This is a genomic window from Burkholderia sp. MSMB1826 (assembly GCF_001526325.1).
Lineage (GTDB): Bacteria > Pseudomonadota > Gammaproteobacteria > Burkholderiales > Burkholderiaceae > Burkholderia.
On record NZ_LOYN01000058.1, the window covers coordinates 1 to 112,352 of the forward strand.

Genomic DNA, 112,352 nt, shown 5'->3' on the forward strand with positions numbered 1-112,352 from the left:
ATTTACGCTCCACGCTTCCTCTCCACATTCGGTCGCCCTCATGCAGTTGCGCTTCACTTCATTCGCTGTGACCAGCTTATGGCGGGACTTGCACCCGCAGGAGTGCGCCCATGCTGGGCGCACAACGCAAAGGGGCGTCGCGCGCTGAACGCGCGACGCCCCTGGTTCATTCACGGAAAAGTGCCGACTATGCCGCGCGCTGCAGCAGGTCCGTGGCGAAAGACTTCGCATGCGCGACGGCTTCCTGCGCGTCGCCGAATACGCCGAGCTGATCCCAGTGCTCTTCGGCCGCGTAGGTGCCTTTCACGGCGAGCGCCCGCTGGACGCTCAATTGCGCCGCGTATCGGCCGTCGTCCAGCGGCCGGGCCGTCGCGACGACCTTGTGCGGCGGGCTGGCCCGCTCCGGCTGAACCAGCTCGACAGGGCCGCTGACCGTGCCGATATTCATCAACTCGTTTCTGGCGTTGCAGTCGGGGCAGTAGAAGCACCAGCCCGCGTCCTCCTGATGGTGCCTGACCTGCCCGCGAGCCAGCACGGCACGACATTCGACGTTTTCGCAGATGAACGGCATCGCAGTCTCCGGAGTTGTTTGTCGGAAATCCTAGCATGTCCGCGGGCGGTCAACCATCGGCATCCGCATGATTGCCGTGCCGGGGTTCCGGTGGGTTACGGAGGCCCGGCCGGGGGAGCGTCGCCGCCTTTCGCTGCGCTGCAAAATCGGCACGTTTCCCGGATCGGGAAGCCGCTGGCGCGACCGTGCGCGGGATCGTGCCCCACGCATTCTCGGAGAATCGTGCAAGAAATGCGGACTTGCGGAATAACGGTCACGCATGCTTCCGCGCGATGCTGTCGGTTCTTCATCTCCCACCGAGGAACGGACATGACCGGCCACAACATCGAACGGAAAGTGATCCTGATCACCGGCGCGAGCAGCGGCATCGGCGAGGCCACCGCCCGCTATCTGGGCGCGCGCGGCGCGCGCCTGATGCTCGGCGCACGCCGCACCGAACGCCTTGCCGCGCTCGCCGACGACATTCGCGCCGAGGGCGGCACCGCGGCCTGGCGCGCGCTCGACGTCACGCGGCGCGACGACAGCGTCGCCTTCGTCGACGCCGCGCTCGCCGAGTACGGGCAGATCGACGTCATCGTCAACAACGCGGGCGTCATGCCGCTGTCTCCGATGGCGTCGCTGAAGGTCGACGAGTGGGACCGCATGGTCGACGTCAACATCAAGGGCGTGCTGTACGGCATCGCGGCCGCCCTGCCGGTGATGAATCGGCAGGGCTTCGGCCAGATCGTCAACGTGTCGTCGATCGGCGGATTGCGCGTATCGCCGACGGCCGCCGTCTATTGCGCGACGAAATACGCGGTACGCGCGATCTCCGACGGCTTGCGGCAGGAGAACGACAAGCTGCGCGTCACGAGCATCTGCCCGGGTGTCGTCACGTCCGAGCTGGCCGACACGATTACCGATCCGGTCGCCGCCGAAGCGATGACGCGATACCGCAGCATCGCGCTCGAACCCGACGCGATCGCGGCGGCCATCGCGTATGCGATCGCGCAGCCGGCCGATGTCGACGTGAACGAGATCGTCGTGCGTCCGACCGCGACGGTCGCGGGCTAGCAGACGACGCATCTGCCCGAACTCGTCCGGGATAAACTGTCGGCCCGACACCGAACCTGGAGAGGCTCAATGTTGATCCGCGTTGCGACACTGGCCGATGCCGTCCCGCTTGCCGAATTGAAGCGCGATACGTTTCACGAAACCTTTCTGCAGGACGGGTTCGGCATCGACTATCCGCCGGACGATCTGGCCGAGTACGAAGCCCGGACGTACTCGGTTGCGGCGATCGCCGAGCAGCTCGGCGACCCGCAGTGCCGGACGTGGGTCGCGGAAGGCGACGACGGCACGCTGGTCGGATACGCGCATGCGGGGCCGTGCAAGCTTCCGCACCCGGACGTGACGGACGGTGCGGGCGAGATCCATCAGATCTATCTTCGACGCGGCACGCAGGGAACCGGCGCCGGACGGGCGTTGTTCGACGCCGCGCTCCAGTATCTCGCCGCGACGCGCCCCGGCCCGGTATGGCTGGGCGTGTGGTCCGGCAACGCGAAGGCCATCGCGTTCTACGAGAAGGCAGGCTTCAAGCGTGTCGGCACGTACGATTTCAAGGTCGGCGAATCGACCGATCTGGAGTTCATCTACCGCCGCTGACCGTCCGCTCCCGTCGGCATCGCTTCGACGCGGCGCAAACGAATACAGGCAACCAGTGACGGCGTCTTCGGTTCGTCGACCGGATGACGCAAGCCGCCCTCGATCCGCGCCGACGAACGGAGACACGCGCCGGAACCGGCAGATCGAGCGGTGACGGGCGCCGGCGCGCACGGGCACGGCCACGCGCGCCGCGACCATCATTTGCGGGAGTGATGACACTTCCCTTTTTCTGTGGATTTGACCGGGAGAGCCGGGCCGACAACACTAGCCCGCAGTGCCGCACAAGACGGCACGCACCCGCCCCCCCCATCAGAGCCCGCCATGTACCCGACCGACACCGTGCAATCCCCGAGCGCCGCCCGGCCGCTCGCCGACCGGCAACTGCGCCGGATCGTCATCGCCTCCGTCGCCGGCAACGCGATGGAGTGGTACGACTTCTTCGTGTACGGCACCGCCGCGGCGCTGGTATTCGGCCACGTGTTCTTTCCGCCCGGCGCATCGCCGCTCGCCGGCAGTCTCGCCGCGTTCGCGGCATTCGCGCTCGGCTTCGTCGCGCGCCCGCTCGGCGGGATCGTGTTCGGCCACGTCGGCGACCGCTACGGGCGCAAGGCGTCGCTCGTGTGGACGCTGCTGATCATGGGCGCATCGACCTTCGCGATCGGCCTGCTGCCGACCTATGCGCAGGTCGGCCTGTGGGCGCCGGCCGCGCTCGTCGTGCTGCGCCTGCTGCAGGGCATCGCGTCCGGCGGCGAATGGGGCGGCGGCGTACTGATGATCAGCGAGAACGCGCCGCCCGAGCAGCGCGGCTATTACGCGGCGTGGAGCCAGCTCGGCGTGGGCGGCGGCTTCGTGCTGTCGTCGGCCGCGTTTCTCGCCGCGCAGGCGCTGCCGGACGACATGTTCCGCACGTGGGGCTGGCGGCTGCCGTTCCTCGCGAGCGTCGCGATCTTCGCGATCGGCATCTATATTCGTCGCCATCTGCCGGAAAGCCGCGACTTCGAGCAGGCCGGCAAGCGCGGCGCGCGCACGCATTTGCCGATCGTCGAGTGCATCCGCCGCCATCCGAAGGAAATCCTGCTCGCGATGGGGCTGCGTGTGGCCGAGAACGGCGGCGCGTACATCTTCCTCGCGTTCTCGCTCGTCTACGGCAAATACGTCGGCATCCCGAACGGCACGATGCTGACCGGCGTGATGATCGCGATGATCGTCGAGATGGGCGCGATGCTCATGGGGCCGCCTGTCCGACCGGATCGGCCGCAAGCCCGTGTACCTGATCGGCGCGCTGAGCCTCGTCGCGTGCGCGTTTCCGTTCTTCTGGCTGCTCGACACGCGCGCGACGCCGCTCGTGTGGCTCGCGCTCACGGTCGGCACGGCGGTGAGCCACGGCGCGATGATCGGTACGCTGCCCGCGCTCGTCGGCGAGCTGTTCAGCACCGAGGTGCGTTACTCGGGCGTCGCGCTCGGCCACGAAGTCGCGTCGATCTTCGCGGGCGGGATGTCGCCGTTGATCGCGACCGCGCTGCTCGCGCGCTATCACGCGTCGTGGCCGGTGTCGCTGTTCCTCGTTGCGCTCGGCCTCGTGACCGTCGCGACGCTGTGCGCGATGCGCGAGACGCGCATCGCGCCCGCCGACGGTTCGCGCGACCACTCGGCATGAACGCGCGACGCTCAGCGCCCGGCGTCGCGCCGCGCGCCGTCAAACACCGGCGCCAGCCCGAGATGATCGAGCAGCCGCGCGAATTCGCCGAGCCGCTGCCGCATGTACGCCGGCACGTCGACCGCCGCATAGTCGTGGAAGCCGGCACCCGTGCGTACGCCGTCGCGTCCGGCTTCCATGTTGCGCACGACGCTCGCGGCCGGGGCGAAGCGCGGGCCGATCTCGCCGGCCAGATACGTCGACGCGTAGTACAGGATGTCGCAGCCGCCCCAGTCGATGAATTCGAGCAGCCCGAGCACCGCGAAGCGCGGGCCGAAGCCGGTGCGAATCGCCGTGTCGATGTCCTCGGCGCTCGCCACGCCCTCCTCGACCATCCGCGCGGCCTCGTTCATCGCGAGCGCCTGGATGCGCGGCACGATATAGCCGGGCGCCGGCCCGCAGATCACCGGCCTCTTGCCCACGCGCTCGAGCAGCGCCGCGAGCCCGTCGACGACGGCTCGGTCGGTCGCATCGCTGCGGCTGACCTCGACGAGCGGCATCAGCAGCGCGGGATTCAGCCAGTGCGCGTTCAGCATCCGCGCCGGGTGCGCGACATGGCGCTGCAATTCGGTGACGACGAACGTCGACGTGGTCGACGCGATCGTTGCGTGCGCATCGACGTGCTCGCCGAGCCAGCGCAGCGCGTCGGCCTTGGCATCGAGCACTTCGGGCAGCGCTTCGAACACGATATCGGCGTCGCGCACCGCGTCCGCCGCGCCGTCGCGCGCCACGAGCGCGATGCGCGCGACGACGCCGTCGGCCTGCGCGGCATCGATGCGGCCCAGTGCGACCTGCGCCTGCACGGGCCGGGCGAGCTCGCCGCGCGTGCGTTCGTCGAACGCGCGCAAGCCGGCCACATCGCGCGGCTTGAAGTCGATCAGCGTCACGTCGAGGCCCGCGAACGCGAACGCGAGCGCGATGCCCTGCCCCATGCGTCCCGCGCCGAGCACGTGGATGCGCGTCACATCGGCGGCCGCCTTCATGCCGCGTACCCCGTGTCGAGCAGCGCGCGCAGCGCGTCCTTCGACAGCGCCGCGAGCCCGAGCCGCTCCAGCGTGCGGCCTTCCGCATACAAGTCGCGCACCGCGACCGCGCTCGCGATGCTCAGCAGCCCCTGCGCGACGGGCGTCGGCACGCCGGCCCAGCGCCCGCACGACACGATGAACGACAGCCCGAGCCGGGTGTCTTCGAGCATGTAGCGATGCGTGCGCAGATCGATCTTCTCGCGCCAGTCGCCGCTATCGGTCAGCTTGCCGTGCGCGCCGCGCCCGTACATCCACTCGTCGCCGTCGGTCGCATAGTGATCGGCGAGCGGGAAATGCGGCGCGCGGTAGCCGAGCGCTTCGCGCACCGCGACGCGTTCGGCGTCGAGCGCGTTCGTCACGCGGCGGATCGACGGCTGCGTGCCTTCGTTGTGGATGTCCCACGCGTCGAAGTGTTCGAGCGGCCCGGCGTTCATCAGGATCAGCGGCGGGTGAATCACCGGGCCCGCGTTCATCAGCGCGCCGGACAACGCATCCTCCACCGGCTCGACCGACGGATAGCCCGCCCGCAGCACGTCGAACGCCCAGCCGGCCGCGTTCGCCGGCCATACGCCGGTCGGCAGGCGCGTCGCGTACGCGCTGATCACGACATCGTTGTCGCCATGCTTGCGCACCAGGTACGGCAGCGTGCCCGTTTCGGCGAACGCGACGCGCGAACGGTTGCCGGCGTCGGCCGCCGCACGCGCGAACACCGCGCTGCCGAACGTGCCGGGCGGCAGGAACACGACCTGGCCGTCCTCCAGCAGCGGCGCGACCTGCGCGGCGAGCGCGTCGTGCGACGTGGCCGGCAGCGGCACCACGACGAGCCGTGCGCCATGCAGCGCGGCGGCGAGATCGTCGGTCGGGCGGATCGCGCCCGGTCCATCGCCGAGCGGCACCGCGCGCTTGCCGCGATAGTCGGTGACGTTCAGCACGCCAAGCGCGCGCAGCCGCGCATGCGGCTCGCGATCGCGCCGCCACCATGTCACGTCGTGACCTTTTTCGAGCAGGTCGATGGCCGCCGCATGGCAGCCGTGGCCGCCGCCCAGAACACATACCTTCATCGTCTTCTCCCGGTGATCGAGTCTGTCCGAGACTACGCGGCCGCCCGCGCCGCGTCGCTTCGAAACGCGCAACGACGCGCCCGTTCGCGCAACGCATTCGCGAGGCTGCGCATACCGCCGCGCCCCCGCATCCGCCACGAGGTCCACGCATGCACATCGCCCTTTCCCGCCATGCGCCGAACCGGCTCGGCCTGCTGCAGGCGCCCGACGAAGTCGAACGCGCGGTCGCGCACCGGCTCGGGCCGCACCGGATGGCCGTGTCCGGCCGCGATCCGTTTCATGCGGAGCTGTACGAGGTGCCGCTGCATCACGGCGCGCTGCTCGAACTCTGCTACGGCCGCGAAACGCGCATCGATTTCGGCGAGGACGCCGATCACTTCCTGTTCCGGCTGACGCTCGCCGGCGCGTGCGAGTTGCAGGCCGGCAGCGTCGTCGCGCGCGCCGGCCCCGGCGAGCTGACCGTGTCGTCGCCCGCGCTCGCGAGCCGCCTGCGCACGAGCCGCGATTGCCGCAATCTCGTGCTGCGGCTCGAACGCGGCGCGCTCGAACGCAAGTTGCAGGACATGCTGCAGGTCACGCTCACGCGGCCACTGCAATTCGACCTCGCGGCCGGCCGTGCCGGCAAGGGCATGGGCGCGGCGCTCGTGCTGCCGACCTTCGAGTACCTGTGCCGGCTCGGCGCGCAGCCGGGCCTCGGCGCGGCGTCGCCGGCGTTCGGCGCCGACCTCACCGCGTGGCTGATGTCGCTGCTGCTCACGCACCTGCCGCACGCGTACAGCGACGCGCTGCTGCGCGGCACGCCGCCGCTTCCCGCCTACGTGCGGCGTGCCTGCGCGCACATCGATGCGCACCTCGGCGAACCGCTCGCGCTCGCCGTGCTGGCTGCCGTCGCCGGGGTCGCGCCGCGCACGCTGCAGCATGCGTTCCGCGCATTCCTGCACACCACGCCGGCCGCGTACGTGCGCGAGCGTCGGCTCGCCGCCGTGCACGCGGCGCTGCAACGCGGCGACGCGCACAGCGTGACCGACGTGCTGATCGCGCACGGCATCCATGGCTTCGGCCATTTCGCGAAGGCGTATGCGCGACGTTACGGCCACGCGCCTTCGGTCACCGCGAGGCAAGCACGATGACGCACTCCGTCCCCGGCCGGGCGCCGGCCCGCTCCGATCCCGCGCCGCACGACGCGGACGCATCCGACGGCCTGCGTGTACAGGATCTCGATCTCAACCTGTTGAAGACGTTTCGCGCGGTGTATGAAGAGCGGCACGTCGGCCGCGCAGCGCTGCGGCTCGGCGTCACGCAGCCGTCCGTCAGCTACGCGCTCGGCCGGCTGCGGCTGATGTTTCGCGACGCGCTGTTCGTGCGCACCGGCACCGGCGTCGAGCCGACCCCGCGTGCGCAACGGCTCGCGATCTCGGTCGACAAGGCGCTCGCGATCCTGCAGGACGTGCTCGACGAAGGCTCGCGCTTCGCGCCCGACAGCACGCAGCGCGTGTTTCGCCTGCACATGAGCGATTTCGCGGCGAGCGCATTCCTGCCGACGCTGCTCGCCGCGTTCGACCGGCGCGCGCCGGGCGCCGTGATCGAGACGCTGCACGTCGACGAATGCCAGCTCAACGTCGCGCTCGAATCGGGCCGCATCGACTTCGCGCTCGGGCATTTCGCCGATGCGTCGAGCCACTTCCAGCGCACCGCGCTGCTGCACGAGCGCTGCGTGCTGCTGATGCCGCGCCGCACCGCGCAGCGCGCCGGGTTGCCCGACGATTTCGTGCTCGACGGCACGGCGCCCGACACGCTGCGCTTCGTCGCGGTCACGTCGCATCCGCAATCGATGCAGTTGCTCGAACGGCACGAACTGATGCCGCGCGTGCGCGCGGCGCTGCCCGATTTCATGGTGGTGCCGGCATTGCTGCGGGACGGCGATTACGCGCTGATCCTGCCGGAGACGATCGCGATCACGTTCGCGGCACGCCAGCCGTGCGTGCTGTACGAAATCGCCGGCGCCGGCGAATGGGCCGTCAACGCGTACTGGCATCGCCGCTTCGATGCGGATCCCGGTCATCGCTGGCTGCGCGCGCTGCTGCTGGAACTGTTCAATATCGGCGAGCAGGCACCGTTCGACGCATGGCTCGCCCCGCAGCCGCCCGCGTGCGCGTAGCGGCGCAAGCGGGCTCGCCGACACCGTCAGAACGACGTGAGGATGCCCGCGACGAGCGAGCTGGCGGTCGCGCCCGGTTTCGCCACCGCGACGCCGCCGCCGGCCGCGCCGTTGACGACGAAGCGTGCGTGCGCGCCGTTGCGCACCATCGCGGCGCCCGTGTACAGCACCGTGCGCTTCGACAGCGGATAGTCGAAACGGATGCCGTACGAATCGGCGTTGCCGTCGCTGTCGGCCACCTTCCGGTAATGGCCGACGCTCAGCAGCAACGACGCGCGCCCGATCGGCACCGTCGCGCTGAGTTCCATGATGTCGCTGTGCGGATAAGCGCTCTGGCTGTCGATCGCGGTCGCCACATCGGGACCGCCGCGATGACGCAGGTACAGCGCGGCCACCTTCACGACGTTGAAGTCGTACGAAATCGCACCGAGCGTGTAGTTGCCGTTCGCGGCCGTGCTCGTGGCGCCGAGCGTGGACGACGCAACCGGGCTGAACTTCTGCTGCATGTAGTCGACGTCGACCGACAGGCCGCCGTGCACGTAGTTGAGCCCCGCGCCGTACGTGTCGCCCAGCGTCGCCGGTTGCCCGGCCGCGCCGTTCGTGCCGCGCGCGGCCATCGCGCGCAGCATGAAGCCCGCGTAGCGCGGCGACGTGTAGCGCATCGAATTGCGCACGCGCAGGAACGCGGGCCCGACGAAGTTGTTGGTCGCGTTGCCCCATGCGAGCCCCGCGCCGAGCCCGGGCAGGCTGTACGTGACGAGCGTCGTATGCAGGATCGTGTAGAGCTCGCCGAACTGCACGCCGCCGAACGGCCCCGTAATGCCGACCCACGCTTCGCGGCCGAACAGCGCGCTACCGTTCGCCAGTGCGCCGCTCGCCGCGTTGAAACCGTCCTCGAGCTTGAAGATCGTCGCGTAGCCGCCGCCGAGATCCTCGACGCCCTTCAGCCCCCACTGCGACGCCCACAGGTTGCCGCTGCCCATGCGCGTCACGTGGTTCGGCCCGGTGTTCGCGTATTCGATCGCGGTGTCGATGCGGCCGTAGAGCGTCACGCTCGATTGCGCGACGGCAGGCAGCGCCGTGCACGCGAGCAGCGCGGCAAGCGGTACGGCAAGCCGGTCGGCCCGCCCGTTCGGTTGGTTCATGTTCGTCGTCCCGTGGAAGTGCCGGCGCCGGTCGGCCTCGCGCCGCGTGGTGTGAAGCGCGTTCGCCGCGAACGGCCAACGCTGCCGATAAAAAACGGGCCGAGTCTAGGAACGACAATTTCGGACGTCGACGCAATGCGCTCTATAACGCTTATAGATGCGCCGCATGAAGCGCGGGCGCCCCGCCGCACGCGCGCGGCGCGGCGGCCCGCGCGCACGGCCTCGGTGTTTTCTTTATCCGGGTCGGTAAATGTCCGTGTGGCGCGGCTGTCACTCCGGCTATGGCGGCCGAATTTGGCCGACTACGCTGCGTCTCCGATCGTGTCACCCGCACGCTTTCGCGCCGCGACGGCGCCCGGCCCGCCGGGCCGATGCCGCGCTTTTCCACCGCCCGCTCCTGGAGAACCCGCATGTCCGCATCCACGGCCCGCGCTGCCGACGGCAAGCGCTATACGTACGAATGGTATGTCGTCGTCATCTGCATGCTCGCGTACGTCTTTTCGTTCGTCGACCGCCAGGTCCTCGTGCTGATGATCGAACCGATCAAGCGCGACCTGCACCTGTCCGATACGCAGTTCAGCCTGCTCAACGGCTTCGCGTTTTCGCTGTTCTACGCGGTGATGGGCCTGCCCGTCGCGTATCTCGCCGATCGCTATGCGCGCCCGCGCATCATCTCGCTCGGCATCGCGCTGTGGAGCGTCGCCACCGCCGCGTGCGGGCTCAGCCAGCATTTCGTGCAGATGTTCGTCGCGCGGATGGGCGTCGGCGTCGGCGAGGCCGCGCTGTCGCCCGGCGCGTATTCGATGCTCGCCGACTACTTCCCGAAGGAGAAGCTCGGACGCGCGATCGCCGTGTATTCGCTCGGCTCGTTCATCGGCGGCGGCATCGCGTTCCTGATCGGCGGTTACGTGATCGCGCTGCTCAAGCATGCGAGCGCCTTCACGCTGCCGGTCGTCGGGCAGGTGCATGCGTGGCAGGTCACGTTCCTGATCGTCGGGCTGCCGGGGATCCTCGTTGCGCTGCTGTTCGCCGCGACCGTGCGCGACCCTCAGCGCAAGGGGCTCGCGCAGGATCGCTCGGGCGCCGTGCGGCGCGTGTCGATGCGCGATTCGCTGCGCTTCGTCGGCGCCCACCGCGCGACCTTCTCGTGCCACTACCTCGGCTTCTCGTTCTACGCGATGACGCTGTACTGCCTGCTGAGCTGGACGCCTGCGTTCTATATCCGCCGCTTCGGGATGACGGCCGTCGAAGCCGGCTACACGCTCGGCATCGTGCTGCTCGCCGCCAACACGGCCGGCGTGTTCTGCGGCGGCTGGCTCAACGACTGGCTGCTGCGGCGCGGCCGCGGCGACGCGCCGATGCGCGCCGGCGCGATCGGCGCCGCCTGCATGGCGATCCCCGCGACGCTGTTCACGCAGCTCGACAGCCTGCCGGCGTCGCTCGCGATGCTGGTCGTCGCGATGTTCTTCGCGTCGTTCCCGATGCCGACGTCGACCGCCGCGATGCAGACGCTCGCGCCGAACCAGATGCGCGCGCAGATCTCCGCGCTGTTCCTGCTCGTGTCGAACCTGATCGCGCTCGGGATCGGCACGACCGTCGTCGCGCTGTTCACCGATCGCGTGTTCGGGGCGCCGGCCGCGGTCGGTCATTCGATGTCGATCGTCAACGTCGCGGCGGCCACGCTGGCCGCGCTGCTGCTCGCCGTCGGCTGCCGCCACTATCGCCGCAGCCTCGATCGCGAACGCGGTCACGCGTCGGCCGCGGCGCCGCAGGCGGCCGGCGCAGGCGACGCGATCGCCGTCCGCTGACACGCCGGACACCTGAGCGCGCCCACGAATCATCCATCCCACTGATTCAGGCATCGCTTTTTAATCGATTTGATTTATGCGATGCCCGTCCCTATTCTCGATCGCATGACGGCGCGGCGCGCTGCCGCGCCGCTTTCCTCTACCCCACGGAATTTCCCATGCAAGCGAACCGCCACCAGGTCCGGATCGACGCGCTGATCGACGCGGCGCAGGACATCCGCTGTTTCCGGGTCTCGCGCGTCGACGGCCAGCCGTTCGACGCGTACGAGCCGGGCGCCCATATCGACGTCACCGCGCCGTCCGGCATCACGCGGCAATATTCGCTGTGCGGCGACCCCGACGAGCGGGGCAGTTATCTGTTCGCGGTGAAGAAGGAAACGCGCTCGCGCGGCGGCTCGCGTTCGCTGCACGACGACGTGCGCGTCGGCACCGAATTGTCGATCGGCACGCCGCGCAACCTGTTTCGTCTGACGGATGACGCGAGCGAGCACGTGCTCGTCGCGGCCGGCATCGGCATCACGCCGCTGCTGTCGATGACGTACGCGCTGAACCGGCGCGGCGCGCGCTACCGGTTGCATTACTTCGCGCGCAGCCGCGAGCACGCCGCCTTCGTCGACGAACTGTCGGTCGAGCCGTTCGCATCGCACGTGACGTTCCATTACGGCGTCGAGCCCGATGCGCTCGCGGCCGAGCTCCGCGGCTGCGTCGCGTCGATCGATGCGCACGCACATGTCTATACGTGCGGCCCGGGGCCGTTCATGGATGCGGTCGTCGCCGCGGCCGCCACGCGCGTTCCCGACGAGGCGATCCATCTCGAACGCTTCGCGGCGGACCCCGTCGCCGCGGAAGCGGGCCACACCGCAGCCGACACCGGCGCTGCCGACGGCTTCGAAGTGCGCCTGCGGCGCAGCGGGCAATCGGTGCGCGTGACGCCCGACACGTCGATCGTCGACGCGCTCGCGCGCATCGGCGTCGAAGTCGATACGTCATGCGGCGAAGGCGTGTGCGGCACCTGCATGGTGCCCGTCGTCGACGGCGAGCCCGATCACCGCGACCACTGCCTGAGCAAGGCCGAGCGCGCGAGCAATGCGGTGATCTGCTGCTGCGTGTCGCGCGCGCGTTCCGCCGTGCTGGTGCTCGATCTCTGATAAGCCGAGTGCGTCGACATGCGGCGGCGCCGACCTGGCGATCGACCCATGCGCCGGAGACCGGTGCAGGCCGGCGCCGGCGACCTCCATCGGCCGCCCGTCGCGCCCCGCCCGAGCGTCATTCGTCGAAGCGCTCGACGATCTCGGCGAGCAGCGCGCGCATCCACGCGTTGCCCTCGTCCTCGTGGAAGTGCTCGTGCCAGTGCATCGTCACCGGTGCGGGCGGCAGCGTGACCGGCAGCTCGTACAGGCGGAATGCGTTGTCGCGGTTCAGGATCTGCGCGAGCCGCTTCGGCAGCGTCGCATACAGATCGGTGACCGACAGCACGCTCGGCAACGCGACGAAGTGCGGCACCTCGAGCGCGATGTTGCGGCCCACGCCCTGCGCGCGCAACGCATCGTCGAGCGCGTGGTGGCTGTGCTCGACCGATTTCACGTTGACGTGCGCGGCGCGCACGAACTGCTCGAGGCTCAGCGCGACCGCCGTCGGCAGCCCGCGCCGGCGCGCCGTCATGCATACGTAGGTTTCCTCGAACAGCACCTGGTGGCGCGTGCGCGGCATCAGCTCCGGCAGGTTGCCGATCGCGAAATCGAGCCGGCTCGCGCGCAGCGCTTCCTCGATCTCCTCCACCGGCAACGGCTGCACGCTCAGCGTCACGCGCGGCGCACGGTCGCGCAGCGCCTGGCAGATCGCCGGCAGATACGCCATCTCGCCCGCATCCGACAACGACAGCCGGAACGTGCGCGTGCTGGTGGCCGGATCGAAGCGCTCCGCATAGCGCAACGCGACGCGCACCATGTCGAGCGCCTTGCCGACGATGCCCGCGAGTTCGAGCGCGACCGGCGTCGGCTGCATGCCCGAACGCGTCCGCACGAACAGCGGATCGTCGAACAGCGTGCGCAGCCGGCCGAGCGAATAGCTGACGGCCGGCTGCGACAGCGCGAGCCGCTCGCCGGCCTTCGTCAGGCTGCGTTCCTCGACGATCGCCTGGAACACGCGCAACAGGTTCAGATCGAGATGATCGACCGACGTCATCACCGCCTCCATCATTTGCCGCATTTATTGACTTTCCAATTTTAGATCAATTTGACGGATATGTAGCGGAAGACGAGACTGGGCATTCGAAACCGCGCCCGGCGCGGCCCGATTTCGCGACTCTTTCCCCACGACGACGATGAGCGACATTCCCTACCAGACGATCGACACCCGCGCGTTGCATGGTCTCGCGCAGCCCGACCGCATCGCGCCCGCGATGTATTACGACCCCGCGCTGTTCGAAGCCGAACTCGACCGCATCTTCTACCGCACCTGGATCTGGGTCGCGCACGAGAGCGAGCTGCCGAATCCGGGCGACTTCGTCACGACGACGATCGGCCGCCAGCCGGTAATCGTCGTGCGCGACAAGACCGGCGACATCAACGTGCTGCAGAACCGCTGCCGCCATCGCGGCGCGACCGTGTGCGAAGCGCACAAGGGCAACGCGAAGGGCTTCACGTGCCCGTATCACAGCTGGTCGTATGCGCTCGACGGCACGCTGCGCGCGCTGCCGTACGGCGACGGCTACGAAGGCGTGTGCGAGAAAGCCGACCTGCCGCTCGTGAAGCTGCGCGTCGGCGTGTACCAGGGGCTGATCTTCGCGAGCTTCAACGACGCGATCGAACCGCTCGAGGATTTCCTCGGCGGCGCGAAGCCGTGGATCGACCTGTTCATGAAACAGGGCGCCGGCTACCCGATCAAGGCGAACGGCGAGCACAAGTTCAAGTTCAAGGGCAACTGGAAGATCCAGCTCGAGAACACCACCGACCTCTACCACTTCCCGGTCGTGCACAAGTCGTGGATGAAATCGATCGACGACGAGACGGCCGCCGCGATCACGAGCTTCATGACGAGCGAGGACGCGTTCTGCCGCGCGCTCGGCAACGGCCACAGTCTCGCGGTGCTGATGCCCGAGCTGATCGATCTCGACGAGGACGACGGCGCGCCGCTGCCCGAGCGCTTCGCATCGCTCGCCGCGACGCTCGCCGAGCGCCATGCGCCGGACGAAGTGCGTCGCATCGTGCGCTCGCTGATGGGCGTCGGCTTCAACCTGAACCTGTTCCCGAATCTCGCGCTATCGATGGCGTTCTTCCGCGTGCTGCGGCCGATCTCCGCGCACGAGACCGAGATCCGCCACGTCGCGCTCGCGATGGACGGCGGCCCCGACGAAGCGAACCGCGAGCGGCTGCGCATTCACGAGCACTTCCAGGGCCCGTTCGGCTTCGGCAGCCCCGACGATGCGGAAGCGTGGGAGCGCGTGCAGCGCGGCGCGCACGCAGGCCCCGACGTGCCGATCCTCGTGAATCGCGGGCTGAACCGCGAGACGACCGCCGCGAACGGCGAAAAGACCGCGCATGCGACCGACGAGACCGGCATGCGCGAGGCCTACCGGCAATGGCGCAACATGATGGAGCAGCAATGATGGACGACCGCAACGCCCTTTTCTCCGAGCAGACCTTCGCCCGCGCGGTCGAATTCGTGTGGCGCGAAGCGGAGATGCTCGACCGCCGCGACTACCGCGCGTGGCTCGACCTGTGGGATCCGGCCGGCCACTACGTGGTGCCGATCGATCCCGACACGACCGATTTCGCGGCGACGCTGAACTACGTGTTCGACGACCGCGACATGCGCGAGAAGCGCGTGCAGCGGATGATGTCCGGCTATTCGGCATCGGCCGCCGATGCGGCGCGCACGGTGCGCACCGTGTCGCGCTTCACGCTGGAAAGCAGCGGCGCCGACACCGTCGAGCTGAAATCGGCGCAGGTCGTCGTCGCGTACAAGCGCGGCGTCGCGACGCTGTTCGCGGCCGACGTCACGCACAAGCTGCACGTCGATGCCGACGGCGAGATGCGGATCGCCGAGAAAGTCGTGCGCCTGATCGACTCGACCGAAGCGCTCAGCGCGATCGGCTTCCTGCTGTAAGCCGCGGCCGGTTCGCCGTCGCCGACGCAACGGTGAGCCGGTCACCTTCACCTGTGAGCGGCCGGCGGTTCGCCGTCGCCCGCGCAAAGGTGAACCGGTCACCTTCACCTTTGCGCGGCGAGCGCTTCGCCATCGCTCGCGCAATGGTGAGCCCGTCACCTGCACCTTTCCGGACGACCATGCCCACACTCGAAGTTTTCCTGCCGGCCGGCCACGACGACGCGCGCAAGGCCGAACTGATCGCCCGACTCAGCAACGCAACCGTCGACGCGATCGGCGCACCGATCGAATCGGTGCGCGTGCTGCTCACCGAGCTGCCCGCGACGCATATCGGCCTCGGCGGCCGCAGCGCCGCGGACGGCGCGCCGCCATCGCTGCCGGTGATCGTCGCGATCCTGATCGCCGGCCGCACCGACGAACAGAAATGCGCGCTGATCGCCGCGCTGTCCGACGCGGGCGCGACCGTGCTCGACGCGCCGCTGCACGCGACGCGCGTGATCGTCAAGGACATTCCGAACACGGACTTCGGCATCGGCGGCCAGACCGCGCGGGCGCTGGGGCGCTGACCATGCGCCGCGCATCGCCGCCCCGCCGTGATGCGACGCAGCCGCTAGGCGGGCGCGTCGGCGAGCGGCAGCGTCACGCGGCAGTCGAGCCCGCCGCCCGCGGCCGGGCTCGCGGCGATCCGCCCGCCGTGGCGCGCGACGATGCTCTTGCACAGCGACAACCCGATGCCGTTGCCGCCGATCTTCGACGACGAGAAGCCGTCGAACAGCCGGTCGTGCGCGCCGGCTTCGATGCCCGGGCCATTGTCGATCGCCCGCAATTCCGCGTGGCCGGCCACGTTCGCGGTGCCGAGCGTCAGCGTGCGCGGCACGCGCTCGCAACTGGCGAACGCCTCGATCGCATTGAACGCGAGATTCAGGATCACCTGCCCGATCAACACGCGCTCGCAGCGGATCGGCAGCGGCGCGTCGGCCTGCACGATCGCGACCGTCACGCCGGCCTCCTTCGCGCGCAGCTCGATGAAGTACGCGACATCCGCGAGGATGTCGCGCAGGTCGACCCGCACGACGACCGGCTCGCGCTTCACGATGAATTCGCGCACGCTCTTGATGATCAGCGCCGCATGCTCGGCCTGCCGGTCCGCGCTGCGCAGCCCCCAGATCGCGTCGTCGACGGCGCCGTTGCCGTTCAGCCGCCGCACCGCGCCTTCGATGAAATTACGCACGGCCGCGAGCGGCTGGCTCAGTTCGTGCGCGATCACGGTCGCCATCTCGCCCATCGCGTTGTAGCGGCCCGCGTATTCGAGCATCCGCGCTTCGGCGCGACGCGCGTCCTCGATCGCGACTTCGTCGCTCACGTCGCGGAACTGCACGAGCAGCCCGTCGAGATCGTCTTCGATCTCGACCTGCCGGCACAGGATGCGCAGCCAGCACGCCGAGCCGTCGCGCCGCACGATCCGGTAGCGCTGCGGCGCGGACGGATGCGCCGACGGCGCATCGCGCAACTGCGCGACGAGCCGGTCGCGATCGGCCGCGCAGCAGTAGTCGAGCACCTCGCCGAGCGGCTCGTCGGGCGCGAGGCCGAGCACGCGCCGGCCCGACTCGCTGATGAACTGCACGCCGCCGTGCGGCGTCACGACCGCGATGCCCTCGTCGAGATCCTGCATGAACTCGCGCAGCCGCGCCTCGTAGCGGCGCAACTGCTGGCGAACCGCCTCCTCCGCGCTGATGTCGCGAAACTGCACCATCACGACGTCGCGCCCGCGCAGCGGCACGTAGGTCGCGGTGGCCTCGGACAGCATGTCGACGCCCGTGCGCGATCGATAGCACCATTCGTACACCTGCGGCCCGTCCACGCGCGCACGATCCCATGCGCTCACCGCGATTTCGCGGCGGTACTTCGGCTCGGGGCGCGTCATGTCCGGCGCCTTCAGCGGCAGCAGTTCCTCGACGGAAAAGCCGAGCGCGATGCACGCCGCGCGATTCGCCCACACGATCGCCCGGGTGCGCGCGTCGTGCAGCAGCACGCACGTGGTCAGCGCGTCGAGCAGCCGGTGGAAATCGTCTTCGTCGGGAAAACTCATGATCGGATTCGGAGGAAGGCGCGCGGCGTCGTCGCGCGGCCGGAAACCCAACATAGCACCGGCGCGCGCCGATCGCATCTGAAGATTTCTTTAGGCCGGCACGGAGCGTCACCAGTCGCGCGGCCCAACGCACCAATTGCTGCGTGTTTTCGGCGTTTCTAGACTGGGGTCTGTTTGCATATGAAACGCACATGCGAATGCCCGAAATCGCCCCACTCCCAGGAGACTTTCATGCCGCAAGCCGCCCTCGCCATCGAATCCGCACCGGCCTCGCCGCCTGCGGCCAGTCCCGCGGTCGGGCAGTCGTCGCCGCTCGATGCGGTGATCGAAACCGTCGCCGCGCGCCGCGAGGAATTCGAGCGGCTGTCGCACGTGCCGCGCGACGTCATCGCGCTGTTCAAGCAGGCCGGCATCTATCGCGCGGGCACGCCGCGCCGCTTCGGCGGCGACGCGCTCGCGCCGACTGCGTTCCTCGACACGATCGAACGGATCGCGACCGCCGACGGCTCGGCCGCGTGGGTCGCGAGCTTCGGCTCCGCGAACGTCTACCTCGCCGCGCTGCCGCTCGCGACCCAGGCCGAGCTGTACGCGAGCGGCCCCGACCAGGTGTTCGCGGGCGGCCTGTTCCCGGTGCAGCCCGCGCTGGCCGCGCCGGGCGGCTGGCGCGTGAACGGCACGTGGAAATTCGCGAGCGGCTGCAAGGGCGCCGACTGGCTCGGCGTCGGCATCGCCGTGCCGGGCGCGCAGGACGCCGCACCGAACAAGCCGCGCACGGCCGTGTTCCGCGCCGCCGACGTCGAGATCGTCGAGAACTGGAGCGTGGTCGGCATGCAGGGCACCGGCAGCCACGACCTGCGCGTGAACGACCGCTTCGTGCCCGAAGCGTGGACCTTCGTGCGCGGCGGCGAGCCGACCGTCGACGAGCCGCTGTACCGCTACCCGACCGTCGCGTATGCGGCGCAGGTGCTGGCCGTCGTCAATCTCGGCCTCGCGCGCGCGGCGCTCGACGTCGTGAACCGCATGTCCGGCGGCCGCCAGACGACGACCGGCGCGCCGCGTCTCGCCGATCGCGCGTATTTCCGCATCGAGCTCGCGAAGGCCGAGGCGCAACTGCGCTCGGCGCGCGCGTTCTTCTACGACGCGACCGACTCGGTCTGGCAATCGATCCTCGCCGGCAATCCGGTGACGCCCGACCAGGTCAGCCTGCTGCGGCTCGCGGCCACGCAGATCGCCCGCGAAGGCGCGAGCGTCGTCGAGCGCGCGTACCGCCTCGGCGGCACGGCGGCGATCTATCGCACGCATCCGCTGCAGCGGCTGCTGCGCGACGCGATGGTCGTCACGCAGCATGCGTTCCTCGCCGAAGGCAACTTCGACGGCGCGGGCGCGGTGTTTACCGGCGTCACGCCGTTTCCCGGCTATCTGTGACCCGCATCGACCGACGCCTTTGACGAATGCGCATGAAGCCGGACCCGACGCGCCGTCGCCGGCCGGTTCGTGCACCCGACCGATTCCTCTGGAGAACCCGATATGTCCGATTCGAATCCGCTGCCGCTGCGCGTGCTGTTCTGCTGCGGCGTGTCGCAGAATTTCTTCGACCTGCCGCGCGAGCGGATCGGCGAAGTGTGGCAGGCGTACGGCGCGATGCTCGCGGCCGTCGAAGCGATGCCCGGCGTGCGCGTGCTCGGCGTGATGGACGACGACCGCCTCGTGGTCGGCCAGGCCGACGGCGCGCCGTGGACCTTCTACATCATGGCCGACGTCGCCGATTTCGACACGACGGTCGCCGTGTGCAACCTGTACCGCACGACGCCCGTCGGCGAATACAACCTGTGGCGCTACGGCAAGATCGAGGCACGCGTGGGCCGCGCGCTGACCGTGCCGCCGGCCGCGCAGCCCGCGGCGTGAGGTGCGCGATGACCGACTCGTCACCTGCCGCGATCGACGCGATCGACGCGATCGACGCGCTCGCACGGCGCGTCGCGGCGCTCGACGCCGAACGCGCGGTGCGTGCGACGCTCGCGCGCTACATGGCGCTGTGCGACGTGCCCGAAGAGGCCGGCGCCGGCCCGTCGCTGGCCGAGCTGTTCACGGCCGACGCCGTGTGGGAAGGCGTCGGCACGCAGTACGCGCGGAAGTTCGGCCGCGTCGAAGGCCCCACCGCGATCGTCGCGATGCTCGGCCGCTATCTGCCGCCCGATCCGCATTTCGCGGCGAACCTGCACTTCCTGACGTCGGAGTCGATCGAAATCGGCGCCGGCCACGCAAGCGCGCGCGGCCGCTGGATCATGCTGCAGGCGTCGCGCTATGCGGACGGCTCGGCCGAACTGATCGCCGCGCGGCTGACCGTCGATTTCGCGCCGGCCGCCGACGGCGCCGCCTGGCTGATCCGCCATTTCCGCACCGAACGCGTGCTCGACGGCCCGTGGCCGCTCGCCGCCGCGCCACGGCCCTGATGTTTCCCGCTGCTTTCGCACGATACCGACCATGACAGGCTTCATCGACGCTTTCACGCTCGGCGGCCCCGGCCCGACGATCGCGATCAAGGACACGATCGACATCGCCGGCCATCCGACCCGCGCGGCGAGCCGCGCGCTCGCCGACGCGCCGCCGGCCGGACGACACGCGGACGTGGTCCGCCTGCTGCTCGACGCCGGCTGGCAGATCGCCGGCAAGGCGAACATGCACGAACTCGCATTCGGCATGACCGGCATCAACGACTACACGGGCACGCCCGTCAATCCGCAGGACGCCACGCGCATTCCGGGCGGCTCGTCGAGCGGCTCCGCATCGCTCGTCGGGCTCGGCGCCGTCGACGCGGCGCTCGGCACCGACACCGGCGGCTCGATTCGCGGGCCGGCCGCGTGCTGCGGCGTGGCCGGGCTGAAACCGACGTTCGGCCGCGTGTCGCGGCGCGGCGTCGCGCCCGCCGACACGACGCTCGATTGCGTCGGACCGTTCGCCCGCGAGATCCGCACGCTCATCGCGGCGATGGCCGCGATCGCGCCCGACTTCGACCGTGTACAAGCGGCGGCTTGCGCAGCCGGCTGCACGGTCGCGCAACTCGCCGTCGAAGCCGATCCGGCGATCGCCGCCGCGCTCGACGCGGCCGTTCGCGCGTCGGGCCTGCGTTCGCACACGATCGTGCTCGACGAAATGCCGGCCGCGTTCGCGGCGGGGCTCACCGTGATCAACGCGGAAACGTCGCGCGCGTTCGGCCATCTGGTCGAAACGGGCCGCCTCGGCGCCGATCTCGACGCGCGACTGCGCACGGCCGCGACAACGACACCGGCCGCGCTCGCGGAAGCCGAAGCCGTGCGCGCACGCTTCACCGCGCAGGTCGATGCCGCGCTCGAACACGCGGACGTCCTGGTGCTGCCGACGCTGCCCGCGTTGCCGATCACGCTGCAGCAGGCACGCGACGGCGTATCGGTCATCGCGATGTCGTCGCTGATCCGGCCGTTCAACCTCAGCGGCCATCCGGCGCTCAGCCTGCCGCTGCCGCTCGCCGGTTCGCCGCTGAAGGCCGGCTTGCAGATCGTCGGGCGCAAGGGCGCGGATGAAAGGGTCTGCGCGATCGCGGCACACTTCGAAGCGGCACTGGCCGCATGAACCACGATGCGGGCGCCGCTTTCGCCGGCGCGCGCCCTCGAACCACGGGACCCACACCATGTCACACCGAGTCGTCCTCGTCACCGGCGCCGCGCGCGGGCTCGGCGCCGTCATCGCCGAACGCTTCCATGCGGCCGGCTATCGCGTCGCGCTGGCCGACATCGCCGCCGACGCCATTCACGCGCATGCGCGCGAACTCGATCCGAGCGGCGAACGCGCGATCGCGTGGCCGCTCGACGTCACGTCGAAACGCGATTTCGAAGCGGCGCGCGATGCGCTCGTCGCGCGCTGGGGCATGGTCGACGTGCTCGTCAACAACGCGGGCGCATCGAAGGTCGTGCCGGCGATGGAAATCACGGCCGAGCAGTTCGACCAGGTGATCGACGTGAACCTGCGCAGCGTGCTGTTCGGCTGCCAGGTGTTCGGCCAGTACTTCGCGCAGCGCGGCGCGGGCCGCATCGTCAACATCGCGTCGCTCGCCGGGCAGAACGGCGGCTCGGCGACGGGTGCGCACTATGCGGCCGCGAAAGGCGGCACGCTGACGCTGACCAAGGTGTTCGCACGCGATCTCGCCGCGCACGGCGTCACCGTCAACGCGATCTCGCCGGGGCCGCTCGATCTGCCGATCGTGTACGAAAGCGTCGCGCCCGACAAACTGCGCCAGGTGCTCGCGAGCCTACCGGGCGGCAAGCTCGGGTCGGCCGGTTTCGTCGCGGATGCCGCCGTGCTGCTCGCGTCGGGCGACGCGCATTTCGCGAACGGCGCATGCTGGGACATCAACGGCGGGCTGTACATGCGCTGAACGCGCCGAACCTCATCGCGACGATTCCGCGTCGTCGCCCCACACGACCATCACGTCGCGCACCAGCGCGGCGATCGACGTCGCGCCGAGCTTCTCCTTGATGCTCGCGCGATGCACGTCGACGGTCTTCACGCTGATCGACAGATCCGAGGCGATCTGCTTGCTGCCCTTGCCGTCCACGACGCCGCGCAGCACTTCCTTCTCGCGCGCGGTCAACGCATCGAGCCGCTGGCGCAGCGCGCGGTGGCGCTGGCCCACCGCGTGCCGCTGCTGCGCGAGCCGCAGCGCACGCTGCACGCGCTCGAGCATCTGCTGCGAGTTGTACGGCTTCTCGACGAAATCGATCGCCCCGTTCTGCAGCGCGCGCACCGACATCGGAATGTCGCCGTGCCCGCTGACGAAGATCACCGGCAGCGTCGCGCCGCGCGCATTCAGTTCGGCCTGCACGTCGAAGCCGCTTTTCTCGGGCATGCGCACGTCGAGCACGAGGCAGGCCGGCAGGCTCACGTCGAAGCGCGCGAGAAAGTCGGCGGCGTTCGCGAAGCCCTCGGACGCGATGCCGACCGATTCGAGCAACCACGCGAGCGACGTCCGCATGCCGCCGTCGTCGTCGACGATGTATACGATCGGTGCGGGTGACGTCATCGCGGGGGTCTCGCTGAATATCGGTATCGCACGCGCCGCACGGAAGGCCGTTGGCCGGCGTGTCGTTCGCGTGGGGAATGTGCGGCACATCATAACGAGCCGAAAACCCGCTGAAAACCCCTGCACGTGCCGCACGAACGCGCCATCGCGGTTTTTTTAGCGCGCGGCGACGCGCAGCTAGGTAGAACCTTTAGATGCGTTGGCAGGAACGCCATCCCGATCGTCAATCGTGCGAATGGTCGACCGCATTTTCGCGACGTACGCTTGGGTCATCGTCGGCGATCCGTCGCTGCGCTCGCCGCGCTGCGCCGCTCGCCGCTTTCGTCCACTCAGGAGCGCCCATGTCTTCCACGACCGATATCCCGCGCCCGGCGCGCGTCGAACCGACCGACGCGCAGAAGGCCTTCCGCCAGGCGATGGCCCACCTCGGCGCGGCCGTCAACGTGATCACCACCGCGGGGCCGCACGGCCGCTGCGGGATCACCGCGAGCGCCGTGTGCTCCGTCACCGATGCGCCGCCGACGCTGCTCGTGTGCCTGAACCGGTCGAGTGCGATGCATGCGACCTTCGAGCGCAACCGTCAGGTCTGCATCAACGTGCTGCCGGCCGAGCACGAGCTGCTCGCGCGACACTTCGCGGGGCTCACCGACCTGCCGATGGAACAGCGCTTCGAGCTACCCGTGTGGGATCGCGGCGAACGGGACGTGCCGGTGCTGCGCGATGCGCTCGCGAGCCTGCAGGGCACGATCGCGGAGATGAAGGAAGTCGGCTCGCATTCGGTGATGTTCATCGAGGCGACGTCGATCCGCGTGCGCGACGACGGCGACAGCCTCATCTACTTCAGCCGCGCGTTTCATCGCGTATCGCGCACCGCTTGCGTGCGGTAACGATGCCGGCACGCGGCGCGGCATGCGCGTTCGAGCGGACTACGCGGACGCCCGCAGCGCGCGCTGCCCGGCCGCCAGTGCAGCGCCCGCGAACAGCGTCAGCGCGGAATACACGAGCCCGCGCGCGAGCCCCGCACTGTCCGACACCCAGCCGATCGCGACCGGCCCCGCGATCTGCCCGAACGCGAAGACCGTCGTGAATGCGCTGATGCCCTTCGCCCAGCCGTCGGGCGGCAGGTTGTGCCGCACGAAGGCCGTCGTGGAGGCAACCGCCGACAGGAACGTCGCGCCGAACAGCAAGCCCGACGCGAACGCGGCAGCCGGATGCACGAACAGCGCGGGCATCAGCGTCGCGACGCCGAGCAGCGCGTTGAGCACGGCGAGCGCCTGGCCGCCGCGCATCCGGTCGAGCAGCCCCGACCACAGCCGCGCCGACACGACGGTCGCGACGCCGAGCATCACGTAGAACGCGGCGACGACCGTGCCGCTCATCCCCGCACCGCGCAGCAGCGCGACGATGAACGTCATGTAGCCGATATAGCCGACGCCGAACAGGCCGTAGCCGGCCAGCGCGAGTGCGAAGCGGGCGGGGCTCGCGGTCGCTGCCGGTTTCGCGCCGTCGGCCGGTGCGACCGGCGCCGCGTGCACGCGCTCGATGCGACGCGCAGCCGACACGGCCACCGCCGAGAACAGCACGCACGCGACCGCGAGTGCGAACCAAGCCGGCTGCCAGCCGTGTACGCGATGCGCGAGCGTCGCCGGCACGAGCAGCGACGACGCGACGATGCCCCATCCGGTGCCGCCGTAATAGAGGCCGAGCAGCAGCCCTGCGGCGCGCGGCGCGGCGGATGCGAGCCGCGCGGCCAGCACGCCGCCGCTGATGAAGATCGACGCGCTGCCGATACCCGTCGCCAGCCGCTGCGCGAGCAGCGCGTGCATGTCCGACGTGAGCCCGCTCGCGGCCATCAGTACGGCGGTCAGCGCGCAGCCGGCCGCGAGCAGCGTGCCCGCGCGCCAGCGCCGCGACAGCAGCGGAAAGGCAAGCGCACCGATCAGGTAGCCGGCCGCGTTCGCCGTGTTCAGCGCGCCGGCCTGCGCGAACGTCCAGCCGAGATCGGCCTTCATCGGCGGCAGCAGCAGCGCATACGAAAAGCGTGCGAGGCCGAGCGCGATCGCGCTGCCGAGCGACAGACGGATTGCGAGCCGCCACGCGGCCATACGGCCGGGATCGGTTGCGCCGGCGTCCGGCCGCGAGCGGCCGGCACGCTCCGGTTGCGGCACTGCGCGCATCGGGAGTGTCTCCATCGTTGTTCGATTCCGGGGCTTTCGCCGCCGTCGGTCGATCATACTTGAGCCGCCGTGAAACCGGCGCGCGCTGCCGGCAGAAAACCGTCAGCCGACACTGGCACGCACTATCGCCCGAGTCCGGCCACGAACGCCGCGAGCAGCGCGCGCCCTTCGGGCCATCCGCCCAACCCCGACGCCGCGTTCAGATGGCCGCGTGCGCCAAGCAGAAGCGGCGTCGCGCCCCGTTCCGCGACCCATTCCAGCGCGCGCCCCGACGGATCGTACGGATCGTCCGTGCTCGCGATCGCCAGCACCGGCGCGCGTCCGAACCGACCGCTCGGCAGGTTCGCGAACGCGGCGGCGGCAACCGGAAAGCGCGGCCCTGCCGGATCGGGCACGGCCACGAGAAACGCGCCGCGCACCGCGCGCGCCGACACCGCATGCCAATGCGCGAACAACAAGCAGCCCAGCGAATGACCGATCACGAGCGGGGGCGTCGCCGCGCTCGCCACGGCCGCGTCCAGCGCCGCCGTCCAGTCGGCCAGGTCGGGCGCATCCCACGAAGCCGGCGCGATGCGCGCGGCGCCGGGAAACATCGTCTCCCAATGACTCTGCCAATGATCCGGTCCCGAATTGCCGATACCCGGCACGATCACGATCGCCTGATCCATCACGCTCTCCGTCAACGAAAAGCCCGAGTGTGACCACGCGCCGGCCGGCACGGAATGGCAAGTCATCGGTTATTGAGACAAAATGCCGATGAATCAACGGTACCGGAGGACCGTCATGCCGGACGAAGCACTGGATCGCCTGGATCTTGCGATCCTCGAAGCGCTGCAGGAGAACGCGCGAACGCCGCTATCGGAAGTAGGCAGGCGCATCGGGCTGTCGCAGCCCGCGACCTCGGAGCGCGTCAAGCGGCTGGAAGAACGCGGCATCATCGCCGGCTACGGGGCACGAATCGATCCGGCGGCGCTGGGGTTGGGCATGACGGCCATCGTCCGGCTCAAAACGACTCACGAGCACATCAAGCCGGCGCTGCGCACGTTCGCCGAGATGCCGCACGTCATCGAAGTCCATCGCATGACCGGCGACGACTGCTTTCTGCTGAAGGTGCTGGTGCCGACACCGGGCCAACTCGAAACCCTCATCGACGCGATTGCCCGCTTCGGCGCGGTCACGACTTCGCTGGTGCTGCGCTCCGAACCGACCAAGGCGATCGGAAAGGCGTTGCTGGGATGACGTGCGGATCGGCTGCGTGACACATGAATCGGCGGACCGGTTCGAGCGCGAGGCGATCGCGCACGCGTTTTTCTCGAATGACATAAAGCGCAGCAATCCTGGCAATTGAATTCAAATTAAAAATAACCTGATTGATTTCGTCGATCCGGATTTCTTCAAATAAAAAAATGATGCACGATCCGTCGCTCGTTTTATCCGGTTTTTCCAATATATGAACCGCCATTGACCCGTGTTTAGCACGTCATGGCTAAAAACATTGCAGCACATTGCATTCGCAAATTCACCAGACTAATATCGACGCCACTCGTCCGGTATTCACAAAATCCGGAACGAGGAGCGGCAATATTTTTGCCGCGCTTTCATGTTGAATCACTCATGTTCACCACAGGAGAATTGACATGCAGGAAACTCGGCAGATCGAATTGCTTGACTGGATGCAGGAAGACACGCACCCCGAGGCCGTCGACATGATGGTCGAGGACGCCGTGGTGCCGTTCGGCACCGCGCTCTGGCCGGTCTGAGCGGGCCACCCGTTCTCGCGGAAGGGCCGCGGCCCTTCCGCCGCTTCCGGAGATACGCATGCTGAACCTGCACCGCGCGCTCGGCTTTCACCCGGCGCTGCGCGACAAGCTGGCACGCGGCGAATCGGGAAAACTGCTGGTCGGCTACGACACCCGCAATCGCGACGTCGCGTTGCGCGCCTTTTCCGCCCTGCCCGACTCGCTCGCCGCGACCACCCTCTGCCTCGAAAGCACCCCGCCCGCCGACATCGCCGCCGCGCTCGTCGACGCCGACCTGTTCGTGCTGCTGTACGACTCGTCGTGCCTGCCGACGCCGTCGCCGAGCGGGCCGCCGTTCCTCGCCGCGATCCGCCCCGCGATCGTCGAGCACTGGAGCAAGTCGGTTTTGTTCAAGGATTACGGCCCGCATCTCGACGAGGCGTTCGCCGAATCGCTCGACGACATCGCCGCACGCAACGGCCGGCTGATCGAGGCCGCCGCACGCGCGTCGCAGATCCGCTTCGTCGACGAAGCCGGCAACGCGCTGACGGGCTCGCTCGCGCTCGACCAGAAATGGACGAGCGTGGACGGCATGGGCAACCTCGACGTCGTGCCCGGCGAGATCGCGACGCACGTGACCGACCTCAACGGCTCGGTCGTGTTCAGCGGCACGTTTCTCGGCACCGTGCCGTTCGCGATCAAGTACAAGGTGGCCGAGCGGCTCGCGACGCTGCATGTCGAACACAGCACGATCGTCGATTTCGACACCGACGATGCGGGCTTCCGGCGCGATTTCTCGACCTATCTCGACCGGCACGCGAATCACCGGCGGATCGAGGAATTCGGCATCGGCACGAACCTCGGCATACGCGGCCTGTACGGCCGCAACGCGGGGTTCGAGGAACGCCATCCGGGGCTGCATCTGGGGCTTGGCGGCGGCGAAAACGGCAGCCACCATCTCGACCTGATCTTCGCGCGCGGCACGCTCGCATTCGACGAACGGATCGTGTTCGACGGCGCGTTCGCCGTCTGACGCAGCGGCGGATTGCTCAGGCTTCGGCGGCCGCCGCGTCGCCGAGCCACTTGAACATCACGAAGCAGTCGACGAAGCCGAGCCGCGCGTGACGGTATGCGCGCGGCAGCCGGCCGACGATCTCGAATCCCAGCTTCTGCCACAGCGCGACCGCGACCTCGTTCGTCGCGACCACCGAATTGAACTGCATCGCGAGAAAACCACGCTCGCGCGCCGCCTGCTGAGAGTGCTCGCACATCAGGCGCGCGACGCCGCGTCCGCGCGCGGCCTCGCTCACCATGTAGCCGCAGTTGCTCACGTGCTTGCCGGGGCCGGCCGCGTTCGCCTTCAGGTAATACGAGCCGAGCACCACGCCGTCCTCCTCGGCGATCCACGTGCAGAGCGGCGCGTCGAGCCACAGTGCGCGCGCCGCTTCCGGCGTCGGGTCGGGATCGAATGCATAGGTTTCCTGAGCAGCGACGACGGCGCGATAGGTCGGCCAGAAGCGCGCGAAATCGTCGTCGGTCATCAGGCGGATCGTGATCATGCGGGGGCTCTCGTGACGGTGATGTAGACGGGCAAGACGAGCAAACGAGCGATCGTACCGCGATTCGTCGCGGGTCGCCTGCCCGCAGCGCCGCGCTGCGCTGCGCTGAGATATGCGTCCGGCGGCACGCCGTGTCAGCGCGTGGACGCCTGCGAGAAGCTCGACAGATCGCCGAAGCCGAGCCGCTCGGCCACGGCGCGCGCCCCTTCATCGCCCCATCGATACCGGCCGTTTGGCCGAATCGTCACGCGCCATACCGGATGAAAAAATGATCGTCGGCCGGGAAGCGAGCGCCATGCCCTGACACCCCGAGCCATGGCGACGCCGCATGCGCGTCGGCCACCCAGCCATTGCGATGCGAACCGTCTCGCTCCATTTACTTCTTTGTAGTTTATAAGTTACAATGCCCTCCAGGTTCGAACTGCTTCGCTATCAGCGCGACGACGGTCGCGAGCCTTTCACCGAATGGCTGAACGCCGTGCGCGACAAGCTCGCGCAGGCACGAATCCGCGAGCGCCTGCGCCGTGTGCAGGCCGGCAATTTCGGCGACTGCGAGCCGGTCGGCGAAGGCGTGATCGAACTGCGCGTCCATGTCGGCGCCGGCTACCGCGTGTATTTCGGTCGGTACGGCGGCGCCTTGGTGTTGCTGCTGTCCGGCGGCGACAAGGCCGGTCAGTCCGACGACATCAGGCGCGCGAAGGAACACTGGTCGAACTGGAAACGGAGGCAAACATGAACAAGCTCAAAGGCGCGGTATCGCACCACGACGCGGAAGTCGCCGAACTCGGCGCCGATCGCGAGCTCGCGGTCGCCTATCTGCGCGTCGCGATGGAATCGCTCGACGATCCGGAGAACCGCGCGGCTGGCCTGCTCGCGCTGCGCACGGTCGCGGAAGCGTACGGCGGGCTCGGCGCCGTCGCGGCCGAGGCCGGCATCAGCCGCGAATCGCTGTATCGCACGCTGTCCCCGAGCGGCAACCCGACGCTGAAAACCCTGCTCGCGGTGCTCAAGACCGTCGGCCTGCGCCTGTCCGTCGTGCCCGCGCAGCCGTCGCACGCGTAAGAGGCGTACATCGCGCCCTGCCCATTCACGGCGTCACCATCCAGACCAGCAACATCTCGTCCGGCCCGGCCGTCGTCCCCGCCGGCCGATGTGCGATCGTCGGCTCGACCGCCAGCGCGTGCGCAATCGCCGCCGCATCGTCGATCGTCGTCGTGTGCACGAGCGTCATCAGCCGCGTCGGCCGGCGCAGCGTTTCGCGATACAGCGCGCCGTACCACAGCGGCCGCATGCCGAGCGCATCCTGCAACACGTACGGATAACGCCACAACCGCAGCACGAAGCGGCTTTCCGGGTGGGCCGGATCGACGCGGACGAACACGCGCCGCGTGCTTTCTCCATGCGTGTAGCGCGGCAGCACGGGCAGCGTGTCGACGGGCGCCTGCGGCGCCAGCCAGCGCAGCGCGGTGGCCGGCGACCATGGCGTCGCGCGCTGCCAGCCGGCCTGCGCGAGATGACGGACGAGCGTGTCCGACGTCGCGCTCCATTGCAGCGGCAAATATTCCTCGCGATCGCCGCCGATCTCGGTGCGCCGCGTCGGTACGCGTTGCCACCCGCCGCGCAGCCACTGGTCGACGGTCATCGCGACCACATCGCCGACATGCGGACGCGCCGCGCGATCGCGCTGCCATTGCGCGGGCACCGTCCATACGCCGGCCGTCGCGAGCACGACGACGACCGCGACGAGCGCGCCGCGCGGCTGCACGTGCTCGCGCACGCGCCAGTACGCATAGGCGCCGGCGAGCAACGCGAACCACGCGAGCCCGAGGCTCCATCCGCCCAGCAGGCCCGACAGCCAGGTATCGCCGACGTACAGCCGCGCGAAGCCGCCGAGCACGATCCACAGCACGACCGCCGTCACGACCGGAATGCGCCACAGCGCGGGCCGGTCGCGCGTGAGCAGCCAGCCGAGGCCGCTGCTCGCGAGGATCGCGAAGGCGGCGTCGGCATCGGGCAGCGGCACGTGCAGCGCACCGGGCGGCAGGCTCGCGGGCGTCGCGCCGGGCACGCCCGCGCCGAATGCCGGCACGAGCACGACGGCGACGCCGACCGTCGCGAGCCACCATGCGGCCGTCAGCCAGCAGCGATGGATCATCAGCCAGACGAGCAACGCGGCCGCGACGATCAGCCCCGTGTCGTGCCCATGCAGGATGGCGAGCGCACTCATCGCGGCGTCCGCGGGCGGCGTGCGCAGGTTCTGCAGGAACGCATACAGCGCGATGTCCGCATGCATCAGCGGATCGTTCGCGACGACGTCCTGCACGATCCCAGCGAACAGCCACACGCAGCCGATGAACAACAGCGCGAGCACGGGCACCGCGCCCGGCAACCCGCGCAGGTACGCGATGCCGTCGTGCAGCCGCGCGCCGAACCGCGGCCAGCGGCGCGCGCATGCATGCACGGCTTCGGCGAGCGCGCGGCGCAACAATGGCCAGCCGCGCCGCAGCGCGACGCGCACGCCGATCCACACGAGCGCGACCAGCGCGGCCACGACCAGCAGGATCGCGGCGACCCGCACGCTGATCGCCGCGGCGAGCGCGGCCGACGCGCCGAACAGGATGCCCGGTGCGATGTGGACAGGCGCCCACACGAGCGCCGAGATCACGTTGACCGGATAGAACGACCGGCGCGGCAGCGTCGCGCAGCCGACGACGACCGGCACGACCGCACGCACCGGCGCGAGAAAGCGCGCGAGCACGATGCTCTTCGTCCCGTGACGCAGCACGAACTCCTCGCCGCGCGCATAGGCGCTCGCATAGCCGAAGCGCGTCCACGCGTTGCGGATCATCCCGCGGTAACGCCGCCCGAGTTCGTAGCTGATCCCGTCGCCGATCACCGCGCCGACGGCCGCGACGCCGATCGTCGCCCATGCGTCGAGCGCGCCCGCGCCGATCAACGCACCGGCCGCGAACATCACGGCGCCGGCCGGCACGATCGTGCCGATCAGCGCGATCGCCTCGGCGCAGGCGGCCACGAACACGATCGCCAGCACGAGCAGCGGATGCGCGCCGATCGCGCCGATCCACGCGTGGATCGTGTCGCTCATCGCACACTCCCGGACGGGGCGGCCCGGTGCGCGAACGGCGGGCCGGCAGGGGGATCGGATACGTTCATCGCGACATGCGCACGCTCGCGCCGGTGGCGGGGTCAGGGATCAATCGAACTCGTGTTGCCGCGCGTCGGCCTCGAGCGGTGCGTCGCGGTAGCCGACCGTCGCGATCTCGTGCAGATAGCGCGCAAGAAACGCGCCGATCGAGCCGGCGGCCTCGTATTGATGCACGTGCCGGAATTCGTGCGTCAGCAGGCGGCGTGTGTCCTGCCCGCGCAGCACGTACACCGCGTGGCCGAGCGTGAGGCCGATCGTCCCGGGCGACAGCAGCCCCGTGTCGCGGGCGATCGCAGCGAGCGTCGGCGTGTCGGGAAACGGCATGCGGTCGACCGCCACCACGCGGATCCGGTCCGCTTGCACGACGCCCACCGTGCGCGCGTCGTCCGCTTGCGCCGGCGTCAGCGGCGCCCCCAGCGCGAGCCCGCGCACCGCCTCCGCTTCGGCCCACGCGACGGCGGCGGGCAATGCGGACGGCAGGATATCGGCAAGATCGATCATCGCAGGGGCTCCTCGGTTCGCGCAGATGGCATCGGGCACCAGTTTAGTCCCGATTCGGAACGGTTCGCGGGGTGGTTCCGGCGCTGCCGCGCAAGCCCGCGTGGGCTGCAACGACCACCGGGAATACCCTGATTCGCATGGGCTGCGCACGGTATGCTTTCCCGTGAATTATTTCGCCGCGGTGCACAGTCCGCGATCAACCATCCCGAAAATTTCGCGAACGCGTACCGTTTTCGGGTTCGGGGGCATATATTGATCGGAAGAACGGCCGCGGCGACAACCCGAACAGCAATTCGCGGCGTCATCCCGAAGAGGATCGCTGGAAGATGATCAGGGTAATTCTGGCTGACGATCACGCAGTCATGCGGGACGGGCTGCGTCACATCCTGGAGCGGGCCGGCGGTTTCGAGATCGTCGGCGAGGCGAGCGACGGCGCGGGCACGCTCGCGCTGGCCGAGCGCGCCGCCGCCGACGTGCTGCTGCTCGACCTGTCGATGCCCGCACCGACCGGCATCGAGCTGATCCGGCTGGTCAGGCGTCATGCGCCGTCGCTGCGCACGCTGGTGTTGACGATGCACGCGGAAACCCAGTACGCGGCGCGCGCGTTCAAGGCCGGCGCCACCGGCTACCTGACGAAAGACAGTGCGACCGCCGAGCTCGTCGAGGCCGTCGGCAGGGTGGCGGCGGGCGGCGTCTACGTGAGCCCGTCCGCGGCCGAAAGCCTCGCTCACACGCTGCGCGAGCCGGCTCAGGCGCTGCCGCACGAGCGACTGTCCGCGCGCGAGCTCGACGTGATGCACCGTATCGTCGCGGGCCGGACCGTCACGCAGATCGCGTCCGAGCTCGCGCTGAGCGCGAAGACGGTCAGCACGTACAAGATGCGGATTCTCGAGAAGATGGCGCTGCCGCACGAAGCCGCGCTGATCCGCTACGCGGTGCGCCACGATCTCGACTTCGACGCCGACGACGCATGACGGCCACCTTCCGCCTCCCGCCCGCACCGCCGCCGCCGGACGACGACGATCCGGACACGTCGCGCCTGTTCATGTCGTCGCTGCCGCCGGGCCGGCGCGAGCGGCGGCTCGCGCTCGCGACGGTACTCGTCTCGGCCGCGATCTTCGCCGCGCTCGCGCCGTTCGCGGCCCTGCCGCTCGCGCCGGGCGGGGCGTTCATTCCCGTGTACCAGTCGGCGATCGTCGTCAACGACATGGTGACGGCCGGCCTGCTGCTCGGCCAGTACGCGATCCTGCGCGAGAAGCCGCTGCTCGTGCTGGCGGGCGGCTACCTGTTCACGGCGTTCATGGCCGGCACGCACATGCTGACTTTCCCCGGCCTGTTCGCGCCGACCGGCCTGCTCGGCGCCGGCGAACAGACCACCGCCTGGCTGTACCTGTTCTGGCATGGCGGCTTTCCGCTGTCGGTCGCCGCGTACGCGCTGCTGCGCGCGACGTCGCGCGGGCGCCCGGCCCCGGCCCCGCAGCGGCGCGCGGCGATTCCGGTCGTCCTCTGCATCGCGGCCGCGGTCGGCGCGACCGTCGCGCTCGCGCTGCTCGCGACCGCCGGCCACGACCTGCTGCCGCGCATCATGAGCGGCAACCGGATGACCGCGACGATGACGAACGCGATCACGGTCGTCTGGGGGCTGAACCTCGTCGCGCTGATGCTGACGTGGCGGCAGCGGCGCCGCCATTCGGTGCTCGACCTGTGGGTGATGACGGTGCTCGTCGCGTGGCTGTTCGACATCGCGCTGTCGTCGATGCTGAATCACGGCCGCTTCGACCTCGGCTTCTATGCGGGGCGCGCGTACGGTCTCGTCGCGTCCGGCGTCGTGCTGTTCGCGATGCTGTTCGAGAACGGCCGGCTGCATGCGCAAACGGTGCGCGCGCTCGCCGGCGCGCGCTACCAGCATCTGCTCGTCGCGCAGAAAAGCGCGCAGTTGAACGATGCGAACGAACGGCTCGAACAGCGCGTCGCCGCGCGCACCGCGCAACTGAGCGCGTCGAACCGCGACCTGCGACGCGAAGTCGAGGAGCGCGTGCGCGCGGAACGGGCGCTGCAGGCGTCGCGCGAGGAACTGCGCGAGATCGCCGCGATCAGCGCCAGCGCGCGCGAAGCCGAGCAGCGCCGCATCGCGCGCGAACTGCACGACGAACTGGCGCAGACGCTCGCGACGCTGAAGAACGATCTCGAATGGCTGATCGACCACGTGCCGCAGGACGACGCCTCGCTCGCTCGCAAGATCGCGGCGATGCATGCGCTTGCGCGCGGCGCGGTGGCCGCGACGCGCCGCATCGCGTCGGACCTGCGCCCGCTGATGCTCGACGATCTCGGCTTCGCGGCGGCGATGCAATGGCTCGTGGAGGATTTCCGGCACCGTCACGGGATTGCCTGTTCGCTGCACGTCGAGCCGCCCGAACTGCAACTCGACGAGCCGTACGCGACGGCCGTGTTCCGCATCGCGCAGGAAGCGCTCGCGAACGTCGCCCGGCACGCGGCCGCGTCGCACGCGAGCGTCGAACTCGTGTCCGGCAGCGAAGCGATCGTGCTGACGATACGCGACGACGGCGCGGGATTCGATCCCGCGGTGCCGCGCAAGTCGGGTTCGTTCGGGCTGGTGGGGTTGCGCGAGCGTGCGTACCTGGTCGGCGGCACGCTGCGGATCGCGACGACGCTCGGCGAAGGCACGACGGTCGAGGTCGAGATTCCGCTGTCGCCGGCGCCGGTCGGGCATGGCGAGCTCGGGGCTTCGCAGCGGTAGATCAGGGCGGCGAAAGCCCCCGCACGACGGTGACTTAGCCGACCGCCCTCATCGAGCGCGCCGCTTTCAGCATGCGCTCGAGTTCCACGCGGACGTTTACCGCATCGATGTATTCGCCCGTCCGCCGTGCCTCGTCGCACGATGCCAGCCCACGTGCGACGAACTCGCGCGGCGCGGGGCGCGCAACGTCATCGCAAGACATGTTCATCGTCGTCGCTTTCTTCATTTCCTGCTCCATTCGTCGCATGTGCGTCGCGTGGTAGCGCGCTGGAGTACTTGCCGTCGAACCGGCATGCGTCGTCCAGTTTCAAAATTATCGGAAACGGCCGACGCTGCGACAGCGACGCACGCCATCACGCCCGCGCCGCCACCATCCCCCGCTCCGAGCGCGTCCACGCGACCAGCGCGCCGATGCCGAGCAGCGCGAGGCACACGATCGGCACGATCATCGGCCCGAACGCGGTGCCCGTCATCTTGCCCGCGAACGGCATCAGGTTCTGGCTGAAGAAGCCGCCGAGGTTGCCGATCGAGTTGATCGCCGCGACGCTCGCGGCCGCGCGCGCGCCGGTGAAATAGCGCGGCGGCATCGACCAGAAGCACGGATACAGCAGCGGAATGCACGCGCCGCCGAGCACGAGCGCGACGAAGCGCAGCGGCGTCGACGGCAACACGAGGCTCAGCAGGAAGCCGAGCGCGCCCAGCGCCGCGACGATCGCGATCGTACGCAAGATGCTCTTCGCGCGACGCAGCTTCGCCGGCAGCCACAGCAGCAGCACCACCGCGAGCGCCCACGGCAGCATGCTCAGGAACCCGTTGGTCGTGCTCGACACGCCGAACGATTTCACGAGCGTCGGCAGCCAGTACGTGACGCCGTACAGCGACGTCGACATCAGCATGTAGGTCGCCGCGAACAGCATCACGCGCGGATCGAGCAGCGCCTTCCACGGCTGGCCGTGCTCGGCCTGCGCCGGCTTCTCGCGCTCCAGCGCGGCAGCGACGATCTGCTTCTCGCGCTCGTCGAGGAACGGCGCTTCGCGGAACGAGGCGGGCAGCACGCGAAACACGACGATCGCGACGATCACCGCCGGAATGCCCGTCGCGACGAACACCCACTGCCAGCCCGCCAGCCCCCACACGCCGTTCAGGCTCAGCAGCACGCCACCGACCAGCGAGCCGAGCATGTTCGCGAGCGCGCTGCCGAGCGTGAAGATGCCGAGCACCTTCGCGCGGTAGCTCTGCGGAAACCACAGCGTCAGGTAATAGATCACGCCCGGATAGAAGCCGGCCTCGGCGATGCCGAGCAGGAAGCGCAGCGAGCAGAACACGGGCATCGACGTCGTGAAGCCCATCAGCACCGTGATGAGCCCCCACGTCAGCATGATCCGCGCGAGCCACACGCGTGCGCCGTAGCGATGCAGCGCGAGCGTGCTCGGCACCTCGAACAGCAGGTAGCCGATGAAGAACAGCGACGACGCGAGCCCGAACGCGGCTTCCGTCATGCCGAGGCTGTGCACCATCTGCAGTTTCGCGAAACCGACGTTCTGCCGGTCGATGAATGCGATCAGGAACATCACGACGAGGATGGGCATCAGGCGCCGCGCCATCTTCGACATGATGCGCCGTTCTTCGGCGGACGCGGGGTCCAGGGTATCGGTAGCGTTCACTTCAGGCTCCTTGCGTGAATCGGTTGCGTGTCGGTTGCATATCGGTTGAAACGGCGCCGCGCGCGACGAACGTGCCGGCGTCGGGTGGTTCGGTGAATGGATTCGGATCGCGGCGGACGCGGCTCAACCCGACCGGTAGTCGTCGAGCATCGGCGCGAACATCTCGTGCCACGCGCGCGGCTTCGCCTTGATCGTACCGGCCAGATACAGGAATTCGACGTAGTCCATCAACTGGTTCGGCAGCACCGAGAAACGCGTGTCGGGCGCGGCGAGCATCCGCATCACGTCGTCGTGCGACACGCCGACGCCCGACGACGCCGCGTAGAGCGCGGCTGCCGCGCGCGGGTCCTGCGCGATCAGGCGGTTCGCTTCGTCGAGCGCGCCGAGAAACGCGACGGCCAGCGCAGGCTGTGCATCGACGAGCCGCTTCGGCGCGAACACGACGTCGAGCGTCAGCGGGCCGAGCACGTCGACCGAATTCACGACGCGATGGATGCCCGGCTGCCGCAATTCGAGCGTAGAGAATGGCGGCGACGTGAAATGCGCGGTCACGCCGTTCTCGCGACGGATCAGCGCCTGCATCGCCTGTGGATGCGGCAGGTTCACGGTGATCGAATCGAGCTGCGCGAAATGCCTGGCGCCGAGCTGCCGGCTCGCGACCATCTGCAGCACGACCGCCGACAGCGACGTGCGGATGCCCGGCACCGCGATCCGGTCGGACGGCGTGAAGTCGCGCAGCGACACGAGGCCCGGCCGGTTCGCGTTCAGCGACAGCGACGTGGTCGACAGCCCGCTGATGCCGATCACCTCGACGTTCGGAATGCCGCGCGCCCGCGCCCACAGTTCGATGAACCCCGGCGCGCCGGCGCCCGCGAAATCGAGCGTGCCGGCCATCATCGCGTCGTTGACGGAATTGCCGCCGTCGAGCAGCACCCATTCGACCGCGACGTCGCGCATGCCGTGGCGCGCCGCATGCCGCTCGAACAGCCGCTGCTTCTCCATCACGAGCAGCGGCAGGTACAGCACGCCATAGCCTTTCGAGATCCGCACCGTGCGCAGCGTCGCGCGCACCCGAGCCGGCGCGGCGAGCACGCCGAGCCCGGCAGCGATCAGCGCGCGGCGGCGCGGCGACATCGTCATGCGCACACCGCCGTGCGGCGGGCGGCCAGCGGCCACGCGCAGGCCGGCGTGGCGCCGCGGCGCGCGTTCGTCGTGCCCGTGACATGCTGCATGTTGCCGTCTCCTTGAATATTTCTGGTATTAATGCCGTCCTTGACCCTGCTTCCGGCTCGACACAGGTTATCGACCGAGTCTGAGAAAATGCTGACATCCCGGCCCCGGGAAAACCCCTAATCCACCTACCTGCAAACGGCACCATGCGCATTCTCGTCGTGGAGGACGATGCCGAAATCGGCGCGGCGATCCGCAGCCGCCTGGCCCGGCTCGGCCACGCCGTCGATCTCGAAACCGACGGCGCGACCGCGCACGGGCTGCTGCGCGTCGAGCGCTTCGATCTCGTCGTGCTCGATGCGAACCTGCCCGGCATGGATGGCTTCACCGTGCTGCGCAACCTGCGCGCGTCCGGCAGCACGACGCCCGTGCTGCTCGTCACCGCCCGCTCGGCGATCGACGACCGCGTGAGCGGCCTCGGCCTCGGCGCCGACGACTACCTCGTGAAGCCGTTCGACTATCGCGAACTCGACGCGCGCGTGCAGGCGCTCCTGCGCCGCAACAGCGGTCACGCGAACGACGTGCTGACGCTCGGCGGCCTCGTGATCGACCGCAGCAGCCGCCTCGCGGAACTCGACGGCCAGCCGCTGTCGCTGTCGCGCCAGGAATTCGCGCTGCTCGAAATCCTCGCGAGCCGCCCGCAACGCATCTTCTCGAAGGAAGAACTGCTGAATCAGTTGTTCAGCTTCGGCAACGAGCCGACCGCGAACGCGGTCGAGCAATACGTGACGCGCGTGCGCCGGAAGCTGCAGGGCAGCTCCGTCGAGATCCGTACCGCGCGCGGAATGGGGTATCAGATTGCCGCGCATTGACTGGTTCCCGAAGACGCTGTTCGGGCGCACGCTGCTGTTCATCGCGCTCGTCGTCGCGACCGGCGCGCTCGCGCTCGCGGCGATCGCGCGCTACTACGCGGGCGTCGCGGCCGAACGCGCATACGACCAGTTGCTGGCGGGCGCGTCGATCCAGGTCGCGGAAAACCTCTACGTACAAGGCGGCGTGCTCGCGCTGAATCCGCCGGTCGCAGCGCTGTCGACGCTGTCGCGCTACGACCTCGTCTACTACAAGGTCGTCGATTCGCGCGGCGTGGTCGTGGCCGGCTACAACGATCTCGCGAGCGCCGCGACGCTCGCCGCCGCGAAGCAGGGCCCCGCGTTCGCGAATGCCGTCTACCAGGGGCACCCGATCCGCATCGCGACGATCGCCCGCTACATGCCCGAGGAAAGCACGCCGGGCTGGGCGCTCGTGACGGTTGCGCAGACAACCAATGCGCGTCAGCAGCTGACGAACGACATGAGCCTCAAGGTGTGGACGCTGATCCTGCTGATGAGCGTGCTCGCGATCGGCGCGAGCGGCCTCGCGATCCGGCGCGGCCTGCGCCCGCTCGCGCGGATCGGCACGATCATCGCCGCGCGCGACCCGGCCGACCTGCGGCCCGTGGCCGTCGATACGCCGAGCGAGATCGACGCGATCATCGGGTCGATCAACGGGCTGATGCGACGGCTCGCCGAGCGGATCAACGCGATGCAGCGCTTCATCGCCGACGCCGCCCACCAGATGCGCACGCCGCTCGCGCGGCTCGATGCGCAGATCGAGCTGCTCGACGGCGAGGCCGACCCCGCGCGCCGTGCGGCGCGGCTCGATGCGCTGCGCGCGACCTGTGCGGACGTCGGCCGGCTCACCGGCCAGTTGCTCAATCATGCGATGGTGATTCATCGCACCGAGGCCGTGCCGCTGCAACCCGTCGAACTCGTCGCGCTCGCGAAAGAGGTGCTGGGCCGCACGATTCCGCTCGCCGGCGAGCGCGACGTGGCCGTCGCGTTCGCGAGCGACGCGCCGCAGGCATGGATCGACGGCGATGCGATCAGTCTTCAGGAAGCGCTGTCGAACGTGCTGCACAACGCGTTGCTGCACGGCCATGCGGACGACATCGTCGTGTCGGTCGCCACCCGAGGCAACGCGGATCGGGCGGTGACGCTGACCGTCACCGACAACGGGCGCGGGATGCCGCGCGAGCACTGGGACGCGGCCCTGCAACCGTTCGTGCGGATCGCGCCGGACGGCAGCGAGCGCCGCACGGGGTCGGGGCTCGGGCTCGCGATCGTGCAGGAAGTGATGAAGGCGCATGGCGGGCGCGTCGGGTTCGCGTTTCCGGAGGCAGGCGGGTTCGCGGTGGTGCTGACGTTTCCGCGTGCGGCGGCGACGCACGCGAATCACGCGTAAAGTGAAGCCCCCCTACACCGCCACCGCCTCCCCACCGAGATACGCATCGCGCACGCGCTCGTCGTCGAGCAGCGTTTTCGCCGGCCCTTCCAGCACGACGCGGCCCGTCTGCAGCACGTATCCGTAGTGCGCGATCTCCAGCGCGAGGCTCGCGTTCTGCTCGACCATGAACACCGTCACGCCCTGCCGGTTGATCGCGTCGATCAGTTCGAGCACCTTGTCGACGTAGAGCGGCGACAACCCCATCGTCGGCTCGTCCATGCAGATCAGTTTCGGCCGCGCCATCAATGCGCGCGCCATCGCGAGCATCTGCTGCTCGCCACCCGACAGCGTGCCCGCGCGCTGCGCGAGCCGCTCGCGTACGCGCGGAAACAGATCGAGCACGCGTTCGTAGTCGTCGGTCACCGCCGCGCGATCGCCGCGCGTGTAAGCGCCCATCAGCAGATTCTCGCGCACGCTCATGTCGCCGAACAGCCGCCGCGCCTCCGGCACGGCCGCGATCCCGCGCCGCACGCGCTGCGGCGTCGCGAGCGCCGTCACGTCGTCGCCGTCGAAACGCACGACGCCGCGCTTCGGCCGCATCAACCCGAGAATCAGCTTCATCGTCGTCGACTTGCCGCTCGCGTTGCCGCCGAGCAGGCTGACGATCTGCCCGCAGCCGACTTCGACGTTCACGTCGAAATGCACCTGCACGGGCCCGTAGAACGTGTCGAGGTGTTCGAGTTTCAGCAGTGCGTCCGTCATGGTCGTATCGGGTCTCGAAGAAAATACGCTCATGCGGCCGCCTGCACGGCACGACCGGCCGACGGGCCGCCCGCATGACGGCGGCCGAGATAGGCCTCGATCACGCGCGGATCGTGCCGCACGTCGCGCGGCGCGCCTTCGGCGATCTTCACGCCGTTGTCGAGCACCATCACGCGGTCGGACACGCGCATCACGAGTTCGAGCTTGTGCTCGATCAGCAGAATCGTCAGGCCGCGCGCCTTCAGCGACTGGATCAGTTGCAGCATCTCGGCGGTCTCCGTCTCGTTCATCCCGGCCGTCGGCTCGTCGAGCAGCAGCAGGCGCGGATGCAGCGCGAGCGCGCGGCCGATCTCCACGCGCCGCCGGTTCGCATACGACAGGCTGTGTGCCGGATGATCGATGCGCGGCGCGAGCCGTTCGCCGAACCCGGCGACGATCGCGCGCGCCTCTTCGCGCAGTTCGGCCTCCTCGCGCCGCACCGAGGCCGGCCGCACGAGCGCGCGCAGCACTTCGGCAGCCGCGCCGAGCGCGGGCCAGCCCGGCCGCGCCGCACGCAGCCGCGCATGCGCGCCGATCAGCACGTTGTCCAGCACGCTCAGGTTACCGAACACGCGGCCGTGCTGGAACGTGCGCGCGATGCCGAGCGCCGCGAGCCGTTCGGGCACGGTGCCGGTGATGTCCCGGCCGTAGAACGTCACGCGGCCGGCATCGGGCCGGTCGGCGCCCGCGATCAGGTTGAACAGCGTCGACTTGCCCGCGCCGTTCGGGCCGATCACGCTCAGCAGTTCGCCGTCCGCGAGCGTCAGGCTCGCGCCGTCGAGCGCGGTCACGCCGTCGAAGCGGCGTGTCAGGCCCTGCACGTCGAGCAGGGGTCGAGTGGTCGTCATCGCATTCCTCCTCACACCGTGCCGAGCAGGCCCTGCGGCCGGAACCGGACGAGCAGCAGCAGCACGAGGCCGTAGATCAGCATCCGGTAGTCGGCCGCCCAACGGAACAGCTCAGGCAGCCCGATCAGCGCGATCGCGCCGACGATGCCGCCGAGCACGTTGCCGAGCCCGCCGAGGATCACCATCGTCAACGCGAGGATCGACACCTGCGAATCGAAGGTCTGGTGATTGATGTAGCTGTACAGGTGCGCGGCGATCCCGCCGCTCACGCCCGCCGCGACGCCGCCGACCGCGAACGCGATCGCCTTGTAGCGGTTCGGCGCGATGCCGTGCGCACGCGCGGCGACGTCGTCCTCGCGCACCGCGCGCAGCGTGCGGCCCAGATGCGAACGCAGCAGCCGCACCTGCACGAGCGCGAACACGACGAGCACCGCGAGCGTGAACCAGTACGCGGCGCGCGCGGTCGTCGCCCACGGCAGCGGCGCGATGCCGGTGATGCCGAGCGGGCCGCGCGTCAGGCCGTCCCAGTTCAGGATCACGAGGCTCACCACTTCGCCGATGCCGAGCGTCGCGATCGACACGTAATGCCCGCGCAGCCGGAATGCCGGATAGACGAGCAGCGTGCCGAGCACGGCCGTGACCGCGCCCGCGCACGGAATCGTCACGGCCGGCGACCAGCCGAGATCCGACGACAGCAGCGCCGACGCATACGCGCCGATCACGAGCAGCGCGGCGTGGCCGAGCGAGATCTGCCCGACCGTGCCCGCGACGAGCGTGAGGCTCAGCGCGAGCAACCCGTACAGCCACGCGTTGGTCAGCGTCTGCAGCACGTAAGGCGATGCGCCGAGCCACGGCAGCACGGCCGCCGCCGCGATCAGCACGACGAGCACCGGGCGCGGCACGCGCACGGCTTTCGCGGCGGCGAGGAAGGTGCCGGTCATCGGCTCCGGCGGCAGCGCGCGGTTCGCGCTGAACAAGCCGTTCGGCCGCCACACGAGGAACACGATCAGCAGCCCGAACGCGAACAGGTCGCGATAGCTGGTGCCGAACAGCGCGACGCCGTAGCTTTCGACGAGACCGAGCAGCAGGCTGCCGGCGATCGCGCCGGGCACGTTGCCGAGCCCGCCGATCAGCAGCGCGACGACGCCCTTCAGCGTCGCCTGGAAGCCCATCGCCGGATCGATGCTGTTGTAGTACATGCCGACCAGCAGCCCGCTCACGCCGCCGAGCGCGCACGCGATCGCGAACACGGTCTGGTTCACGCGGTCGACGTCGACGCCCATCTGCAGCGCCGCGTCGCGATCCTGCGCGGTCGCGCGCACGGCCCAGCCGAGCCGCGTGAAGCGCAGGAAGCCGTACAGCAGCGCAGCCGCCGCGAGGCCGATGCCCGCGATCAGCAGGTCGAGCGAGCCGAGCGTCGCGCCGGCGATCCGCACGTGCCAGTCGGGCAGCGGCGTCGGCACCGCGCGCGGGTCCGCGCCGAACGCGAGTTGCGCGAGCTGGTCGAGGATGAAGCTGATGCCGATCGTCGCGAGCAGCGGCGCGATGCGCGCGGCATGGCGCAGCGGCCGCAGCCCGATCCGCTCGATCGCGATGCCGAGCGCACCGCAGCCGACCACCACCGCCGCGAGCGCAAGCGGCAGCGGCAGCCCGAAGCGCGTCAGGCACAGCCAGCCGATGAATGCGCCGACCATGTACACCGAGCCGTGCGCGAAGTTGATCAGGTGCGACACGCCGAAGATCAGCGCGAGCCCAACCGCGAGCAGCGCGTAGATGTTGCCGACGATGAGGCCGTTGAGCGTGTAGTCGAGCCAGGAAGCCATCACGATGCGTCCGTCAGGTGCAGGCGGTTCATGTCGGGCTCAGCGCGCCGCGAGCTGCGGCTTCGCGCCGTCCCACAGCGCCCACTGCCCCTGCTTCACGACCAGATACACGGTGCGCGCGCCCGCGACGCGGCGCGTCTGCGGATCGAAGCGCACCTTGCCGAAGATCACGCTCGGCACGTCGCTGACCTTCGCGAAGCCGTCGTGCGCGGCCTGGCGCGTCGTGCCGTAGCGGCGCAGCACTTCCGCCGACAGGATCAGCGCATCGTAGGCGCGCGCCACGAACGAATCGGGATCCGCGTGGAATTTCGCACGATAGCGCTGCACGAACGCCTGCACCTCGGGGCGCGGTTCGGCCGGAAAGAAGTTCGATTCCGTATAGACGCCTTCGACGGCCGTGCCGCCCAGCTCGAGGAACTTCGGCGAATACACGGAGCCCACCGCCGCGATCGGCAGCGCGACGCCCGACGTGCGCGCCTGGCGCACGATCTGCGCGCCGTCCGCGTAGTACGAGATCAGCACGATCGAATCGGGCTGCGACGCGCCGATCCGCACGAGCGTCGAGCGGAAATCCTTCTCCGCCGGCTGGTAGCCTTCGGCCGCGACGACCTGCGCGCCGAGCCCGGTCACGGCCTTCGCAAAGATGTCCTTGCTGGTGCGGCCCCAGTCGGTATTCAGGTATAGCACCGCGATCCGCTTGAAGCCGAGCGCCTTCACCGCGTAGCGTGCGAGCAGCGGCTGCTCCTCGGCCTGGCTCAACGCGGTGCTCCACAGATAATCGCCGCCCTTCGTGAAATCCGGATGCGAATTCGTGAAGCCGAACTGCACCAGCTGGCCGCGCTGGTAGATCGGCGACGCAGCCATCGACGTCGCGCTCGAGAAATCGCCGAGCTCGATCGCGATGCGCGGATCGGCGACGAACTTCTGCGCGATCGCCACCGCCTGGCGCGGGTCGCTGCGGCTGTCCTGGAAGTCGATCGCGAGCGGCCGGCCGTGAATGCCGCCGCTGCCGTTGATCTCGTCGAGCGCGAGATCGAAGCCGCGCTTCCACTGCTCGCCGTACTGCGCGTCCTGGCCCGTGAGCGGCCCGCTCACGCCGATCACCACCGGCTCGCCCGATACGCCGGCCGCGAGCGCGCCGCCCGTCGACAAGCCCCATGCGGCAGCGAGCGCCGCCACCGTGCCCAGCACGCGTCGCCATGCGCCGCGCGCGTCGTTCCCCGAAACGTTCATGCGTCCCCCAGCTTCAGTCGGTCGAAAAGAGTGAGGGCATGTAACCATCCGGTTCAGGACGATCCAACGAAGTTTTGCGCATATCGATATCGCACGCGGCGCGAAGCAGGCGACGCTCGTGAACGGCCGCCCATCCGTCGCACGTCGAGCGACGTGCCAACACTCACCGCATCGCGTTGATTCGATTGACGTTTCGTTCTCGTCACCCCGTGCAACCGGCACGCATGCGCATCCGACCGGCCGCCGCGGCAATCGCGCGCTTCGCAGTTTTCCCGCTGTCGATAGCAAAAATCATTATATGAATCGCGCATGCTCGCACTCCTACAATGCGCAAATTGCATCATCGGAACGCGTCATGGAGCTGCATCAACTCGAAGCCTTTTCCGCGGTCATGTCAGCCGGCAGCGTGACCGGCGCGGGCGAACTGCTCGGCCGCTCGCAACCGGCCGTCACGCGGCAGATCCAGGAACTCGAAGCCGATCTCGGCTACGCGCTGTTCGACCGGCATGGCCCGCGCGTCACGCCGACGCGACGCGCGTTCCTGCTGTACGAGGAAGTCGAACGCTCGCTGGTGGGCCTGCGCGCGATCGAGGCGCGGGCGCGCGCGCTCGGCGACGAAAGCGCCGAACCCGTGCGCATCGCGGCCACGCCGTCGCTCGCGGCCACGCTCGTACCGGCCGCGCTCGCCGCGCTGCCCGACGGTGCGCATGCGCCGCACTATCAATTGCGCAGCGAATCGGCCGAGCATGTCGTGCACGAGGTGCTGGCCGGCACGGCCGATGTCGGCGTGCTCACGCTGCCGATGGCGCATGCCGGGCTCGACGTGCAGTGGATCGCGCAGGCGCCGTGCGTCGCCGTGCTGCCCGCCGGCGACCCGCTCGCGGCAAAGCCGCGCATCGCGCTGCGCGACCTCGCGCGGCGCCGCATCGTGACGGTCGCGAACCGGCACCGGTTGCGCCAGCGGATCGACGCGGCGTTCGCCGCCGCGCGCGTCGAGGCGCGCGTATTCATCGAAACCAACGCGTCGCTGAATGCGGTCATGGCCGCGCGCGCGGGCATCGGGATCGGCATCGTCGATCCGGCCACGGGCGTCGCGCTGCCGGTGGACGGCGTCGTCGCGCGCCCGCTCGACGTCGACATCCCGTTCGCATTCGGCGTCGCAACACCGGCCGGCAAGGCACGCACGGCGGCCGTCGATGCGCTGCTCGATGCGCTGCATCGCACGACGCGCGCGCTGCTCGACGACGTGATCTTTCACGACGCCGCCGCGCACGACGCGCTGCTGCGCGGCGACCGGCTGCGCACCGATCGCGCGACGCGCCCGCCTCGCCCGGCACGGACTCGCCGCGCGCGCCCGGAGGCCGCATGACAACCCCGCTCGACGCACTCGAAGCGCGGCTCGCGCAGGACCTGCGCTGGCTCGACCTGCCCGCGCCGTCGTGGGTGCCGCCGCGCGAAGCGGACGGCGCGCGCGTGCTCGACGTCGCCATCGTCGGCGGCGGCATGGCCGGGCTCGCGGCCTCCGCCGAGCTGCGCCTGCTCGGCATCGACAACCAGTGCGTGATCGACCGCGCGCCGGCCGGCTACGAAGGCCCATGGGTCACGTTCGCGCGGATGGAGACGCTGCGTTCTCCGAAGCAGCTTGCGGGCCCCGCGCTCGGCCTGCCCGCGCTGACGTTCCGCGCATGGTTCGAAGCGCAATACGGCCGCGACGCATGGGACGCGCTCTACAAGATTCCGCGCCCGCAATGGATGGACTACCTGCGCTGGTATCGGCGCGTGCTCGACCTGCAGGTGCGCAACGACACGACGCTCGTCGCGCTGCGCCCGCGCGACGACGGGTTGCTCGCGCTCGACGTGCGCGGCAACGGCGAAGCACAGACGCTGCTCGCGCGGCACGTCGTGCTCGCGACCGGCCGCGACGGGCTCGGCGGTCCGTACGTGCCGCCCGTCGCGCAACGCGCGCCGCGCACGCGCTGGGCCCATTCGTCCGAGCCGATCGACTTCGCCGCGCTCGCGGGCAAGCGCGTCGGCGTGGTCGGCGCAGGCGCGTCCGCGTTCGACAACGCGGGTACCGCACTCGAAGCCGGCGCCGCCCGCGTCGACCTGTTCTTCCGCCGCGCGGACATTCCGCGCATCAACAAGCTGACGGGCATCGGCAGCCCGGGGCTCGTGCACGGCTACGCGGATCTCGACGACGCGACGAAGTGGCGCTTCATGCACTACGCGCTGACGTCGCAAACGCCACCGCCGCGCGACAGCGTGCTGCGCGTGTCGCGCCACGGCCATGCGCATTTCCATGCGGGCAGCCCGATCGACACGCTCGCCGACCGTGCGGACGGGCTGGAAGTGACGACACCGCGCGGCCGCTACACGGTCGACTTCCTGATCTTCGCGACGGGTTTTCATTCGGACTGGGCCACGCGCGAGGAATTCGCGTCGTTCGGCGCACACGTGCGGCGCTGGAAGGATCGCTATCGGCCGGAACCGGCGCTGTGGCTCGACGAGCTGGCCGAGTCGCCCGATCTGGGCCCCGCGTTCGCGTTCCAGGAGCGCGAGCGCGGCGCCTGCCCGGCCGTCACGCGAATCCATTGCTTCAACCATGCGGCGAGCCTGAGCCACGGCAAGCTGTCAGGCGATATCCCGGCCATCAGCGCGGGCGCGCAGCGGCTGGCACGCGGCATCGCGAGCCGGTTGTTCGATGCCGATCGCGAGCGCCACTACGACGCACTCGTCGCCTACGCGAACGCGGAGTTGCAGGGCGACGAATGGCGCGACGCCGATGCCCTCGATCACTTTGACGACGAAGGAAAACCGAAACGATGACTGACTCCATCACGCCGGCCGTCGTGCCGGATACGATCGACGCGGCAGCCGGCCTGCGGGAAGGCGACGCCGTCGCCGCGCTGCGCCGCGCCCGCGACAAGGTGCGGCTGCCGACGCAACTGAGCGAAGCCGCGCTGTTCGATCCCGCGTTGCCCGATCTTTCGCCGATCGAACGGCTGCATGCGGCACGGTATGTCGCGCGGCAGTCGAATGCGCACGCGCTGGCCGACATCTATCGCGCCCGGCTGCTCGACGCAGGCGGTACGCTCGACGACATCGAACGCGCGGATGCCGATGCGTTCGACGCGCTACCTCGACGCCTCGGCGCAATCCTCTTGCACGCGAAACGCCTGACGCACGCGCCGGCCGACGCGCGCGCATCCGACCTCGACGCGTTAAAGTCGGCCGGACTCACGACGCCCGCGATCGTCGCGCTGTCGCAGCTCGTCGCGTTCGTCGCGTATCAGTTGCGCGTCGCCGCTGCCGCGCGGGCGCTTCAGGCACGTGCCGCGAAGGAGGCCGCATGACGACTGCCGCCCACGGCTTCACGTCCGATACGCTCGGCTGGCGCGCCTGGCTCGACACGGTGTCGCTCGACGCGGCGACGCCCGATCAGCTCGCGGTGCTCGAAGCGAGCCATCCGCAAGCGAAAACGTCCGACTATTACCTGCTGCTCGTCCATCTTCCCGAGATCCTGCGGCAGCGCTCGGCCGTGTTCAACGCGATCATGTACGGCCCCGGCGGGTTGTCGCGCGCCGAGCGCGAACTGGCGAGCACGGCCGTATCGCGCGTGAACGGCTGCGTGTACTGCGCGTCGGTGCATGCGCAGCGCTTCGCGCAACTCGCGAAACGCACCGATGCGATCGAACAGGTGTTCGACGATCCGGCAACGGCCGGCACGACGGCGCGCGAACGCGCGATCGTCCGCTATGCGATCGCGTTGACCGAACGGCCGGACGCGGTCGGCGAGCACGACATCGCGGCGCTCGAAGCCGAAGGGTTGACGCACGAGGAGATTCTCGACCTGTCGCACGCCATCGCGATCTTCGCGTGGGCGAACCGGTTGATGCTGACGCTCGGCGAGCCGGTGTTCCCGGCACCGGCGGCCAATGGCTGAGCGCACGGAAAGACGTGGCGCGGGCCGGGGCCGCGTCACGCCTTGTGCGTCGACAACAAAATACTCGTCTCGGTATTCGCGATCCCGTCGATCAACCGGATCGCGCCGAGCACGCGATCGAAGTGCTCGAGCGAATCGGCATGCAACTCGGCGACGAGATCCCAGCGCCCGTTCGTGCTGTGGATCGACGCGACGTTCGGGTGCCCGCGCAGCACCTTCACCACTTCCGCGCCGCGATTGCCCTGCACCGCGATCGACATCAGCGCGCGGATCCGGTGCCGTTCGGCCGCCGGCTTGAGCCGCACCGTATAGCCGACGATCACGCCGTTCTTCTCGAGCCGCGTGAGCCGGTTCTGCACGGTCGCGCGCGCCACGCGCAATACCTTCGCCAACGCGACGACGGGCAGTCGCGCGTTGTCGCGCAGCAGCGCGATGAGCTGACGGTCGACGTCGTCGAGCGTGATCATGAACGGCCTTCCTGTTGAGCGTGAACCGGCCGCCAGCGTGCCGGAGGTGCCCCGTTCCGGCCCGCGCAAACTGGTCAAACTGCCGGAATGGGTTGGCAATGTGCAAAGTCTACCGAGGAATCTGCCACTTTTGCCGTCTTTTTGTTGGCTCGACTCGCGGAAATAATGACTCCATCGGCCGGCCGACGCGCCGCGCCGCCGCTTTTTTCGGAAAGCCCGGATTCGCGCCGACGCCCTGCCCGGCCGACCCGAACGCCCGGACACCCGTACCGGCACCGAATATGGAGACAGACCGATGACTCGCTTCCTCGACGTTCCCGCCACCGCCCGCCTGGTCGCCCGAACCGGCGTCACGACGTTCTTGCGCGAACTCGTCGACACGCTGCGTGCCGATTACCTGCACTGGGCCGATTTCGACAAGTCGCCGCGCGTCGCGTGCCACTCGCGCGACGGCGTGATCGAACTGATGCCCGTCGCGAACGCGTCGTTGTTCGCGTTCAAGTACGTGAACGGCCACCCCGTCAATGCGGCGCGCGGCATGCACACGGTGATGGCGTTCGGCGCGCTCGCCGAAGTCGATACCGGCTACCCGCTGCTGCTCGCCGAACTCACGCTCACCACCGCGCTGCGCACGGCCGCGACGTCGGTCCTCGCCGCGCAGGCGCTCGCCCGGCCCGATTCGCGCACGATGGCGCTGATCGGCAACGGCGCGCAAAGCGAATTCCAGGCGATCGCGTTCCACACGCTGCTCGGCATCGACGAAATCCGCGTGTTCGACGTCGATCCGCGCGCGACCGACAAGCTCGTGCAGAACCTCGCCGCGTATCCGAAGTTGCGCGTCGTGCGCGCGGCATCGACCGCCGACGCCGTGCGCGGCGCCGACATCGTGACGACCGTCACCGCCGACAAGGCGTACGCAACGATCGTCACGGCCGACATGATCGAGCCCGGCATGCATCTGAACGCCGTCGGCGGCGATTGCCCGGGCAAGACCGAGCTCGAGGCGGGCGTGCTGAACGCGGGCCGCGTATTCGTCGAATTCGAGCCGCAGTCGCGCATCGAGGGCGAGATCCAGCAGATGCCGGGCGACTTCCCCGTCGTCGAGTTGTGGCGCGCGCTGCAAGGCGAGACGGCCGGCCGCGAGCGCGCGAGCGAGGTCACGGTGTTCGACTCGGTCGGGTTCGCGCTCGAGGATTACTCGGCGCTGCGCTACCTGTATGCGCTCGCGCAGCAGCACAACGCGGGCGTCGAGATCGCGCTGATTCCGCCGGCCGTCGATCCGAAGAACCTGTTCGCGCTGATCGACGATCCGGCCGCGAGCGCGCACGGTCACGCGGCGTTCGTGACCGAAGCCGTCGCCGCGTTCGCGCGCTGACCGTTCCGCGCGGGCGGCCCGTGCGCCGCCCGTTTTCCTGCTCTTCGCTCCCGCCGCTCATGAATCTCGTATCGATCCAGGCGCCGTCCGCCGTCGTGATGATCCGACCGCACCGCTTCCTGCCGAACCCGCAGACCGCGGCCGACAACGCGTTCCAGCGCACGGCCGGCGGCGGCGCGGGCGACACGCCGGCGGTGTCGGCCGCCGCGCGCGACGAAGTCACGGCCGCCGCGCGCACGCTCGCCGACGCGGGTGTGCGCGTGCACGTGTTCGACGACCACGGCGAGCGCGACACGCCCGACTCCGTGTTCCCGAACAACTGGTTCTCGACGCACCCGGGCGGCCATGTCGCGCTGTATCCGATGCACAGCCCGAACCGCCGCCGCGAGCGGCGCGCGGACGTGATCGAGATGCTGAAGGCCGAGTATCGCGTGCAGGACGTGATCGACTACTCGGGCCTCGAATACGACGACGTGTTCCTGGAAGGCACCGGCGCGATGGTGCTCGACCACGTCGCGCGGATCGCGTACGCCGCGCGCTCGCGCCGTGCCGATCCGGTCGCGCTCGAACGCTTCTGCACGAATTTCAACTTCGAGCCGATCTGCTTCGACACGGCCGATGCGAACGGCACGCCGATCTATCACACGAACGTGATGATGAGCATCGCCACCGAGTTCGCGATGGTCGGCCTCGACCTGATCGCCGACAGCCGCCGCCGCGGCGAGATCGCGCAACGCCTGACCGAAACGGGGCGCGCGGTGATCGCGCTCGATCACGCGCAGATCGCGAATTTCGCGGGCAATACGCTGGAATTGTCGGGGAAGGATGGCCGCGTGCTCGCATTGTCGCGGCGCGCATACGATTGCCTCGCGCCGGCGCAGCGTGCGACGATCGAGCGCTCCGCGCGATTGCTGCCGCTCGACGTGCCGACGATCGAACTGGCCGGCGGGTCGGTGCGCTGCATGCTCGCGGGGATTCATCTGGCGCGGCGTTCGACGGCGGCGCGTGACGGCGTCGCAGTCGAACCGGCGGAAAAGCGGCACGATGCGGTGCCGCACGCCTGAACGAAGCGAGGCTCCGACATCGCGCCGCGGTTGGCGGTTGGCGGTTGACGTGATGCTTCGGTCTCCGAACAAGATCGAAGCACCCTGTCGCGCTTTCAATCGGCCAGCAGCTTCAACCCTGCCGGCAGCGTCTCGCCGAATACGCGCACCGTGTCGGCTTCGTCGAACGCGATCGCTTCACGGACCATGTCGATCCACGCCGCCGATGCATTCGCGGCCGACAAGCGCTTGACGACGGCCTCGCGCGTGTCGTCCGGCAGGTCGCGCGAGCGGTCGCCCGTCATCCGCGCGATCTGTGCCGCCGCGAACGCCGCGGGCTCGACCTGCTTCCAGTCGAGCGCGAACAGCGCATCGAGCCAGCCGATGACGATTTCCGGCGGCACGACGCCGTGCGCGCTGCCGTAGAACGGCCGACGCGCACCGATCCGCCCGAGCGCCCACGCACACAACGTACGTTCGGCCGGCTTCTGCAATTGCGCGATCAGGCGCTCGGCGAGCTCGACCTTGCGCTCGACGGGCAGCCGTTCGAGCGACGCGGACAGCCGCGTCATGTCGGCCGGCCCGACCTTGGTCGGATCGAACGGCAGCTTGCGCCGCTTGTCGTCGGACGGTTCGAGGAACGCGATCGCGTCGCGCACCTGCGTCTGCGCAGCATCGTCGAGGCCGCCGGCCACGCGCCGCCACAGCGTCCACCACTCGGACCACACCTGGGCGTCGGTCACGTATTGAATGCCGTCGTCGAACAGCGGCCACAGCTGCTCGATGCGCCACGCGTCGAGCGGATGGCCGAAGCCCGGACGCAGGCAATACCCGGCAAGATTCAGCCAGGCGCGCTCGTGATCGGCCGAGCGACGCCGCCGCCGCGCCCGCGCAAGCAAAGCGTCGAACAGTTCGCGTGCGAGCGCGACGTCCCAGTCTTCGCGCGCGCCGAGCACCTGTTCGAGTTGCGCGCGCAACCGGCGCGTGTCCTTCGGCGTCACGCCGGCGGCCTTGCTGCCGAACGAGCGCTCGATCAACGCGATCGCTTGGTCGAGACGCGGATGCCGCGTGGCCGCGGCATCGTCGCCGTGAACCGGCGCATCGCCGCGCAACTGGAATTCGAGCCGCCAGCGGCGCGTCGCGTCGTCGGTCGCGATGCAATGCATTTCGAGCGTGCCGACCTCGGTCAGCGACGCGGTGAGCTTCACCGGCGTGGCGCGCGCGTCGCTGCCCGCCTTCGCATCGACGACCGTCGCGATCGGCGGCAGCCGCACGAAATCGCCGCCGTCGAGATCGACGAGATCGCCGGGTCGATATTGCGTGTCGGCCACCGTCGACACGAGGTGAAAACGCACCGGCTGCCCGAGCTGCAGCGCGAACGTGCGATCGTCGAGCCGGATCTCGCGGCCCTCCTCCGAGCCGCGCGGCAGCAGGCAGACGCCGCGTGCGGCCGAATCGTCCGCGCCATCGTCGAGCACGAGGAAATAGCTGCGCGCGGAGCCGCCGCCGATGCGCGGCGCATGACCGGCACGCGCGAGCCCGTAGGCCACCGCGCCGCGTGCGACGGCCACATCGGGATGCGCGTTGTGCAGTACGTCGAGCGGCGCGTCGCGCCACGCGCCGAGCGTTTGCGCGAGACGGCCGGCGAGCGCGCCCGCGCGGAACACGCCGCCGTTGAGCAGCAGCGTGTCCGGCAGCGGGCCTTCCGCATGACGCGTCAGGAATGCGGCGACGTGGCGCGTGACGGCCGCGTCGCTCGCATACGGCAAGCCGAATTCGACGATCGCCGCGCGCGCACGGCGCGGCAGTTCGCCGGCATCGACCTGCGGAAAGAACCCGTCGACGACGATCCGCTCGACTTCCTGCCGTGTCAGTTCGGCCGAGCGCGCGCCGCCGACGAGCTTGCTGCCCGCGCCGAGCAGCGTGACGGTGACGGACGCCGGCGCGTCGTCGCCGAGCAGCCGCTCCTTCGCCGCGCGGCAGCGCTCGACGAGCTGCGACAGGCTCGCGGCCGACAGCCGCGTACCGGGCTCGGTCAGCCGCGTTTCGACCAGGCGCGCGAGCGCGAGGTCCATGTTGTCGCCGCCGAGCATCAGATGGTTGCCGACGCCGACGCGCGTGAAGGTCGGCTCGCCGTCGTCGCCCGGCGCGACGTCGACGAGCGTGAGGTCGGTCGTGCCGCCGCCGACGTCGCAGATCAGCACGCGCCGCGCGGCGGCGAAGGTGTCGCGCAACGTGTCGCGCTGGCCGTACAGCCAGTCGTAGAACGCGGCCTGCGGCTCTTCCAGCAATCGCAGCGCCGGCAGCTTCGCGCGTCGCGCGGCCTCGACGGTCAACGCGCGCGCGCCGTCGTCGAACGACGCGGGCACCGTCAGGATCACGTCCTGCTTCGCGAGCGGCGCATCGGGAAAGTGCGCGTCCCATGCGTCGCGCACATGCGCGAGATAGCTCGCGCTCGCATCGACCGGCGACACCTTGTCGACGCCGTCGGCCGCGCCCCACGGCAGGATCGCCGCGAGCCGGTCGACCGACGCGTGCGACAGCCAGCTCTTCGCGCTCGACACGAGCCGGCCCGGCACCTGCGCACCGAGCGTGCGCGCGTAACGGCCGATCACGGCCGGCGGCGCATCGTCCGCACCGCCGTCACGGCCGGCCGACCCGCCGTCACGGCCGCCGCCCGAATGGGTGCGCGCGCCGCGCGCGCCGGCCGCCTGCCACGGCAAGCGCAGCGCGTCCGGCGGCAACTCGCCCGCCGCCGGGTGATAGCGCACCGACGGCAACAGCGGCTGCGCGGCCACCGCGCCCGGCCCGACCAGTTGCTCGACGTCGAACACGCGGATCGCGTCGGAACCGGTCTCGACGTATGCGACGACGGTGTTGCTCGTACCGAGGTCGATGCCGACCGTATAACGCTTCATCGTGCTCAGGCGGCGCCGCGCACGTCGAACTCGACCTTCCAGCGCTCGTTCGTGCCGCTCGGGATCGCCTCGAGTTCGAGCGTGCCGGCTTCGGTCACGCGCGCATGCAGCTTCACCGGCACGACTTCGCCGACCGTACGCCCTTCGGCGGGCAGCGTCGCCTGGATTTCTTCGAGTTCCTGCAGTTCGTCCGGCGACCAGTAGTCGAGCAGCGTGCCGACCTGATCCTGACGGCGCACCGACGAACCGAAGAAGCGGAACTGCACCGGTTCGCCGACGACGAGGCCGAACTCCTGCGGCGGCAGCGCCGCGTCCGAGCCTTCCTCCATCCCGAACGGCGCGACGCACAGCGCCTGCACCGGCGGTTCGAGCCCCGGCACCGCGGGCGTCGCCGATTCGATCGCGACGTAGTACGCGCGCGCCGTGCCGCCGCGAATGCGCACGCCACGGCCGCGCTTCACGTAGCCGTAATACGCCGCGCCGCGCGCGACCGCGAGATCGAGATCGGCGCCTTCGAGCAGGCGCGCGGGCGGCGCGCCTTCGGCGGCGAGCCAGCCGTTGAGCGTGTCGAGCACGCGCTGCGTGAGCAGCGTCGACTTGAACACGCCGCCGTTGAACAGCACGGCGGTCGGATGCAGGAACGTCGCGCCGGGCGGCAGCGTGCGCTGCACGCCTTCGAGCGTGTCGAGCGCCGCGACCTGGCGGCCGAGGAACGCCGCGAGATGGCGCGTGATGCCGGCGTCCTGCGCATACGGCAGGCCGAGCTGCGTCAGGCCGACGCGCGCGCGGCTCACCGGGCGCGCGGCGGCGTCGACTTGCGGGAAGAAGCCTTCGAGGATCGTCTGCGTGAGTTCCGCGCGCGTCAGCTCGGTGCGGATCGAGCCGCCGATCAGCTTCGAGCCGCGGCTCGGCACGACGAGCGGCACCGTGTCGGTGGTCGGGTCGGACAGCAGCGTTTCCTTGGCCGAGCGGCACGCGTAGGTCAGCGCGCGCAGTTGCCACGGATCGGCCTGCGTGCCCTGCTGCGCGAGCTTGCGCGCGACCACGTGCGCGAGCGCGAGGTCCATGTTGTCGCCGCCGAGCAGGATGTGCTCGCCGACGGCCACGCGATGCAGTTCGAGGTTGCCGTCGCGCTCGACCACCGCGATCAGCGACAGGTCGGTCGTGCCGCCGCCGACGTCGACGCACAGGATCAGGTCGCCGACCTGCACCTGCTTGCGCCAGCCGCCTTCGCTCTTCTGGATCCAGCTGTAGAGCGCCGCTTGCGGCTCTTCCAGCAGCGTCATCCGCGAGTAGCCGGCGGCCCGCGCGGCTTCCGCCGTCAGTTCGCGCGCGGCCGGATCGAACGATGCGGGGATCGTGACCGTCACGTCCTGGTCGGCGAACGGCGCGTCGGGATGCGCGTGGTCCCACGCCTCGCGCAGGTGCGTCAGGTAGCGAATCGAGCTTTCCAGCGGCGACACGCGCGCCACTTCCGGCGGCGCATCGCTCGGCAGGATCGCCGCGCGACGGTCGACGCCCGGGTGGCACAGCCAGCTCTTCGCGCTCGACACGAGGCGGATCGGCGTGCCGGCGCCGCGCGTGCGCGCCATTTCGCCGACCGCGAACGCACGCGAAGCCGTCCACGGCAGCGTCAGGTCGCCCTGCGTCAGCTCGCTTTCATGCGGCAGGTAAAGGAACGACGGCAGCAGGTCGCGCGATTCCAGCGCGCCGGGCGCGGTGAGCTGCGCGATCGGCAGCACCTGCTGCACGATCTTTTCGCCGTCGCTCGTGCTGCTGTCGACGTACGACAGCGCGCAATGGGTCGTCCCGAGGTCGATGCCGATCGAATAGCGCGGATCGCTCACAGTTCCACCTCCGCCGGCGCGATCACCGAGGCGTCGTGGCTGCCCGTCAGCTTCGGCAGGCGCACGTCGGACACGCGCCAGCCGCGATGGCTGACGGTGCCGGTGAACGGCGCGGCGCCGACCACGTTACCCGTCACGCGCACGGCCGTCGCGTCGAAACCGGCCGGCAGCGTCACGCGGCTGCCTTCGGCTTCGTCGCGCACCGGCACGATCGTGAAGTGTTCGCGCAGCGCGGCGCGGCAGCCGTCGTGCACGAGGCGCGCGGCGGCGCCGATGTCGGCGTCCGCGTAGCCGGCGATGTCTTCCTCGACGAAATCGATGAAGCGCGCATCGCGTTGCAGCAGGCCGAGCAGTTGCAGGGCGGCCTGCGGGCTCGCTTCGCGCAGCTCGGGGGCCGGCGCCTTCACGGGCGCCGCGGCCGGTGCCGGCGCAGCAGCGGGTGCCGGTGCTGCCGGGGCCGGGGCAACCGGCACCGCCGCCGGGACGCCGTCGCGCACGCGCAGCACTTCGGCCGCGAACTCGCGGTTGCCGAGCACGGAGAAGAACGTGCCGACGGCCAGCGACAGCCGGCCGAAGAAGGACAGGTTGGATTCGGGCATGGGGTCTGGACTCCTGTGGGCTCGCAGCACGGCGAGCGATCTTGCCTGGGCGCCCGGCGGCAACGTGCGGAATGCGCACTGCCGCCGCCCGGCGCGTGATTCGAACGCGCCCTCGCGGGTGCGGAAAACCCGTATTTTGCCCTGTGGCGGGCGAACCGGGCAGAAGTCGGGGGACAGAACACCGCGGCGCGGCAGTTTCGGCCGCGCCGGATCGCCAGTCGGGTGCGCCCCGAGCGCGATGCTGCGACGCGTCAGCGCGGCTTGCGCCGCCGGGCCGCCTTCGCTTCGAAATCGCGCGACAGCATGCCGAGCGTGACTTCGCCGAAGCGCGCGAGCAACGCGGCTTCGGCCTCCTTCAGCGTCGCCGACAGATGCGCGTTGACGGCCTGCTCGACCAGGCACTCGGGCGCATCCTCGGACACCAGGTCGGAAAACAGCGGCGGCTCGCCCACCGCGCGATAGACGTCGAGCAGCGTGATGTCGTCGAGCGCGACGCTCAACGCCCAGCCGCCGCCGTGCCCCTTCTCCGACTGCACGTACCCGCAATCGCGCAGCCCGCCGAGCAGGCGCCGCACGACGACCGGGTTCGTGCCCAGCATCGTCGCGATCGTCTCCGACGTCAGCGGGCCGTCGGCCTGGTCCATGTGGATCAGCGCATGCAGCATGCGCGACAAACGGCTGTCGGTTCTCACGGGCGGGTCTCCCTTTTCTCGAAACTTCTGAAGTTGCGTGAATGATACCATCGCCCTATCATGCAACTTCTCGTGTTTCATGAGTTGTCCGCCAGCGGAGCACGTGGTCATTCACGCAGGTTCAGAAAGGAGTCGATGCATGCATTCCCATCATGAAGTAATCGTGATCGGCGGCAGCTTTGCCGGGTTGTCGGCCGCGATGCAACTGGCGCGGGCACGCCGCCGCGTGCTCGTGATCGACGCCGGCCGACCGCGCAACCGCTTTGCCGAACACGCGCACGGCTTCTTCGGGCAGGACGGCAAGCCGCCCGCACAGATCGTCGCCGAAGCAAGCGCGCAGCTCGCCGCGTATCCGACCGTGCAGCGCGTCGACGGCGAGGTCCGCACCGCCGAACGCGGCGCGGACGGCCGCTTCGACGTGACGCTGGCCGACGGCCGCCACGCGAGCGCCGACCGGCTGATTCTCGCGACCGGCATCCGCGACGAACTGCCGGCGCTGCCCGGGCTCGCCGAACGCTGGGGCATCAGCGTGCTGCACTGCCCGTACTGCCACGGGTACGAGGTCGGCGGCCAGCGGCTCGGCGTGCTCGCCACGCATCCGCTGTCGGTCCATCAGGCGATCCTGATTCCGGACTGGGGCCCGACGACATGGTTCACGCAGGGCGTGGTCGAAGCAAATGAAGAGGAGGCCGCGTTGCTCGCTGCGCGCGGCGTGCGCATCGAGCGCTCGCCGGTCGTCGAGATCCTCGGCGATGCGCCGCGTATCGACGCGCTGCGGCTCGCCGACGGTCAGGTCGTGCCGATCGACGCGCTGTTCATCGGCGCGCGCACGACCATGGCGAGCGAGCTTGCGCAGCAGCTCGGCTGCGCATTCGACGAAGGGCCGCTCGGCCCCGCGATTCGCGTCGATACGTGGAAGCAGACGAGCGTCGCCGGCGTGTATGCGGCCGGCGACGCATCGAGCCTGATGACCAATGCGACGTTCGCATCGGCATCGGGCGTGGCGGCCGGCGTGGGCGCACACCGGTCGCTGATTTTCGGGCTGGACGCGTAGGCGGGTGCGGTAAGCGCGGCGTCGCGATCGATTCGGAAAACTCAATGTGTCGGACGAACGTGACAGACGCGTTCGGGTGGTCCTCGTCGGCGCCGCCCCGTGCCACGCCGATGGCTTCGCCGCGCGATGTGCGGTTTAATGCTCGCCATCATCTGCATCAAGAGCCATGAAATGCTCGACCTCGACGACCTTCGACTCGTCCGCGCGATCGGCACGTCGCGCTCGCTGGCCGCCGCCGCCCGGCTGCTCGATCTCACGCCGCCCGCGGTCACGATCCGCCTGCAGCGGATGGAGGCACGCCTGTCCGCCAGGCTCGCCGTGCGTCAGCCGAAAGGCATCGCGCTCACCGACGAAGGGCAGCGGCTGTATCAGGAAGCCGTCGGCATTCTCGAGCGCGTGGAGGCGCTGCCGGTCGGCATCGCGGGCGACCACGGCGACGTGCAGGGCACGCTGCGCGTCGTCGCCCCGCTCGGCTTCGGCCGCAAGTACGTCGCCCGGATCGTGCGCGACCTGCACCGTGCGCATCCGAAACTCGACGTCTCGCTCCATCTGTCGGAAAGCCCGTTGACCAGCGCGGCGGGGGCCGACGTGGTCGTCCATGTCGGCAGCCTCAAGTCGTCGTCGTGGATCGGCTATCCGCTCGCGCCCAACGAGCGCTTCCTGTGTGCGAGCCCCGCGTATGCGCGCCGCATCGAGGACCTGAACCATCCGTCCGACCTGGCACGATACGACTGCCTGTGCCTGCGCGAGAACGACGAAGACATCCCGCGCTGGCGCTTCTCGCCCGGCAGCGGCGTCAAGGGCGAATCGCGGCGGTCTGCCGTCATCCGCGTCACCGGCGCGCTGTCGTCGAACGACGGCACCGTCATCACCGAATGGGCGCTCGCCGGACTCGGCATCGTCGAACGCTCCGAGTGGGACGTCGCGCCGCTGCTCGCGAACGGCAAGCTCGTCCGGTTGCTGCCCGGCTGGAACCTGCCGCCCGCGCCGGTGACGGCGCTGTTGCCGTCGCGTACCGGCCGCTCCGCGCGGCAGCGCGTGTTTCTCGATGCCGCGCGGCGGTTTCTCGATCCGCCGCCGTGGCGCGGCAAGGCGTGAGCCGGGGGCGCGATCCGCGAGATTCAGCCCATTAAATCCGGCTTAATGGCAGATTAGTCCTGCATTAAGCACGATGCGGGCCAACTGGCCTACAGTGAGCGCCTGGCAACCTCGCAATCGGACCCACCGTGGACCTTCACACGCTCAATACCCCGGCCGCATTGATCGATGTCGGCCGCATGCGTCGCAACATCGCGCGCATGCAGACGCATCTCGACGCACTCGGCGTCCGGTTCCGGCCGCACGTCAAGACCACCAAATGCCGGCACGTCGTCGACGCGCAGCTCGCGGCGGGCGCGCAAGGCATCACAGTGTCGACGCTCAAGGAAGCCGAGCAGTTCTTCGCCGACGGCATCCGCGACATCGTCTATGCGGTCGGCATGGTGCCCGCCAGGCTCGGCCAGGCGCTCGCGCTGCGCCGGCAGGGCTGCGACCTGAAGATCGTCGCCGACAGCCTGCCGGCCGCGCACGCGATCGCCGCCTTCGGGCGCGAGCACGGCGAACGTTTCGACGTGTGGATCGAGGTCGACGTCGACGGCCACCGCTCGGGCATCCCGCCCGAATCCGACCGGCTGATCGACGTCGGGCGCGCGCTGGCCGACGGCGGCATGCTGCTCGGCGGCGTGCTGGCCCACGCGGGCTCCAGCTACGAATACGACACGCCCGAGGCGCTGGTCGCGCTCGCCGAACAGGAGCGCAGCCGCACCGTGCGGGCCGCGGAGCGCCTGAGGGCCGCCGGCTTGCCGTGCCCGGTCGTGAGTATCGGATCGACGCCCACCGCGCTGGCGGCGCAACGGCTCGACGGCGTGACCGAAGTGCGCGCCGGCGTGTACGTGATGTTCGACCTCGTGATGCACAACATCGGCGTGTGCGCACTGTCCGACATCGCGCTGTCGGTGCTGACAACCGTCATCGGCCATCAGGAAGAGAAAGGCTGGGCGATCGTCGACGCGGGCTGGATGGCGATGAGCCGCGACCGCGGCACGCAGCGCCAGGCGCGCGATTTCGGCTACGGGCAGATCTGCACCGAAGCCGGCGACGTGCTCGGCGACTACCTGATGAGCGCCGCCAACCAGGAACACGGGATCGTGTCGCGCGCGGGCACGCCGGATACGGGTATCGCGCAGCGGTTTCCGATCGGCACGCGCCTGCGCATCCTGCCGAATCACGCATGCGCCACCGGTGCGCAACATCCCGAATACCAGGCCATCGGCGACGACGGCGACGCGCAGACGTGGCCGCGCTTCTACGGCTGGTGAGCGAAGTCCGGCGGCCATGCCGTGTCATCCGGAATTGACTGTTCGTCCAGTTTTGGACAAAATTTAAAAATTATCGATTCGTCTCGTGCCGAACAGGCCCCCATCATGCCGACCGACGCCCGCCTCCTTCTCCTCGACCGCGATGCCATCGAGCCCGCCCTGCAGGCCGGGCAAGTGATGGCGGCCGTCCGCGAAGCCTTCGTGCTGCACGGTCAACGGGCCGGACGCGTATTCCCGGTGGTGCGCGAGAAGCTGCATACCGGCGGCGTGTTCGGCATCAAGTCGGGCGACGTCGCCGGTCAGGATCTGCTCGGCTTCAAGGCCGCCGGATTCTGGCCGGGCAATCGGGCACGCGGCGGCGAACCGCATCAGGCCACCGTCGCGCTGTTCGATCCGGCGACGGGCAGGCCGCTGTGCATCATGGACGGCAACGCGATCACCACCGCGCGGACCGGCGCCGCGGGCGGCCTCGGGCTGCAGTTGCTCGCGCGCCGCGACAGCACGCGGATTTGCGTGTTCGGCACCGGCGTGCAGGCGCGCGTGCAACTCGACTACGCGCTCAGGCTGCTGCCGCGGCGGTGCGCGGTGCAGTACGTGAACGTCAGCGGCGAGCCGGACCCGGCGTTCGAATCGCACTTCGTCGAACGGTGCGAGATCGGCGTGGCGCGCGACCGGAACGAGGCGGTCGCCCATAGCGACGTGGTGATCACGGCCACGCCCGGCGGCGGCGCGTTGTTCGACGCGGATGCGGTTCAGCCGGGCACCCACCTGACCTGCGTGGGCGCCGATACCGCGGGCAAGCGCGAACTTCCCGCGGGCGTGCTGGAACGCGCGCGCATCGTCGTGGACGATCACGACCAGGCGCGCAGCATCGGCGAGTGCCAGTGGGCGCCCGATTTGCCGCGTACGGAAATCGGCGACATCCTCGCGGGTGCGACGTCGGTCGACCGTGCCGCGCACGAGATCACCGTCTTCGACATGACCGGGCTCGCGCTTCAGGATCTGACCGTCGCGCGCTTGCTGTATCGGCATGCCCTCGACCACGGCACCGGAACCTCCGTTCCGTGGCCCTGGTAAAACGACTTCCCGCTTTCCGCCGCCATGCGTCTCGCCAAAGTTTCCGCCCTCTCGTTCGACCTCGACGACACCCTGTGGCCGTTCGGGCCGTCCGTCGTCCGGGCCGAGGCGGCGCTTCGCGCATGGCTGATCGAGCATGCGCCCCATACCGCGAGCGTGCTGCCGACGCAACAGGCGCTCAGTGCGCTACGTGAGGAATACGAACGTTTATACCCGGATCTCGCCGGCGACTATCGCGCGATGAGAATCGGGTCGATCCGGCTCGCGCTGGAACGCGCGAACGAAGACGTCTCGCTGACCGACCGTGCTTACGACGTCTTCTACGCGGCGCGCAATCGCGTCGAATTCTACGAAGACGCGCTGCCGGCGCTGGCGTGGTTGAGCGCCCGCTTTCCGTTGATCGCGGTCACCAACGGCAACGCGGATCTGCGGCTGACCGGCGGCGGCGAATTCTTCCGCACGACGCTCAGCGCGCGTGCCTTCGGCTTCGCCAAGCCGGCACCCGAGATCTTCCATGCGGCGGCGGCCGCGCTCGACGTCCGTCCGGCCGAATTGCTGCATGTCGGCGACGATTTCCACCTCGATATCGTCGGCGCATTGAATGCGGGGCTTCAGGCCGCATGGGTCGTGCGCGAGCCTCGGGCCGAAGGAGAACGGGCGCCGCGGCATCCGGCGACGCCGCATCTCACGTTGCGCGATCTGGCGATGCTGTGCCGTGCGCTTGGCGGGCCCGACACGGTGTCGCGCTCGTAAGCGAACGCGGCGGGTCATGCCGATACGGCACATGACCCGCCCCCCGTTTCACGCCGCCTGCCTCGCCTCCGCGATCCGCTGCGGCGCCTTCGGCCGCGCATACAGCCGTTCGAGATACGCGCGCAATTGCGGGAACGGTTCGATCAGGTGGCATTCGTTCGCCCAGTCGATCAGGTAGGCCGTCACGCAATCGGCCACCGTCAGCGCATCGCCGACGATGAACTCGCGCCCTTCGAGATGCTTGTCGAGAATGACGGCCATCGTGGCGAAATCCTCGCGCGCCAGTTCGATATCGGCCGGCGAGCGCTTCTCCGGCGGATAGAGGAACGTATGCCGCGTGATCCGCCACAGCGGCTGCTCGAGCTCCGTCACCGCGAACATGATCCACCGATAGGCCTGCGCCCGCAGCACCGGATCGACGGGCAGCAGCGCCTTCTCCGGGTATTTGTCCGCGAGATACAGCACGATCGCGGCCGATTCGGGAATCACGAGGTCGCCGTCCACCAGCACCGGCACCTTGCCGGCCGGATTGAGGCGCAGGAATTCGGGCCGTTTGTGTTCGCCCTCGAGCAGGTTGACCGACACGAATTCGAAATCCGCATCCAGTTCCTTCAGCCCCCACAGCGCCCGTTGCGAGCGGGTGCCGGCAAATCCGTAAAGCTTCATCGCCAATCTCCATCCAGAACGTCGGAAAAAAGCCCGTATCCGGGCCACGCGCAGCGAACCGGGCGACACGCAGCGCCCGGCATCGCGCGTCGCTCACGCGCCGGGAATCGCCAGCACCGGCATCACGTCGACCGACACGCCCGGGAACAGCGTGAAATGCGGATGACCTTCGAACAGCGCGGCGGCCGCGTCGTGCGACGCCGCCCGCACGACGGTAAAGCCGGTCAGCGCATTGACCGTGTCGCGGATGCCGCCCGCGTCGATGGTCTTGGTCTTGCCGAGCGGCCCGCCCAGTTCGACGATCGCGTCGCGATGGCGCTCGACCCACGCATGCCATGCGGCGATGCCGTCGCGCTCGCGCGTGCGCCGCTCTTCCTCGGGCAGCGCGAGCCATGCCTTCATCGCCGGGCTATCCTGGCTCCCGAGAAATACGGCGAGATACACCTGTTGTTGCGCACTCATGCCTTCTCCTCCGATGACGGACGCAGCGGGTTGCCGCGCCTCGACCTTGACAAGATAGGTTGATATCAACACAATTGCAACATGGCACGAAAAGAAAAGCTTCCCTTCGAAACGACGCTGATGGTGCGCGATTGCTGCCTGTGCCTGCACATGCAGCGCGCGGCACGCAATCTGGCGCGCATCTTCGACGATGTGCTGCGCCCGCTGGATCTCACCAACGGCCAGTTTTCGCTGCTGATGTCGTTGAACCGGCCGCAACCGGCCCCGATGAAATCGGTCGCGTCGCTGCTCGCGATGGACCGCACCACGCTCACCGCGGCGCTCAAGCCGCTCGAGCGGCGCGGCCTCGTCGCGATCGCGCAGGATCCGGACGACCGGCGCAGCCGCCTGCTCGAACTGACCCCGGCCGGGCACGACCTGCTGGCTGAAGCGTTTCCGCTGTGGCAGCGCACGCATGCCGAGATCGAGCGGCCGTTCGCGCCGGGCGAAGTCGACCAGTTGCGCAGCCAGTTGCGCACGCTGTCGATCGATCCGGGTTCGCGCGGCTGAGCCGGCGCACGACGCGCGCCGCGGCGGTCGCGCGCACTTCCTGCCACGCGTTGTCAGCAGACATTGCCGGCCGCCGTCGCACCGCCCGATTCGGTGGCAATATCGCTCGGCACGACAACCGATCCGGTATCCACGAGGAGACGAGCATGGGCAACAACGAGAAAGGCGCGACTTTCCGGTCGCTTCACCGTGCGGGCCAACCGCTGACGCTGTTCAACGTGTGGGACGCCGGCAGTGCGCGCGCGGTGGCCGATGCCGGCGCCGTCGCGCTGGCCACCGGCAGCTGGTCCGTCGCGGCCGCCAACGGTTTCGTCGACGGCGAGCAGATGCCGCGCGCACTGATGATGGAGGTGCTGGAGCGGATCGTGCGCGCGACGGACCTGCCCGTCACCGTCGATCTCGAGAGCGGCTACGGCGAGCGGCCGGAGGAGGTCGGCGAGACGATCGCGCTGAGCATCCGGGCCGGCGCGATCGGCTGCAATCTCGAAGACAGCGTGCCGTCGACGGGCGAGCTGCGCGACGTCGACGCCGCGGCGGCCCGTCTCGCGGCAGCCCGGCAGGCAGCCGATCGCGCGGGCGCCGACTACTTCATCAACGCGCGCACCGACGTATTCTTCAACGCGGCCGCCGATACGCACGACGAACGATTGCTCGACGCGACGCTGGCGCGCGCCCGCGCGTATGCGGCGGCCGGCGCCGACGGCCTGTTCGTGCCGGGCTTGCGCTCGCCGGCGCTCATTCGCGCGCTGACGGCCGCGTCGCCGCTGCCGGTAAACGTGATGCGCGTCGCGGAAACGCCGACGCTCGCCGAACTCGCGGAATACGGCGTCGCGCGCATCAGCCACGGGCCGTATCCGTATCTGCAGGCGATGAAGACGCTGGCGGCGCTGGTCAGGCAGGGCGGCTGACGGATTCACGCGGCGGCGGGCGTTCGCCGCGCGTCGAACGATGACATCGCGTGTCATTGGCGCGCGATACGCCCGCTTCTACGCTTCGGGTGTCGCGCCGCCATTCCGGCAGCGCCCGTCGTCAGGAGACATCATGTGCGCGTATCCGCTTCCGCGCGACTGAAACACGCCGCCGGCGCAGTCGCTGCGCCCTCGCGGTCATCCCGATCGGCTTCATCCGCGAAGGCGTCGTGCTGCGCGACTTCTCGCCGGTCACGACGATCGGCACGCCGCAAAGCGCGGCCGCGCAGGAATTGCGCATGGAATGCATGTTTCCCGCCGACGACGCGACCGACGCGCGCCACCGGCGATTGCTCGACGCGCACGCGCCGGCGCATCGACGACGCTCAGGATACCTTGATGAAATCGATGAACGCGCGCAGCGCCGGCGGCACGAGACGCCGCCCGGGATAGTACAAGAAGGGGCCCGAGAACGGCCGCCACCACGGTTCGAGCACGGGTTCGAGCGCGCCGCTGTCGAAATGCGGGCGCACCCAGTCTTCGAACAGATACAGGATGCCGGTACCGGCGATCGCCGCATCGACCAGCAGCTCCGTCGCGCCGCCGATCTGCACCAGCAGCGGGCCGACGGCCGGCTCGACTCGCACGACCTCGCCGTCGCGCTCGTACTCCCACGGCGGCATCGCGCCGCTGGCGAAGCGCCCGCGCAGACACCGATGGTCGAGCAGATCGCGCGGATGCCGCGGCCGGCCGTGCCGGGCGAGATAGCCGGGCGCCGCCGCGGTCGCGAAGCGCTGGATGCGCGGGCCGATCGGCACCGCGATCATGTCCTGTTCGAGCCGTTCGTCGTAGCGGATGCCCGCGTCGCATCCGGCCGCCAGCACGTCGACGAAATTTTCCTCGGCGATCACTTCCAGCCGGATATCCGGATACGCGTCGAGAAAGCGCGGCACGATCGCAGGCAACACGAGCCGCGATGCGCTGACCGGCACGTTGAGCTTCAGCGTGCCGGCCGGCCGGTTCCGGAATTCGTCGATATCGTCGAGCGCGGCCGCCACTTCGGTCAGCGCGGGCCCGAGGCGCGCAAGCAGGCGCTCGCCGGCTTCGGTGGGCACGACGCTGCGCGTCGTGCGGTGCAGCAGCCGCACGCCGAGCCGCGCTTCCAGCCGGCGCACGGCCTCGCTCAGCCCCGACGCGCTGAGGCCCGTCATGCGTGCGGCGTCGCGGAATCCGCCGGCGCGTGCCACGGCCATGAACGCGTTCAGATCGCCCAGATCGGTTTGCATCGTTCGCCTTTTCGTACAACCCGTGCGAATTATGCCGGCTTATCGCGCAGACGACTCGTCCCTATGCTGAACGTATTCATTCCATCGACAGGAGCACGTCATGCCCGACATTCGCCCCACCGCCACCTTCAAGCTCGGCGATCGCCACGTCAAACGAATCGGCTACGGCGCGATGCAGCTTGCAGGCCCCGGCGTATTCGGCCCGCCGAAAGATCGCGATGCTGCATTACGCGTGTTGCGCGAAGCCGTCGAGTCCGGCGTCGACCATCTCGACACCAGCGACTTCTACGGCCCGCACGTCACGAACCGGCTGATTCGCGACGCGTTGCATCCGTATCGCGACGATCTCGTGATCGTCACCAAGATCGGCGCGCGACGCGGCGACGATGCGTCGTGGCTGCCCGCGTTCGCGCCCGACGAACTCGAACGGGCCGTACACGACAACCTGCGCAACCTCGGGCTCGACGTGCTCGACGTCGTCAACCTGCGCATCATGTTCGACCCGCACGGGCCGGCAGAAGGATCGATCGAAGCGCCGCTGGCCACGCTCGCCGAACTGCAGCGGCGCGGGCTCGTCCGGCACATCGGCCTGAGCAACGTCACGCCCGCGCAGGTCACGGAAGGCCGGCGGATCTGCGACATCGTCTGCGTGCAGAACCACTACAACATCGCGCATCGCGGCGACGATGCGCTGATCGACGCGCTTGCCCGCGACGGCATCGCCTACGTGCCGTACTTTCCGCTCGGCGGCTTCTCGCCGCTGCAGTCGTCGACGCTGTCCGGCGTCGCCGCCCGTACCGGCGCGACGCCGATGCAGGTCGCCCTTGCGTGGCTGCTGCGCCGCGCGCCGAATGTCCTGCTGATTCCCGGCACGTCGTCAGTCGCGCATCTGCACGAGAATCTCGCAGCAGCCGACGTCGATCTGCCGGCAGACGCGCTCGCGGAACTCGACCGCATCGCGGGCGTCGACGCCGCCTGACGCGGACGATCGCCCGGCGGCCCGTGCAATGCGGGCCGCCGGGCCGCCGGGCCGCCGGCCGCCGGATCGCCGGCCGGTCAGGACGCGACCACGCCAACCCGCTTCGGCACGCCGGTCACGATCGTCGCGACCGCCACCGCCAGCACGATGGCCGCGCCGACGAACACGCCCGCCGCGCCGTTCGCGTCGAACACGACGCCGCCGGCAGCCGCGCCCGTCGCGATCGCGAGCTGGACCGCCGCGACGATCAGCCCGCCCGCGCTCTCGGCCTCGTCGGGCACGGTGCGCGTGACCCACGTCGACCACGCGACCGGCACGCCGCCGAACGCCATTCCCCACAATGCGACGAGCACCGCGTCGATCATCGGCGCGCGGCCGAGCACGACGAGCGCGACGCCGAGCACGACCATCAGCGCGGGCATGCCGATCAGCATCGGCCGCAGCCGGTGTTCGAGCACGCGGCCCGCGAGCGACGTGCCGACGAAGTTCGCGATGCCGTAGCCGAGCAGGATCGCCGACAGCCCGTTCACGCCGACGCCCGCCACCTGTTCGAGGAACGGCCGCAGATACGTGAAGAACGCGAAGTGCCCGGTGAACACGAGGATCGTCGCGAACATCCCGAGGCCGACGGTCGGCCGGCGCAGCACGTCGATCAGCGTGCGCAGTCGCGTCGTGCCGCTCGGCGGCATCGACGGCAGCGTGATCATCTGCGACACGAACGCGATGCCGCCCAGCACGGCCGCGATCAGGAACACGTTGCGCCAGCCGATCAGGTGACCGAAGTAGCTGCCCATCGGCGCCGACGCGATGGTCGCGACCGCCACGCCGCTGAAGATGATCGACAGCGCGCGCGGCACCATCGCCGTCGGCACGAGCCGCATCGCGGTGGCCGTCGCCATCGTCCAGAAGCCGCCGAGCGCGACGCCGAGCACGACGCGGCCGAACAGCAGCATCGCGAGGTTCGGCGCGAACGCCACGGCGAGGTTCGATACGACGAGCAGCACCGAGAACACGAGCAGCACGCGGCGCCGGTCGATCGTACGCGTGAGCGCCGAGATCAGCAGGCTCGTGACGAGCGCGACCGTGGCAGTGGCCGTGACGGCCTGTCCGGCCACGCCTTCGGTCACACCGAGGCTCTCGGCCATCGGCGTCAGCAGGCTCGCCGGCAGGAATTCGGCCGTGACGAGTCCGAACACGCCGAGCGCCATCGCGAATACCGCGCGCCAGGCCGGTTCGCGGGGGGCCGCCGTCGAGGCGGCCGAGGAAATTCCGGGATTCATGCGGGGTTCCGTGTCGGTTAGGGAAAGTACTGATGAGGGCGTATCGTAAGGACCGGCAGCAGGACGGTCTATGACATACAATCCGTTCTTGTTGATCGAACGTCCGTATCTCGATATGTCCGAGCCCCTTCTGCCCCCGATTCCCGACGTGCACGACCTCGTCAGCGAGCTGCTGCTGGGGATGCGCCTGAGCGGCGTCCAGTACCGCCGCATCCAGGTCGCGCGGCCGTTCGGAATGAACTTCGGCCATGCGCCGGGCCGCGCGCAGTTCCATTTCGTCGTGCGTGGGCCCGTGCTGCTGCGCGACGCGTCGGGCGACACGATGCGGCTCGAGGCGGGCGACGCGATCCTGTTGCCGCACGGCGGCATGCACGCGCTGGTGTCCGATCCGGATGTGCCGTGCCGCGAGATCAACGGCTTCGAGATCGCGAAGATCTGCGATACGGTCGCGTCGGTGGCATCGGCCGGCGTCTCGCCCGCGACCTGCGCGACGACGGAGCCCGGCGCCGGCGACGCGCTGATCTTCAGCGCGTGCATGGAGCTCGACCTCGGCGGCATGCAGCCGCTCGTCGGCACGATGCCGAAGTTCATGCACGTGGGCACGCTGCTCGCGCGCTACCCGGAGATCCGCCCGATGCTCGATGCGATGGAGCGCGAAGCGTGCACCGCGCGCGCGGGCTTCGCGGGCATCCTCGCGCGGCTCGCGGACGTGGTCGCGGCGTTCATCGTGCGCGGCTGGGTCGAGTGCGGATGCGGCGACGCGACGGGCTGGGTGCAGGCGCTGCGCGAGCCGAAGCTCGGCCGCGCGATCGTCGCGCTGCATCGCGACCCGGGCCGCAACTGGAGCGTCGCGGAACTCGCGACCGAAGCGGGCGTGTCGCGCTCGGTGTTCGCCGAGCGCTTCCTCGCGGCCACCGGGATGACGCCCGTGCGTTACCTGACCGAGCTGCGGATGCGGCTCGCCGCGCAGTGGATCGCGCGCGACCGCGAGGCGATCGAAGCCGTCGCGTACCGACTCGGCTACGGTTCGCTCGCCGCGTTCAGCCGTGCGTTCAAGCGCGTGGTCGGCAAGCCGCCGGGCGCCGTGCGCGCGAGCGGCGACGTGCACGCCGAAGCGTAACGCCCGACGCGCGGCGCCGGCGTGGGCCGCGGCCCGCCGGCCGTCACTTCAGCGTGTCGAGCCGGTCGATCAGCGCCGTCGCGCACTGCACGGCGAGCGCCGCACACTGCGGCGCATCGACTGCCGCGCCGGCCGCGACCGTACCCTGCACGATCCGCCCCAGCAATTCCTTCGCGAGCTCGGCGATCTCGCGGTCCCGCTCCGTCATGATGTCCCTCCTGCGCGTCGACGATTGCGTCGTTCGCCCGTTCGGAGCGAACGCTGTGCCCGCGCCGCTCAACGGCGCGTCGCCCGCACGACGATCTGCGCCTGCGTGTCGCGCTCGATGCGCTCGAGCGACGCGCGCAGCGCGGCGAACTCGTCCGGCGTGCACACCTGACGGCCGAAATCCGCCTTCATCCGCCGCGTGACCTGCACGACCCGCGCGGCCGCATCGAACACGTAATGCGACGTGAAGTCGACGAAACGGTCGTGCACGGCCGCATCGGCCGGCAGGTCGGTCACGGCGACGCCTGCCGGCAACGCGATCTGGCCGGTCTCGTCGAACGTGCCGCCGAGGCAGCCCCACGGCTGCGTGCGCACGGGCTCGGCCAGCCAGGTCTCGACCTGCGTCGCGATGCCGCCCGTCAGGCTCGACAGCGCGGGCAACGCGGTCGTGCCGTCCGGCCATACGAAATGATCGAGCGTGCCGGTCACGGTCACGTCGAACGGCCCGTCGGTCGCGCGCCGGTCGCCGGTCGACAGTTGCACGCGGCCGCGCAGGCCGCTTTGCGCCAGGCGCTCGTTCGCGAGTTGCGCGATGCGGTCGCGCGACGCGCGGCGAAACAGGTTGCGTTCGAGTTCGGCCGTCCAGCCGTCGTCCTCGACATACGCCTGAAAACGCGCGGCGCCGGGCCGCGCGGCATCGATCGCGATGCGCGCGGTGCGGGCGCGCGGCTGCGTGGCCGGCGTGCGCGACAGCACGCCCGTATCGACCAGCAGCGCGGGGCGATCCATCACGATCGGCGGCAGGTAGCCGAACGCGATGCCGGCCGTCGTCGTATCCGCGTAGCGCCCGAGATCGGGCAGCCACGTGATCGCATGATTGATCGCGCCGCCGCCGTAGCCGGGCACCGACGGCAGCGTGTACACGGCGCCGAGATTGATCAACACCGGTTCGCTGCGAATGCCGACCGCCGCCAGCAACGCGCCGAACAGCGCGACATGATCCTTGCAGTCGCCGTAGCGGTTGCGCAGGATGTCGGTCACGCGATGCGGCGCGGCGGCCGTTTCGCCGAGAAACAACCCGACGTAGCGCACGTTCGCCTGCACCCAGTCGTACAGCAGGCGCGCCTTGTCGCGCGGATCGGCGGCATCCGCCGTGAGCGCGCGCGCCAGTTGCACGACGGCCGGATCGTTCGCGCTCGGGTCGACCGCTGCGTCGCGGTAGCGCGCGGCGAACGCCGCGTAGTCGGGCAGCGTCGACACGACCAGCCGGTCGCCGTAGGTCGGGTAACCGACCGCGCCGCGCTCGATGCGATCGTACGTGCCATGCCGGTAGTCGAATTCGTAACGCGTGCGGCCGTTCGCCGTGACCGGCGGCAGCGCGACGTAGCCGCGCGCATCCGCATACAGCGGCATGTCGGCCGGCACGTCGAAGATCAGCCGCTGGCGGTCGACCGGCTCGCGCGACGGCTCGACGTAGTAGCCGAAGTAGCCGCGATTGACCGGCTTCGTGCGGGTCTTGCGGAACGCGACGCGCGTGCTCGACCCGGCTTCGACGCCGGGGAACACGACGGTGCGCAGCAGCCCGTCCTGGAACGTCGGCGCGCCGGCCGAGCGCGGCTCCTGCACGTCGCGGATGCCGTCCGCGCCGACCGGATGCGCGACGCCGTCGCGGTCGATCGTCTCGGCCGCGAGCAGCTCGACCTTCTCGAGATTCTTGTCGAACCAGACGTAGCGCTGCGCGACCGCGTCGATGCCGTTCGCGTCGTTCGCGCGCAGCGTCGAATCGTCGTGCTCGTCGAGCGAACCGTCGTGCTGGATCACGAATTCGTGGACGTCGCTGACGAGCGTGACGGGCGCCGTATCGCCCGCATCGGGCGAGTCGCCGGTGCCGCGCGTGTCGGCCGCGGCCGTACCCGCGCCGAGCGCCACCGCGCACGCGAACAGGCAGCCGGACCATCGGGAAGGAAACCGCACCACGTCGAAGCTCTCCGCGCGTTCGTTGCCGGGTATCGGCGTCGCGCGCGAGGGCGGAAGTCGTACCGCATGACGCGCGGATGACAAGCCACCCGCGTACCCGCCGCGGCGCCGTCGTGCGGCCCAGTGTGGGTGACGTACCGGCGAGCGTCAAGCCGCGGCGCGCAAGGCCGGCGCCCGCCGTAGCGCTCCGATCGACGCCACCCCGTCCGGCACAGCCGCCACAGCGCTCCGATCGACGTCACCCCGTCCGTCATCCCCGCCCCGCCCGAACGCGATCCGCATCGGCGTCCCGGTCGTGCGTTTTTCCCCGCAATTCGACATTTGTGCGCGCGCAACAATGGCGATGCCTCGCGCCTGGCGCGGCGGTCTTTAAAACCACATCTCTCGAGGACATACCATGCAACTCCAATCCCATCCGGCATGCCGCCCGTTTTACGAAGCCGGTGAACTCTCGCAACTGTCCGCCTTCTACGAAGAAGGCCGCAACGTCATGTGGATGATGCTGCGATCGGAGCCGCGGCCGTGCTTCAACCAACAACTCGTCACCGACATCATTCATCTCGCGCGCGTCGCCCGCGACTCGGGCCTCAAGTTCGACTTCTGGGTGACGGGCTCGCTCGTCCCCGAGCTGTTCAACGTCGGCGGCGACCTGAGCTTCTTCGTCGACGCGATCCGCAGCGGCCGGCGCGACCAGCTGATGGCCTACGCGCGCTCGTGCATCGACGGCGTGTACGAGATCTACACGGGCTTCGGCACCGGTGCGATCTCGATCGCGATGGTCGAGGGCAGCGCGCTCGGCGGCGGCTTCGAGGCCGCGCTCGCGCATCACTACGTGCTCGCGCAGAAGGGCGTGAAACTCGGATTCCCGGAGATCGCGTTCAACCTGTTCCCGGGCATGGGCGGCTATTCGCTGGTCGCGCGCAAGGCGAACCGCGGTCTCGCGGAATCGTTGATCGCGACCGGCGAAGCGCACGCGGCCGAGTGGTACGAAGATCGCGGCCTGATCGACGAGACGTTCGACGCCGGTGACGCGTACCTCGCGACGCGCACCTTCATCGACGTGACGAAGCCCAAGCTGAACGGCATCCGTGCGATGCTGCGCGCCCGCGAACGCGTGTTCCAGTTGTCGCGCTCGGAGCTGATGGACATCACGGAAGCGTGGGTGCATGCGGCGTTCACGATCGAGCCGAAGGACCTCGCGTACATGGAACGCCTGGTGATGCTGCAGAACCGGCGCGTGTCGAAACTGCGCACGGTGTAATGCGACGGGCGCCGCCGGCGGCCGGCGGCGCCCGTTTCCGGAACGACCCTCAGGCGATCAGCCTGAGCTTTCTCGTCTCCGCGAGCCACGCCTCGAACGCCTGCGCCGGCATCGGCCGCGCGTAGTAGTAGCCCTGCGCGTGATCGACGTCGAGCTGCTTGAGGAATTCGGCTTCCGCATGCGTTTCGACGCCTTCGGCGACCACCGCGAAATTCAGCGCCTTCGCGAGCGACACGACCGAGCGCACCAGCGCCTGCGAGCGCGGATTGCGGTCGATGGCCGAGATGAAGGTACGGTCGAGCTTGATCACGTCGAGCGGCAGGCGCGACAACTGCGACAGCGACGAATAGCCGGTGCCGAAATCGTCGAGATGGATCTCCGCGCCCAGTTGGCGGAACTGCCGCATCAGCCCGATGGCCGCCTCCTCGTCCTCGATGAAGCAACTTTCGGTCAGCTCGATGTCGAGCAGGCCCGGCTTCAGCCCCGCGGCGTCGAGAATCGACGCGAACTGGTGGACGATGTTCATGTCCTGCAACTGCCGCGCGGACACGTTCACCGCGATCCGGACACCGAGCCCCTTCGCCTTCCATGCGGCGGCCTGCGCGGCCGCGGTGCGCATCACCCAGCGCCCGAGCGGCGCGATCAGCCCCGACTCTTCCGCGAAACGGATGAACTCGACCGGCGCGACGAGCCCGCGATCGGGCGACTGCCAGCGGATCAGCGCCTCGACGCCGTGCACGTCGCCCGTCGCGATATCGACGACCGGCTGGTAGTGGAGCACGAACTGCTCTTCCTCGAGCGCCTTGCGCAGGTTGGTGTCGAGCCACATGTACTTCGCGACCTTCTGGTTCATCTCCAGCGAGAACACGCGATACGTATGCTTGCCCGCTTCCTTCGCGACGTACATCGCGGTGTCGGCGCTGCGGATCAGCGTCTCGAGCGAATCGCCGTGCTGCGGATACATCGCGATGCCGATCGAGCAGCTCGTGTAGACCTCCATCAGCCCGAGATGGATCGGCGTGCGCAGCCGCTCGAGAATGATCTGCGCGGTCGCTTCGAGCAGCGGGCGCGTGCCGTGTTCGAACAGCACGAGGAATTCGTCGCCGCCGAGCCGCGCGAGCGTCGCGCCGGACGGCAGGCAGCCGCTGATGATCGCCGACACGTCCTGCAACAGGCGGTCGCCGGTGATGTGTCCGTAGTGATCGTTGACGCGCTTGAAGTTGTCGAGATCGAGAAACAGGATGCCGACCTGCCCGCGCGTCAGCTCGGTCTCCTCGGCGATCGCCGTCCGGATGCGCTCGCTGATCGCATGGCGGTTCGGCAGCCCGGTGAGCACGTCGGTGTTCGCGAGCTCGGAGAGCCGCTGCTGCGCGTTGCGCTCCTCGGTGATGTCGATGCCCGAGCAGATCAGGAACTGTTCGTCGACGCCGCTGCCGCTCTGCACGAACTTGTTGCGGAACTGGAACAGGCGCGGCCCGTTGACCGTGTTGATGTAGCGCTCGACCGCGAACGACTGGTTGCTCGCGAAGAAGCCCGTGATGTTGCTGCGCGACTGCGCGCCCTGCTCGGGGCTCATGAACAGCTCGAACGCGCTGCGGCCGATCACGTCGACCTCGCGCTTGCCCGTCACTTCCTCGCACAGGCGGTTGAAGCGCTGCACCATCCCGTTGCGGTCGAGGATCACGACGAGCGAATTCACTTCGGACACGACCTGCTCGGCGAACGCGAGCCCGTGCGACAGATCGCCGGCGACGGACTCGGTATCGGAATAGGCGGACGCCGTGCCGGCCCAGTCGACCGTATTGACCTTCCTGCCGACGAGATGGAGGCTGACCGGGTTGCCGAACAGCACGATGTCCAGCACGAGGTGCGACGTGACGCCGGTCAGCGCGCGGATGCGCGCGGCCTGTTCGGTCGTCAGCGGGATCGCGACGTTGGTCAGGCCGCGGACCGCGGCCAGTTCGAGCGCGTTGCTGTCGCTGCCGAGACGCCAGCAGGGGCTGCGCGTACCGACATGCGCCTCGAGCACCGCGCTATCGTTTTCGTCATCCATGGACACGCCCCGATCCAAAAAAAACGCACAGTGTAGACGGAGGCGAGTGGGCCGACCGCCTTCCCGGGCCGCGCAGTGCGCATGCCCGGCAAGGCAGCCGTGATCGCCGTGACAGCGGGCCTCGTCCCGTACTTGTTTGCAGCTGATGCGGCCGGCGTTCGCGCGTGACGCGCGCAGGTTCTGCCTTACGAATGATGAGAGCCATCTTATCAAATGACGATGAAGATTGGCACTCACATTTAGAGAAAAGTGTCAAGGAACCGGCACTCGATTGGCAAGCCGGATTTTTCATGATCGGCCACTCGAGAACGGGCAGACGACGCGCCGCGCATCGAGAGCGGGTTGCCGGGCCGGAACCCGCGCCGGACGGGCGTTTGAGGCCGATCCGTGGTGACGGGGCCAGATCTTTGGCGAGACCGTGGCGGCAGGGGTCGAATCGCATGTCGCGATCCGCGTTTCCGCCATTTTTTGATTCCGCTCGCGCGTGAATGCGCCGCTTTATTCCACAGTCCTTTGCAATAGGCTTCACCCGCCCGCGCACCCGGCGCGGGGGTGCCCGCGCCGGGTGCGTCGCTCAGTCCGGCGCGCCGTAGCCGCCGCCGCCCGGCGTTTCGACGACGAACACGTCGCCCGGCGCCATCTGCGCGCGGCCGATATGGTCGAGCGCCTCGACCGTGCCGTCCGCCCGCTCGATCGTGTTGCGGCCGAGCGCGCCGGCTCCGCCGCCCGCCGCGCCGAACGGCGCGTGGATCCGGTTGTTCGACAGGATCGACGCGGTCATCGGCTCGAGGAAGCGGATCCGCCGCACCGCGCCGTCGCCGCCGCGCCAGCGCCCGGCGCCACCCGAGCCGGCGCGGATCCGGTGCGAATCGAGCCGCACCGGATAGCGCCATTCGAGCACCTCCGGATCGGTGAGCCGCGAGTTCGTCATGTGCGTCTGCACCGCGGCGACGCCCGCGAAGCCGTCGCCCGCGCCGCTGCCGCCCGCGATCGTCTCGTAGTACTGGTACCGATCGTTGCCGAATGTGAAGTTATTCATCGTTCCCTGGCTCGACGCGACGCAGCCGAGCGCGCCGTACAACGCGTTGGTGATCGCCGACGACGTCTCGACGTTGCCCGACACGACGGCCGCCGGGTATTCGGGGTTCAGCATCGAGCGGGCCGGCACGATCACGGTCAGCGGCTTCAGGCAGCCGGCGTTCAGCGGGATGTCGTCGCCGACCAGCGTGCGGAACACGTACAGCACCGCCGCCATGCAGACGGCCTTCGGCGCGTTGAAGTTGTTGTCGAGCTGCGCGGACGTGCCGGTGAAGTCGATCTCCGCGCACCGCGCCGCGCGGTCGACGCGAATCGCGACGCGAATCTCCGCGCCGTTGTCGAGCGGGTAGCGGTATGCGCCGTCCTGCAGCGCGCCGATCACGCGCCGCACGGCTTCTTCCGCGTTGTCCTGCACGTGCCCCATGAACGCGAGCACGACGTCGCGGCCGAACTGCGCGACCATCCGGCGCAATTCGTCGACGCCCTTCTGGTTCGCGGCGACCTGTGCCCGCAGGTCGGCCATGTTCTGCTCGACGTTGCGCGCCGGGTAGCGGCCCGACGCCAGCAGCGCGCGCGTCTCGGCGTCGCGCAGCACGCCGGCCGACACGAGCTGCCAGTTGTCGATCAGCACGCCCTCTTCGTCGATGTGCGTCGAGTCGGGCGGCATCGAGCCCGGCGTCGTGCCGCCGATGTCCGCGTGGTGGCCGCGCGAGCCGACGTAGAACAGCGGCGCGTCGGAGCCGTCCGCGAACACCGGCGTGATGACCGTCACGTCCGGCAGGTGCGTGCCGCCGTGGTACGGGTCGTTCAGCATGAACACGTCGCCGTCGCACATGCGGCCGCGGTTGCGCTCGATCACCGTGCGGATGCTTTCGCCCATCGAGCCGAGGTGTACGGGCATGTGCGGCGCGTTCGCGATCAGGTTGCCGTCGCCGTCGAAGATCGCGCACGAGAAGTCGAGCCGCTCCTTGATGTTTACCGAGTACGCGGTGTTCTGCAGCCGCAACCCCATCTGCTCGGCGATCGACATGAACAGGTTGTTGAAGATCTCGAGCCGCACCGGATCGGCGTCGGTGCCGAGCGAGCGGCGCGTCGGCAGCGGCGTCGTGCGCGTCAGCACGAGGTTGCCCTGCGCGGTCATCGCGGCGCGCCAGCCGGGCTCGACGACGGTCGTGCCGTTCTGCTCCGCGACGATCGCCGGGCCGTCGATCGCATCGCCGGCGCGCAGCGTGTCGCGCACATACAGCGCCGCGTCGTGCCACTGGCCGCCGGAATAAAAGCGCACGGCCGTGTGCGCTCGAGGCGCCGCGCCAGCCTCGCGCGGCGCGAGCGGCGCGAGGTCGACCGGCGCGTCCGAGCGGCCGATCGCCTCGACCGACGCGAGCTCGGCGACGAGCGGCGTGCCTGGCATCAGGAACGCGTAGCGCTGCCGGTACGCGGCCTCGAACGCCTGCTGCATCGCGGCGACGCTGCCAGCCGGTACGTCGAGCGCCGAATCGGTGCCCTGGTAGCGCAGGTGCACGCGCCGCTCGGTCGCGATCCGCTGCGGCGGCACGCCCTGTTCGAGCAGCGCGCCGATGGCCTCGTCGGCCAGCCGGTCGAGCGCCGCGTTCAGCGCCGGCAGCGACGCGTCGGTCAGCACGGCCTCGACCGCGCGCTCGCGCATCGCAGTCTGGTCGGCCAGCCCCATCCCGTACGCGGACAGCACGCCCGCGAGCGGATGCGCGAACACCTGCGTCATCCCGAGCGCATCGGCCACGCCGCACGCGTGCTGGCCGCCCGCGCCGCCGAACGTCGTCAGCACGTAGCGCGACACGTCGTGGCCGCGCTGCACGGAAATCTTCTTGATCGCGTTCGCCATGCTGCCGATCGCGATCTCCAGGAAACCTTCGGCGAGCGCCTCGGGCGTCTCGCGCCGCCCGGTCGCCGCGTGAATCCCGTCGGCGAGCGCCGCGAACTTCGCGACCACGCCGTCGCGGTCGAGCGGCTGGTCCGCATGCGGGCCGAACACCCGCGGGAAATGGTCGGGCTGGATCTTGCCGAGCATCACGTTACAGTCGGTCACCGTCAGCGGGCCGCCGCGCCGGTACGCGGCCGGCCCCGGATTCGCGCCGGCCGATTCGGGCCCCACGCGCAGCCGCGCGCCGTCGAAGCCGAGCACCGAGCCGCCGCCCGCGGCGACCGTATGGATGCTCATCATCGGTGCGCGCATCCGCACGCCGGCCACCTGCGTCTCGAACGCGCGCTCGAATTCGCCGTTGTAGTGCGACACGTCGGTCGACGTGCCGCCCATGTCGAAGCCGATCACGCGCTCGAAGCCGGCCGCGCGCGCCGCGCGCACCATCCCGACGATGCCGCCGGCCGGGCCGGACAGGATCGCGTCCTTGCCCTGGAACGCATCGGCGCGTGTCAGCCCGCCGCTGCTCTGCATGAACTGCAGGTTCACGCCCGGCATCTCGTGCGCGACCTGTTCGACGTAGCGGCGCAGGATCGGCGACAGGTACGCGTCGACCACGGTCGTGTCGCCGCGCGACACCATCTTCATCAGCGGCGACACCTCGTGCGACACCGACACCTGCGTGAAGCCGATGCGGCGGGCGAGTTCGGCCAGCATCCGTTCGTGCGCGGTGTAGCGGTAGCCGTGGATCAGCACGATCGCGAGTGCACGCACGCCGCCGTCGAACACGCGGCGCAACGACGCTTCGGCACCCTGAACATCGAGCGGCACGACCGCGTCGCCGTGCGCGCCGACGCGCTCGTCGATCTCGACGACCGTCTCGTACAGCGCGTCGGGCAGCACGATGTCGAGATCGAACAGGCGCGGCCGGTTCTGGTACGCGATGCGCAGCACGTCGCGAAAGCCGCGCGTCGTCGCGAGCGCGGTGCGTTCGCCCTTGCGTTCGAGCAGCGCGTTGGTCGCGACCGTCGTGCCCATCTTCACCATGTCGACCCGCTCGGGCGTGATCGGCTCGCCGGGCGCGAGGCCGAGTAGGTGGCGGATGCCGGCCACGGCCGCGTCGCGGTACTGCTCAGGGTTCTCCGACAGCAGCTTGTGCGTGACGAGCGTGCCGTCGGGCCGCCGCGCGACGATGTCGGTGAACGTGCCGCCGCGGTCGATCCAGAATTGCCAGCGCGCGGCGTCGGAGGAAACGGGGGAAAGGTGTCGGTCGGTCATGATGTCGGGTCGATGCGTCGTTGAATCGAGGGACGAGCGCCGCCGCACGGCGCGCGTCGCGCGCCGCGTGGCGGTACCGGTAAAAAGGGGAAAAGGGAGAAAGAGCGGCGCGGGCCGCTGCCGCTTACGCGGCGTCGAGTTCGCGGCCGCGGGTCTCGGGCAGCGTCAGCGCGGCGACGATCACCACGCCGTACGCGGCGACCGCGAAGATGCCGATGCTCGGGCCGAGCCCGTATTGCTTCGACAGCGCGCCGATCAGGAACGGGAACAGTGCGCCGATCGCACGGCCCACGTTGTAGCAGAAGCCCTGGCCGGACCCGCGCACGCGGGTCGGGAACAGCTCGGTGAGGAACGCGCCCATCCCCGAGAAAATGCCCGACGCGAAGAAGCCGAGCGGGAAGCCGAGCCACAGCATCGACGCATTGGTCAGGTTCAGCGACGTGTACGAGAACGCGATCACCATCGAGCCGACCGCGAACAGGATGAAGTTCGGCTTGCGGCCGAGGCGGTCGGTCAGGTACGCGCTCGTCAGGTAGCCGACCCACGAGCCGAGGATGATCATCGCGAGATAGCCGCCGGTGCCCATCACCGTGAGGTGCCGCTCGGTCTTCAGGAAGGTCGGCAGCCACGTCGTGATCGCGTAGTAACCGCCCTGCGCGCCGGTCGTCAGGAGCGCCGCGCGCAGCGTCGTCGCGATCAGCTTCGGCGCGAAGATCTCGGTGAGGCGCGGCGCGTCGGCCACTTTCGCCTGCGCGGCTTTCTCCTTCTCGTAGACGTCCGGCTCCTTCACGTAACGGCGGATCGCGACCACCAGCAGCGCGGGCGCGAGCCCGACGAGGAACAGCGCGCGCCACGCCTGCTCGGCCGGCAGCACCGAGAACAGCAGCGCATACAGCAGCGCGCACAGCCCCCAGCCGATCGCCCAGCCCGACTGCACGAGGCCGACCGCCCTGCCGCGGTCGCGCGCGCGAATCACCTCGCCGATCAGCACCGCGCCGGCCGTCCATTCGCCGCCGAAGCCGAAGCCCATCAGCGCGCGCGCCGCGACCAGTTGCGGGTAGTTCTGCGCGAGCCCGCACAGCGCGGTGAACACCGCGAACCACAGCACCGTGAGTTGCAGCGTGCGCACGCGGCCGATCCGGTCGGACAGGATGCCGGCGATCCAGCCGCCGAGCGCCGACGCGAGCAGCGTGATCGTGCCGATGAAGCCCGCGTCGGCGAGCGAGATGCCCCAGGTCGCGACGAGCGTCGGGATCACGAACGACAGCATCTGCGTGTCCATTCCGTCGAGCATGTAGCCGACCTTGCAGCTCCAGAACGCGCGGCGTTCGCGCGGCTGCGCATCCGCGTACCACGAGAACAGGCCGCTGCGCTCGCGGCTCGCGGGCTCGGCGGCGGGCGCCGCGAGGGTCTTGCTTTCCATGGTGGTGCTCCTGTCGTGATGCGCCGTCGAATGGCGTGTGGTGCGGTGGTCTCGGGTACGTCGCGTACGGGGCGTGCGGCCGGGTCAGAACACGGCCAGCGACGCGTTCGTGATGTCGGTCATCAGCATGTGGCCGGGCGTATGCGCGATCGCGATCGGCAGCTTCGCGTCCATCAGCGCGGTTTGCGGCGTCACGCCGCACGCCCAGAACACCGGCAGTTCGCCGTCGCGGATCGTCACCGCGTCGCCGAATTCGGGCGCGTTCAAATCCTCGATGCCCAGTTCCCGCGGATGGCCGATATGGATCGGCGCGCCATGCACGCCCGGGAACCGGCTCGTGATCTGCACCGCGCGGATCGCATCGGCGCCGCGCAGCGGCCGCATCGACACGACCAGCTGGCCGCCGAAGATGCCCGCGCGGCGGTTCGCGATCGACGTGCGGTACATCGGCACGTTGCGCCCTTCCTCGACGTGGCGCAGCCCGATCCCTTCGCGGGCGAGCATGTCCTCGAACGAAAACGAGCAGCCGATCGCAAATACGACGAAATCGTCGCGCCACAACGCTTCCAGCGATTCGACCTGCTCGGTCAGGCGGCCGTCGCGGTAGACGTTGTAGCTCGGCACGTCGGTGCGGATGTCGAGATCCTCGCCGAGCGCGTCGAGCCGGAACGCGCCCGGTTCGCCGACGCCCAGCAGCGGGCAGGCCTTCGGGTTCGCCTGGCAGAAGCGCAGGAAATCGTGCGCGTACGCGTCGGGCAGGATCGCCAGGTTCGCCTGGGCAAACGGGCCGCAATGGCCGGCGGTCGGGCCGCGGAACGCGCCGCGGCGCACGGACTGGCGGAATTCGGAAGGCGTCATGATGGTCGGTCGCGGAATCGGGATGACGGGGCGATGACGGTGGCGTGTCATCGGATACGGCGAAGAATAGAAAAGAAAAAAATTTGTCGCCAACGAGTTTTTTTGCGTCCGTTGTATAGAATTTCTTAACGGATCCGCGGGTTTTCCCCGGTCCCGTTCATTTTTCGTCGCCGGCAAGCTGCGCATCCACTGCTCGCCCGACCGCCATGAACACGCGTTTTCTCGAAACCTTCGTCACGCTCGCGAAGCTGCGCAACTTCCGCACGACCGCGGCCGCGCTGCATGCGACGCCGGCCGCGATCTCGCAGCGCCTGAAAGCGCTCGAGGACGAACTGCACACGGTACTCGTCGATCGCGACAGCCGTGCGTTCCGGCTCACGCCGAACGGCGAATACCTGCTCGGCTATGCGAAAGCCGTGGTCGAGGCGACGCAGGAACTGCAGGCCGCCGCGTCCGGCGAGCGCGCGCTGCGCGGCAAGCTGCGGCTCGGCGTGATCGAGACGGTCGTGCACAGCTGGCTGCCGCACTATATGCGGCGGCTCGCGGCCGACTATCCGCAGCTCGAGATCGATCTGACCGTCGACGTCAGCGTCGTGCTGCAACGCCGTCTGATGGCCGGCGAGCTCGACCTGATCATCCGCGTGGAAGGCAGCGACGAGGCGTCGGTCGTGTGCGACGCGCTCGCGAACTACCCGGTGCGCTGGATCGCGCGCGCGGGGCTGCTGCCGAACCTGCGCACGGGCCTCGCGCGGCAGGTGCTGCGCCAGCCGATCCTCACCTACGGGCGCGGCACCGCGCCCCATCGCGCGCTGGAAGACATCGTCCGCACGCTCGCGCATGCGCACGGCGTACCGCTGTCGGAGACGCGCATCACCGGCTCGCCGTCGATCTCGGTGATCGTGCAACTGGTGCGCGACGGCTTCGGCGTCGCCGCGATTCCGGTGCTGTTCGTCGATGCGCTGATCGCAAGCGGCGAAGTCGTCGAGCTGCCGCTGCAGCCGTCGCCGCCGTCGATCGTCGTGTCGATGTCGCGGCGGGCGGACGCGCCGCGGTTCGTGCACGGCGCGTCGATCGCCGCGCGCGCGGCGTGTCACGAGTATTGCGAGAAAAGCACGCGGTTGCTGGTCGAAGCGCTTTGACCGTGCAGCGATGGACGACGCGCGTTCGACATCGCCGCGCGAATCGCCCACAATCGCGTTCGACGCGCCGCCACGCCGGCGCCGCGCATCGCGAATGAAGGCCGGGCCGTCCGGCATTCGCCGCCTCGCATGACCGTGCACGACAGGAAGGCAACATGCAGATTCGCTCGGCTTCGCCCCGCCTGAACCTCGCGCGCGTCGTGATCGTCGCGCTGTATGCCGCGTCGCTGCTACTGCCCGTCGCGGCCGAACCGCCGAATGCAGCCGGCGCGGTGAGCTGGTGGCACGGCTACACGGTGCTCGCGCTCGGCGGGCTCGCGATCCTCGACCTGCAATTCGCGTGGCTCGGCAACCCGCTGCTCGTCGTCGCGCTGCTCAGGCCGAGCCGTACCGTGTCGGTGCTGCTGGCCGTGGTCGTGGTCTTTGCGGCCGGTTGGCATACGATTCCGACCGACGCGAACTACGAAACGATCCGCACGTTCGGGGCCGGGTACTACTTGTGGATGGCAGCGATGGCGGGCGCCGCCGCGTTGCCGTGGATCGACGGGCGCGCGCGGCAGGATGGCGGTGCGCCGAGCCTTGCGGCCGGTGCCGCGGGTGGAGGCGCGCCGACCGGCACAGGCGCAGGCCCAGGCGCGGGAACAAACGCAGCCGCCGGCAGCCCGGCCGGTGCGAAGGCCGCGCCGTCGTCGCCCCGACCGCACACCCGGCAAAGCGGCTGGACCGTGACCGCAACCGAGACACGCATCGCGTCGACCGACCAGACCGGCACGACGCGCGGCATCGCGCTGTCCGACCTCGGCGCGATCCTGATCGAAACCAGCGATCAGGGGCCGTTCGTGTCGGACGTCTGGTGGATCCTGTTCGATACGAACAAGCAGTTCGCGTGCGGCTTTCCGCAGGATGCCGAGGGCGCGAAGGCGGCCGTCGACCGGCTGCTCGACCTGCCCGGCATCGACCACCGCAAGGTCATCGACGCGCAGACGTCGATCCAGAACGCGACCTTCCCGATCTGGGAGCGCGCGACGGGCGCGCCGGGAAAAGCCGGGGCGGCCGCCTGACCGGCAACCCTTACGCGGATGGCCCCGCATGCGGCGGCGTCAGCTTGCCGTCGCCATACTCGCGAAGCACCTGCGAAATCACGACACGATAGCCGTCCAGCCAGCGCGCCTGCTTCGCCTTGGCTTCGAGATGCGCGGGATGCTGCATTAACTGCCGCAGCGCCGCCTCCGATTCCCAGTAGTAAACGTTCTGGATCAAGCCGGCTTGCGCGTTCTCCCACGTTTCCTCGCCGAGATAGCCGGGCGTCGCGCGCGCCATGTCGGCGATCTGCCGGTCGAGCCGGTGGAATTCGTCGTCGTACTGCCCGGCGCGAAAAATGAAAGTCGACGCGTACATGCCCGCTCGCTCTGTAACGATTGAAAGAGCGCCAAGTGTAAGGCACGCGCGGCGTGCCGCGATCGTCAGGTGGCGAGCGCAGCGGCGTCGACGCGATCGTCGAGCCACGCTTCGATGCGTGACGCATCGTCGCGCGCGGCGGCGGCGGATGCCGGCGTCGCCGCGAGCGCCCGTCGCGCCCGTTCCAGCGCCTGCGCGAAGCCGCGCAATTCTTGCGTCGCGGGCCGGTCGGCCGCATGTCGGCGCGCAAGCGCCGCTTCGATGTTGGCGCCGATCAACGCGAGCTGGGCGTCGATGAAGTCGACGCACAGCGCGCGGCAATGCGCGGAAACCTGAGCGACCGCCAGCAGGGCCGGCACGATCGACACGGTCAGGTAGCCACCAGGCGCCAGCCGCGACAGCGCATGACGCACGTCCTGCCCGCCATCGGTCAACGACGCGAACACGGCGTCGCGCCACACCGTGCGCTCGAACACGAGCGCAGCGCGATGCGCGTCGAGCGCCGCACGGTCCGCGACCTGTCCGGACGTCACCAGCGGAATCGAGAACACCGATTCATCGGCAGACCGCACGTGCCCCGCTTCGACGATGCAGTTCGCGCCCAGCCACACCGCTTCGCCGCGTCGCGCCGCGAGCACGCGGGCCTGCAACCGGTCGGGCAGCATCGGATCGAGCGGCACCGCGCGGCAGATCGACGGCTTGTTCGCATGCACGCCGCAGCGGCCGTCGTCGGCCAGCGCCGCGCAACGGCCCAGCGACGGATAGTCGTAGCCTTGCAGCGTCAGCGCGAGCCATTCGCCCTGCACGCGGCCGCGATGGAACAGCCAGTCCGCCAGCGCATCGGCCGCCGCGACGTCGTCCGCATCGAGCGCATGCTCGCGGCCGCCCGCTTGCCAGCGTTCGCCGATCCGCCGTTTCGGCACGCGGCGGATCGTCAAGGCGCCGACGAAGCGGTGCCGATGCCGGAACAGTTCGCGCAACGACAGCGTCGGCGCGCTGTTGCAGCAGCGTCCGCACGCGTTGCACGCGAGCAGGTAACCGGCTACCACGGCCGCCGCACCGAATCCTGGTAGCGCGTGAGGATGAAGTGCGCGACGTCGTCCGAGTGGTACGCGGCGACGAGCTGCGCGACCCACGGCTTCGCGCGATCGGCGTCGCGCACCGTGAGCACGTTCGCATACGGCGAGCGGGCGTCCTCGAGGCTGATGCTGTCGCGCGCGGGCTGCAGCCCGGCGCGGGCCGCGTCGTCGCTGTCGATCGCGACGAACGCGGCCGTGTCGAGCGCCGCGTAAAGCCGGTCGCGGCGCAGCGCGACGAATTTGAGCCCGAGCCGGTTGCTCGTCACGTCGCGCAGCGTCGCATGCAGGCCGGCCTTCTCGCGCAGCGTCACCAGCGTGTCGTTCTGCAGCAGCACGAGCGCGCGCGCCATCCCGCGCGGATCGGCCGGAAGCGCGACCGTCGCGCCGGGTTGCAATGCGTTCAGACTCGTCAGCTTGCGGGAATAGAACGCCATCGGCAACGTGACGGTCGGCGCGACTTCGGTCAATGCGTAGCGCTTGCGTGCGCGGGTCGCGGCGAGCTGTTGCGCATCCTCGAAGCTGGCTGCGTCGATTTGCCCGTCGGCCAGCGCCGTATCGATGCGCGATGCATCGTCGAATTCGACGACGTCGACGCGCAGCCCCCGCGCGGCGGCCACCCGCTTCACTTCGTCGAGAATCTGCGCATGCACGCCGCGCGTCACGCCGACGCGCACGGCCGGCCACGCGGCTTCGGCAGCCAGCGCCGCGCCCTGCTGCATCGCCGCGCACGCAATCAACATCCATGCAGACACGAAACGCCCGATGCCCGCCGTCATGACGCGTCCCTCAGGATCGTGCGAAAGCCGATATGCGACGCGCCGAGATCGGCTTCCTGCCGTTCGCGCGACGATGCGCGATAGCGCACGCAGTAATCGCGCGAGCACAGGAACGAGCCGCCCTTGATGACCATCGGCGTATCGTGCCGGCGCGTCGGCGGGGCGACGGCCGCCGTGTCGCCGTTCGTGTGGGATTGATGCGGGCCCGTGTACGCATCCTTCGTCCATTCCCATGCGTTGCCGATCATGTCGTAAAGACGAAAGCCGTTCGCCGCATAGCAGCCGACGGGGGCCAACCCCGCGTGGCCGTCCTCCGCCGAATCGAGCACCGGAAACGCACCCTGCCAGTAGTTCGCGGTCGGCTTGCCCTGCGCGTCGCGCGGCGCCGCATCGAGCGATGCGTCGTCGCGGCCGGCCTTGCCCGCGTATTCCCATTCGGCTTCGGTCGGCAAGTCGCGGCCGAGCCAGTGCGCATACGCGAGCGCATCGCGCTGCGTGACGAGCGTCACCGGCAGGTTGCCGAGCCCGTCCACGTCGCTGCCGGGCCCGCGCGGATGCCGCCACGACGCGCCCTTCACCCATGACCACCACGCGAGATCGCGCGCGTTCATCTCGTCGCGCGTCGGCACATGGAACACCGCCGCGCCGCCCTGCTGCTCGGCCTCGGTCACGTAACCGGTCGCCTGCACGAATGCCGCGAACTGCGCGATCGTCACGTCGGTCTGGTCGATCCAGAAGCCGCCGACGCGCGTACGGCCGTCGCCGACCGGACGCTCGTCCGCATAGCCGCGCGTGCTGCCGAACACGAACGCGCCGCCGCGCAGGTGCACCATGCCGGCCTTCGGATCGTCGCGCCACTTCGACGGCAAGCCCGAATAGCGTTCGCACTGACGCTCCGAACCGAGCGGCGCGAGCGCGCGGCCGCGATTCAGGTCGTCGAACGCGCCACCGGCCGACGCCGCCGGATTCGCATAGCCTGCCGCGAACGCGGCGGCGAACAGCGTGGCGGCCAGCGTCGCGCCGATCGTCCAGAAGCGGAACCGCATCGTGTCGCCCCCGCGCTCAGTAGTAGCCGCGCGGCCGCAGCGGCTCGACGCCGCCGACGTTGCTCATGTAGGCCTTCCACTGGTCGACGAGCGCGCCGATCACCGACGGGTTCTGCGCGGATACGTCGGTCGTCTCGCCGCGATCCGACGCGAGGTCGTACAGCTGCCAGTGACCGTCGAGCGGCCCGAGCGGCGGCTCGGTCCACAGCGCCTTCCAGCGGCCGTCGGCGCTGCGCAGGTAGGCGCGGCCATACGCTTCGTCGCCGAACGGCGCCGTGTGCACTTCGCCCGTCGCCGAGCCCGTGAGCACCGGCAGCAGCGACTGGCCCGTGACCGGATACACGTAGCGGTTGTTGTAGACGACCTTGCCCTTGTTCTGGTCGACGCCCGTCAGCGTGTTGACGAGCGGCGGCGCCGGCTGCGACGGCGGCGTGACGCCCGCGACCGCGAGGAACGTCGCCGTGTTGTCGGTCACGTGCGTGAACGCGCGCAGCGTCGGCAACGGCTGCGACTGGCCCGGCAGGTGCACGATCGTCGGCGTCGATACGCCGCCTTCGCCCGAATAGCCCTTCGTGAGCCGGAACGGCGCCGCGCTCACTTCGGCCCAGCGCAGCCCGTACTGCAGGCGCTGCGCATTCTGCTTGCCGTTGTCGGTGCCGAGCGCCGAATAGGTCGGCTCCTGCGCGTTCGCGGTATCGGTCGCGGTCGGGTCGGCGCCGGAATCGATCGGCCAGCCTTCCGCGCCGTTGTCCGACTGGAACATGACGAACGTGTTGTCGTATTCGCCGATGTCCTTCAGATGCTGGATCAGGCGTCCGATGTTGTAGTCGAGGTTCTCGACCATCCCCGCGTATATTTCCATGTAGCGCGCCTGCGCCCGGCGCTCGGCCGGCGACAGGCTCGACCACAGCTTGTCGACCTTGCCCGGGCCGTAGTCGACGTAGCCGTCCGCGGCCGAATGCACGGCGCTGACGTACTTCGCGCCGGCCTTGCCGTCGTTCGCGGTCGCAGGCGATGCGACCGTCGTCTCCGGCAGCCCGTCGAACGGTCTGAAGTCGGCGGGAATCAGGCCGAGCGCCTTCTGTCGGGCAATCCGCGCGTTGCGGATCGCATCGTAGCCGGCGTCGTACACGCCCGCGTACTTGTGCAGCCACGGATCGGGCACCTGCAGCGGCCAGTGCGGCGACGTGTAGGCCGCGTAGGCGAAGAACGGCTTGCCGTCCTGCTTGTTCGCATCGATGTACGAGATCAGTTTCTGCGTATAGAAATCGGTCGAATAGAACACGGCCGGGTTGCCGCCCGCGCCGCCCGGCTGCCCGGGCTGGCCAGGCTGCACGTAGCGGCCGTCTTCCGCGTAGTTCGACGAGCCGGCCGGCTCGTGCGCGAAGTGGTTCGTCGCCGCGCCGCCGAGCAGCACGTAGCTGCGCTCGAAGCCCCACTGGTCGGGTGTCTGCCCGCTACCCGTCGTACTCCCGACGATCCCCGAGCCGATGTGCCATTTGCCCGCGATATACGTGTGATAGCCGGCGTCCTTCAGCAGTTGCGCGAACGACAGCGCGCGGTCGTTCAGGTAGCCCTCGTAGCCGGGCAGCCCGCGCCGTTCGTCGGTCGGCACGCCCATCGTGCCTTCGCCGACGAGATGGTGATCGGTGCCGGACACCAGCATCGCGCGCGTGATCGCGCAGACGGTACCCGTGTGGTGGTTCGACAGGATGCGGCCGGACGCGACGAGCGCGTCGAGGTTCGGCGTGTCGATTTCGCCGCCGAACGCATGGATGTCGGAATAGCCGAGATCGTCGGCCATGATGTACAGGATGTTCGGGCGCTTGGCCGACGGCGTCGCGCTGGCCTGCGGCGGCGGATCGCCGTCGACGCCGCCGCACGACGCGAGCGACACCGCGCCGGCAATCGCGGCGCAGACGACACGGAAACGAAAAGCATGCAACGGCGACGCGGACTTTTTCATTGTTGCGGAACGCTCGATCTACGGGATCGGCGATCTTAGCGTCGCGCACGCGGCGCCCAAAGTCGGATTCGTCACATGCTAACGGGATGCGGGAATATGCGATGCGCGCCGTCCGCCACGCACCGCGCCGCCGTGCGTCAGCTGCGCCCGCCGAGGCTGCCGCCGCCGTCCACGGCCAGCACCTGCCCCGTGACGAAACCGGCTTCGTCCGACAGGAAAAACGCGATCGCGGCCGCGACGTCGTCGGCCGTGCCGAGCCGGCGCGCCGGAATCGTCGCGAGCACCTTGCGCTCGGCTTCGCTGCCGACCGGCCGCGTCTGGCGGAACAGTTCGGTCTCGATCGGGCCGGGCGCCACCGCGTTGACGGTCACGCCGTGTTCGGCGAGCTCGAGCGCCCACGTGCGCGTGCAGCCGACGAGCGCACTTTTCGCGGCCGAATATGCGGTGCGATCGAGACTGCCGAAGATCGCGCGGCTGCAGATGTTGACGATGCGCCCATGACCGCGCGCCTTCATCGCGTCGGCGAAATGCTGCGTGACCTGGATCGCGGCCCGCACGTTCAGATCGAACACGGCCTGCAGCGAGCCGAAGTCGATCTGCCCGAGCGGCTGCGGCAACGCGATGCCTGCGTTGTTCACGATACCGTCGATATCGGCCGACGCACCGATACGCGCGAGCGTCGCGGCCGTCTGCTCGATATCGGCGAGATCGCATGCATGCAGTTCCCCGGGGAAATCGATGCCCTGCGCGTGCCGCGCGACGCCGATGACGCGATGGCCGCGCCGTGCGAGCATCGTGCTGACCGCGAAGCCGATGCCGCGCGACGCGCCGGTGACGAGATAGGTGCGAGATGACATGATTCGTGCCTCGTACGAAAGAATCGATGACGGCGCGATGCGTACGCTGCCGCGCGTCGCATGCACGTTGCGCACGATTGTGCGTCAGGTGAGAAAAACGCGTACGGTCGCCGTCATCCGCTTCGCTCGCGTGGCCCGCCTCGTCGCCATCGGCCGCGCACGTCGCGACGCGATCCGCGATGCGAGCACGCCGCCTGCCGGCAATGCGAGCGCGAGCGCGACGAGCAGCGGCGCGAGCACCCCGACGGGAATCGGCCGCTGCGAGGCGATGAGCGCGACGGCGAGGGCCGAACTTGCCGAGCGTCCGGCTCAGGTACGTTGACGCGCCATGTGCCGCGTCAACCGACCATGCGCGACGGGCGCGGCTCGCGCTCGCGGCGATGCGGCTCTCCCTGTCCGTCTGCGTCATCCGACGCCAGCAGCCGCGGGATCTCGTCGACCAGCGCGTCGACGACGACGCGCACCTTCGACGGCACGTGCCGCGACTTCGGCCGCACCGCGAACACCTCCGCGCCCGACACGCTGTTGCTGTCCATCACCAGTGCGAGCCGGCCGTCGCGCAGGTACGGCGCCATCAGCCAGCACGGCAGCCATGCGAGGCCCGCGCCGGCGGCGGCGGCCTCGGCGATCGCCTGCAGGTCGTCGAACCGCAGGCGCCCGGCCACGCGGTGGTCGTGCACCTGGCCGTCCGCGCCGATGATCCGCCACGGCACCGGCTGCCCGCCGCGCGAGTACGCGATGCCGACGTGCGACACGAGATCGTCGAGCCCCGACGGCCGGCCATGCCGGTCGAGATACGCGGGCGATGCGCAGATGCCCATGCGCTGCACGCCCAGCCGCCGGCCGACGAGCGCACTCGTATCGGCCAGCTCGCCGATGCGCACCGCGATGTCGAAACCGTCGTCGATCAGGTCGGCCACGCGGTCGCTGAACGACACGTCGATTTCGAGCCGCGGATGACGCTCGACGAGACGCCGCATGACCGGGGCCACGCATTGGCGCCCGAACAGCACGGGCACGCTGATGCGCAGCCGTCCGGACGGCTCGCGCCGGCCCGCGTCGAGCGCGGCCTCCGTTTCGCCGAGTTCGGCCAGCAGCCGTCGGCATTGCTCGTAATAGACGTTCCCTTCGTCGGTCAGGTTGAGCTGGCGGGTCGTGCGCTGCAGCAGCCGCACGCCGAGACGGTGCTCGAGCCGCGCGACGACCTTCGCGACCGCCGAACGCGTGACGCCGACGCGCAGCGCCGCCGCCGCGAAGCTGCCCGACTCCACGACCTCGACGAATTCCGCGACGCCTCTCAGCCGCTCGTCCATGTGATTCCGCTCCGGTTCGTTCGCAGGTTTGTGTCCCATATGGAAACAGTACGTGGCCAAACTCTCGCCAATGCGTCCCCATACGCAACACTATGATAGTCCCGTCCCCTCGAACCAGGAGTCGAACATGCATGCATGGCAACTGAAACCGGGCGACGGCGTCGCCGGGCTCCGCCGCATCGACGCGGGCCGCCCGCCGGTCGGGCCGACCGACGTCGTCGTGAAGATCCATTCGGCCGGGCTGAACTATCGCGACCTGATGTTCGCGCGCGGCGATTATCTCGGCATCGGCGACGCGCCGCTGATTCCCGTGGCCGACGGCGCGGGCGAAGTCGTCGAAACCGGCCGCGACGTCACGCGCTTCAAGCCCGGCGATCGCGTGATCAACACGTATTTCCCGCGCTGGATCGACGGGCCGCCCACGCCGGCGAAAGTCTCCGGCTCGCCCGGCGCGCAATTCGACGGCGTGCTGGCCGAACACTTCGTGTCCGACGAAACCGCGCTGGTCGCGATTCCCACGCATCTCGACTACGACGAGGCGGCGACGCTGTCGTGCGCGGGCGTGACCGCATGGAATGCGCTGTTCGCCGACGGCGGCGCAGGCCCCGGCTCGACCGTCGTGCTGCTCGGCACCGGCGGCGTATCGATCGTCGCGCTGCAGCTCGCGCATGCGGCGGGGCTGCGGACGATCGTCACGTCGTCGAGCGACGCGAAGCTCGAACGCGCGCGTGCACTCGGTGCGGATGCAACGATCAACTATCGCGCGACGCCCGAATGGCAGCATGAAGTGCTGCGGCTCACCGACGGCGCGGGTGCGGATCTCGTCGTCGAGGTCGGCGGACGCGACACGCTGCCGCGCTCGGTCGCCGCGACGAAGCTGGGCGGCATCGTGTCGGTGATCGGCGGCCTCAGCAGCTTCGGCGGCCCCGAACTCGGACTGCTGTCGCTGATCGGCGGCATCCGGCGGCTTCACGGGATCATGGTCGGCAGCCGCGCGATGCTCGACGACGTCGTTCGTCTCGTCGACGCGAAGCGGATCCGGCCCGTCGTCGATCGCGTGTTCGGCTTCGACGAAGCGCCGGAAGCTTATGCGTACCTGCAGTCGGGCCAGCATTTCGGCAAGGTCGTGATTCGCGTCGCGGCGTGACGGGGGAAAGCGGCGCGATGCGCAATCGCGCACGCACGTCGGCGGCGACGGGCGACGAGTCGTCCGCCGTCCGTAGCCGCCGCCGCTTGAGCGCACTCCGTCAGAACCGGTGACGAATCCCCGCATGCACCATCAGTTGCTTCGACGTCGACGACAGGTCCGCTGCGCCGGGGATGAGCGCCCGATCGAGCGACGAACCCGTCGCGTCGCCCGCAACCCGCTGATACGCGCCCATCAGGTACACGTCCGTCCGCTTCGACAGGTTGTAGTCGGCCATCAGCCCGATCGAATGGATCTTCGGCTTCGCGCTGCCCGTCGTCGCGTCGTAGCGCACCGTCGTGTACACGTACTGCGCGCCGACGAAGCACGCCGGCGTGAACTGATATTTGCCGTTCAGCTCGAAGTTCTGGTACTTGATCGCCGTCACCGTGCCGCCGGCGAGCGGCCCCGTCACGGGCGCGATCGTCTCGTCGCCGAACAGGTAGCCGACGTTCGCGGTCGGACGCGTGACGTTGCTGTTCGTGTACGCGAAGCCGACCGTCGCGAGCCCGGCCGTGTAGTTGATCCCCACCCCGAAGATTCGCAGCCGCGCCGACGCAAAGTTCGCATCGGCGCCGACCGAACCCGCACCCGCGATCGCGCCGCCGGACGTCGCGCCGGGATCGTTCGCGTTCAGGAACGCCGCGCCGACCAGCAGCCCGCCGTGCTCGTACTGCGCGCCGATGCTCCACACCCGGTTGTTCGCGAAGCCCGTGTCGTTGCTGAAGCTGTAGGTGCCGCCGAACGAGAAGCCCGAGAAATCCGGGCTCGCGTACTTGACCGTATTGTCGACGCGGAACGTGTTGCCCGTGTTGTCGTTATCGAGCGGATGCGAGAACGGATAGACGCCCCAGCTCCCGTTCGCGGTCGTCGGCGCGAGATAGTCGACCACCGAATCGTATTGCCGGCCGAGCGTCAGCGTGCCGTAGCGCGTGCTGCCGAGCCCGACGTAAGCCTGCCGCCCGAACATGCGCCCGCCCTGCGCGAGCGTGCCGGCGTTCACGTTGAAGCCGCTCTCGATCTGGAACAGCGCGCTGTAGCCGCCGCCGAGATCCTCGGCGCCCTTCAGCCCCCAGCGGCTGCCCTGCGCGAAGCCGCTCGCCATCTGCCACGCACCGTGGCCGCCGACGTCGTTCGTATAGTCGATACCCGCGTCGACCAGACCGTAGAGCGTGACGCTGCCCTGCGCGAATGCAGGCGCTGCGCACAGCGCCGGAATCGCGACGAAAAAAATTCTCCAGTTCATTCGTTGTCCTTATCCGTTTTCCGGGCCTGCACGTGAATGCCCGCGCAATTCGCAGGCCGTGCAGGCGGTCATTCCCCGCATCCGGCGCGCGGTCGATCGCGCGCCGTCTCCTCACGTGCGGCGCGCCGACAGCACGCCACGCGGCTCACTTCGCGCCGTAGATGTCGAAATCGAAATACTTCCGGTTGATCCGCCGATACGTGCCGTTCGCGAGAATCGTCGCGAGCGCGCGATTGAACGCGTCGCGCAAGTCGGTGTCCTGCTTGCGCAGACCGAGCCCATCGCCCTGCCCGAAGTACTTCGTGTCGTCGATCGCTTCACCGGCGAATGCAAAGTCCTTGCCCTGCGGCTTCTTCAGGAATCCGTCGCTGGCCGCGATCGACGCCTGGAACGCCGCGTCGAGCCGCCCCGTCACGAGATCCGCGTAGACCTGGTCCTGGTTCGGGTAGGACACGATCTGCACGCCGGCCCGCTGCCAGTTCGCGATCGCATAGTCGGCCTGCGCGGAGCCCTGCTCGACACCGATCCGCTTGCCCTTCAGCGATTCGGCCGTCGGCAGCAGCGGCGAACCCTTGCGCGCGATCAGCCGCGCAGGCGCGTTCGAGATCCGGTTCGTGAACGCGATCTGCTGCATCCGCTTCGGCGTGATCGTCATCGACGACGCGATCACGTCGAACTTGCGCGCGAGCAGTCCCGGGATCATTCCGTCGAAGCTCGACTCGACCCACACGCAGCGCGCCTTCAGTTCCGCGCACAGCGCATTCGTGATGTCGATCCCGAACCCGGTCAGCGTGCCGTCCGGCAGCTTGTACTCGAGCGGCGGGTAGGTTGGATCGACCGCGAGCCGGATCTCCTTGCCCGCCCAATCGCCCGCATGTGCGGCCCCTGCCGCCAGCGCCATCGAGAGCGCCGCCATCCACTGCTTCATTGCCGTCTCCTTGTGTAGATCGTGAATCGAATTCGTCCGGCGCATCGGGCACCGGCTCGCCGCGTACGCCACATGCGCCGCGTCACGCGAGATATCGCTCCGCCAGCGCGACCCAATAGCTCGCGCCCGTCGCGAGACATGCATCGTTGAAGTCGTAGCCGGGGTGGTGCAGCCCGCATCCGGTCGCGCCATCGCCGTTGCCGTCGCCGTTGCCGATCGACAGGTAGCTGCCCGGGCACGCGTTCAGCATGAACGCGAAGTCCTCGCTCGCCGCGATCGGCCGCAGCTGAGGAATCAGCGCGCCGTCGCCGCCCCATTCACGCGCGACGTCGCGGGCGAACGCCGTTTCCGCCGCGTGATTGACGAGCACCGGATAGGTGTGCCGGTAGTCGATCTCGGCCGTCGCGCCATAACTCGCGGCCTGCCCGTGCACGATCTCGCGGATGCGCCGCTCGAGCAGCGCGCGCACGTCCGGCGACAGCGCGCGCACGCTCAGTTCGAGCTCCGCGTGCGGCGGAATCACGTTCGACGCGGCGCCCGCATGGATCGCGCCCGCCGTGACGATCGCCAGCTCCTGCGGATTCACGTTGCGCGACACGATCGTCTGCAGCGCCATCACGATCGACGCGCAAACCACCACCGGATCGACCGTCGTGTGCGGCGCGGCGCCGTGCCCGCCACGGCCCGCCACGCGCACGCGCACCTCGTCGGCCGACGCCATCGCCGGGCCGTCGCAGAAGCCGAGCACGCCGGCCGGCAACCCCGGCACGTTGTGCATCGCGAACACCGCGTCGCACGGGAACCGCGTGAACAGCCCGTCGTCGAGCATGCGCTTCGCGCCGCCGAGCCCTTCCTCCGCCGGCTGAAAGATCAGGTTCAGCGTGCCCGTGAAACGCGCGCGCGCCGCGATGCAGCACGCGGCGGCGAGCAGCATCGCCGTATGGCCGTCGTGGCCGCACGCGTGCATCACGCCGTCGTGCCGGCTCGCATGCGGCAGCCCGGTCGTCTCGCGGATCGGCAACGCGTCCATGTCCGCGCGCAACCCGAGCCGCTTCCCGGCGCCGCGCGCCAGCGTGCCGACCACGCCGGTGCCGCCGAGGCCGCGCTCCACCCGATAACCCCATGTTGTCAGGCGCTCGGCGACGAGATCGGCGGTCACGCGCTCCTCGAAGCCGAGCTCGGGATGCGCGTGCAGCCGGCGGCGCAGCGCGATCATCTCGGCTTCGATGGCTGCCATTTCGGGAAAAATTCGTGTTTTGCCCAACCCCGATACTCCTTCGCTACGTTCCGGTTGCCGATCGCCGGAGGGCGGATCGTGACGGGATCGTATGCAGCGAAAATCCGGCCGAACAGCCGCGGTTTCGTTATGATGACAACCTTTCGTTGTCGGGTATCGCACCATGAAGCTGCATCAGTTGCAGGCGCTCGTCGCGAGCGCGGAGGCCGGCAGCATCCGGGGCGCGGCGCGCATGCTCGGGCTGTCGCAGGCGGCCGTCACGCGTGCGTTGCGCGAGCTGGAGGCAAGCGAGCGCCTGCCGCTGCTCGTGCGCGCGCCGGAGGGCATCGGTTTTACCGAATACGGGAAAACCCTGCTCACGCACGCGAAGCTCGTGCTGAAGCAACTGGAGCACGCGCAGAGCGATCTCGAACGGCTGCGCGGGCGCGTCGAGGGGCGGCTGAGCGTCGGCGTCACGCCATGGCTCACCATGACGTTCCTCGCGGAAACGGTGCTGCGTTTTCGAGAACGGATGCCCGACGTGCGTCTCGAACTCTACGAAGCGTTGATCGCCGTCGCGCAGCCGCTGCTGCGCGACGGCACCATGGATTTCGCGCTCGGGCACGTGCAGCCGGGCAGCGCGCAGGAATTCGCGTTCGAGCCGATGCTGCGTTACGAGACCTCGGTGATGGTGCGCGCCGGCCACCCGCGCGAACGCGCGCGATCGATCCACGATCTGCTCGACAACGATTGGGTGCTGAATTTCGCGGCGGACGGCCAGGCGGCGCTCGTCGACTACCTGTTCACGCGCCACGGCGCGCAGATCGACGAGCGGCGCATCGTGCGCGCGCAATCGGTCGCGATGCTGCAGACGATGCTCGAGCAGGCCGACATGTGCACGTGGTGCCCGACGATTCTCGCCGCCGTGCCGCCGTTCGGCGAGCGGATGCGCGCGCTGTCGCTGAAGGAGACCTTCGAGCCGCGCGAGCTCGGCATCGTCACGCGCCGCAGCAGCACGCTGAGCGACGCCGCGCGCTGCTTCATCGACTGCCTGCTGCAGGTCGTCCGGCGTCACGCGCGCTCCGCGCGCAAGGACGATCTCGCGCTGTTCAAGACGGTGTCGCTGCTGATCTGACGCGCCCGCGTCGCGCGTTGCGCGTTGCGTCCGGCGACGGTCTCCATGCCGCAGAGCCGGACCCGTTCCCAAAGCGCATTCGCGCAAATGCTTTTCCGAATCCGTTATTGGATCGCGCCGGCGCGCATTTCTATACTCGTCAGCACTCTCTGTTAAAGAGTGCCAGCCCATTTCGACAGAACAGCACAGGACGAAAATATGAGCCTACGCCCCTTGCACGATCGCGTGATCGTGAAGCGACTCGATCAGGAAACCACCACCGCATCGGGCATCGTGATTCCCGACAGCGCGGCCGAAAAGCCCGACCAGGGCGAAGTGATCGCCGTCGGCCCCGGCCGCAAGGACGCGGACGGCCAGCGCATCGTGCCCGACCTGCAGGTCGGCGAGCGCGTGCTGTTCGGCAAGTACGCGGGGCAAGCCGTCAAGGTGGACGGCAACGAGTTTCTCGTGCTGCGCGAGGAAGACATCGTCGCGGTCGTCAATCAATAACGGAGCACAATCATGGCAGCGAAGGAAATCATTTTCAGCGACGTCGCACGTGCGAAGCTGACCGAAGGCGTCAACATTCTCGCGAACGCGGTGAAGGTCACGCTCGGGCCGAAAGGCCGCAACGTCGTGCTCGAACGCAGCTTCGGCGCGCCCGTCGTCACGAAGGACGGCGTGTCGGTCGCGAAGGAAATCGAACTTGCGGACAAGCTGCAGAACATCGGCGCGCAACTCGTGAAGGAAGTCGCGTCGCGCACCAGCGACGCGGCCGGCGACGGCACGACGACGGCCACCGTGCTCGCGCAGGCGATCGTCCGCGAAGGCCAGAAATACGTCGCGGCCGGGCTCAATCCGCTCGACCTGAAGCGCGGCATCGACAAGGCCGTCGCATCGGCCGTCGACGAATTGAAGAAGATCAGCAAGCCGACCACCACCAGCAAGGAAATCGCGCAGGTGGCGACGATTTCCGCGAACGGCGAGGAGTCGATCGGCCAGCGCATTGCCGAAGCGATCGACCGCGTCGGCAAGGAAGGCGTGATCACCGTCGAGGACGGCAAGTCGCTCGCCGACGAGCTCGACGTCGTCGAGGGGCTGCAATTCGACCGCGGTTACCTGTCGCCGTATTTCATCAACAATCCGGACAAGCAGATCGCCGAGATCGAAAACCCGTACATCCTCCTGCACGACAAGAAGATCTCGAACATCCGCGACCTGCTGCCGGTGCTCGAACAGGTCGCCAAGTCGGGCCGGCCGCTGCTGATCATCGCGGAAGACGTCGAAGGCGAAGCGCTCGCGACGCTCGTCGTGAACAACATCCGCGGCATCCTGAAGACGGTCGCGGTCAAGGCGCCGGGCTTCGGCGATCGCCGCAAGGCGCTGCTCGAGGACATCGCGATTCTCACCGGCGGCCAGGTGATCGCCGAGGAAACCGGCTTGACGCTCGAGAAAGCCACGCTCGCCGAACTGGGCCAGGCGAAGCGCATCGAGGTCGGCAAGGAAAACACCACCGTGATCGACGGCGCGGGCGATGCGAAGAACATCGAAGCACGCGTGAAGCAGATCCGCGTGCAAATCGACGAGGCGACGTCCGACTACGACCGCGAGAAGCTGCAGGAACGCGTCGCGAAGCTCGCGGGCGGCGTGGCGGTGATCAAGGTCGGCGGCGCGACCGAAATCGAGGTGAAGGAGAAGAAGGATCGCGTCGACGACGCGCTGCACGCGACGCGCGCGGCTGTGGAAGAAGGCATCGTGCCGGGCGGCGGCGTCGCGCTGATCCGCGTGCGGCAGGCGATCCGCGAGCTGAAGGGCGCGAACGCCGATCAGGACGCGGGCATCAAGATCGTGCTGCGCGCGCTGGAAGAACCGCTGCGCCAGATCGTCACGAATGCGGGCGAGGAAGCGAGCGTCGTCGTCGCGAAGGTCGCCGAAGGCACGGGCAACTTCGGGTACAACGCGCAGACGGGCGAGTACGGCGACCTCGTCGAATCGGGCGTGCTCGATCCGACCAAGGTCACGCGCACCGCGCTGCAGAACGCGGCGTCGGTGGCCGGACTGCTGCTGACGACCGATGCGACCGTGTTCGAAGCGCCGAAGGATGCGGCGCCGGCTGCCGCACCGGGTGGCCCGGGCGCGGGCGGGCCGGGATTCGATTTCTGACGACGCGGCAGCGTGCGCGCCGGTTCGCCGGCGTGCGCGTCCTGGCTGGATCCTGCGACGCGTGGCGACAGAGGTCGTTGCGCGTTGTTCGCTGACGCGTGGCCGGCCCGACCGGCTCGCTGCCTTTCATGCAGGTGCTGCACGGGCAGACCGTCGCCACCGTCGACGGATGTGCCGCAAGCGACGCCCGTGCGCGCAGCGCCTTCGCGCAGGATGTCGCGCTGCTCGGGCGCACCGGCATTCATCCTGTCGTTATCGAAGCATTCCGACCGCGTCCGCCACGCAATCGTTCCGCGTCGTGCACGCCGCCACGGCCTCACCGCGCAACGCACGGGCACCGTCACGCAGGCGATGCCGTCCTAAATCCGTCGCCACGTTTCCGACCGGTTGCCATGAAAACGCTTGCGGCGGCCCGCGAAGGCCGCCGCAAGCGGGTCAACATCGACATCGATGCCAACGTCAGCGTCGCGCCGCCAGTCTCCTGACGACGCTCACCAGCGCATCGACTTCATCGCACGTGTTGTAGAACGCGAGCGACGGCCGTACCGTGGCCTCGAGCCCGAAGCGCCGCAGAATCGGTTGCGCGCAGTGATGCCCCGAGCGCACGGCGATTCCCTCGTCGTTCAGCGCCTGCCCGACTTCCTCGGTTTCATAGCCCTTCAGCACGAACGACAGCACACTTGCCTTGTCGCGCGCGGTGCCGACGAGCCGCACGCCCGGCACCGGCGCCAGCACGCTCGTTGCGTACGCAAGCAAATCGTGCTCGTAGCGAGCGATGTTCTCGATGCCGACGCGGCTCACGTAGTCGAGCGCCGCGCCGAGCCCCACCGCGTCCGCGATGTTGCCGGTGCCGGCTTCGAAGCGGTTCGGCGGCGGCTGGAACACCGTGCGCTCGAACGTCACGTCCGCGATCATGTTGCCGCCTCCCTGCCACGGCGGCATGTCGTCGAGGATCGCACGCTTGCCGTACACGACGCCGATCCCGGTCGGCCCGTAGATCTTGTGCCCGGAGAACACGAAGAAATCCGCGTCGAGCGCCTGCACGTCCACACGCATGTGCGAAATCGACTGCGCGCCGTCGACCAGCGCCTTCGCACCGGCGCGATGCGCGAGCTCGACGATCTCCTTCACCGGCACGACCGTGCCGAGCGCGTTCGACACCTGCGTGACGGACACGATCTTCGTGCGATCGTTGAGCAGCTTCCGATATTCGTCGAGCAATACCTGCCCCGAATCGTCGACCGGAATCACGCGCAGCGTCGCGCCCTTCTGCGCGGCAAGCTGCTGCCACGGCACGATGTTCGCGTGATGTTCGAGATGCGACACGACGATCTCGTCGCCTTCGCCGACGTTCTGCACGCCCCACGTCTTCGCGATCAGATTGATCGCCTCGGTCGTGCCCCGCACGAACACGATCTCGTCGGGCGACGATGCGCCGATGAAGCGCTGCACCGTTTCCCGTGCATGCTCGTACGCATCCGTCGCGCGGCCGGCCAGTGCATGCGCCGCGCGATGAATGTTCGAGTTCTCGTGTGCGTAGAAGTACGCGAGGCGGTCGATCACGGCCTGCGGCTTGTGCGTCGTCGCAGCGTTGTCGAACCAGACGAGTTGCTTGCCGTTCACGCGCTCCTGCAGGATCGGGAAATCGCGGCGGATCGCGTTCACGTCGAATGGCGGACGGGCCCCGCGATGCAGCTGGCCTTGCGGCGCGGCTGCCTGCGCATCGTCGATGAAGTAGCGCGGCACGTCGGTGCCCGACGCATGCGACACCGGCGCGTCGCGCTGCACGGCGAGCAGCGCGCGCAGCGCGTCGTCGCCAGGCAACCCGAATGCTTCCGGCGACGCCGGCCCGCTCGACGGCACGACGATGTCCTGCGGCGTCGCCTGCCAGCCCTGCAGCGAACCGTCGGTGAAGTAGTACGGCGACGCCTTCGCCGCGCCTTCCGGTGCGGCGGCGCTCACTTGCGGTACGCCGAGCGCCGCCCCGCCGACCCGCGGTTCGAGCGCGGGCGCGATCGACACGACGTTGTCGGGCAACCCGTTCTGCGCGGCCGCATGCGGCGCGAGCGCCGGTGCGCGGTTGCCGAGCGACAACACGTGCGTCGGCGCAGATGGCGCGAGATTCGCGCCGGGCGCCTTGCCCTGCGGCAGCGCGAGCCCCGGCACACCGGTGCCCGCCCCGCCCGGGCCTGCGAGCGGCGAACCGCCCGGCACCGGGTTGCTGACGGACGCGAGGATCGGCGCCGCCGCCGGCAATGCCGACGGTACGCCGCCGACCGCGCCGCTGCCCGCCGACAGCCCGGGCGCGGTGGCCTGCCCGGGCGGCGTCGCGAAGAACTCGGACGCGAGGCGCGCGAGCGTCGCCGGGTCGGGCAGCCCGGCCGGCAGCGGCGCATGCGGCAACCCGTGCGCATCGCCGCCGGCCAGACCGGGATTAACGGTAGGTGTCGGGATAGTCATGGTACTTGGCGATTTCGACGTCATCGAGGACAGCCAGCGCATCCGGCGAATGGACCGCGAGCGAGCAATACAGCGAGATCAGGTACGACGCGATCGCCTGATTGTTGATCCCCATGAAGCGCACCGACAGGCCCGGCCCCTGCTCGCCCGCGACGCCCGGCTGATACAGGCCGACGACGCCCTGGCGCTTGTCGCCGACACGCAGCAGCAGGATCTTGGTCTTGCCGTCCGCGACCGGCACCTTGTCCGACGGAATCAGCGGAATACCGCGCCACGTGAGGAACTGCGAGCCGAACAGGCTGACCGTCGGCGGCGGCACGCCGCGCCGCGTGCATTCGCGGCCGAACGCGGCGATCGCGAGCGGGTGCGTGAGGAAGAAGGCCGGCTCCTTCCACACCTTCGTCAGCAGCTCGTCGAGATCGTCCGGCGTCGGCGCGCCCGTCAGCGGGAAGATCCGCTGTTCGTCGGTCACGTTCGCGAGCAGCCCGTAGTCGGGATTGTTGATCAGCTGGCTTTCCTGCAGCTCCTTGATCGTCTCGATCGTCAGGCGCAGCTGCTCCTTGATCTGGTCGTGAGGACTACTGTAAAGATCGGAAATCCGCGTATGCACGTCGAGCACCGTGCTCACCGCGTTCAGGAAGTATTCGCGCGGCTGCTCCTCGTACGGCACGAAGGTCTGCGGCAACACGCTTTCGTCCTCGAGCTGCGTGCACGCGGCGCGCACGGCTTCCGGGTTCTTCACCTGGTTCAGGCGGTAGATGCCGGCCTCGACCGGCACCCATTGCAGCAGATGGGTCAGCCAGCGCGGCGTGATCGTGGAAAGCTGAGGGACGGTCTTGGTAGCGTTCGCTAGTTGGCGGGCGGCGTGATCGCTCAGCGCGGCCGTGCCGCTTGCAACGGTCGACATGTGTGGCTCCGGGTTCTTAAGATGAAAAACAGGATTGCTTATGACGCTCGGTGATTATCGGAAACCCGCCCCTGCCGGCTCAACATGCTATAGCCGTCAGGTCGTGCAACCGAAGGGGGAAACGATGCGGGGCAACCTCAGGTGACGTATGCGGCCGGCAGCAGCGTCGAGATCGACACGTCGAACGCGCGGGCGATCTTGTCGGCCGTGACGATCGACGCGATCGCCTCGCCGCGCTCGATCTCGCCGACGTACGAGCGGTTCAGCCCCGCATGCTCGGCCAGTTGCTCCTGCGACCACGTGCGCGCTTCGCGCAGCTTGCGCACGTTGGCGCCGAAGTGATGGATGAGGTCGCTCATCGCGCCTCCCAGGCGACGCGCGCCGCCGTGCGCGGCGCGGTATTCGCTTCGCTGCGCAGCACGGCCTGCGTGATGTTTGCGCCGGCCGGCACGTCTTGCGTGAGCCACACGTTGCCGCCGATCACCGCGCCCCGCCCGATCGTCACGCGGCCGAGGATCGTTGCGCCCGCATAGATCACGACGTCGTCCTCGACGATCGGATGGCGCGCGAGCCCTTTCTCCAGATGGCCGGCCGCATCGCGCGGGAAGCGCTTCGCGCCGAGCGTGACGGCCTGGTACACGCGCACGCGCTCGCCGATGATCGCCGTCTCGCCGATCACGACGCCCGTGCCGTGGTCGATGAAGAAGCCCGCGCCGATGCGCGCGCCCGGATGAATGTCGATGCCCGTCTCCGCATGCGCCTGCTCGGCGATGATCCGCGCGAGCAGCGGCAGGCCGAGCCCGTACAGTTCGTGCGCGAGCCGGTGGTGGATCATCGCGAGGATGCCCGGATAGCACAGCAGCACCTCGTCGACGCTGCCGGCCGCCGGATCGCCGTGGAAGGCCGCCAGCACGTCGCTGTCGAGCAGCCGGCGAATCTCCGGCAAGCGCGCGGCGAACGCCTGCACGGCCGTCGACGCGACTTCATCGATGCGATCGGGCGGTGGCCCGTCGGCATTGCGCTGACGCGCGGCGTAGCGCAATTCGAGCGTCACCTGCGCGAGCAGCGCATTCAGCGCCGAATCGAGCGCATGGGCCACGTGGAAGTTCTCGCTTTCCTGCCGCAGATCGGGCGGCCCGAGCCGCATCGGAAACAGCACGCCCTTCAGCGCGCCGACGATCTGTGCGAGCGCTTCTCGCGCCGGCAAATCGCGACCGCCCGGTTCGAGCGAGCGCCGCTGCTTTTCGCGCCATGCGCGGCGTACCGTCTGCAGCGATTGAACGATGTCGTCGATGTCGAATGCGGCCATCCTGCTTTCTCCCCGTCACGGCCGTGAATCAATCCTGCGCCCACGGCAGGCCGCGAAAGCGCCAGCCGTTGCGGCCGCCGCGATGCTGCCGTTCGTCGAGATCGCCCTCGAAGCCTTCGAGCACATTGAAAACCTGCTTGAACCCGCCCTTCGCTGCGGCCTCGGCCGCCTGCGCCGAACGGTTGCCGCTGCGGCACAACAACAGCACGACCGCGTCCTTGCCGGTCTTCGCTTCCAGTTCGCGCACGAAGCGCGGGTTGCGCGTCAGGCTCGTGCCGGTCGCCCACGGCACGTGCAGCGACTCCGGCACGTGGCCGACGAATTTCCGCTCCTCGGCCGTGCGCACGTCCACCAGCAATGCGTCGCCCGCCGAGAACAGCGCCCACGCGGCTTCCGGCGCGACGCCGCCCGCATAGGGCGTGCCGGCCGCCACGGCTGCCGCGCGCGCGTCTTCGAGCGCCTGCTGCGCAGCGGTTCGTTCTTGCAGTTCAACCGTCATGACACTTCCTTGTTCTCGCAAATTCGTATGAACAAAACACCGGGAATGCGGCTGTTGCAGCTTGCATGCTGTCTATAGCCGTCAGCACCACTATGCGAGTGCGGTCGGGGAAGCAGAACCAATAAAAATTCATTTCCTAATCAGCGCCGCGGGGAATGCAATGGCGGACGCGCGCTATCGATGTGCGGTCGCTGGCGGGCTGGAAATGGAAGGCTATGACCGTTCGATGTCGTACATCGAAGCGTTTTAAAAGGCCGGATGGACCAAACCGTCATCTCGTGTTCGAGGCAATGGAATGGACAGCTCACGCTCCGTGAGTTGCGGCGGTGGCAGGGGTGAGGACAGGTTCGATCGCGAAGGTGAACGTTCACGGGCCGACGGCGTCAAGGAAACCTCCACCCGCACTGACTCACGCGCCGTGCCCGCCACCGGATCGGGCTGTCACCTTGCTTTCACGAATGCGATTTAGCGTGACGAAACGCGTCGGCCACACACTCCGGCTCGCCGCGTTTATGAAAGCCGTTGCCGGATTTTCAACCGCATGGGAGCCGTCTGCATTCATTCACGCGTAACGCGACCACTTCCGGCACGGTTTCGGTACGATGTTCGCATCGCGTTTTTCGCCGTATCGAATCGCGCGATCCTTTCCATTTGACGGACAAACAAGAATTTTCGTAAAAATGATGACCAAACATTCGCGAAATATTTACTTGCCCATGCTTCTGTCGATTCCGCTGCTGCTGACCACATCGCCAGCGCATGCACAGACGTCCCTGAGCATTTCATGCACGTCGACCACCGGTAACGGGACGTGCACGGCGTCGGTCGGTGCACCGTGGACGAACACGCCGCTCCATTGGCAAGCAACCGATGTCTCGATGACGATTCTCAACAACACGAGCGTCAGTTTCTCGTGTGTCGCCAACTTTCACCCGGGCCATATTTCCGTCATGCCGAGTATTTCGGACGGGAATACCAACATCCCGACGGTTGCCACGATTCAGCTGAGCTGTTGACGACCGACGTCGCGCCGTCGCGCGATATTGGACAGGCAACGATGCATCGGCGATGCCCGTGCGGTGTCGCCGATGCACGCGCTGCCTGCACGTCACACCACCGGATCGACCACCTCGACCGGCACCCCACGCGCCTCGATATCGCGCCCCGCGAGCAGACACAGATCCTCGCGATGATGCGCGGCCACCACCTGCACGCCCACCGGCACGCCGTTCGCGAGCGACGTCGTGACGGCCAGCCCCGGCAGCCCCATCGCGGGCAGCGCGCGCAACGTGAGCTGCGCTTCCCACACGCGGTCGAAGCCGTCCGGCCCTTGCCGGTCGAGATCGTCGGGGAACGGCAGTTCCGACGAAACAGGCAGCAGCAACACCGCATATTCGTCGAGAAACAGCCGCCACTGCCGCGTCAGCGTCGTGCGCCGGACCAGCGCGCGGCTGATCACGTCGGCCGGCAGGTCGCGCACCTTGCCGCGCACGGCGGCGATCACCGCGGCCGCGCCCGGATCGCCGTCCTGCTCGACCGCGTTCGCCAGCGCGCCGAACCCGTCGCCGAGCCACAGCTGTTCCTGCAACAACGCAGCCTCGCGCATCGGCGGCGTATCGTCGATCTCGTCGACGGTCCAGCCCGCATCGACGAGCCGGCGCGCGGCATCGCGCAGCGCAGCCTCGACTTCGGGCACGACCTCCAGCCCGCGCGGACGCACGCACAGCGCCGCGCGCTTGGGCACCGCGCGCCCGTCGAACGGCACCGCGACGTGCCACGGATCGCGCGGGTCCGGCGCGGAGAAAGCACGCAGCGCGAGCGAGAGATCGTCGATCGTGCGCGCGATCGGCCCGGCCGTCGACATCAGTTGCGCGCCGATCGCGCGTTCCGGCGACGACGCATTGAACGCGGGCACGCGGCCGAGCGACGGCCGGATTCCGTGGACGCCGCACGCATAGGCCGGGTAGCGCACCGAGCCGCCGATGTCGGTGCCGACCGCGAGCGGGCCGATCCCGGCGGCCACGGCCGCTGCCGCGCCGCCGCTCGATCCGCCCGGCGTCAGCGACGGATTGCGCGGATTGCGCGTGCGGCCATGCACGAGATTCGACGTGAACCAGCGCAATGCGAACGTCGGCGAATTGGTGCGGCCGAGCAGCACCCCGCCGGCCTTCCGAATGTTGGCGACCACCGGGCTGTCGGCGGGCGCGATCAGGTTTTCCTGCAGGCGCGTGCCGTTGGTCGTCGCAAAGCCGGCCTGATCGACGTTGATCTTCACGGTGACGGGTACGCCCGCGAGCGGCCCCGGATCGTCGCCGCGCGCGATTGCGCGATCGACTTCGTCGGCCTGCCGCCGCACGTCGTCGGGACGGTGTTCGACGACCGCGTTGATCGCCGAATTCACGGCATCGAGACGATCGAGCACGGCGTCCGCCACTTCCCGCGCGGATACGTCGCGCTGACGCACGCGTTTCGCGAGTTCGGTTGCCGACAGTTGCCAGAGTTGCGTCATGACTTCTCCTCGGTGGAAAGACATCGCCATCACTCGCGCACCGCGCCTCCTCACGAAAGCGCGGCGCCGCATTCGCTCACTGCGTAGCCTGCTTCGCGCGCTCGGCGGCGGCGATGATCGCGTCGGCTACGGCCTTCGGCTGGCTCAGCATCGCGACGTGGCTGGCGTTCACGCGCGCGACCGTCGCGCCGATCCGCTTCGCCATCGCCTCCTGCAGCGTCGGGTCGATCATCCGGTCCTGCGTCGCGACGACGAACGTCGACGGCTTCGCATGCCATGCGGCCTGCGCGACCTTCTCGGAGATGCACCCGCTATACCACGGCCCCTGGGTCGCCGCAACGATGCGCTGCTGCGCGGGCGGCAGATCCGGCGCGAAATCCTGCGCGATCGCCTTGTCCGACAGCCGTGCGAAGCCGCCTGCGTCCTTGCGCAACTCGCCGGCCCATGACGGCGCCGGCAGGCCCTGCGTGACGTCCGCAATCGACTGGCCGTTGTCAGGCGCGAACGCCGCGACGTACACGAGCGACTTCACCTTGTCGTCGTTGCCCGCGTCGCTGATCACGACGCCGGCCCACGAATGGCCGACCAGCACGACCGGCCCCTTCTGTTCGTCGATCGTGCGCTTCGCCGCGGCCGCATCGTCGGCGAGCGAGCTCAGCGGATTCTGCACCGACACCACGTGCAGCCCGCGCGCCTCGAGTAGCGGAATCACGCGGTTCCAGCTCGACCCGTCGGCGAACGCGCCGTGCACGAGCACGACGTTGGTGCCCTTCAGGTCTTCCTTCGGCGCGGCCTGCGCCGCGACCGCACCGAACAGTCCGCCGATCATCGCAGCGGATACCAGAACGCGTTTCATCAAACCGGCCATCGTCATGCTCCTTTCCTTGTCGTATCGTTGAAGTGAAGTACTGCGTGAGCGGCCGCGCCTGCATGTCGCCGGCGCGGCGCGGCATCACGAATGCGCGTACAGGTCGTCGGCGGCGTTGCGTGCGGTACGCGACTGCGCTGCGTCGCGATGGCCGGCCGGCGTCGACGCGTCGGCCACGTTGTCGCCTTGCGACTTCGACGGGCCGTTCTGGTCCGACCGTGCGACTTGCTCGGCAGCCGCGACGGCGTTCTGTGCGGCGGCGATATCGTCCGGGTAATGCGCTTCGCTGCCGGCCGGGTTGTAGCCGGCCTTCTCGAGACGGATGAGGTCCGCGCGCACTTCGGCACGCGTGAGGCCGTGGCCGGTATCGGCGAACGACAACGCGGGTGCGACGGCGAGGACGGCAACGGCGAGGATTCGAGCGGCTTTCATGAGATTTCTCCTTGAAGGAAGTTGGGGTGTCGATCACTTGGTGTCCGGCGCGAACGTCTGGCACCGAACGTTTGCTGCATGTCGACAGTAGAACCCGCGCACGTATCCGGCATGTTTCCGGAACAGGGCTTTCTGCATGCCAGTTTTTCAAAGAAGGCCGCAGATACAGTGCGATACAAACCCGCTTGCCGATGCGCTCCACCGCTCCCGCGCACCACGAAAAAAGGCGTGCCTCGCAGGGCACGCCTTTCCGTCACCTTCGCACAGCCGTGTCACGTCACGGCGCGAGCCGCGTGAACACGTAATCGTGATTCTTCACCCGCGCCTGATGGCACGCAAAGCACGTCTGATGCTGGCCGATGTCGGCCGGCACGCCGTTGATGAAGCGCCCGAACCCCCAGCCGCCCGTCGCGGCGTAGCGGCGCGAGTCCTTCACCATCACCTGCACGGTCGTCGCCTGGCCGGGCACCGTCGCGGGCGCGAACTCGTCGGACTGCTTGCGCTTGTACGCAAGCTTCACGAGGATCGTGCCGTCCGGGAACGGCAGCGTCGCCTGTTCGAGTGCGCGGATCGCGACCGGGTTGCCGAGCACCACGCGCAATTCGTCGAGCGGTGCGGCCTCTTCGGCCGGTGCGACCATCTCCCATTTCCGGTAGCCGGGCGGAATCGTCACGCCGTAGATCGGCGATGCGGCCGCGGCCGGCTTCGGCTGTTCCGCGAATGCGGCCGGGCCGCTCGCCGACCACGCGCCGGCCAGCAGCGCGCCCGCGACGAGCGCGCGACGCGCGCCGCGCCGCCACACCTCCACGCCGGCCCGCATCACAGATGCTCCACTTGCAGGATCGCGTCGGCGACCGCCTGCGGCGCTTCCTGCGGCAGGTTGTGGCCGATGCCGCCGGCGATGGTCCGGTGCTGATACTTGCCGGTGAACTTCTTCGCGTACGCGGCCGGCTCCGGATGCGGCGCGCCGTTCGCATCGCCTTCCATCGTGATCGTCGGCACGCTGATCGCGGGCCCGGCCGCGAGACGACGCTCGATGTCGTCGTATTGTGCTTCGCCCTTGGCAAGGCCGAGCCGCCAGCGATAGTTGTGGATCACCACGGCCACGTGATCGGGATTCCGGAACGATGCGGCCGAGCGCGCATAAGTCTCGTCGGAGAACTGCCACTTCGGCGACGCGAGCTGCCAGATCAGCTTGTTGAATGCATCGCGATTCTGCGCGTAGCCGAGTTCGCCACGCTCGGTCGTGAAGTAGAACTGATACCACCACTGGAATTCGGCCTGCGGCGGCAGCGGCTTGGCGTTCGCCGCCTGGCTGCCGATCAGGTAGCCGCTCACCGATACCAGCGCCTTCACGCGCTGCGGCCACAGCGCCGCGATGATGTCGGCCGTGCGCGCGCCCCAGTCGTAGCCGCCGAACACCGCGCGGTCGATCTTCAGCGCATCCATCAGCGCGACGATGTCGACGGCCGTCACGGCCTGCTGGCCGTTGCGCACCGTGTCGGCCGAGCGGAACGTCGTCGAGCCGTAGCCGCGCAGATACGGCACGATCACGCGATAGCCGGCCGCAACGAGCAGCGGCGCGACTTCCGCGTAGCTGTAGATGTCGTACGGCCAGCCATGCAGCAGGAACACGACGGGGCCGTCCTTCGGGCCGAGATCCGCATACCCGACATTCAGCACGCCCGCATCGATCTGGTGGATCGTGCCCAGCGACGCAACGCCGGCCGGGCGCTTTGCCGCGGGCGAATCGGGCGCCGACTGCGCTCGCGCCAGCGCGCTAAAGCCGAGGTCGGCCAGGCTCAGGCTCGCCAGCGTCGAGCCCAGGATCAGGCGGCGGCGGGTGTTCACGGTATCAGGCATGACTCGTTCTCCAGTGTCGATCGCTAAGGAAAGGGCCCGCGGCACGTGCGGGCAATCGGGTGTCGCCGTTCGCAGCGGCGGCGCATGGCACCGCGCCGCCGTGTGAATCGCTTCACCGGTTTTATATCCGAACCGTCCGGAGGCTTTGTATCCCAACGTATCCGTGTGCGGACCCGACACACGGCGATTCAAAAAACCACGCGCAGGCATTGCAGGGAGTTGCGTAGAAACGAACACGGGCCGCGCAACAGGCCGGCCCGTGTTCGTCATGTGCCTTCCGCTTACGCGCGCCGCAACGGCCGGAACCCGGCACGCACTTCACGCGCGAACAACTCCGGCTCCTCCCATGCCGCGAAGTGGCCGCCCTTGTCGACTTCGTTGAAGTAGATCAGGTTGCGATAGCTGCGCTCGGCCCAGCTGCGCGGCGCCTGGTAGATCTCGCCCGGAAACACCGTGATCGCCGCCGGCAACGAGATGTCCACCGCGTTGAAGTTGTTCGAGTGATCCTCCCAGTAGATCTGCGCGGCCGACGTCGCGGTGTTCGTCAGCCAGTACAGCGAAATGTCGTCGAGAATCTCGTCGCGCGGAATCGAGCGTTCGGGCACGCCGCCGCTGTACGTCCACTGCGAGATCTTGTCGTACATCCACGCAGCCTGCCCGGACGGCGAATCCGCAAGCGCATAGCCGACCGTCTGCGGCCGCGTGACCATCATCGCCGAGTAGCCGCAGTTGTCGCGATAGAACGTCGCGAGCTTCTCGTACGCGGCCCTCTCCTTCGGCGACAGCGAAGCCGGCGCGGGCGCATCGGTCGCGAGCAGCGTCGCGATGTCCGGCGGCACCGTCGCCGGCATGTTGACGTGAATCCCGGCCAGCCCCTGCACGCGCTGCATCGCCATTCGATGCGAGATCACGGAGCCGCAGTCGCCGCCCTGCGACACGAAGCGCGTATAGCCGAGCCGCGCCATCAGCTCGCCCCACGCACGCGCGATATGGTCGGAACCCCAGCCGGTCTTCGTCGGCCGGCCCGAAAAACCGAAACCCGGCAGCGACGGCACGACGACGTGGAATGCGTCGTCCGCGCTCGCGCCGTGCGCGGTCGGGTCGGTCAGCGGGCCGATCGCCTTCAGCAGCTCGAAGATCGAACCGGGCCAGCCGTGCGTCATGATCATCGGCATCGCGTTCTCGTGCCGCGACCGCACGTGAATGAAATGAATGTCGAGCCCGTCGATTTCCGTGATGAACATCGGGAAACCGTTCAGGCGCGCCTCGCCCTTGCGCCAGTCGTAGTCGGTGCCCCAGTAGCGCAGCAGCGCCTGCATGCGCGCGAGCCGCACGCCCTGCGATTCGTCGGCGACGGTCTCACGGCCCGGCCAGCGCGTCGCGGCGATCCGACGGCGCAGGTCGGCCACGGCTTCGTCGGGAATGTGCGCGGTGAACGGGCGCATGCCGCTCGCGCCGGTGGCGGCATGCAGCGCGGTGGGCAGCATCGCCGAGACCCCGGCGGCCACGGAAGTGGCCAGCAGGTGGCGACGCATCGGGGAAAACGGTGTGGAAGACATCGTTCGGCATCTCCTTTCGTGAAGTGGAAAGTGAACATGCCGCGCGCAGGATCGCGCCTTGGCTTTCAATCCGGCGCGCCCTGGCCACGCGGCGTCGCCCATTTGAAAGGTCCGATGTATCGCGGATTTGTCTGATTTGTACGCGTTTGTAGCTGCTGCTGCACGGCGGGCGAACCCGCTTTCGCGGCCCGCGCGCCCGTGTGCCGCTCAGAGCGCCTTGACGATCGCGCCGTCGACGCGAATGTTCTGCCCCGTGATGTAGCCCGCGCCGTCCGACAGCAGGAACGCGACCGTCTTCGCGATCTCGCCGGTCTTGCCGAAGCGGCCGGCCGGAATGCGCGCGACGATCTCCGGCGTTTCCGGCCAGCTGTCGATGAAGCCCGGCAGCACCGCGTTCATCCGGATGTTCTCGGCCGCATAGCGTTCCGCGTACAGGCGCGTCCAAGCGCTCAGCGCCGCGCGCAACGCCGACGAAACGGGCATCGGCTGCTCGGGCGCATCCGCCGCGAAGCTCGAGATGTTGACCACCGCGCCGCCGCCCTGCTTCTGGAAGATCGGCGTCACGCGGCGCATCACGCGCACCACGTTCAGCAGAATCAGGTCGAGCCCCGCGTGCCAGTCGTCGTCGGTGATCGCCAGCAGTTCGCCCTTCGGCGGATGACCGGTGTTGTTCACGACCGCGTCGATGCGGCCGTAGCGCGCGACCGCTTCCTGCACGAGCCGATCGATATCGGCTTCTTCCGTCACCGAGCCCTCGATGCCGAAGCCGCCCAGTTCCTCGCCGAGCGCCACCGCGCTGCCCGACGGCGACATCAGCGCGACACGATAGCCGGTCGCCGCCAGTTCCCGCGCGATCGCCGCGCCCATGCCCTTGCCCGCCGCCGTGATCAACGCCACTTTTTCTACAGTCACGATCCGCTCCTTGCTCTCGTTCCGCCGTCGCGCAGCCGCCATTCGGCGCGCCATGGTGGTAATGTAGGCGCATCGCTTCCGACTGTCGAACCAGTATTTCTGCCGCCAACCGATAGTTTTTCTACAGCCTGACGATGCCGCCACGCCCTTCCCGCCTGCCGCCGCTGAATGCGCTTCGT

General features: G+C 69.1%; 106 protein-coding genes and 2 pseudogenes (1 of these 108 running past the window's edge). 52 read left to right on the forward strand and 56 right to left on the reverse strand.

All coding sequences use genetic code 11. The features are described 5' to 3' along the window. Positions 1-187: 187 nt before the first annotated feature. Complete coding sequence (locus tag WS95_RS30910) at positions 188-571, reverse strand: hypothetical protein (RefSeq protein WP_059784449.1); 384 nt, start codon at positions 569-571, stop codon at positions 188-190. 309 nt (positions 572-880) lie between these two features. Here WS95_RS30910 and WS95_RS30915 point away from each other — a divergent pair, with 309 nt between their 5' ends. From WS95_RS30915 to WS95_RS30925, 3 genes and pseudogenes are all read left to right on the forward strand, one after another. Then, positions 881-1,624 carry an SDR family oxidoreductase gene (locus WS95_RS30915; RefSeq protein WP_059827907.1) on the forward strand — a complete coding sequence of 248 codons (744 nt, stop codon included), beginning with the start codon at positions 881-883 and terminating at the stop codon, positions 1,622-1,624. A 69-nt stretch (positions 1,625-1,693) separates the two neighbouring features. After that, positions 1,694-2,215 carry a GNAT family N-acetyltransferase gene (locus tag WS95_RS30920; RefSeq protein WP_059827909.1) on the forward strand — a complete coding sequence of 174 codons (522 nt, stop codon included), beginning with the start codon at positions 1,694-1,696 and terminating at the stop codon, positions 2,213-2,215. Between the two features lie 321 nt (positions 2,216-2,536). Next, positions 2,537-3,872 (forward strand): annotated as a pseudogene (locus WS95_RS30925) (MFS transporter). 11 nt (positions 3,873-3,883) lie between these two features. Here WS95_RS30925 and WS95_RS30930 read toward each other — a convergent pair. After that, positions 3,884-4,894 carry a 3-hydroxybutyryl-CoA dehydrogenase gene (locus tag WS95_RS30930; protein ID WP_059827911.1) on the reverse strand — a complete coding sequence of 337 codons (1,011 nt, stop codon included), beginning with the start codon at positions 4,892-4,894 and terminating at the stop codon, positions 3,884-3,886. Continuing rightward, entirely contained in the window at positions 4,891-5,997 is a 1,107-nt protein-coding gene (locus tag WS95_RS30935; protein ID WP_059828243.1) for an NAD/NADP-dependent octopine/nopaline dehydrogenase family protein, read from the reverse strand. Before WS95_RS30935 ends, WS95_RS30930 begins: the two co-directional genes overlap by 4 nt. 149 nt (positions 5,998-6,146) lie before the next feature. On the opposite strand from WS95_RS30935, the gene WS95_RS30940 reads away from it, so the two are divergent. After that, positions 6,147-7,127, forward strand: a complete 981-nt coding sequence (locus WS95_RS30940; protein ID WP_059827913.1) for an AraC family transcriptional regulator — start codon at positions 6,147-6,149, stop codon at positions 7,125-7,127. Continuing rightward, positions 7,124-8,155: a LysR family transcriptional regulator gene (locus tag WS95_RS30945; RefSeq protein WP_059827915.1), complete on the forward strand. Its 1,032-nt coding sequence runs from the start codon at positions 7,124-7,126 to the stop codon at positions 8,153-8,155. Before WS95_RS30940 ends, WS95_RS30945 begins: the two co-directional genes overlap by 4 nt. A gap of 26 nt (positions 8,156-8,181) precedes the next feature. Here WS95_RS30945 and WS95_RS30950 read toward each other — a convergent pair whose 3' ends face one another. Continuing rightward, on the reverse strand, positions 8,182-9,300 hold the full coding sequence (locus tag WS95_RS30950; protein ID WP_059827917.1) for a porin: 1,119 nt from the start codon (positions 9,298-9,300) through the stop codon (positions 8,182-8,184). Between the two features lie 410 nt (positions 9,301-9,710). Between WS95_RS30950 and WS95_RS30955 the strand changes: the two genes are divergently transcribed. Together WS95_RS30955 and WS95_RS30960 are read left to right on the forward strand one after the other, a co-directional pair. Further along, the gene (locus WS95_RS30955; protein ID WP_034205432.1) at positions 9,711-11,108 is read left to right on the forward strand and encodes a spinster family MFS transporter; all 1,398 of its coding nucleotides are present in this window, start codon (positions 9,711-9,713) and stop codon (positions 11,106-11,108) included. 158 nt (positions 11,109-11,266) lie between these two features. Beyond that, complete coding sequence (locus tag WS95_RS30960) at positions 11,267-12,256, forward strand: PDR/VanB family oxidoreductase (protein ID WP_059827918.1); 990 nt, start codon at positions 11,267-11,269, stop codon at positions 12,254-12,256. A 118-nt stretch (positions 12,257-12,374) separates the two neighbouring features. Here WS95_RS30960 and WS95_RS30965 read toward each other — a convergent pair whose 3' ends face one another. Then, positions 12,375-13,292 carry a LysR family transcriptional regulator gene (locus tag WS95_RS30965; RefSeq protein ID WP_059828245.1) on the reverse strand — a complete coding sequence of 306 codons (918 nt, stop codon included), beginning with the start codon at positions 13,290-13,292 and terminating at the stop codon, positions 12,375-12,377. 139 nt (positions 13,293-13,431) lie between these two features. On the opposite strand from WS95_RS30965, the gene WS95_RS30970 reads away from it, so the two are divergent. From WS95_RS30970 to WS95_RS30980, 3 genes are all read left to right on the forward strand, one after another. After that, positions 13,432-14,715, forward strand: a complete 1,284-nt coding sequence (locus tag WS95_RS30970) for an aromatic ring-hydroxylating oxygenase subunit alpha (protein ID WP_059827919.1) — start codon at positions 13,432-13,434, stop codon at positions 14,713-14,715. Next, positions 14,712-15,215, forward strand: a complete 504-nt coding sequence (locus tag WS95_RS30975) for an aromatic-ring-hydroxylating dioxygenase subunit beta (RefSeq protein WP_059784478.1) — start codon at positions 14,712-14,714, stop codon at positions 15,213-15,215. Before WS95_RS30970 ends, WS95_RS30975 begins: the two co-directional genes overlap by 4 nt. 179 nt (positions 15,216-15,394) lie before the next feature. Further along, positions 15,395-15,781, forward strand: coding sequence for a tautomerase family protein (locus tag WS95_RS30980; protein WP_059827920.1), 387 nt, complete (start codon positions 15,395-15,397; stop codon positions 15,779-15,781). Between the two features lie 44 nt (positions 15,782-15,825). On the opposite strand, the gene WS95_RS30985 is transcribed toward WS95_RS30980, so the two are convergent. Next, positions 15,826-17,382 carry a sensor histidine kinase gene (locus WS95_RS30985; protein ID WP_059827922.1) on the reverse strand — a complete coding sequence of 519 codons (1,557 nt, stop codon included), beginning with the start codon at positions 17,380-17,382 and terminating at the stop codon, positions 15,826-15,828. A 153-nt stretch (positions 17,383-17,535) separates the two neighbouring features. On the opposite strand from WS95_RS30985, the gene WS95_RS30990 reads away from it, so the two are divergent. The 5 genes from WS95_RS30990 to WS95_RS31010 all read left to right on the forward strand — a co-directional run bounded on the left by WS95_RS30990 (position 17,536) and on the right by WS95_RS31010 (position 21,715). Further along, the gene (locus WS95_RS30990; protein WP_059827923.1) at positions 17,536-18,729 is read left to right on the forward strand and encodes an acyl-CoA dehydrogenase family protein; all 1,194 of its coding nucleotides are present in this window, start codon (positions 17,536-17,538) and stop codon (positions 18,727-18,729) included. 102 nt (positions 18,730-18,831) lie between these two features. Then, entirely contained in the window at positions 18,832-19,209 is a 378-nt protein-coding gene (locus WS95_RS30995; protein ID WP_034205439.1) for a hypothetical protein, read from the forward strand. A gap of 8 nt (positions 19,210-19,217) precedes the next feature. Continuing rightward, complete coding sequence (locus tag WS95_RS31000; RefSeq protein ID WP_059827925.1) at positions 19,218-19,757, forward strand: nuclear transport factor 2 family protein; 540 nt, start codon at positions 19,218-19,220, stop codon at positions 19,755-19,757. Positions 19,758-19,788: 31 nt separating this feature from the next. After that, complete coding sequence (locus WS95_RS31005; protein ID WP_059827927.1) at positions 19,789-20,913, forward strand: amidase; 1,125 nt, start codon at positions 19,789-19,791, stop codon at positions 20,911-20,913. A 58-nt stretch (positions 20,914-20,971) separates the two neighbouring features. Next, complete coding sequence (locus WS95_RS31010; RefSeq protein ID WP_059784497.1) at positions 20,972-21,715, forward strand: SDR family NAD(P)-dependent oxidoreductase; 744 nt, start codon at positions 20,972-20,974, stop codon at positions 21,713-21,715. A gap of 12 nt (positions 21,716-21,727) precedes the next feature. Here WS95_RS31010 and WS95_RS31015 read toward each other — a convergent pair whose 3' ends face one another. Beyond that, positions 21,728-22,360 (reverse strand): response regulator transcription factor, encoded by a 633-nt coding sequence (locus tag WS95_RS31015; protein WP_059827930.1) that lies wholly within the window; start codon positions 22,358-22,360, stop codon positions 21,728-21,730. Positions 22,361-22,701: 341 nt separating this feature from the next. Between WS95_RS31015 and hpaC the strand changes: the two genes are divergently transcribed. Next, complete coding sequence (gene hpaC, locus WS95_RS31020; protein WP_059784499.1) at positions 22,702-23,247, forward strand: 4-hydroxyphenylacetate 3-monooxygenase, reductase component; 546 nt, start codon at positions 22,702-22,704, stop codon at positions 23,245-23,247. Positions 23,248-23,286: 39 nt separating this feature from the next. Here hpaC and WS95_RS31025 read toward each other — a convergent pair whose 3' ends face one another. Both WS95_RS31025 and WS95_RS31030 read right to left on the reverse strand, forming a co-directional pair. Then, positions 23,287-24,537 carry a YbfB/YjiJ family MFS transporter gene (locus WS95_RS31025; protein WP_059827932.1) on the reverse strand — a complete coding sequence of 417 codons (1,251 nt, stop codon included), beginning with the start codon at positions 24,535-24,537 and terminating at the stop codon, positions 23,287-23,289. Positions 24,538-24,659: 122 nt separating this feature from the next. Beyond that, positions 24,660-25,205, reverse strand: coding sequence for an RBBP9/YdeN family alpha/beta hydrolase (locus WS95_RS31030; RefSeq protein ID WP_059784504.1), 546 nt, complete (start codon positions 25,203-25,205; stop codon positions 24,660-24,662). A gap of 115 nt (positions 25,206-25,320) precedes the next feature. Between WS95_RS31030 and WS95_RS31035 the strand changes: the two genes are divergently transcribed. The 3 genes from WS95_RS31035 (at position 25,321) to WS95_RS31045 (ending at position 27,309) form a co-directional block, all read left to right on the forward strand. Beyond that, entirely contained in the window at positions 25,321-25,776 is a 456-nt protein-coding gene (locus tag WS95_RS31035) for an Lrp/AsnC family transcriptional regulator (protein ID WP_034205446.1), read from the forward strand. Positions 25,777-26,174: 398 nt separating this feature from the next. After that, on the forward strand, positions 26,175-26,297 hold the full coding sequence (locus WS95_RS35965) for a hypothetical protein (protein WP_006752127.1): 123 nt from the start codon (positions 26,175-26,177) through the stop codon (positions 26,295-26,297). Positions 26,298-26,355: 58 nt separating this feature from the next. Further along, the gene (locus WS95_RS31045; RefSeq protein WP_059827934.1) at positions 26,356-27,309 is read left to right on the forward strand and encodes a hypothetical protein; all 954 of its coding nucleotides are present in this window, start codon (positions 26,356-26,358) and stop codon (positions 27,307-27,309) included. A 16-nt stretch (positions 27,310-27,325) separates the two neighbouring features. On the opposite strand, the gene WS95_RS31050 is transcribed toward WS95_RS31045, so the two are convergent. Next, positions 27,326-27,835, reverse strand: coding sequence for a GNAT family N-acetyltransferase (locus WS95_RS31050; RefSeq protein ID WP_059827937.1), 510 nt, complete (start codon positions 27,833-27,835; stop codon positions 27,326-27,328). A gap of 403 nt (positions 27,836-28,238) precedes the next feature. On the opposite strand from WS95_RS31050, the gene WS95_RS31055 reads away from it, so the two are divergent. Together WS95_RS31055 and WS95_RS31060 are read left to right on the forward strand one after the other, a co-directional pair. Further along, the gene (locus WS95_RS31055; protein WP_059784513.1) at positions 28,239-28,571 is read left to right on the forward strand and encodes a type II toxin-antitoxin system RelE/ParE family toxin; all 333 of its coding nucleotides are present in this window, start codon (positions 28,239-28,241) and stop codon (positions 28,569-28,571) included. Then, positions 28,568-28,897 (forward strand): helix-turn-helix domain-containing transcriptional regulator, encoded by a 330-nt coding sequence (locus WS95_RS31060; protein WP_034205450.1) that lies wholly within the window; start codon positions 28,568-28,570, stop codon positions 28,895-28,897. Before WS95_RS31055 ends, WS95_RS31060 begins: the two co-directional genes overlap by 4 nt. A 25-nt stretch (positions 28,898-28,922) precedes the next feature. Here WS95_RS31060 and WS95_RS31065 read toward each other — a convergent pair whose 3' ends face one another. After that, positions 28,923-30,941, reverse strand: a complete 2,019-nt coding sequence (locus WS95_RS31065) for a VTT domain-containing protein (RefSeq protein ID WP_059827939.1) — start codon at positions 30,939-30,941, stop codon at positions 28,923-28,925. A 108-nt stretch (positions 30,942-31,049) separates the two neighbouring features. Further along, positions 31,050-31,502 carry a hypothetical protein gene (locus tag WS95_RS31070; protein ID WP_059827941.1) on the reverse strand — a complete coding sequence of 151 codons (453 nt, stop codon included), beginning with the start codon at positions 31,500-31,502 and terminating at the stop codon, positions 31,050-31,052. A 326-nt stretch (positions 31,503-31,828) separates the two neighbouring features. Between WS95_RS31070 and WS95_RS31075 the strand changes: the two genes are divergently transcribed. Then, a complete protein-coding gene (locus WS95_RS31075; protein WP_059827942.1) occupies positions 31,829-32,476 on the forward strand; it encodes a response regulator in 648 nt (215 codons plus the stop codon). Next, positions 32,473-34,260: a sensor histidine kinase gene (locus WS95_RS31080; RefSeq protein ID WP_059827944.1), complete on the forward strand. Its 1,788-nt coding sequence runs from the start codon at positions 32,473-32,475 to the stop codon at positions 34,258-34,260. The genes WS95_RS31075 and WS95_RS31080 overlap by 4 nt, the downstream gene beginning before the upstream one ends. 34 nt (positions 34,261-34,294) lie before the next feature. On the opposite strand, the gene WS95_RS35225 is transcribed toward WS95_RS31080, so the two are convergent. The 3 genes from WS95_RS35225 to WS95_RS31095 form a co-directional block, all read right to left on the reverse strand. Continuing rightward, entirely contained in the window at positions 34,295-34,486 is a 192-nt protein-coding gene (locus WS95_RS35225; RefSeq protein ID WP_257139980.1) for a hypothetical protein, read from the reverse strand. Positions 34,487-34,613: 127 nt separating this feature from the next. Next, positions 34,614-35,924: an MFS transporter gene (locus WS95_RS31090; RefSeq protein ID WP_059827948.1), complete on the reverse strand. Its 1,311-nt coding sequence runs from the start codon at positions 35,922-35,924 to the stop codon at positions 34,614-34,616. A 123-nt stretch (positions 35,925-36,047) separates the two neighbouring features. Beyond that, positions 36,048-37,064 carry an ABC transporter substrate-binding protein gene (locus WS95_RS31095; protein ID WP_059827950.1) on the reverse strand — a complete coding sequence of 339 codons (1,017 nt, stop codon included), beginning with the start codon at positions 37,062-37,064 and terminating at the stop codon, positions 36,048-36,050. A gap of 236 nt (positions 37,065-37,300) precedes the next feature. Here WS95_RS31095 and WS95_RS31100 point away from each other — a divergent pair, with 236 nt between their 5' ends. Beyond that, the gene (locus WS95_RS31100) at positions 37,301-37,966 is read left to right on the forward strand and encodes a response regulator transcription factor (RefSeq protein ID WP_034205457.1); all 666 of its coding nucleotides are present in this window, start codon (positions 37,301-37,303) and stop codon (positions 37,964-37,966) included. Continuing rightward, positions 37,953-39,374: a sensor histidine kinase gene (locus tag WS95_RS31105; protein WP_059827952.1), complete on the forward strand. Its 1,422-nt coding sequence runs from the start codon at positions 37,953-37,955 to the stop codon at positions 39,372-39,374. Before WS95_RS31100 ends, WS95_RS31105 begins: the two co-directional genes overlap by 14 nt. A 12-nt stretch (positions 39,375-39,386) precedes the next feature. On the opposite strand, the gene WS95_RS31110 is transcribed toward WS95_RS31105, so the two are convergent. The 4 genes from WS95_RS31110 to WS95_RS31125 are packed head-to-tail and all read right to left on the reverse strand — an operon-like array spanning position 39,387 to position 44,061. Next, on the reverse strand, positions 39,387-40,151 hold the full coding sequence (locus tag WS95_RS31110) for an ABC transporter ATP-binding protein (RefSeq protein WP_059827954.1): 765 nt from the start codon (positions 40,149-40,151) through the stop codon (positions 39,387-39,389). Further along, positions 40,148-41,005, reverse strand: a complete 858-nt coding sequence (locus WS95_RS31115) for an ABC transporter ATP-binding protein (RefSeq protein ID WP_059827955.1) — start codon at positions 41,003-41,005, stop codon at positions 40,148-40,150. The genes WS95_RS31110 and WS95_RS31115 overlap by 4 nt, the downstream gene beginning before the upstream one ends. Before the next feature lie 11 nt (positions 41,006-41,016). Beyond that, positions 41,017-42,828, reverse strand: coding sequence for an ABC transporter permease (locus WS95_RS31120; RefSeq protein WP_034205461.1), 1,812 nt, complete (start codon positions 42,826-42,828; stop codon positions 41,017-41,019). A 39-nt stretch (positions 42,829-42,867) separates the two neighbouring features. Next, positions 42,868-44,061, reverse strand: a complete 1,194-nt coding sequence (locus WS95_RS31125) for an ABC transporter substrate-binding protein (RefSeq protein WP_059827957.1) — start codon at positions 44,059-44,061, stop codon at positions 42,868-42,870. A 355-nt stretch (positions 44,062-44,416) separates the two neighbouring features. Between WS95_RS31125 and WS95_RS31130 the strand changes: the two genes are divergently transcribed. From WS95_RS31130 to WS95_RS31145, 4 genes are read left to right on the forward strand one after another with little or no spacing between them, the layout of a single operon-like run. Then, positions 44,417-45,430: a LysR family transcriptional regulator gene (locus WS95_RS31130; RefSeq protein ID WP_059827959.1), complete on the forward strand. Its 1,014-nt coding sequence runs from the start codon at positions 44,417-44,419 to the stop codon at positions 45,428-45,430. Beyond that, positions 45,427-46,887, forward strand: coding sequence for an NAD(P)-binding domain-containing protein (locus WS95_RS31135; RefSeq protein WP_059827962.1), 1,461 nt, complete (start codon positions 45,427-45,429; stop codon positions 46,885-46,887). The genes WS95_RS31130 and WS95_RS31135 overlap by 4 nt, the downstream gene beginning before the upstream one ends. Continuing rightward, positions 46,884-47,414, forward strand: a complete 531-nt coding sequence (locus WS95_RS31140) for a CMD domain-containing protein (RefSeq protein ID WP_059827964.1) — start codon at positions 46,884-46,886, stop codon at positions 47,412-47,414. Before WS95_RS31135 ends, WS95_RS31140 begins: the two co-directional genes overlap by 4 nt. After that, entirely contained in the window at positions 47,411-48,004 is a 594-nt protein-coding gene (locus WS95_RS31145) for a peroxidase-related enzyme (protein WP_059827966.1), read from the forward strand. Before WS95_RS31140 ends, WS95_RS31145 begins: the two co-directional genes overlap by 4 nt. Before the next feature lie 35 nt (positions 48,005-48,039). Here the strand turns inward: WS95_RS31145 and WS95_RS31150 are convergent, their stop codons facing one another. Then, the gene (locus WS95_RS31150; RefSeq protein WP_059827969.1) at positions 48,040-48,471 is read right to left on the reverse strand and encodes an Lrp/AsnC family transcriptional regulator; all 432 of its coding nucleotides are present in this window, start codon (positions 48,469-48,471) and stop codon (positions 48,040-48,042) included. 295 nt (positions 48,472-48,766) lie between these two features. On the opposite strand from WS95_RS31150, the gene WS95_RS31155 reads away from it, so the two are divergent. Then, positions 48,767-49,846, forward strand: a complete 1,080-nt coding sequence (locus WS95_RS31155) for an ornithine cyclodeaminase (protein ID WP_059827971.1) — start codon at positions 48,767-48,769, stop codon at positions 49,844-49,846. 59 nt (positions 49,847-49,905) lie between these two features. Further along, a complete protein-coding gene (gene ctlX / locus WS95_RS31160) occupies positions 49,906-50,910 on the forward strand; it encodes a citrulline utilization hydrolase CtlX (RefSeq protein WP_059827972.1) in 1,005 nt (334 codons plus the stop codon). Between the two features lie 95 nt (positions 50,911-51,005). On the opposite strand, the gene WS95_RS31165 is transcribed toward ctlX, so the two are convergent. The 4 genes from WS95_RS31165 to WS95_RS31180 form a co-directional block, all read right to left on the reverse strand. Then, positions 51,006-53,807 (reverse strand): Hsp70 family protein, encoded by a 2,802-nt coding sequence (locus WS95_RS31165; protein ID WP_059827974.1) that lies wholly within the window; start codon positions 53,805-53,807, stop codon positions 51,006-51,008. 5 nt (positions 53,808-53,812) lie between these two features. Then, positions 53,813-55,654: an Hsp70 family protein gene (locus tag WS95_RS31170; protein ID WP_059827976.1), complete on the reverse strand. Its 1,842-nt coding sequence runs from the start codon at positions 55,652-55,654 to the stop codon at positions 53,813-53,815. Beyond that, positions 55,651-56,253 (reverse strand): DUF2760 domain-containing protein, encoded by a 603-nt coding sequence (locus WS95_RS31175; RefSeq protein WP_059827978.1) that lies wholly within the window; start codon positions 56,251-56,253, stop codon positions 55,651-55,653. Before WS95_RS31175 ends, WS95_RS31170 begins: the two co-directional genes overlap by 4 nt. A gap of 251 nt (positions 56,254-56,504) precedes the next feature. Next, positions 56,505-56,945 (reverse strand): Rrf2 family transcriptional regulator, encoded by a 441-nt coding sequence (locus WS95_RS31180; RefSeq protein WP_059827979.1) that lies wholly within the window; start codon positions 56,943-56,945, stop codon positions 56,505-56,507. A 139-nt stretch (positions 56,946-57,084) separates the two neighbouring features. Here WS95_RS31180 and WS95_RS31185 point away from each other — a divergent pair, with 139 nt between their 5' ends. From WS95_RS31185 to WS95_RS31205, 5 genes are all read left to right on the forward strand, one after another. Further along, entirely contained in the window at positions 57,085-57,999 is a 915-nt protein-coding gene (locus WS95_RS31185) for an NAD(P)/FAD-dependent oxidoreductase (RefSeq protein ID WP_059827981.1), read from the forward strand. A 138-nt stretch (positions 58,000-58,137) separates the two neighbouring features. Continuing rightward, entirely contained in the window at positions 58,138-59,097 is a 960-nt protein-coding gene (locus WS95_RS31190; protein WP_059827983.1) for a LysR substrate-binding domain-containing protein, read from the forward strand. Positions 59,098-59,225: 128 nt separating this feature from the next. Further along, the gene (locus WS95_RS31195; RefSeq protein WP_059827984.1) at positions 59,226-60,356 is read left to right on the forward strand and encodes a DSD1 family PLP-dependent enzyme; all 1,131 of its coding nucleotides are present in this window, start codon (positions 59,226-59,228) and stop codon (positions 60,354-60,356) included. Positions 60,357-60,461: 105 nt separating this feature from the next. Continuing rightward, positions 60,462-61,433 carry an ornithine cyclodeaminase family protein gene (locus tag WS95_RS31200; RefSeq protein ID WP_059827986.1) on the forward strand — a complete coding sequence of 324 codons (972 nt, stop codon included), beginning with the start codon at positions 60,462-60,464 and terminating at the stop codon, positions 61,431-61,433. Positions 61,434-61,457: 24 nt separating this feature from the next. Beyond that, positions 61,458-62,186 carry an HAD family hydrolase gene (locus tag WS95_RS31205; RefSeq protein WP_059827988.1) on the forward strand — a complete coding sequence of 243 codons (729 nt, stop codon included), beginning with the start codon at positions 61,458-61,460 and terminating at the stop codon, positions 62,184-62,186. A gap of 48 nt (positions 62,187-62,234) precedes the next feature. Here the strand turns inward: WS95_RS31205 and WS95_RS31210 are convergent, their stop codons facing one another. Further along, on the reverse strand, positions 62,235-62,852 hold the full coding sequence (locus WS95_RS31210; protein ID WP_059827990.1) for a glutathione S-transferase family protein: 618 nt from the start codon (positions 62,850-62,852) through the stop codon (positions 62,235-62,237). A gap of 93 nt (positions 62,853-62,945) precedes the next feature. Further along, on the reverse strand, positions 62,946-63,314 hold the full coding sequence (locus tag WS95_RS31215; protein WP_034205479.1) for a hypothetical protein: 369 nt from the start codon (positions 63,312-63,314) through the stop codon (positions 62,946-62,948). An 81-nt stretch (positions 63,315-63,395) separates the two neighbouring features. Between WS95_RS31215 and WS95_RS31220 the strand changes: the two genes are divergently transcribed. The 3 genes and pseudogenes from WS95_RS31220 to WS95_RS35970 all read left to right on the forward strand — a co-directional run. Beyond that, complete coding sequence (locus tag WS95_RS31220) at positions 63,396-63,863, forward strand: MarR family winged helix-turn-helix transcriptional regulator (RefSeq protein WP_059827992.1); 468 nt, start codon at positions 63,396-63,398, stop codon at positions 63,861-63,863. Positions 63,864-64,009: 146 nt separating this feature from the next. Continuing rightward, positions 64,010-64,771 (forward strand): isocitrate lyase/PEP mutase family protein, encoded by a 762-nt coding sequence (locus WS95_RS31225; protein ID WP_034205481.1) that lies wholly within the window; start codon positions 64,010-64,012, stop codon positions 64,769-64,771. A 191-nt stretch (positions 64,772-64,962) separates the two neighbouring features. Then, positions 64,963-65,139: pseudogene (locus WS95_RS35970) on the forward strand (transcriptional regulator); the annotation flags it as partial. Positions 65,140-65,157: 18 nt separating this feature from the next. Here WS95_RS35970 and WS95_RS31235 read toward each other — a convergent pair. Continuing rightward, positions 65,158-66,057: a LysR family transcriptional regulator gene (locus tag WS95_RS31235; protein ID WP_059827996.1), complete on the reverse strand. Its 900-nt coding sequence runs from the start codon at positions 66,055-66,057 to the stop codon at positions 65,158-65,160. Between the two features lie 100 nt (positions 66,058-66,157). Here WS95_RS31235 and WS95_RS31240 point away from each other — a divergent pair, with 100 nt between their 5' ends. After that, positions 66,158-67,036 (forward strand): aldo/keto reductase family oxidoreductase, encoded by an 879-nt coding sequence (locus WS95_RS31240; RefSeq protein ID WP_059827998.1) that lies wholly within the window; start codon positions 66,158-66,160, stop codon positions 67,034-67,036. 77 nt (positions 67,037-67,113) lie between these two features. On the opposite strand, the gene WS95_RS31245 is transcribed toward WS95_RS31240, so the two are convergent. After that, the gene (locus tag WS95_RS31245) at positions 67,114-68,316 is read right to left on the reverse strand and encodes an MFS transporter (RefSeq protein WP_059828000.1); all 1,203 of its coding nucleotides are present in this window, start codon (positions 68,314-68,316) and stop codon (positions 67,114-67,116) included. A 70-nt stretch (positions 68,317-68,386) separates the two neighbouring features. On the opposite strand from WS95_RS31245, the gene WS95_RS31250 reads away from it, so the two are divergent. After that, the gene (locus WS95_RS31250) at positions 68,387-69,436 is read left to right on the forward strand and encodes an AraC family transcriptional regulator (RefSeq protein WP_059828003.1); all 1,050 of its coding nucleotides are present in this window, start codon (positions 68,387-68,389) and stop codon (positions 69,434-69,436) included. A gap of 43 nt (positions 69,437-69,479) precedes the next feature. On the opposite strand, the gene WS95_RS35430 is transcribed toward WS95_RS31250, so the two are convergent. After that, positions 69,480-69,644 carry a hypothetical protein gene (locus WS95_RS35430; protein ID WP_179950244.1) on the reverse strand — a complete coding sequence of 55 codons (165 nt, stop codon included), beginning with the start codon at positions 69,642-69,644 and terminating at the stop codon, positions 69,480-69,482. 68 nt (positions 69,645-69,712) lie between these two features. Next, positions 69,713-71,620, reverse strand: a complete 1,908-nt coding sequence (locus WS95_RS31255) for a DUF3857 and transglutaminase domain-containing protein (protein WP_059828005.1) — start codon at positions 71,618-71,620, stop codon at positions 69,713-69,715. Between the two features lie 397 nt (positions 71,621-72,017). Here WS95_RS31255 and WS95_RS31260 point away from each other — a divergent pair, with 397 nt between their 5' ends. Beyond that, positions 72,018-72,881 carry a crotonase/enoyl-CoA hydratase family protein gene (locus WS95_RS31260; RefSeq protein ID WP_059828007.1) on the forward strand — a complete coding sequence of 288 codons (864 nt, stop codon included), beginning with the start codon at positions 72,018-72,020 and terminating at the stop codon, positions 72,879-72,881. Between the two features lie 49 nt (positions 72,882-72,930). On the opposite strand, the gene pdeR is transcribed toward WS95_RS31260, so the two are convergent. The 4 genes from pdeR to WS95_RS31280 form a co-directional block, all read right to left on the reverse strand. Then, positions 72,931-74,934 carry a cyclic di-GMP phosphodiesterase gene (gene pdeR / locus WS95_RS31265; RefSeq protein WP_059828009.1) on the reverse strand — a complete coding sequence of 668 codons (2,004 nt, stop codon included), beginning with the start codon at positions 74,932-74,934 and terminating at the stop codon, positions 72,931-72,933. A gap of 574 nt (positions 74,935-75,508) precedes the next feature. Next, positions 75,509-79,147, reverse strand: coding sequence for a hydantoinase B/oxoprolinase family protein (locus WS95_RS31270; protein WP_059828011.1), 3,639 nt, complete (start codon positions 79,145-79,147; stop codon positions 75,509-75,511). 124 nt (positions 79,148-79,271) lie between these two features. Beyond that, on the reverse strand, positions 79,272-80,570 hold the full coding sequence (locus tag WS95_RS31275; protein WP_059828013.1) for an MFS transporter: 1,299 nt from the start codon (positions 80,568-80,570) through the stop codon (positions 79,272-79,274). A gap of 84 nt (positions 80,571-80,654) precedes the next feature. After that, positions 80,655-81,428, reverse strand: a complete 774-nt coding sequence (locus WS95_RS31280) for a putative hydro-lyase (RefSeq protein ID WP_059828016.1) — start codon at positions 81,426-81,428, stop codon at positions 80,655-80,657. A gap of 206 nt (positions 81,429-81,634) precedes the next feature. On the opposite strand from WS95_RS31280, the gene WS95_RS31285 reads away from it, so the two are divergent. Continuing rightward, positions 81,635-82,567: a LysR family transcriptional regulator gene (locus WS95_RS31285; RefSeq protein WP_034205491.1), complete on the forward strand. Its 933-nt coding sequence runs from the start codon at positions 81,635-81,637 to the stop codon at positions 82,565-82,567. A 155-nt stretch (positions 82,568-82,722) separates the two neighbouring features. Then, the gene (locus WS95_RS31290; protein WP_059828018.1) at positions 82,723-83,628 is read left to right on the forward strand and encodes a hypothetical protein; all 906 of its coding nucleotides are present in this window, start codon (positions 82,723-82,725) and stop codon (positions 83,626-83,628) included. Between the two features lie 10 nt (positions 83,629-83,638). On the opposite strand, the gene WS95_RS31295 is transcribed toward WS95_RS31290, so the two are convergent. The 6 genes from WS95_RS31295 to WS95_RS31320 form a co-directional block, all read right to left on the reverse strand. Beyond that, on the reverse strand, positions 83,639-83,965 hold the full coding sequence (locus WS95_RS31295) for an antibiotic biosynthesis monooxygenase family protein (protein ID WP_034205493.1): 327 nt from the start codon (positions 83,963-83,965) through the stop codon (positions 83,639-83,641). Between the two features lie 65 nt (positions 83,966-84,030). Continuing rightward, positions 84,031-85,014, reverse strand: coding sequence for a YkgJ family cysteine cluster protein (locus WS95_RS31300; RefSeq protein WP_059828020.1), 984 nt, complete (start codon positions 85,012-85,014; stop codon positions 84,031-84,033). Then, on the reverse strand, positions 85,008-85,820 hold the full coding sequence (locus tag WS95_RS31305) for a MetQ/NlpA family lipoprotein (RefSeq protein ID WP_059828021.1): 813 nt from the start codon (positions 85,818-85,820) through the stop codon (positions 85,008-85,010). Before WS95_RS31305 ends, WS95_RS31300 begins: the two co-directional genes overlap by 7 nt. Then, positions 85,817-86,866 (reverse strand): formylglycine-generating enzyme family protein, encoded by a 1,050-nt coding sequence (locus WS95_RS31310; protein ID WP_059828023.1) that lies wholly within the window; start codon positions 86,864-86,866, stop codon positions 85,817-85,819. Before WS95_RS31310 ends, WS95_RS31305 begins: the two co-directional genes overlap by 4 nt. Positions 86,867-86,882: 16 nt before the next feature. Then, complete coding sequence (locus WS95_RS31315) at positions 86,883-88,832, reverse strand: arylsulfatase (protein ID WP_059828025.1); 1,950 nt, start codon at positions 88,830-88,832, stop codon at positions 86,883-86,885. A gap of 137 nt (positions 88,833-88,969) precedes the next feature. Further along, positions 88,970-89,689 (reverse strand): SDR family oxidoreductase, encoded by a 720-nt coding sequence (locus WS95_RS31320; RefSeq protein ID WP_034205498.1) that lies wholly within the window; start codon positions 89,687-89,689, stop codon positions 88,970-88,972. Between the two features lie 88 nt (positions 89,690-89,777). Between WS95_RS31320 and WS95_RS31325 the strand changes: the two genes are divergently transcribed. After that, positions 89,778-90,011, forward strand: a complete 234-nt coding sequence (locus WS95_RS31325) for a hypothetical protein (protein WP_156444619.1) — start codon at positions 89,778-89,780, stop codon at positions 90,009-90,011. 16 nt (positions 90,012-90,027) lie between these two features. Here WS95_RS31325 and WS95_RS31330 read toward each other — a convergent pair whose 3' ends face one another. Then, positions 90,028-91,002, reverse strand: a complete 975-nt coding sequence (locus tag WS95_RS31330; RefSeq protein ID WP_059828029.1) for a LysR substrate-binding domain-containing protein — start codon at positions 91,000-91,002, stop codon at positions 90,028-90,030. Positions 91,003-91,129: 127 nt separating this feature from the next. On the opposite strand from WS95_RS31330, the gene WS95_RS31335 reads away from it, so the two are divergent. Next, positions 91,130-92,149, forward strand: a complete 1,020-nt coding sequence (locus WS95_RS31335; RefSeq protein WP_059828030.1) for a zinc-dependent alcohol dehydrogenase family protein — start codon at positions 91,130-91,132, stop codon at positions 92,147-92,149. Positions 92,150-92,249: 100 nt separating this feature from the next. Here WS95_RS31335 and WS95_RS31340 read toward each other — a convergent pair whose 3' ends face one another. From WS95_RS31340 to WS95_RS31350, 3 genes are all read right to left on the reverse strand, one after another. Next, positions 92,250-93,434, reverse strand: a complete 1,185-nt coding sequence (locus WS95_RS31340; protein WP_059828032.1) for a porin — start codon at positions 93,432-93,434, stop codon at positions 92,250-92,252. A 145-nt stretch (positions 93,435-93,579) separates the two neighbouring features. Continuing rightward, positions 93,580-94,362 carry an ABC transporter substrate-binding protein gene (locus WS95_RS31345; protein ID WP_034205502.1) on the reverse strand — a complete coding sequence of 261 codons (783 nt, stop codon included), beginning with the start codon at positions 94,360-94,362 and terminating at the stop codon, positions 93,580-93,582. Positions 94,363-94,444: 82 nt separating this feature from the next. Continuing rightward, positions 94,445-95,599, reverse strand: a complete 1,155-nt coding sequence (locus WS95_RS31350; RefSeq protein WP_373557176.1) for a M20 aminoacylase family protein — start codon at positions 95,597-95,599, stop codon at positions 94,445-94,447. A gap of 163 nt (positions 95,600-95,762) precedes the next feature. On the opposite strand from WS95_RS31350, the gene WS95_RS31355 reads away from it, so the two are divergent. From WS95_RS31355 to WS95_RS35435, 4 genes are all read left to right on the forward strand, one after another. Next, the gene (locus WS95_RS31355; protein WP_059828034.1) at positions 95,763-96,713 is read left to right on the forward strand and encodes a LysR substrate-binding domain-containing protein; all 951 of its coding nucleotides are present in this window, start codon (positions 95,763-95,765) and stop codon (positions 96,711-96,713) included. 198 nt (positions 96,714-96,911) lie between these two features. Next, the gene (locus WS95_RS31360; RefSeq protein ID WP_011356207.1) at positions 96,912-97,202 is read left to right on the forward strand and encodes a co-chaperone GroES; all 291 of its coding nucleotides are present in this window, start codon (positions 96,912-96,914) and stop codon (positions 97,200-97,202) included. A gap of 12 nt (positions 97,203-97,214) precedes the next feature. Then, the gene (gene groL, locus WS95_RS31365) at positions 97,215-98,855 is read left to right on the forward strand and encodes a chaperonin GroEL (protein ID WP_059828036.1); all 1,641 of its coding nucleotides are present in this window, start codon (positions 97,215-97,217) and stop codon (positions 98,853-98,855) included. 128 nt (positions 98,856-98,983) lie between these two features. Next, positions 98,984-99,340 carry a hypothetical protein gene (locus WS95_RS35435; protein ID WP_179950245.1) on the forward strand — a complete coding sequence of 119 codons (357 nt, stop codon included), beginning with the start codon at positions 98,984-98,986 and terminating at the stop codon, positions 99,338-99,340. Here WS95_RS35435 and WS95_RS31370 read toward each other — a convergent pair. The 5 genes from WS95_RS31370 to WS95_RS31390 all read right to left on the reverse strand — a co-directional run bounded on the left by WS95_RS31370 (position 99,315) and on the right by WS95_RS31390 (position 104,030). Further along, the gene (locus tag WS95_RS31370) at positions 99,315-101,315 is read right to left on the reverse strand and encodes a family 2A encapsulin nanocompartment cargo protein cysteine desulfurase (protein ID WP_059828039.1); all 2,001 of its coding nucleotides are present in this window, start codon (positions 101,313-101,315) and stop codon (positions 99,315-99,317) included. The genes WS95_RS35435 and WS95_RS31370 overlap by 26 nt on opposite strands. After that, on the reverse strand, positions 101,290-102,222 hold the full coding sequence (locus WS95_RS31375; RefSeq protein WP_034205507.1) for a family 2A encapsulin nanocompartment shell protein: 933 nt from the start codon (positions 102,220-102,222) through the stop codon (positions 101,290-101,292). The genes WS95_RS31370 and WS95_RS31375 overlap by 26 nt, the downstream gene beginning before the upstream one ends. 137 nt (positions 102,223-102,359) lie before the next feature. Next, complete coding sequence (locus tag WS95_RS31380; RefSeq protein ID WP_034205508.1) at positions 102,360-102,581, reverse strand: helix-turn-helix domain-containing protein; 222 nt, start codon at positions 102,579-102,581, stop codon at positions 102,360-102,362. Then, positions 102,578-103,531, reverse strand: coding sequence for a serine O-acetyltransferase EpsC (gene epsC, locus WS95_RS31385; protein ID WP_034205509.1), 954 nt, complete (start codon positions 103,529-103,531; stop codon positions 102,578-102,580). Before epsC ends, WS95_RS31380 begins: the two co-directional genes overlap by 4 nt. A gap of 28 nt (positions 103,532-103,559) precedes the next feature. Further along, entirely contained in the window at positions 103,560-104,030 is a 471-nt protein-coding gene (locus WS95_RS31390) for a rhodanese-like domain-containing protein (protein WP_059828041.1), read from the reverse strand. 680 nt (positions 104,031-104,710) lie between these two features. On the opposite strand from WS95_RS31390, the gene WS95_RS35230 reads away from it, so the two are divergent. Further along, positions 104,711-105,046 (forward strand): hypothetical protein, encoded by a 336-nt coding sequence (locus WS95_RS35230; protein WP_156443554.1) that lies wholly within the window; start codon positions 104,711-104,713, stop codon positions 105,044-105,046. Between the two features lie 92 nt (positions 105,047-105,138). Here WS95_RS35230 and WS95_RS31395 read toward each other — a convergent pair whose 3' ends face one another. From WS95_RS31395 to WS95_RS31425, 7 genes are all read right to left on the reverse strand, one after another. Then, complete coding sequence (locus WS95_RS31395) at positions 105,139-106,539, reverse strand: amidase family protein (protein WP_059828043.1); 1,401 nt, start codon at positions 106,537-106,539, stop codon at positions 105,139-105,141. Between the two features lie 76 nt (positions 106,540-106,615). Next, positions 106,616-107,407, reverse strand: coding sequence for an alpha/beta fold hydrolase (locus tag WS95_RS31400; RefSeq protein ID WP_034206251.1), 792 nt, complete (start codon positions 107,405-107,407; stop codon positions 106,616-106,618). 84 nt (positions 107,408-107,491) lie between these two features. Further along, positions 107,492-107,839, reverse strand: a complete 348-nt coding sequence (locus WS95_RS31405) for a DUF4148 domain-containing protein (RefSeq protein WP_034205513.1) — start codon at positions 107,837-107,839, stop codon at positions 107,492-107,494. Between the two features lie 277 nt (positions 107,840-108,116). Beyond that, positions 108,117-108,659, reverse strand: coding sequence for a cytochrome P460 family protein (locus WS95_RS31410; RefSeq protein ID WP_059828045.1), 543 nt, complete (start codon positions 108,657-108,659; stop codon positions 108,117-108,119). Continuing rightward, on the reverse strand, positions 108,659-109,702 hold the full coding sequence (locus tag WS95_RS31415; RefSeq protein ID WP_059828047.1) for an alpha/beta fold hydrolase: 1,044 nt from the start codon (positions 109,700-109,702) through the stop codon (positions 108,659-108,661). The genes WS95_RS31410 and WS95_RS31415 overlap by 1 nt, the downstream gene beginning before the upstream one ends. Before the next feature lie 281 nt (positions 109,703-109,983). Further along, positions 109,984-111,261, reverse strand: a complete 1,278-nt coding sequence (locus WS95_RS31420; protein ID WP_059828048.1) for an epoxide hydrolase family protein — start codon at positions 111,259-111,261, stop codon at positions 109,984-109,986. 207 nt (positions 111,262-111,468) lie between these two features. Then, entirely contained in the window at positions 111,469-112,173 is a 705-nt protein-coding gene (locus WS95_RS31425) for an SDR family oxidoreductase (protein ID WP_034206252.1), read from the reverse strand. 134 nt (positions 112,174-112,307) lie between these two features. Here WS95_RS31425 and gcvA point away from each other — a divergent pair, with 134 nt between their 5' ends. Continuing rightward, a protein-coding gene (gene gcvA / locus WS95_RS31430) for a transcriptional regulator GcvA (RefSeq protein WP_059828050.1) crosses the window boundary here: on the forward strand, positions 112,308-112,352 show its beginning. The gene runs 846 nt beyond the window's last position; the window shows 45 of its 891 coding nt (coding positions 1-45); it begins with the start codon at positions 112,308-112,310; its stop codon lies off the right edge, out of view.

Excerpts from the sequence above, each read along its gene's own strand:
- WS95_RS30910 (WP_059784449.1), bottom strand. The coding sequence starts at position 571 with ATGCCGTTCATCTGCGAAAACGTCGAATGTCGTGCCGTGCTGGCTCGC.
- WS95_RS30915 (WP_059827907.1), top strand. The coding sequence starts at position 881 with ATGACCGGCCACAACATCGAACGGAAAGTGATCCTGATCACCGGCGCG.
- WS95_RS30920 (WP_059827909.1), top strand. The coding sequence starts at position 1,694 with ATGTTGATCCGCGTTGCGACACTGGCCGATGCCGTCCCGCTTGCCGAA.
- WS95_RS30930 (WP_059827911.1), bottom strand. The coding sequence starts at position 4,894 with ATGAAGGCGGCCGCCGATGTGACGCGCATCCACGTGCTCGGCGCGGGA.
- WS95_RS30935 (WP_059828243.1), bottom strand. The coding sequence starts at position 5,997 with ATGAAGGTATGTGTTCTGGGCGGCGGCCACGGCTGCCATGCGGCGGCC.
- WS95_RS30940 (WP_059827913.1), top strand. The coding sequence starts at position 6,147 with ATGCACATCGCCCTTTCCCGCCATGCGCCGAACCGGCTCGGCCTGCTG.
- WS95_RS30945 (WP_059827915.1), top strand. The coding sequence starts at position 7,124 with ATGACGCACTCCGTCCCCGGCCGGGCGCCGGCCCGCTCCGATCCCGCG.
- WS95_RS30950 (WP_059827917.1), bottom strand. The coding sequence starts at position 9,300 with ATGAACCAACCGAACGGGCGGGCCGACCGGCTTGCCGTACCGCTTGCC.
- WS95_RS30955 (WP_034205432.1), top strand. The coding sequence starts at position 9,711 with ATGTCCGCATCCACGGCCCGCGCTGCCGACGGCAAGCGCTATACGTAC.
- WS95_RS30960 (WP_059827918.1), top strand. The coding sequence starts at position 11,267 with ATGCAAGCGAACCGCCACCAGGTCCGGATCGACGCGCTGATCGACGCG.
- WS95_RS30965 (WP_059828245.1), bottom strand. The coding sequence starts at position 13,292 with ATGACGTCGGTCGATCATCTCGATCTGAACCTGTTGCGCGTGTTCCAG.
- WS95_RS30970 (WP_059827919.1), top strand. The coding sequence starts at position 13,432 with ATGAGCGACATTCCCTACCAGACGATCGACACCCGCGCGTTGCATGGT.
- WS95_RS30975 (WP_059784478.1), top strand. The coding sequence starts at position 14,712 with ATGATGGACGACCGCAACGCCCTTTTCTCCGAGCAGACCTTCGCCCGC.
- WS95_RS30980 (WP_059827920.1), top strand. The coding sequence starts at position 15,395 with ATGCCCACACTCGAAGTTTTCCTGCCGGCCGGCCACGACGACGCGCGC.
- WS95_RS30985 (WP_059827922.1), bottom strand. The coding sequence starts at position 17,382 with ATGCGATCGGCGCGCGCCGGTGCTATGTTGGGTTTCCGGCCGCGCGAC.
- WS95_RS30990 (WP_059827923.1), top strand. The coding sequence starts at position 17,536 with ATGCCGCAAGCCGCCCTCGCCATCGAATCCGCACCGGCCTCGCCGCCT.
- WS95_RS30995 (WP_034205439.1), top strand. The coding sequence starts at position 18,832 with ATGTCCGATTCGAATCCGCTGCCGCTGCGCGTGCTGTTCTGCTGCGGC.
- WS95_RS31000 (WP_059827925.1), top strand. The coding sequence starts at position 19,218 with ATGACCGACTCGTCACCTGCCGCGATCGACGCGATCGACGCGATCGAC.
- WS95_RS31005 (WP_059827927.1), top strand. The coding sequence starts at position 19,789 with ATGACAGGCTTCATCGACGCTTTCACGCTCGGCGGCCCCGGCCCGACG.
- WS95_RS31010 (WP_059784497.1), top strand. The coding sequence starts at position 20,972 with ATGTCACACCGAGTCGTCCTCGTCACCGGCGCCGCGCGCGGGCTCGGC.
- WS95_RS31015 (WP_059827930.1), bottom strand. The coding sequence starts at position 22,360 with ATGACGTCACCCGCACCGATCGTATACATCGTCGACGACGACGGCGGC.
- hpaC (WP_059784499.1), top strand. The coding sequence starts at position 22,702 with ATGTCTTCCACGACCGATATCCCGCGCCCGGCGCGCGTCGAACCGACC.
- WS95_RS31025 (WP_059827932.1), bottom strand. The coding sequence starts at position 24,537 with ATGCGCGCAGTGCCGCAACCGGAGCGTGCCGGCCGCTCGCGGCCGGAC.
- WS95_RS31030 (WP_059784504.1), bottom strand. The coding sequence starts at position 25,205 with ATGGATCAGGCGATCGTGATCGTGCCGGGTATCGGCAATTCGGGACCG.
- WS95_RS31035 (WP_034205446.1), top strand. The coding sequence starts at position 25,321 with ATGCCGGACGAAGCACTGGATCGCCTGGATCTTGCGATCCTCGAAGCG.
- WS95_RS35965 (WP_006752127.1), top strand. The coding sequence starts at position 26,175 with ATGCAGGAAACTCGGCAGATCGAATTGCTTGACTGGATGCAGGAAGAC.
- WS95_RS31045 (WP_059827934.1), top strand. The coding sequence starts at position 26,356 with ATGCTGAACCTGCACCGCGCGCTCGGCTTTCACCCGGCGCTGCGCGAC.
- WS95_RS31050 (WP_059827937.1), bottom strand. The coding sequence starts at position 27,835 with ATGATCACGATCCGCCTGATGACCGACGACGATTTCGCGCGCTTCTGG.
- WS95_RS31055 (WP_059784513.1), top strand. The coding sequence starts at position 28,239 with ATGCCCTCCAGGTTCGAACTGCTTCGCTATCAGCGCGACGACGGTCGC.
- WS95_RS31060 (WP_034205450.1), top strand. The coding sequence starts at position 28,568 with ATGAACAAGCTCAAAGGCGCGGTATCGCACCACGACGCGGAAGTCGCC.
- WS95_RS31065 (WP_059827939.1), bottom strand. The coding sequence starts at position 30,941 with ATGAGCGACACGATCCACGCGTGGATCGGCGCGATCGGCGCGCATCCG.
- WS95_RS31070 (WP_059827941.1), bottom strand. The coding sequence starts at position 31,502 with ATGATCGATCTTGCCGATATCCTGCCGTCCGCATTGCCCGCCGCCGTC.
- WS95_RS31075 (WP_059827942.1), top strand. The coding sequence starts at position 31,829 with ATGATCAGGGTAATTCTGGCTGACGATCACGCAGTCATGCGGGACGGG.
- WS95_RS31080 (WP_059827944.1), top strand. The coding sequence starts at position 32,473 with ATGACGGCCACCTTCCGCCTCCCGCCCGCACCGCCGCCGCCGGACGAC.
- WS95_RS35225 (WP_257139980.1), bottom strand. The coding sequence starts at position 34,486 with ATGAAGAAAGCGACGACGATGAACATGTCTTGCGATGACGTTGCGCGC.
- WS95_RS31095 (WP_059827950.1), bottom strand. The coding sequence starts at position 37,064 with ATGACGATGTCGCCGCGCCGCCGCGCGCTGATCGCTGCCGGGCTCGGC.
- WS95_RS31100 (WP_034205457.1), top strand. The coding sequence starts at position 37,301 with ATGCGCATTCTCGTCGTGGAGGACGATGCCGAAATCGGCGCGGCGATC.
- WS95_RS31110 (WP_059827954.1), bottom strand. The coding sequence starts at position 40,151 with ATGAGCGTATTTTCTTCGAGACCCGATACGACCATGACGGACGCACTG.
- WS95_RS31115 (WP_059827955.1), bottom strand. The coding sequence starts at position 41,005 with ATGACGACCACTCGACCCCTGCTCGACGTGCAGGGCCTGACACGCCGC.
- WS95_RS31120 (WP_034205461.1), bottom strand. The coding sequence starts at position 42,828 with ATGGCTTCCTGGCTCGACTACACGCTCAACGGCCTCATCGTCGGCAAC.
- WS95_RS31125 (WP_059827957.1), bottom strand. The coding sequence starts at position 44,061 with ATGAACGTTTCGGGGAACGACGCGCGCGGCGCATGGCGACGCGTGCTG.
- WS95_RS31130 (WP_059827959.1), top strand. The coding sequence starts at position 44,417 with ATGGAGCTGCATCAACTCGAAGCCTTTTCCGCGGTCATGTCAGCCGGC.
- WS95_RS31135 (WP_059827962.1), top strand. The coding sequence starts at position 45,427 with ATGACAACCCCGCTCGACGCACTCGAAGCGCGGCTCGCGCAGGACCTG.
- WS95_RS31140 (WP_059827964.1), top strand. The coding sequence starts at position 46,884 with ATGACTGACTCCATCACGCCGGCCGTCGTGCCGGATACGATCGACGCG.
- WS95_RS31145 (WP_059827966.1), top strand. The coding sequence starts at position 47,411 with ATGACGACTGCCGCCCACGGCTTCACGTCCGATACGCTCGGCTGGCGC.
- WS95_RS31150 (WP_059827969.1), bottom strand. The coding sequence starts at position 48,471 with ATGATCACGCTCGACGACGTCGACCGTCAGCTCATCGCGCTGCTGCGC.
- WS95_RS31155 (WP_059827971.1), top strand. The coding sequence starts at position 48,767 with ATGACTCGCTTCCTCGACGTTCCCGCCACCGCCCGCCTGGTCGCCCGA.
- ctlX (WP_059827972.1), top strand. The coding sequence starts at position 49,906 with ATGAATCTCGTATCGATCCAGGCGCCGTCCGCCGTCGTGATGATCCGA.
- WS95_RS31165 (WP_059827974.1), bottom strand. The coding sequence starts at position 53,807 with ATGAAGCGTTATACGGTCGGCATCGACCTCGGTACGAGCAACACCGTC.
- WS95_RS31175 (WP_059827978.1), bottom strand. The coding sequence starts at position 56,253 with ATGCCCGAATCCAACCTGTCCTTCTTCGGCCGGCTGTCGCTGGCCGTC.
- WS95_RS31185 (WP_059827981.1), top strand. The coding sequence starts at position 57,085 with ATGCATTCCCATCATGAAGTAATCGTGATCGGCGGCAGCTTTGCCGGG.
- WS95_RS31190 (WP_059827983.1), top strand. The coding sequence starts at position 58,138 with ATGCTCGCCATCATCTGCATCAAGAGCCATGAAATGCTCGACCTCGAC.
- WS95_RS31200 (WP_059827986.1), top strand. The coding sequence starts at position 60,462 with ATGCCGACCGACGCCCGCCTCCTTCTCCTCGACCGCGATGCCATCGAG.
- WS95_RS31205 (WP_059827988.1), top strand. The coding sequence starts at position 61,458 with ATGCGTCTCGCCAAAGTTTCCGCCCTCTCGTTCGACCTCGACGACACC.
- WS95_RS31210 (WP_059827990.1), bottom strand. The coding sequence starts at position 62,852 with ATGAAGCTTTACGGATTTGCCGGCACCCGCTCGCAACGGGCGCTGTGG.
- WS95_RS31215 (WP_034205479.1), bottom strand. The coding sequence starts at position 63,314 with ATGAGTGCGCAACAACAGGTGTATCTCGCCGTATTTCTCGGGAGCCAG.
- WS95_RS31220 (WP_059827992.1), top strand. The coding sequence starts at position 63,396 with ATGGCACGAAAAGAAAAGCTTCCCTTCGAAACGACGCTGATGGTGCGC.
- WS95_RS31225 (WP_034205481.1), top strand. The coding sequence starts at position 64,010 with ATGGGCAACAACGAGAAAGGCGCGACTTTCCGGTCGCTTCACCGTGCG.
- WS95_RS31235 (WP_059827996.1), bottom strand. The coding sequence starts at position 66,057 with ATGCAAACCGATCTGGGCGATCTGAACGCGTTCATGGCCGTGGCACGC.
- WS95_RS31240 (WP_059827998.1), top strand. The coding sequence starts at position 66,158 with ATGCCCGACATTCGCCCCACCGCCACCTTCAAGCTCGGCGATCGCCAC.
- WS95_RS31245 (WP_059828000.1), bottom strand. The coding sequence starts at position 68,316 with ATGAATCCCGGAATTTCCTCGGCCGCCTCGACGGCGGCCCCCCGCGAA.
- WS95_RS31250 (WP_059828003.1), top strand. The coding sequence starts at position 68,387 with ATGACATACAATCCGTTCTTGTTGATCGAACGTCCGTATCTCGATATG.
- WS95_RS35430 (WP_179950244.1), bottom strand. The coding sequence starts at position 69,644 with ATGACGGAGCGGGACCGCGAGATCGCCGAGCTCGCGAAGGAATTGCTG.
- WS95_RS31260 (WP_059828007.1), top strand. The coding sequence starts at position 72,018 with ATGCAACTCCAATCCCATCCGGCATGCCGCCCGTTTTACGAAGCCGGT.
- pdeR (WP_059828009.1), bottom strand. The coding sequence starts at position 74,934 with ATGGATGACGAAAACGATAGCGCGGTGCTCGAGGCGCATGTCGGTACG.
- WS95_RS31270 (WP_059828011.1), bottom strand. The coding sequence starts at position 79,147 with ATGACCGACCGACACCTTTCCCCCGTTTCCTCCGACGCCGCGCGCTGG.
- WS95_RS31275 (WP_059828013.1), bottom strand. The coding sequence starts at position 80,570 with ATGGAAAGCAAGACCCTCGCGGCGCCCGCCGCCGAGCCCGCGAGCCGC.
- WS95_RS31280 (WP_059828016.1), bottom strand. The coding sequence starts at position 81,428 with ATGACGCCTTCCGAATTCCGCCAGTCCGTGCGCCGCGGCGCGTTCCGC.
- WS95_RS31285 (WP_034205491.1), top strand. The coding sequence starts at position 81,635 with ATGAACACGCGTTTTCTCGAAACCTTCGTCACGCTCGCGAAGCTGCGC.
- WS95_RS31290 (WP_059828018.1), top strand. The coding sequence starts at position 82,723 with ATGCAGATTCGCTCGGCTTCGCCCCGCCTGAACCTCGCGCGCGTCGTG.
- WS95_RS31295 (WP_034205493.1), bottom strand. The coding sequence starts at position 83,965 with ATGTACGCGTCGACTTTCATTTTTCGCGCCGGGCAGTACGACGACGAA.
- WS95_RS31305 (WP_059828021.1), bottom strand. The coding sequence starts at position 85,820 with ATGACGGCGGGCATCGGGCGTTTCGTGTCTGCATGGATGTTGATTGCG.
- WS95_RS31310 (WP_059828023.1), bottom strand. The coding sequence starts at position 86,866 with ATGCGGTTCCGCTTCTGGACGATCGGCGCGACGCTGGCCGCCACGCTG.
- WS95_RS31315 (WP_059828025.1), bottom strand. The coding sequence starts at position 88,832 with ATGAAAAAGTCCGCGTCGCCGTTGCATGCTTTTCGTTTCCGTGTCGTC.
- WS95_RS31320 (WP_034205498.1), bottom strand. The coding sequence starts at position 89,689 with ATGTCATCTCGCACCTATCTCGTCACCGGCGCGTCGCGCGGCATCGGC.
- WS95_RS31330 (WP_059828029.1), bottom strand. The coding sequence starts at position 91,002 with ATGGACGAGCGGCTGAGAGGCGTCGCGGAATTCGTCGAGGTCGTGGAG.
- WS95_RS31335 (WP_059828030.1), top strand. The coding sequence starts at position 91,130 with ATGCATGCATGGCAACTGAAACCGGGCGACGGCGTCGCCGGGCTCCGC.
- WS95_RS31340 (WP_059828032.1), bottom strand. The coding sequence starts at position 93,434 with ATGAACTGGAGAATTTTTTTCGTCGCGATTCCGGCGCTGTGCGCAGCG.
- WS95_RS31345 (WP_034205502.1), bottom strand. The coding sequence starts at position 94,362 with ATGAAGCAGTGGATGGCGGCGCTCTCGATGGCGCTGGCGGCAGGGGCC.
- WS95_RS31350 (WP_373557176.1), bottom strand. The coding sequence starts at position 95,599 with ATGGCAGCCATCGAAGCCGAGATGATCGCGCTGCGCCGCCGGCTGCAC.
- WS95_RS31355 (WP_059828034.1), top strand. The coding sequence starts at position 95,763 with ATGAAGCTGCATCAGTTGCAGGCGCTCGTCGCGAGCGCGGAGGCCGGC.
- WS95_RS31360 (WP_011356207.1), top strand. The coding sequence starts at position 96,912 with ATGAGCCTACGCCCCTTGCACGATCGCGTGATCGTGAAGCGACTCGAT.
- groL (WP_059828036.1), top strand. The coding sequence starts at position 97,215 with ATGGCAGCGAAGGAAATCATTTTCAGCGACGTCGCACGTGCGAAGCTG.
- WS95_RS35435 (WP_179950245.1), top strand. The coding sequence starts at position 98,984 with ATGCAGGTGCTGCACGGGCAGACCGTCGCCACCGTCGACGGATGTGCC.
- WS95_RS31370 (WP_059828039.1), bottom strand. The coding sequence starts at position 101,315 with ATGACTATCCCGACACCTACCGTTAATCCCGGTCTGGCCGGCGGCGAT.
- WS95_RS31375 (WP_034205507.1), bottom strand. The coding sequence starts at position 102,222 with ATGTCGACCGTTGCAAGCGGCACGGCCGCGCTGAGCGATCACGCCGCC.
- WS95_RS31380 (WP_034205508.1), bottom strand. The coding sequence starts at position 102,581 with ATGAGCGACCTCATCCATCACTTCGGCGCCAACGTGCGCAAGCTGCGC.
- epsC (WP_034205509.1), bottom strand. The coding sequence starts at position 103,531 with ATGGCCGCATTCGACATCGACGACATCGTTCAATCGCTGCAGACGGTA.
- WS95_RS31390 (WP_059828041.1), bottom strand. The coding sequence starts at position 104,030 with ATGACGGTTGAACTGCAAGAACGAACCGCTGCGCAGCAGGCGCTCGAA.
- WS95_RS35230 (WP_156443554.1), top strand. The coding sequence starts at position 104,711 with ATGATGACCAAACATTCGCGAAATATTTACTTGCCCATGCTTCTGTCG.
- WS95_RS31395 (WP_059828043.1), bottom strand. The coding sequence starts at position 106,539 with ATGACGCAACTCTGGCAACTGTCGGCAACCGAACTCGCGAAACGCGTG.
- WS95_RS31400 (WP_034206251.1), bottom strand. The coding sequence starts at position 107,407 with ATGGCCGGTTTGATGAAACGCGTTCTGGTATCCGCTGCGATGATCGGC.
- WS95_RS31405 (WP_034205513.1), bottom strand. The coding sequence starts at position 107,839 with ATGAAAGCCGCTCGAATCCTCGCCGTTGCCGTCCTCGCCGTCGCACCC.
- WS95_RS31410 (WP_059828045.1), bottom strand. The coding sequence starts at position 108,659 with ATGCGGGCCGGCGTGGAGGTGTGGCGGCGCGGCGCGCGTCGCGCGCTC.
- WS95_RS31415 (WP_059828047.1), bottom strand. The coding sequence starts at position 109,702 with ATGCCTGATACCGTGAACACCCGCCGCCGCCTGATCCTGGGCTCGACG.
- WS95_RS31420 (WP_059828048.1), bottom strand. The coding sequence starts at position 111,261 with ATGTCTTCCACACCGTTTTCCCCGATGCGTCGCCACCTGCTGGCCACT.